The organism is Caulobacter sp. GW821-FHT09H08 (genome assembly GCF_059415885.1).
Genome location: NZ_JBWKOC010000001.1, coordinates 724,479 through 832,017, shown reverse-complemented (window position 1 = coordinate 832,017; position 107,539 = coordinate 724,479). Strand labels below are relative to the sequence as shown.

114 protein-coding genes and 4 pseudogenes (2 of these 118 only partly in view) are annotated in these 107,539 nt (G+C 68.9%); 54 read left to right on the top strand and 64 right to left on the bottom strand.

From position 1 onward, the window contains the following. A protein-coding gene (locus AC07NN_RS04070; RefSeq protein ID WP_494637846.1) for an aminotransferase class V-fold PLP-dependent enzyme crosses the window boundary here: on the bottom strand, window positions 1-737 show its 5' portion. 421 nt of this gene lie to the left of the window's left edge; 737 of the gene's 1,158 nt are visible here — the first part of the coding sequence; its start codon is at window positions 735-737; the stop codon falls past the left edge of the window. Continuing rightward, window positions 737-1,528, bottom strand: a complete 792-nt coding sequence (locus AC07NN_RS04065; RefSeq protein ID WP_494637845.1) for a tryptophan 2,3-dioxygenase — start codon at window positions 1,526-1,528, stop codon at window positions 737-739. The genes AC07NN_RS04070 and AC07NN_RS04065 overlap by 1 nt, the downstream gene beginning before the upstream one ends. A 104-nt stretch (window positions 1,529-1,632) precedes the next feature. On the opposite strand from AC07NN_RS04065, the gene AC07NN_RS04060 reads away from it, so the two are divergent. From AC07NN_RS04060 to AC07NN_RS04040, 5 genes are all read left to right on the top strand, one after another. Further along, complete coding sequence (locus tag AC07NN_RS04060) at window positions 1,633-2,091, top strand: Lrp/AsnC family transcriptional regulator (protein WP_494637844.1); 459 nt, start codon at window positions 1,633-1,635, stop codon at window positions 2,089-2,091. A gap of 77 nt (window positions 2,092-2,168) precedes the next feature. Then, on the top strand, window positions 2,169-3,245 hold the full coding sequence (gene rsgA / locus AC07NN_RS04055) for a ribosome small subunit-dependent GTPase A (RefSeq protein ID WP_494637843.1): 1,077 nt from the start codon (window positions 2,169-2,171) through the stop codon (window positions 3,243-3,245). Window positions 3,246-3,345: 100 nt separating this feature from the next. Then, complete coding sequence (locus AC07NN_RS04050) at window positions 3,346-3,672, top strand: hypothetical protein (RefSeq protein ID WP_494637842.1); 327 nt, start codon at window positions 3,346-3,348, stop codon at window positions 3,670-3,672. A gap of 81 nt (window positions 3,673-3,753) precedes the next feature. Next, window positions 3,754-4,752, top strand: coding sequence for a glycosyltransferase family 2 protein (locus AC07NN_RS04045; RefSeq protein ID WP_494637841.1), 999 nt, complete (start codon window positions 3,754-3,756; stop codon window positions 4,750-4,752). Then, window positions 4,749-5,171: a GtrA family protein gene (locus AC07NN_RS04040; protein WP_494637840.1), complete on the top strand. Its 423-nt coding sequence runs from the start codon at window positions 4,749-4,751 to the stop codon at window positions 5,169-5,171. Before AC07NN_RS04045 ends, AC07NN_RS04040 begins: the two co-directional genes overlap by 4 nt. A gap of 176 nt (window positions 5,172-5,347) precedes the next feature. Here the strand turns inward: AC07NN_RS04040 and AC07NN_RS04035 are convergent, their stop codons facing one another. Together AC07NN_RS04035 and AC07NN_RS04030 are read right to left on the bottom strand one after the other, a co-directional pair. Beyond that, entirely contained in the window at window positions 5,348-7,273 is a 1,926-nt protein-coding gene (locus tag AC07NN_RS04035; protein ID WP_494637839.1) for a hypothetical protein, read from the bottom strand. A gap of 72 nt (window positions 7,274-7,345) precedes the next feature. Continuing rightward, on the bottom strand, window positions 7,346-9,088 hold the full coding sequence (locus AC07NN_RS04030; protein ID WP_494637838.1) for a DUF6311 domain-containing protein: 1,743 nt from the start codon (window positions 9,086-9,088) through the stop codon (window positions 7,346-7,348). Between the two features lie 98 nt (window positions 9,089-9,186). Between AC07NN_RS04030 and AC07NN_RS04025 the strand changes: the two genes are divergently transcribed. The 4 genes from AC07NN_RS04025 to AC07NN_RS04010 all read left to right on the top strand — a co-directional run bounded on the left by AC07NN_RS04025 (window position 9,187) and on the right by AC07NN_RS04010 (window position 10,602). Continuing rightward, on the top strand, window positions 9,187-9,426 hold the full coding sequence (locus AC07NN_RS04025; protein WP_494637837.1) for a hypothetical protein: 240 nt from the start codon (window positions 9,187-9,189) through the stop codon (window positions 9,424-9,426). A gap of 92 nt (window positions 9,427-9,518) precedes the next feature. After that, entirely contained in the window at window positions 9,519-10,055 is a 537-nt protein-coding gene (locus AC07NN_RS04020) for a hypothetical protein (RefSeq protein ID WP_494637836.1), read from the top strand. Between the two features lie 72 nt (window positions 10,056-10,127). Next, window positions 10,128-10,421 (top strand): type II toxin-antitoxin system RelE/ParE family toxin, encoded by a 294-nt coding sequence (locus tag AC07NN_RS04015; protein WP_494637835.1) that lies wholly within the window; start codon window positions 10,128-10,130, stop codon window positions 10,419-10,421. Between the two features lies 1 nt (window position 10,422). After that, window positions 10,423-10,602 (top strand): hypothetical protein, encoded by a 180-nt coding sequence (locus AC07NN_RS04010; RefSeq protein WP_494637834.1) that lies wholly within the window; start codon window positions 10,423-10,425, stop codon window positions 10,600-10,602. Window positions 10,603-10,724: 122 nt separating this feature from the next. Here the strand turns inward: AC07NN_RS04010 and carB are convergent, their stop codons facing one another. The 3 genes and pseudogenes from carB to AC07NN_RS03995 form a co-directional block, all read right to left on the bottom strand. Continuing rightward, window positions 10,725-14,024 (bottom strand): carbamoyl-phosphate synthase large subunit, encoded by a 3,300-nt coding sequence (carB, locus tag AC07NN_RS04005; RefSeq protein WP_494637833.1) that lies wholly within the window; start codon window positions 14,022-14,024, stop codon window positions 10,725-10,727. A gap of 148 nt (window positions 14,025-14,172) precedes the next feature. Beyond that, the gene (locus AC07NN_RS04000) at window positions 14,173-14,649 is read right to left on the bottom strand and encodes a hypothetical protein (RefSeq protein WP_494637832.1); all 477 of its coding nucleotides are present in this window, start codon (window positions 14,647-14,649) and stop codon (window positions 14,173-14,175) included. A 61-nt stretch (window positions 14,650-14,710) separates the two neighbouring features. Next, window positions 14,711-14,912, bottom strand: a pseudogene (locus AC07NN_RS03995) (hypothetical protein); the annotation flags it as partial. Between the two features lie 35 nt (window positions 14,913-14,947). Between AC07NN_RS03995 and AC07NN_RS03990 the strand changes: the two are divergent. From AC07NN_RS03990 to AC07NN_RS03980, 3 genes are read left to right on the top strand one after another with little or no spacing between them, the layout of a single operon-like run. Further along, window positions 14,948-15,346 carry an ArsR/SmtB family transcription factor gene (locus AC07NN_RS03990; RefSeq protein WP_494637831.1) on the top strand — a complete coding sequence of 133 codons (399 nt, stop codon included), beginning with the start codon at window positions 14,948-14,950 and terminating at the stop codon, window positions 15,344-15,346. Further along, window positions 15,343-15,801, top strand: a complete 459-nt coding sequence (locus tag AC07NN_RS03985; protein ID WP_494637830.1) for an SRPBCC family protein — start codon at window positions 15,343-15,345, stop codon at window positions 15,799-15,801. Before AC07NN_RS03990 ends, AC07NN_RS03985 begins: the two co-directional genes overlap by 4 nt. Further along, window positions 15,798-16,499: a glutathione S-transferase family protein gene (locus AC07NN_RS03980; RefSeq protein ID WP_494637829.1), complete on the top strand. Its 702-nt coding sequence runs from the start codon at window positions 15,798-15,800 to the stop codon at window positions 16,497-16,499. Before AC07NN_RS03985 ends, AC07NN_RS03980 begins: the two co-directional genes overlap by 4 nt. 189 nt (window positions 16,500-16,688) lie before the next feature. Here the strand turns inward: AC07NN_RS03980 and AC07NN_RS03975 are convergent, their stop codons facing one another. Continuing rightward, complete coding sequence (locus AC07NN_RS03975; protein ID WP_099575950.1) at window positions 16,689-16,898, bottom strand: cold-shock protein; 210 nt, start codon at window positions 16,896-16,898, stop codon at window positions 16,689-16,691. 283 nt (window positions 16,899-17,181) lie between these two features. Here AC07NN_RS03975 and AC07NN_RS03970 point away from each other — a divergent pair, with 283 nt between their 5' ends. Both AC07NN_RS03970 and AC07NN_RS03965 read left to right on the top strand, forming a co-directional pair. Next, window positions 17,182-17,361, top strand: coding sequence for a hypothetical protein (locus tag AC07NN_RS03970; RefSeq protein ID WP_494637828.1), 180 nt, complete (start codon window positions 17,182-17,184; stop codon window positions 17,359-17,361). A gap of 81 nt (window positions 17,362-17,442) precedes the next feature. Then, complete coding sequence (locus AC07NN_RS03965; RefSeq protein WP_494637827.1) at window positions 17,443-17,607, top strand: hypothetical protein; 165 nt, start codon at window positions 17,443-17,445, stop codon at window positions 17,605-17,607. Window positions 17,608-17,664: 57 nt separating this feature from the next. Here AC07NN_RS03965 and AC07NN_RS03960 read toward each other — a convergent pair whose 3' ends face one another. Next, window positions 17,665-19,446 carry an SLC13 family permease gene (locus AC07NN_RS03960; protein ID WP_494637826.1) on the bottom strand — a complete coding sequence of 594 codons (1,782 nt, stop codon included), beginning with the start codon at window positions 19,444-19,446 and terminating at the stop codon, window positions 17,665-17,667. Between the two features lie 170 nt (window positions 19,447-19,616). Beyond that, window positions 19,617-20,234 carry a CDP-diacylglycerol--glycerol-3-phosphate 3-phosphatidyltransferase gene (gene pgsA, locus AC07NN_RS03955; protein WP_494637825.1) on the bottom strand — a complete coding sequence of 206 codons (618 nt, stop codon included), beginning with the start codon at window positions 20,232-20,234 and terminating at the stop codon, window positions 19,617-19,619. A 207-nt stretch (window positions 20,235-20,441) separates the two neighbouring features. Between pgsA and AC07NN_RS03950 the strand changes: the two genes are divergently transcribed. The 5 genes from AC07NN_RS03950 to AC07NN_RS03930 all read left to right on the top strand — a co-directional run bounded on the left by AC07NN_RS03950 (window position 20,442) and on the right by AC07NN_RS03930 (window position 24,972). After that, on the top strand, window positions 20,442-22,112 hold the full coding sequence (locus tag AC07NN_RS03950; protein WP_494637824.1) for a sensor histidine kinase: 1,671 nt from the start codon (window positions 20,442-20,444) through the stop codon (window positions 22,110-22,112). Then, complete coding sequence (locus AC07NN_RS03945) at window positions 22,112-23,008, top strand: kinase (RefSeq protein ID WP_494637823.1); 897 nt, start codon at window positions 22,112-22,114, stop codon at window positions 23,006-23,008. The genes AC07NN_RS03950 and AC07NN_RS03945 overlap by 1 nt, the downstream gene beginning before the upstream one ends. Window positions 23,009-23,234: 226 nt before the next feature. Then, window positions 23,235-23,675, top strand: a complete 441-nt coding sequence (locus AC07NN_RS03940) for a hypothetical protein (RefSeq protein ID WP_494638195.1) — start codon at window positions 23,235-23,237, stop codon at window positions 23,673-23,675. Then, the gene (locus tag AC07NN_RS03935) at window positions 23,672-23,794 is read left to right on the top strand and encodes a hypothetical protein (protein WP_494637822.1); all 123 of its coding nucleotides are present in this window, start codon (window positions 23,672-23,674) and stop codon (window positions 23,792-23,794) included. The genes AC07NN_RS03940 and AC07NN_RS03935 overlap by 4 nt, the downstream gene beginning before the upstream one ends. Before the next feature lie 77 nt (window positions 23,795-23,871). Beyond that, window positions 23,872-24,972: an HPP family protein gene (locus AC07NN_RS03930; protein ID WP_494637821.1), complete on the top strand. Its 1,101-nt coding sequence runs from the start codon at window positions 23,872-23,874 to the stop codon at window positions 24,970-24,972. A gap of 206 nt (window positions 24,973-25,178) precedes the next feature. On the opposite strand, the gene AC07NN_RS03925 is transcribed toward AC07NN_RS03930, so the two are convergent. Beyond that, a complete protein-coding gene (locus AC07NN_RS03925; protein ID WP_494637820.1) occupies window positions 25,179-27,392 on the bottom strand; it encodes a methyl-accepting chemotaxis protein in 2,214 nt (737 codons plus the stop codon). 104 nt (window positions 27,393-27,496) lie between these two features. Here AC07NN_RS03925 and AC07NN_RS03920 point away from each other — a divergent pair, with 104 nt between their 5' ends. Then, window positions 27,497-28,159, top strand: a complete 663-nt coding sequence (locus AC07NN_RS03920) for a glutathione S-transferase family protein (RefSeq protein ID WP_494637819.1) — start codon at window positions 27,497-27,499, stop codon at window positions 28,157-28,159. A 69-nt stretch (window positions 28,160-28,228) separates the two neighbouring features. Further along, window positions 28,229-28,654: a VOC family protein gene (locus tag AC07NN_RS03915; RefSeq protein WP_494637818.1), complete on the top strand. Its 426-nt coding sequence runs from the start codon at window positions 28,229-28,231 to the stop codon at window positions 28,652-28,654. 11 nt (window positions 28,655-28,665) lie between these two features. On the opposite strand, the pseudogene AC07NN_RS03910 reads toward AC07NN_RS03915, so the two are convergent. After that, window positions 28,666-28,816: pseudogene (locus AC07NN_RS03910) on the bottom strand (hypothetical protein); the annotation flags it as partial. Between the two features lie 95 nt (window positions 28,817-28,911). Here AC07NN_RS03910 and AC07NN_RS03905 point away from each other — a divergent pair. The 7 genes from AC07NN_RS03905 (at window position 28,912) to pseG (ending at window position 36,025) form a co-directional block, all read left to right on the top strand. Beyond that, window positions 28,912-30,219: a DUF418 domain-containing protein gene (locus AC07NN_RS03905; protein ID WP_494637817.1), complete on the top strand. Its 1,308-nt coding sequence runs from the start codon at window positions 28,912-28,914 to the stop codon at window positions 30,217-30,219. Window positions 30,220-30,343: 124 nt separating this feature from the next. After that, the gene (locus AC07NN_RS03900; RefSeq protein WP_494637816.1) at window positions 30,344-30,697 is read left to right on the top strand and encodes a hypothetical protein; all 354 of its coding nucleotides are present in this window, start codon (window positions 30,344-30,346) and stop codon (window positions 30,695-30,697) included. Further along, a complete protein-coding gene (locus AC07NN_RS03895; protein ID WP_494637815.1) occupies window positions 30,694-32,298 on the top strand; it encodes a methyl-accepting chemotaxis protein in 1,605 nt (534 codons plus the stop codon). The genes AC07NN_RS03900 and AC07NN_RS03895 overlap by 4 nt, the downstream gene beginning before the upstream one ends. A 133-nt stretch (window positions 32,299-32,431) precedes the next feature. Then, window positions 32,432-32,905: a transcription elongation factor GreA gene (greA, locus tag AC07NN_RS03890; protein ID WP_494637814.1), complete on the top strand. Its 474-nt coding sequence runs from the start codon at window positions 32,432-32,434 to the stop codon at window positions 32,903-32,905. Window positions 32,906-33,002: 97 nt separating this feature from the next. Beyond that, a complete protein-coding gene (locus AC07NN_RS03885) occupies window positions 33,003-34,169 on the top strand; it encodes a mitochondrial fission ELM1 family protein (RefSeq protein ID WP_494637813.1) in 1,167 nt (388 codons plus the stop codon). 53 nt (window positions 34,170-34,222) lie between these two features. Then, a complete protein-coding gene (locus tag AC07NN_RS03880; RefSeq protein WP_494637812.1) occupies window positions 34,223-34,960 on the top strand; it encodes a hypothetical protein in 738 nt (245 codons plus the stop codon). 69 nt (window positions 34,961-35,029) lie between these two features. Then, complete coding sequence (gene pseG, locus AC07NN_RS03875) at window positions 35,030-36,025, top strand: UDP-2,4-diacetamido-2,4,6-trideoxy-beta-L-altropyranose hydrolase (protein WP_494637811.1); 996 nt, start codon at window positions 35,030-35,032, stop codon at window positions 36,023-36,025. Here the strand turns inward: pseG and AC07NN_RS03870 are convergent. Beyond that, window positions 36,004-37,197, bottom strand: a complete 1,194-nt coding sequence (locus AC07NN_RS03870; protein WP_494637810.1) for a TraB/GumN family protein — start codon at window positions 37,195-37,197, stop codon at window positions 36,004-36,006. The two genes, pseG and AC07NN_RS03870, sit on opposite strands and share 22 nt — an antisense overlap. Before the next feature lie 158 nt (window positions 37,198-37,355). Between AC07NN_RS03870 and AC07NN_RS03865 the strand changes: the two genes are divergently transcribed. After that, the gene (locus AC07NN_RS03865; protein WP_494637809.1) at window positions 37,356-38,207 is read left to right on the top strand and encodes an SDR family NAD(P)-dependent oxidoreductase; all 852 of its coding nucleotides are present in this window, start codon (window positions 37,356-37,358) and stop codon (window positions 38,205-38,207) included. Here the strand turns inward: AC07NN_RS03865 and AC07NN_RS03860 are convergent. Then, entirely contained in the window at window positions 38,179-38,286 is a 108-nt protein-coding gene (locus AC07NN_RS03860; protein WP_494637808.1) for a hypothetical protein, read from the bottom strand. The two genes, AC07NN_RS03865 and AC07NN_RS03860, sit on opposite strands and share 29 nt — an antisense overlap. A 61-nt stretch (window positions 38,287-38,347) precedes the next feature. Here AC07NN_RS03860 and AC07NN_RS03855 point away from each other — a divergent pair. Further along, window positions 38,348-38,413 (top strand): annotated as a pseudogene (locus tag AC07NN_RS03855) (hypothetical protein); the annotation flags it as partial. Between the two features lie 57 nt (window positions 38,414-38,470). After that, window positions 38,471-39,673, top strand: a complete 1,203-nt coding sequence (locus AC07NN_RS03850; RefSeq protein WP_494637807.1) for a DUF418 domain-containing protein — start codon at window positions 38,471-38,473, stop codon at window positions 39,671-39,673. Between the two features lie 127 nt (window positions 39,674-39,800). Here the strand turns inward: AC07NN_RS03850 and pseI are convergent, their stop codons facing one another. The 4 genes from pseI to AC07NN_RS03830 all read right to left on the bottom strand — a co-directional run bounded on the left by pseI (window position 39,801) and on the right by AC07NN_RS03830 (window position 41,816). Further along, window positions 39,801-40,853, bottom strand: a complete 1,053-nt coding sequence (gene pseI / locus AC07NN_RS03845) for a pseudaminic acid synthase (RefSeq protein ID WP_494637806.1) — start codon at window positions 40,851-40,853, stop codon at window positions 39,801-39,803. A gap of 59 nt (window positions 40,854-40,912) precedes the next feature. Beyond that, the gene (locus tag AC07NN_RS03840; protein ID WP_494637805.1) at window positions 40,913-41,263 is read right to left on the bottom strand and encodes a hypothetical protein; all 351 of its coding nucleotides are present in this window, start codon (window positions 41,261-41,263) and stop codon (window positions 40,913-40,915) included. A gap of 146 nt (window positions 41,264-41,409) precedes the next feature. Further along, window positions 41,410-41,592, bottom strand: a complete 183-nt coding sequence (locus AC07NN_RS03835) for a DUF5615 family PIN-like protein (RefSeq protein WP_494637804.1) — start codon at window positions 41,590-41,592, stop codon at window positions 41,410-41,412. Further along, window positions 41,589-41,816 carry a DUF433 domain-containing protein gene (locus AC07NN_RS03830; protein ID WP_494637803.1) on the bottom strand — a complete coding sequence of 76 codons (228 nt, stop codon included), beginning with the start codon at window positions 41,814-41,816 and terminating at the stop codon, window positions 41,589-41,591. The genes AC07NN_RS03835 and AC07NN_RS03830 overlap by 4 nt, the downstream gene beginning before the upstream one ends. 123 nt (window positions 41,817-41,939) lie before the next feature. Here AC07NN_RS03830 and trxB point away from each other — a divergent pair, with 123 nt between their 5' ends. Together trxB and AC07NN_RS03820 are read left to right on the top strand one after the other, a co-directional pair. Next, entirely contained in the window at window positions 41,940-42,947 is a 1,008-nt protein-coding gene (gene trxB, locus AC07NN_RS03825) for a thioredoxin-disulfide reductase (protein WP_494637802.1), read from the top strand. Next, window positions 42,944-43,426 (top strand): GNAT family N-acetyltransferase, encoded by a 483-nt coding sequence (locus tag AC07NN_RS03820; RefSeq protein WP_494637801.1) that lies wholly within the window; start codon window positions 42,944-42,946, stop codon window positions 43,424-43,426. The genes trxB and AC07NN_RS03820 overlap by 4 nt, the downstream gene beginning before the upstream one ends. A gap of 109 nt (window positions 43,427-43,535) precedes the next feature. Here AC07NN_RS03820 and AC07NN_RS03815 read toward each other — a convergent pair whose 3' ends face one another. After that, window positions 43,536-44,714 (bottom strand): cell wall hydrolase, encoded by a 1,179-nt coding sequence (locus AC07NN_RS03815; RefSeq protein WP_494637800.1) that lies wholly within the window; start codon window positions 44,712-44,714, stop codon window positions 43,536-43,538. A gap of 16 nt (window positions 44,715-44,730) precedes the next feature. Beyond that, on the bottom strand, window positions 44,731-45,210 hold the full coding sequence (locus tag AC07NN_RS03810) for a Dps family protein (protein WP_494637799.1): 480 nt from the start codon (window positions 45,208-45,210) through the stop codon (window positions 44,731-44,733). A 59-nt stretch (window positions 45,211-45,269) separates the two neighbouring features. Here AC07NN_RS03810 and AC07NN_RS03805 point away from each other — a divergent pair, with 59 nt between their 5' ends. Beyond that, window positions 45,270-47,669, top strand: a complete 2,400-nt coding sequence (locus tag AC07NN_RS03805; RefSeq protein WP_494637798.1) for a hybrid sensor histidine kinase/response regulator — start codon at window positions 45,270-45,272, stop codon at window positions 47,667-47,669. 20 nt (window positions 47,670-47,689) lie between these two features. On the opposite strand, the gene AC07NN_RS03800 is transcribed toward AC07NN_RS03805, so the two are convergent. Both AC07NN_RS03800 and AC07NN_RS03795 read right to left on the bottom strand, forming a co-directional pair. After that, a complete protein-coding gene (locus AC07NN_RS03800; RefSeq protein ID WP_494637797.1) occupies window positions 47,690-49,774 on the bottom strand; it encodes a hypothetical protein in 2,085 nt (694 codons plus the stop codon). A 187-nt stretch (window positions 49,775-49,961) separates the two neighbouring features. Then, entirely contained in the window at window positions 49,962-52,925 is a 2,964-nt protein-coding gene (locus AC07NN_RS03795) for a TonB-dependent receptor plug domain-containing protein (protein ID WP_494637796.1), read from the bottom strand. 689 nt (window positions 52,926-53,614) lie between these two features. Between AC07NN_RS03795 and nadA the strand changes: the two genes are divergently transcribed. After that, entirely contained in the window at window positions 53,615-54,703 is a 1,089-nt protein-coding gene (gene nadA, locus AC07NN_RS03790; protein WP_494637795.1) for a quinolinate synthase NadA, read from the top strand. A 159-nt stretch (window positions 54,704-54,862) separates the two neighbouring features. Beyond that, window positions 54,863-56,374, top strand: a complete 1,512-nt coding sequence (locus AC07NN_RS03785) for an L-aspartate oxidase (RefSeq protein WP_494637794.1) — start codon at window positions 54,863-54,865, stop codon at window positions 56,372-56,374. 2 nt (window positions 56,375-56,376) lie between these two features. Here AC07NN_RS03785 and AC07NN_RS03780 read toward each other — a convergent pair whose 3' ends face one another. Continuing rightward, entirely contained in the window at window positions 56,377-56,970 is a 594-nt protein-coding gene (locus AC07NN_RS03780; RefSeq protein ID WP_494637793.1) for a hypothetical protein, read from the bottom strand. Window positions 56,971-57,032: 62 nt separating this feature from the next. Here AC07NN_RS03780 and AC07NN_RS03775 point away from each other — a divergent pair, with 62 nt between their 5' ends. Then, the gene (locus AC07NN_RS03775; protein ID WP_494637792.1) at window positions 57,033-57,668 is read left to right on the top strand and encodes a TetR/AcrR family transcriptional regulator; all 636 of its coding nucleotides are present in this window, start codon (window positions 57,033-57,035) and stop codon (window positions 57,666-57,668) included. Continuing rightward, window positions 57,650-58,507, top strand: a complete 858-nt coding sequence (nadC, locus tag AC07NN_RS03770) for a carboxylating nicotinate-nucleotide diphosphorylase (protein WP_494637791.1) — start codon at window positions 57,650-57,652, stop codon at window positions 58,505-58,507. Before AC07NN_RS03775 ends, nadC begins: the two co-directional genes overlap by 19 nt. A 159-nt stretch (window positions 58,508-58,666) precedes the next feature. On the opposite strand, the gene AC07NN_RS03765 is transcribed toward nadC, so the two are convergent. From AC07NN_RS03765 to AC07NN_RS03750, 4 genes and pseudogenes are all read right to left on the bottom strand, one after another. After that, window positions 58,667-59,083 (bottom strand): MAPEG family protein, encoded by a 417-nt coding sequence (locus AC07NN_RS03765; RefSeq protein ID WP_494637790.1) that lies wholly within the window; start codon window positions 59,081-59,083, stop codon window positions 58,667-58,669. 135 nt (window positions 59,084-59,218) lie between these two features. After that, a pseudogene (locus AC07NN_RS03760) lies at window positions 59,219-59,350 on the bottom strand (hypothetical protein); the annotation flags it as partial. Between the two features lie 15 nt (window positions 59,351-59,365). Further along, window positions 59,366-60,217, bottom strand: coding sequence for a prephenate dehydratase (locus tag AC07NN_RS03755; protein ID WP_494637789.1), 852 nt, complete (start codon window positions 60,215-60,217; stop codon window positions 59,366-59,368). After that, window positions 60,214-60,951, bottom strand: a complete 738-nt coding sequence (locus tag AC07NN_RS03750; protein ID WP_494637788.1) for a 3-deoxy-manno-octulosonate cytidylyltransferase — start codon at window positions 60,949-60,951, stop codon at window positions 60,214-60,216. Before AC07NN_RS03750 ends, AC07NN_RS03755 begins: the two co-directional genes overlap by 4 nt. Window positions 60,952-61,118: 167 nt before the next feature. Between AC07NN_RS03750 and AC07NN_RS03745 the strand changes: the two genes are divergently transcribed. Beyond that, window positions 61,119-61,817 (top strand): c-type cytochrome, encoded by a 699-nt coding sequence (locus AC07NN_RS03745; protein ID WP_494637787.1) that lies wholly within the window; start codon window positions 61,119-61,121, stop codon window positions 61,815-61,817. Between the two features lie 54 nt (window positions 61,818-61,871). Here AC07NN_RS03745 and AC07NN_RS03740 read toward each other — a convergent pair whose 3' ends face one another. Beyond that, complete coding sequence (locus AC07NN_RS03740; RefSeq protein WP_494637786.1) at window positions 61,872-63,320, bottom strand: LytR/AlgR family response regulator transcription factor; 1,449 nt, start codon at window positions 63,318-63,320, stop codon at window positions 61,872-61,874. 77 nt (window positions 63,321-63,397) lie between these two features. Between AC07NN_RS03740 and AC07NN_RS03735 the strand changes: the two genes are divergently transcribed. Then, window positions 63,398-64,897: an alpha/beta hydrolase gene (locus AC07NN_RS03735; protein ID WP_494637785.1), complete on the top strand. Its 1,500-nt coding sequence runs from the start codon at window positions 63,398-63,400 to the stop codon at window positions 64,895-64,897. Between the two features lie 2 nt (window positions 64,898-64,899). On the opposite strand, the gene AC07NN_RS03730 is transcribed toward AC07NN_RS03735, so the two are convergent. From AC07NN_RS03730 to AC07NN_RS03690, 9 genes are all read right to left on the bottom strand, one after another. Then, entirely contained in the window at window positions 64,900-65,778 is an 879-nt protein-coding gene (locus AC07NN_RS03730; protein ID WP_494637784.1) for an alpha/beta fold hydrolase, read from the bottom strand. A 9-nt stretch (window positions 65,779-65,787) separates the two neighbouring features. After that, window positions 65,788-66,393: a glutathione S-transferase family protein gene (locus AC07NN_RS03725; RefSeq protein ID WP_494637783.1), complete on the bottom strand. Its 606-nt coding sequence runs from the start codon at window positions 66,391-66,393 to the stop codon at window positions 65,788-65,790. Then, window positions 66,390-66,809 carry a hypothetical protein gene (locus AC07NN_RS03720; protein WP_494637782.1) on the bottom strand — a complete coding sequence of 140 codons (420 nt, stop codon included), beginning with the start codon at window positions 66,807-66,809 and terminating at the stop codon, window positions 66,390-66,392. Before AC07NN_RS03720 ends, AC07NN_RS03725 begins: the two co-directional genes overlap by 4 nt. A gap of 171 nt (window positions 66,810-66,980) precedes the next feature. After that, window positions 66,981-67,505: an SRPBCC family protein gene (locus AC07NN_RS03715; RefSeq protein ID WP_494637781.1), complete on the bottom strand. Its 525-nt coding sequence runs from the start codon at window positions 67,503-67,505 to the stop codon at window positions 66,981-66,983. Further along, a complete protein-coding gene (locus AC07NN_RS03710; protein ID WP_494637780.1) occupies window positions 67,502-67,852 on the bottom strand; it encodes an ArsR/SmtB family transcription factor in 351 nt (116 codons plus the stop codon). Before AC07NN_RS03710 ends, AC07NN_RS03715 begins: the two co-directional genes overlap by 4 nt. A 229-nt stretch (window positions 67,853-68,081) precedes the next feature. Further along, a complete protein-coding gene (locus AC07NN_RS03705; RefSeq protein WP_494637779.1) occupies window positions 68,082-68,408 on the bottom strand; it encodes a GIY-YIG nuclease family protein in 327 nt (108 codons plus the stop codon). A gap of 66 nt (window positions 68,409-68,474) precedes the next feature. Beyond that, window positions 68,475-69,257 carry an alpha/beta hydrolase gene (locus tag AC07NN_RS03700; protein WP_494637778.1) on the bottom strand — a complete coding sequence of 261 codons (783 nt, stop codon included), beginning with the start codon at window positions 69,255-69,257 and terminating at the stop codon, window positions 68,475-68,477. Then, window positions 69,254-70,090: a C40 family peptidase gene (locus AC07NN_RS03695; protein WP_494637777.1), complete on the bottom strand. Its 837-nt coding sequence runs from the start codon at window positions 70,088-70,090 to the stop codon at window positions 69,254-69,256. The genes AC07NN_RS03700 and AC07NN_RS03695 overlap by 4 nt, the downstream gene beginning before the upstream one ends. Then, window positions 70,087-71,493 carry a leucyl aminopeptidase family protein gene (locus tag AC07NN_RS03690; protein WP_494637776.1) on the bottom strand — a complete coding sequence of 469 codons (1,407 nt, stop codon included), beginning with the start codon at window positions 71,491-71,493 and terminating at the stop codon, window positions 70,087-70,089. Before AC07NN_RS03690 ends, AC07NN_RS03695 begins: the two co-directional genes overlap by 4 nt. 85 nt (window positions 71,494-71,578) lie before the next feature. Here AC07NN_RS03690 and AC07NN_RS03685 point away from each other — a divergent pair, with 85 nt between their 5' ends. Next, window positions 71,579-72,394, top strand: a complete 816-nt coding sequence (locus AC07NN_RS03685) for a tetratricopeptide repeat protein (RefSeq protein ID WP_494637775.1) — start codon at window positions 71,579-71,581, stop codon at window positions 72,392-72,394. A gap of 148 nt (window positions 72,395-72,542) precedes the next feature. Here AC07NN_RS03685 and AC07NN_RS03680 read toward each other — a convergent pair whose 3' ends face one another. From AC07NN_RS03680 to AC07NN_RS03630, 11 genes are all read right to left on the bottom strand, one after another. Continuing rightward, window positions 72,543-72,731: a hypothetical protein gene (locus AC07NN_RS03680; RefSeq protein WP_494637774.1), complete on the bottom strand. Its 189-nt coding sequence runs from the start codon at window positions 72,729-72,731 to the stop codon at window positions 72,543-72,545. Between the two features lie 70 nt (window positions 72,732-72,801). Beyond that, window positions 72,802-73,794, bottom strand: a complete 993-nt coding sequence (locus tag AC07NN_RS03675; protein WP_494637773.1) for a type II secretion system F family protein — start codon at window positions 73,792-73,794, stop codon at window positions 72,802-72,804. Window positions 73,795-73,806: 12 nt separating this feature from the next. Next, the gene (locus AC07NN_RS03670; RefSeq protein WP_494637772.1) at window positions 73,807-74,784 is read right to left on the bottom strand and encodes a type II secretion system F family protein; all 978 of its coding nucleotides are present in this window, start codon (window positions 74,782-74,784) and stop codon (window positions 73,807-73,809) included. A gap of 3 nt (window positions 74,785-74,787) precedes the next feature. Next, window positions 74,788-76,317, bottom strand: coding sequence for a TadA family conjugal transfer-associated ATPase (locus tag AC07NN_RS03665; RefSeq protein ID WP_494637771.1), 1,530 nt, complete (start codon window positions 76,315-76,317; stop codon window positions 74,788-74,790). Further along, window positions 76,318-77,913 carry a CpaE/TadZ family protein gene (locus AC07NN_RS03660; protein ID WP_494637770.1) on the bottom strand — a complete coding sequence of 532 codons (1,596 nt, stop codon included), beginning with the start codon at window positions 77,911-77,913 and terminating at the stop codon, window positions 76,318-76,320. Continuing rightward, the gene (locus AC07NN_RS03655; RefSeq protein WP_494637769.1) at window positions 77,913-78,608 is read right to left on the bottom strand and encodes a CpaD family pilus assembly lipoprotein; all 696 of its coding nucleotides are present in this window, start codon (window positions 78,606-78,608) and stop codon (window positions 77,913-77,915) included. The genes AC07NN_RS03660 and AC07NN_RS03655 overlap by 1 nt, the downstream gene beginning before the upstream one ends. Window positions 78,609-78,617: 9 nt before the next feature. After that, window positions 78,618-80,582: a type II and III secretion system protein family protein gene (locus AC07NN_RS03650; protein WP_494637768.1), complete on the bottom strand. Its 1,965-nt coding sequence runs from the start codon at window positions 80,580-80,582 to the stop codon at window positions 78,618-78,620. Next, the gene (gene cpaB / locus AC07NN_RS03645) at window positions 80,579-81,481 is read right to left on the bottom strand and encodes a Flp pilus assembly protein CpaB (RefSeq protein WP_494637767.1); all 903 of its coding nucleotides are present in this window, start codon (window positions 81,479-81,481) and stop codon (window positions 80,579-80,581) included. Before cpaB ends, AC07NN_RS03650 begins: the two co-directional genes overlap by 4 nt. A 280-nt stretch (window positions 81,482-81,761) precedes the next feature. Then, on the bottom strand, window positions 81,762-82,274 hold the full coding sequence (locus AC07NN_RS03640) for an A24 family peptidase (RefSeq protein ID WP_494637766.1): 513 nt from the start codon (window positions 82,272-82,274) through the stop codon (window positions 81,762-81,764). 153 nt (window positions 82,275-82,427) lie between these two features. Next, window positions 82,428-82,607 carry a Flp family type IVb pilin gene (locus AC07NN_RS03635; RefSeq protein WP_494637765.1) on the bottom strand — a complete coding sequence of 60 codons (180 nt, stop codon included), beginning with the start codon at window positions 82,605-82,607 and terminating at the stop codon, window positions 82,428-82,430. 231 nt (window positions 82,608-82,838) lie between these two features. Beyond that, window positions 82,839-83,018, bottom strand: a complete 180-nt coding sequence (locus tag AC07NN_RS03630) for a Flp family type IVb pilin (RefSeq protein ID WP_494637764.1) — start codon at window positions 83,016-83,018, stop codon at window positions 82,839-82,841. 318 nt (window positions 83,019-83,336) lie between these two features. Between AC07NN_RS03630 and AC07NN_RS03625 the strand changes: the two genes are divergently transcribed. From AC07NN_RS03625 to AC07NN_RS03615, 3 genes are all read left to right on the top strand, one after another. Continuing rightward, complete coding sequence (locus AC07NN_RS03625; RefSeq protein ID WP_494637763.1) at window positions 83,337-83,786, top strand: pilus assembly protein N-terminal domain-containing protein; 450 nt, start codon at window positions 83,337-83,339, stop codon at window positions 83,784-83,786. Between the two features lie 131 nt (window positions 83,787-83,917). Then, a complete protein-coding gene (locus AC07NN_RS03620; protein ID WP_494637762.1) occupies window positions 83,918-84,466 on the top strand; it encodes a TadE/TadG family type IV pilus assembly protein in 549 nt (182 codons plus the stop codon). After that, on the top strand, window positions 84,463-85,023 hold the full coding sequence (locus AC07NN_RS03615; protein ID WP_494637761.1) for a TadE/TadG family type IV pilus assembly protein: 561 nt from the start codon (window positions 84,463-84,465) through the stop codon (window positions 85,021-85,023). Before AC07NN_RS03620 ends, AC07NN_RS03615 begins: the two co-directional genes overlap by 4 nt. 1 nt (window position 85,024) lies before the next feature. On the opposite strand, the gene AC07NN_RS03610 is transcribed toward AC07NN_RS03615, so the two are convergent. The 5 genes from AC07NN_RS03610 to AC07NN_RS03590 form a co-directional block, all read right to left on the bottom strand. Further along, window positions 85,025-85,777: an aminotransferase class IV gene (locus tag AC07NN_RS03610; RefSeq protein ID WP_494637760.1), complete on the bottom strand. Its 753-nt coding sequence runs from the start codon at window positions 85,775-85,777 to the stop codon at window positions 85,025-85,027. Beyond that, the gene (gene pabB / locus AC07NN_RS03605; RefSeq protein WP_494637759.1) at window positions 85,774-87,102 is read right to left on the bottom strand and encodes an aminodeoxychorismate synthase, component I; all 1,329 of its coding nucleotides are present in this window, start codon (window positions 87,100-87,102) and stop codon (window positions 85,774-85,776) included. The genes AC07NN_RS03610 and pabB overlap by 4 nt, the downstream gene beginning before the upstream one ends. A gap of 201 nt (window positions 87,103-87,303) precedes the next feature. Continuing rightward, entirely contained in the window at window positions 87,304-88,749 is a 1,446-nt protein-coding gene (locus tag AC07NN_RS03600) for an MFS transporter (protein WP_494637758.1), read from the bottom strand. Window positions 88,750-89,027: 278 nt separating this feature from the next. Beyond that, a complete protein-coding gene (locus AC07NN_RS03595) occupies window positions 89,028-89,801 on the bottom strand; it encodes a tyrosine-protein phosphatase (RefSeq protein ID WP_494637757.1) in 774 nt (257 codons plus the stop codon). 2 nt (window positions 89,802-89,803) lie between these two features. Then, entirely contained in the window at window positions 89,804-90,877 is a 1,074-nt protein-coding gene (locus AC07NN_RS03590; RefSeq protein ID WP_494638193.1) for an acyltransferase family protein, read from the bottom strand. Between the two features lie 196 nt (window positions 90,878-91,073). On the opposite strand from AC07NN_RS03590, the gene ygiD reads away from it, so the two are divergent. After that, window positions 91,074-91,844 carry a 4,5-DOPA-extradiol-dioxygenase gene (gene ygiD, locus AC07NN_RS03585; protein ID WP_494637756.1) on the top strand — a complete coding sequence of 257 codons (771 nt, stop codon included), beginning with the start codon at window positions 91,074-91,076 and terminating at the stop codon, window positions 91,842-91,844. Window positions 91,845-91,898: 54 nt separating this feature from the next. Here the strand turns inward: ygiD and AC07NN_RS03580 are convergent, their stop codons facing one another. Then, on the bottom strand, window positions 91,899-92,579 hold the full coding sequence (locus AC07NN_RS03580) for a DJ-1/PfpI family protein (RefSeq protein WP_494637755.1): 681 nt from the start codon (window positions 92,577-92,579) through the stop codon (window positions 91,899-91,901). A gap of 96 nt (window positions 92,580-92,675) precedes the next feature. Here AC07NN_RS03580 and AC07NN_RS03575 point away from each other — a divergent pair, with 96 nt between their 5' ends. Together AC07NN_RS03575 and AC07NN_RS03570 are read left to right on the top strand one after the other, a co-directional pair. Continuing rightward, on the top strand, window positions 92,676-93,617 hold the full coding sequence (locus AC07NN_RS03575; protein WP_494637754.1) for a GlxA family transcriptional regulator: 942 nt from the start codon (window positions 92,676-92,678) through the stop codon (window positions 93,615-93,617). A 96-nt stretch (window positions 93,618-93,713) separates the two neighbouring features. Then, complete coding sequence (locus AC07NN_RS03570; RefSeq protein ID WP_494637753.1) at window positions 93,714-93,968, top strand: hypothetical protein; 255 nt, start codon at window positions 93,714-93,716, stop codon at window positions 93,966-93,968. Between the two features lie 169 nt (window positions 93,969-94,137). Here the strand turns inward: AC07NN_RS03570 and AC07NN_RS03565 are convergent, their stop codons facing one another. From AC07NN_RS03565 to AC07NN_RS03555, 3 genes are read right to left on the bottom strand one after another with little or no spacing between them, the layout of a single operon-like run. Then, a complete protein-coding gene (locus AC07NN_RS03565) occupies window positions 94,138-94,503 on the bottom strand; it encodes a VOC family protein (protein ID WP_494637752.1) in 366 nt (121 codons plus the stop codon). A gap of 2 nt (window positions 94,504-94,505) precedes the next feature. Beyond that, window positions 94,506-95,417, bottom strand: a complete 912-nt coding sequence (locus AC07NN_RS03560; protein WP_494637751.1) for a carbon-nitrogen hydrolase family protein — start codon at window positions 95,415-95,417, stop codon at window positions 94,506-94,508. Continuing rightward, window positions 95,414-95,968 (bottom strand): DUF1003 domain-containing protein, encoded by a 555-nt coding sequence (locus AC07NN_RS03555; RefSeq protein ID WP_494637750.1) that lies wholly within the window; start codon window positions 95,966-95,968, stop codon window positions 95,414-95,416. The genes AC07NN_RS03560 and AC07NN_RS03555 overlap by 4 nt, the downstream gene beginning before the upstream one ends. Window positions 95,969-96,115: 147 nt before the next feature. Here AC07NN_RS03555 and AC07NN_RS03550 point away from each other — a divergent pair, with 147 nt between their 5' ends. Together AC07NN_RS03550 and AC07NN_RS03545 are read left to right on the top strand one after the other, a co-directional pair. Then, window positions 96,116-96,295: a YegP family protein gene (locus tag AC07NN_RS03550; protein WP_494637749.1), complete on the top strand. Its 180-nt coding sequence runs from the start codon at window positions 96,116-96,118 to the stop codon at window positions 96,293-96,295. Between the two features lie 152 nt (window positions 96,296-96,447). Beyond that, window positions 96,448-97,278: an SDR family oxidoreductase gene (locus AC07NN_RS03545; protein WP_494637748.1), complete on the top strand. Its 831-nt coding sequence runs from the start codon at window positions 96,448-96,450 to the stop codon at window positions 97,276-97,278. On the opposite strand, the gene AC07NN_RS03540 is transcribed toward AC07NN_RS03545, so the two are convergent. The 3 genes from AC07NN_RS03540 to AC07NN_RS03530 all read right to left on the bottom strand — a co-directional run bounded on the left by AC07NN_RS03540 (window position 97,238) and on the right by AC07NN_RS03530 (window position 100,210). Next, window positions 97,238-98,395: a cell wall hydrolase gene (locus AC07NN_RS03540; RefSeq protein ID WP_494637747.1), complete on the bottom strand. Its 1,158-nt coding sequence runs from the start codon at window positions 98,393-98,395 to the stop codon at window positions 97,238-97,240. The two genes, AC07NN_RS03545 and AC07NN_RS03540, sit on opposite strands and share 41 nt — an antisense overlap. 481 nt (window positions 98,396-98,876) lie before the next feature. Then, a complete protein-coding gene (locus AC07NN_RS03535) occupies window positions 98,877-99,845 on the bottom strand; it encodes a hypothetical protein (protein ID WP_494637746.1) in 969 nt (322 codons plus the stop codon). Window positions 99,846-99,880: 35 nt separating this feature from the next. Further along, on the bottom strand, window positions 99,881-100,210 hold the full coding sequence (locus tag AC07NN_RS03530; RefSeq protein WP_494637745.1) for a PadR family transcriptional regulator: 330 nt from the start codon (window positions 100,208-100,210) through the stop codon (window positions 99,881-99,883). Window positions 100,211-100,343: 133 nt separating this feature from the next. Between AC07NN_RS03530 and AC07NN_RS03525 the strand changes: the two genes are divergently transcribed. Then, complete coding sequence (locus AC07NN_RS03525) at window positions 100,344-100,721, top strand: VOC family protein (RefSeq protein WP_494637744.1); 378 nt, start codon at window positions 100,344-100,346, stop codon at window positions 100,719-100,721. A gap of 138 nt (window positions 100,722-100,859) precedes the next feature. Here the strand turns inward: AC07NN_RS03525 and AC07NN_RS03520 are convergent, their stop codons facing one another. After that, window positions 100,860-101,603: an SDR family oxidoreductase gene (locus tag AC07NN_RS03520; RefSeq protein ID WP_494637743.1), complete on the bottom strand. Its 744-nt coding sequence runs from the start codon at window positions 101,601-101,603 to the stop codon at window positions 100,860-100,862. Window positions 101,604-101,711: 108 nt separating this feature from the next. Here AC07NN_RS03520 and AC07NN_RS03515 point away from each other — a divergent pair, with 108 nt between their 5' ends. Continuing rightward, complete coding sequence (locus AC07NN_RS03515; RefSeq protein ID WP_494637742.1) at window positions 101,712-102,596, top strand: LysR family transcriptional regulator; 885 nt, start codon at window positions 101,712-101,714, stop codon at window positions 102,594-102,596. Here the strand turns inward: AC07NN_RS03515 and AC07NN_RS03510 are convergent. Genes AC07NN_RS03510 through AC07NN_RS03500 form a run of 3 tightly spaced genes read right to left on the bottom strand, consistent with a single transcriptional unit; the run spans window position 102,593 to window position 105,344 of the window. Next, a complete protein-coding gene (locus tag AC07NN_RS03510; protein WP_494638191.1) occupies window positions 102,593-103,501 on the bottom strand; it encodes a DUF6999 family protein in 909 nt (302 codons plus the stop codon). The two genes, AC07NN_RS03515 and AC07NN_RS03510, sit on opposite strands and share 4 nt — an antisense overlap. Window positions 103,502-103,518: 17 nt before the next feature. After that, entirely contained in the window at window positions 103,519-104,208 is a 690-nt protein-coding gene (locus tag AC07NN_RS03505; RefSeq protein ID WP_494637741.1) for an iron-containing redox enzyme family protein, read from the bottom strand. Further along, complete coding sequence (locus tag AC07NN_RS03500) at window positions 104,205-105,344, bottom strand: beta-ketoacyl-ACP synthase III (RefSeq protein ID WP_494637740.1); 1,140 nt, start codon at window positions 105,342-105,344, stop codon at window positions 104,205-104,207. Before AC07NN_RS03500 ends, AC07NN_RS03505 begins: the two co-directional genes overlap by 4 nt. Window positions 105,345-105,476: 132 nt before the next feature. Between AC07NN_RS03500 and AC07NN_RS03495 the strand changes: the two genes are divergently transcribed. The 3 genes from AC07NN_RS03495 to AC07NN_RS03485 all read left to right on the top strand — a co-directional run. Then, the gene (locus AC07NN_RS03495) at window positions 105,477-105,896 is read left to right on the top strand and encodes a DUF1810 domain-containing protein (protein ID WP_494637739.1); all 420 of its coding nucleotides are present in this window, start codon (window positions 105,477-105,479) and stop codon (window positions 105,894-105,896) included. A gap of 62 nt (window positions 105,897-105,958) precedes the next feature. Beyond that, window positions 105,959-107,011, top strand: coding sequence for a hypothetical protein (locus AC07NN_RS03490; RefSeq protein ID WP_494637738.1), 1,053 nt, complete (start codon window positions 105,959-105,961; stop codon window positions 107,009-107,011). Window positions 107,012-107,176: 165 nt separating this feature from the next. Beyond that, window positions 107,177-107,539 carry the 5' portion of a glutathione S-transferase family protein gene (locus AC07NN_RS03485; RefSeq protein ID WP_494637737.1) on the top strand. 306 nt of this gene lie beyond the right edge of the window, so 363 of the gene's 669 nt are visible here — the first part of the coding sequence; the start codon lies at window positions 107,177-107,179; its stop codon lies off the right edge, out of view.

Genomic DNA, 107,539 nt, shown 5'->3' with positions numbered 1-107,539 from the left:
AGATCACCGAACTCGGCATACCAACCGGTCAGGCTCGGACGCGGGCCGAAGCCCGGCGGCGCGTGCAGGAACGCTGCGCCCTCCCCGGCCATGGCGTATTTGTAGCCGCCGGCCACGTAGAACACCCGGTCGGCCACGCCGGAGAGGTCGGTCGGGACGGCGCGGAAGCCGTGATAGCCGTCGACCACCAGCCACGGCCCCTCGGGCCGCGACAGGCTCGCCAGCTCCCAGACCCGGTCGAAGACGTAGCCGCTCTTGAAGAACACGTGGCTGACGAAGATCAGGTCGTAGGTCCCGCTGCGCGCGGCCGCGATGAACCGCTCGGCGAAATCGGGACGGTCGGTCTCCACCAGGGTCAGCTCGACCTCCCCGGCCTCGACCCAGCGCTGGGCCTGGCGGCGGAACGAGTGGAACTCACCGTCGGTGGAGAGGATACGGACCGGTTTGTGCCCGATCGCCGAGACCAGCACCGCCAGCAGGCTGTGGGTGTTGGGCGCGAAGACCACGCTGTCGGACGAGGGCAGGTTCAGCTCGCGCGCCACCAAAGCCTGGGCGGCCGGATAGACCTCGCCCAGCGCCTTGTCCCACTTGTGGTCGGCCAGGGTCGCGGCGTCCTCCCAGGCCTCGATCTGGCCGGCGAGCGTCGCGTCGGGCCACAGGTGGTGGCTGTGAGCGGCCATATGCAGGCGGCCGGGAGCGCTTAGCGCCTTCGAGAACAGGTCCTTGCGCGCCGTCATCAGAGCTTGCCCCGCAAGGTCCACAGCTCGGGGAACGCGCGGCGACGCAGGGTCGAGGCCAGGTAGCCGACGCCATCCGTGCCGCCCGTGCCCGGCCGGCCGCCGATGATCCGCTCGACCGTCAGCACGTGCTTGTGCCGCCAGGTGACCAAAGCGTCGTCCAGGTCGACCAGCTTCTCGGCCAGCTGATACAGCTCCCAATAGCGCTGCGGGTCGCGATAGACCTCCAGCCAGGCGGCTTCCACCTCGGGAGACGGGACGTAGGTCTGGCTGAAATCGCGGGCCAGCACCGCCTCGGGCACGGCCAGGCCGTGACGCGGCAGCTGGGCGATGGCGACGTCGTAAAGGCTGGGCGCGTCGAGCGCGGCCTGCAGCTGGCCGAGCGCTGACGAGCCCTCCTCGTGGAACTTCAGGAAGCTCTGGTCCTTCAGGCCCAGCAGATATTCCAGGGTCCGGAACTGGTGCGACTGGAAGCCCGAGCTGGCGCCCAGCGAGCCCCGGAAGCTGAGATAGTCGGCCGGCGTCATGGTCGCCAGCACGTCCCACGACAGGGTCATCACCGTCTGGATCCGCGACACCCGCGCCAGGGCCTTGTAAGCCGGCTCGACATCGCCGGCCGCGATCAGCCGCTTGGCCAGCTCGACCTCGTGGATGATCTCCTTGAGCCACAGCTCCTTGGTCTGGTGGATGACGATGAACAGGAGTTCGTCGTGCCGGTCGCTCTGGGGCTGCTGAGCCGAGAGCAGTTCGTCGAGCGCGAGATACCGCGCGTAAGTCATGTCTTGCGCCATGGCGGAACCTTAAGCGGCGATGTCCGGCACATTGTCCTCGTTTGCGCGGCGGCTGTCGCCGGGGTTAGAACAACGTCCTGCAATTTCCCAATCAGGCAGAACGAATGTCCACTCTTAGCCGTATCGACCTGTCGATCCTCCGGATTCTGGAAGCCGACGCCCGGATCTCGTTCGCGGCCCTGGCCGAGCGGGTGGGCCTCTCCAAGTCGCCCTGCTGGTCGCGCGTCCAGGCCCTGGAGAAGGCCGGCGTCATCACCGGCTACCGCGCCCAGGTCGACGCCAAGGCCGTGGGCAAGGGCCTGACCGTCTTCGCCCTGGCCACCGTCGAGTTCGCCCGCGCCGAAGCGTTCGAGGCGGCCGTTCTGCGCCATCCGTCGATCACCGACTGCCACTCCACCGCCGGGGCCGGCGACTACCTGCTGCGGATCGTCGCCGCCGATGTCGAGGACCTGGATCACCTGCTGCGCAAGGAGCTCAGCCTGCTGCCGGGCGTGCAGCGCTACACCACCACGGTGTGCATGAAGGCGATCAAGGAGGGTGGGCTGTTGATGGCGGGGGTGTGAGGATCGGCCGGACACCTCTAGACTAGGCTCACCGCGAACCACCCGCCCCGAGGAGCCTGGCGTTTGAAAGCCCCGACTTGATCACGCAGTACGGATGGTCCGAAGCCTTGGCGCAGGCCTTCGAGCCGCACGCGCGCACCGGCTACGTTCCCGGGCGCGTCGTCGTCCAGCAGCGCAACGGCTATCTGGTGATGACCGAGCAGGGCGAGCTGCGCGCCAAGCCCTCCGGGCGGCTGCGCCACGAGGCCCGCGAGATCGGCCATCCGGCTGTCGGCGACTGGGTGGCGATGTCGGTGAACGCCGCCGAGCGCACCGCCACGATCCACGCCCTGCTGCCCCGCCGCACCGCCTTCATCCGTCGGGCCGCCGACAGCCTGCAGACGCCGCAGGTGGTCGCCGCCAATGTCGACCTGGCCTTCATCGTCACCTCGATGAACGGCGACCTCAATCCCCGCCGGATCGAGCGCTACCTGGCCGCCGCCTGGCAGAGCGGCGCGCGTCCGGTCGTGGTGCTGACCAAGTCGGACCTGTGCGCGGAGGCGCCGGCCCAGGCGGCCGAGATCGAGGCCCTGGCGGCCGGCTGCCCGGTGGTCAGCATCTCGGCGCGGCAGGGGATCGGCCTGGACACCCTGCTGGCCCACCTGGCGCCGGGCGAGACCTGCGTGCTGATCGGCTCGTCCGGCGTCGGCAAGTCCACCCTGGTCAACGTGCTGCTGGGCGAGCAGCGCATGGCGACGGCGGCGGTGCGCGAGGCCGACGACAAGGGCCGCCACACCACCAGCCACCGCGAGCTTGTCCTGCTGCCCGGCGGCGGGCTGATCGTCGACACGCCCGGCGTGCGCGAGATCGGGCTGGTCGACGCCGAGGAAGGCGTCAGCGCGGTCTTCGACGACATCGAGCGCCTGACGCAGGCCTGCAAGTTCAGCGACTGCACCCACGCCAACGAACCCGGCTGCGCCGTGCGCGGGGCGATCGAGAGCGGAGTGCTCGACCCCGACCGCTGGGCGCACTTCCAGAAGCTGGCGCTCGAACTGGCCGCCATGGAGGAGAAGGCCGAGCGCGCGGCCCGGGATGCCGAACGCCGCCGGCTGGGCGGGCTGCAGAAGGCCTACCGCGCCACCAAGAAGGATGTTCGCGGCGGCGCCGATCGTTGAACGAACGTCGTCGCCGCACGATGTTCTTTCAGAATTTGCCCCGTCCTCCAGCCGAACGGGCTAGGGGTGGAGGCTCAAGACTTGAAGAGAGACCCTTCCCATGCCCGCATTCACCATCGTCACGACCAGTGCGACCCAAGGCAGCGATGCGGCGGAGGTCAGCTCGCTCGCGGACGAGTTCAACAACGACAGCGAAGCCCTGGGCTATTCGCGCCGCATGGCCGACGAGATGGTGGCCATGGCCCACCAGCTGTCGCTGGACTTCGACTACAGCCACGTCGGCATCTATGAAGGCGACCTGATCGACGAAGAGGTCGATCCCAGCCACGCGGCGTTCCTGGGCGCCTGGGTGCTGGACGACGAAGGCATCGCGTTCCTCACGGCCGACGAATTCCGCGACGGGACGACGGAAGAAGCGCCGAACTGATAGCGGTCCGCCACGGGCCAACACCCGTGGCGGACGTCTTCCCCCTCCCCCTCCGCGCGCATCCCCGCTAAACCAGCGCTCATGGTTCAGCCTTCCGCGTCCGCCGTCCCGACCGTTCCCGCCGTCGCCACGCGTTCGCGCGTCGGCAAGACGCTGTCCATCGTCGCGCCCTGCTTCAACGAGCAGGAGGTCCTGGACCTGTTCTTCGAGCGGATCGACGCGGAGCTGGCCAAGCTGGGCGTCGACTACGAGGTCGTGTGCGTCAACGATGGCAGCCGCGACCACACCCTGGCGGTGCTGCTGAAGCACCATCAGCGCGACCCGCGCATCAAGGTCATCAACCTGGCCCGCAACTTCGGCAAGGAGACCGCCCTGTCGGCCGGCCTGGACGTGGCTAGCGGCGACATGATCGTGCCGATCGACTGCGACCTGCAGGATCCGCCCGAGCTGATCGGCCAGTTCGTCGAGGCCTGGGAGGCCGGGGCGGACGTGGCCTATGGCGTGCGCGTCGACCGCAGCGCCGACAGCTTCCTCAAGCGAGCGACGGCCCAGGGCTTCTACAAGGCCTTCAACCGGATGTCGGAGGTCGACCTTCCCTATAACGCCGGCGACTACCGGCTGATGGACCGGCGGGTGGTCGAGGTGATCCGCCAGTTGCCCGAGCGCAACCGCTTCATGAAGGGCCTGTTCGCCTGGGTCGGCTTCCGCCAAGTTCCCGTGCCCTACGCCCGGCCCGAGCGGGCGGCGGGGACGACCTCGTTCCGCTATTGGAAGCTCTGGAATTTCGCCCTGGACGGCATCACGTCGTTCAGCAGCGCGCCGATCCGGGTGTGGAGCTATGTCGGGGCCGGCGTCGGGGCCCTTGCGGTGCTGTGGGCGGCGTGGATCGTGCTGCGCACCCTGCTGTTCGGCCGCGACGTGCCCGGCTACCCCTCGCTGATGGTGGCCATCCTGCTGAGCTTCGGCGTCCAGATGCTGGCCATCGGCTCGCTGGGCGAATACGTCGCGCGCATCTATCAGGAGGTGAAGGGCCGGCCGCTGTACGTGGTCATGGACCGCTACGGGTTCGACCCGAAGTGAGCCCTCTTCTGACCCCCGCCCGGCGGGAGTTCCTGGTCTCGGCCCTGCGCTACGGCGTGGCGGGCGTGTTCAACACCCTGGTCGGCTTCTCGATCATCGTGGCCCTGGACGTGGGGCTGCACATGCCCGCGCACCTGGCCAACGCCATCGGCTATGCGGTGGGGATCTGCGTCAGCTTCGTGCTGTCCAAGTTCTTCGTGTTCAAGGCGCGCAAGACCACGCGCTCGGCGCCGATCCGCTACGTGATCGCGGTGGCGGCGGCGTTCGCCCTGAACCAGGGCGTGCTGACGGTGGCCAAGCTGGTGCTGCCCGTCGGGACGCTGTGGAGCGTCGCGGCGCAGGGCGCGGCGGCGGTGAGCTACACCGGGGCGCTGTTTCTGCTGAGCCACTTCTGGGTGTTCGCGGAGCGCAAGGCGTAACCCCCCTTCTCCCCTTGCGGGAGAAGGTGTCAGCGCAGCTGACGGATGAGGGGTCACACGAACGAAAACCGCCGCGACAGGCGGTGAGGCCCATCGCGGCGGTTCTGTCTTTCAACCCCTCACCCGCCCCACTTCGTGGGCCACCCTCTCCCGCAAGGGGAGAGGAAGCGAGCCCCCTACTTCGCTCCCGCATCGACGATCCGCATCGCCTCGAGCCCCGCGCCCAGCATCCGCGTGTCGGTGCTGAGACCCAGCGACTTCGGCGTGGCCGCGTCCGGGGTCTCGATGGTCACCAGCAGGGTCGGGCTCTTCAGCGCCTCGGCCGACAGCGGCAGGACATAGCCGTGGCTGATGGCGTTCTGGCGGTCGAACTGGAAGCGTTCGGACGCGCCCCCCGGGACCGTGACGATCACCGTGCGCTTGGAGTCCGGCGACGGCAGGAAGGCGAACATGGCCACTTCCAGGACCGGCGACTTCAGGTTTCGCTGCCAGTCGGCGACCGGGATCTCGACCGTCGAGCGCTTGCCGTCGGCCCAGACGCCGCCCAGCTCGGGGGCGGACCAGCCCTCGCGCAGGAACGACGCGCCCACGGCGCCTTGCTTGAAGCGGAACGACGGCGGCTCCAGGCACGGACCCGACAGCACGACCACCAGGCCGATCGGCTTGCCCGAGCGGCACCCCGGCTTGTCGTAGGCGTCGCCGGCCAGGGTGACGATATAGGGCACGTCGCCGGCGCGGTCCGGATGGCCGTCGGCCATCAGGCTCAGCACATTGGCGCCGTGCGGCGACTGCAGCATGGCGATGGTGCCCATATAGGTGGTGATCGGCGTCGGCGTGTCGGCCGTGTACATCGCCTGTTCACCGTGCAGGCCGCGCGTGATGCGGACCTGGCGGATGTCCTCCATGATCGCGTTGATGCGCGGCACGTCCATGACGCTGGGACGCAGATAGAGGGCCAGCAGCACCACCGTCTGGGCGACGAACGCCAGGCCGACGCCCACCGGCCAGCGGCGCTGGCCCAGGGCTTCCTCGGCCGGCGCGCCGCGCACGCCCAGCACCGTCAGGCCCCACAGCGGGACCACAAAAGCCAGCAGCGAGAAGACGCCGAAGCTGTGCTTGAGCACCGCGTAGTGCGAGCCGTCGTGCAGGATCTTGAACACCGCGTACTGGGCCAGCATGGCCGCGCCGCAGGCCGCGCCGAACGACGCGAACATCAGGGCCGAAGCGTCGCTCTCCTCGTTGTCGGTGTCGTCGACGGGCTTGAGCAGATGCACCAGCAGCACCCAGGCCGACAGGATCAGCAGCAGGGCCGAGAAGCCGGCCAGGGCTTCCAGCGACATATCGGTCTTGAGGTTCACGCTGCCGTTGTTGCCGGCGATGAAGCGCATCTTGGCGAAGAACGGGTTCAGGACGATGGCGGCCGGGATGGCGATCAGGCCGGCCAGGCCCACGGGCTCGAACTTGCGCGTGCGGATCACGTCACGCAGCCAGGTCACGCCCAGCATGGCCATCAGGGCGCCGGCCAGTTGCAGGGTCGGCACCAGGTGGAAGCAACCGCAGAAGGCCACGGCGGCCACGGCGAACAGCACGAAGGCCTGGCGCGAGCGGCCCAGCAGGCTCACCGCGATGGACAGGGCGATCAGGTTGACGCCCTCGCCGACGATCTGCGGGAAGAAGAAGTTGTCGATCACCTCGCCGCCGATCACGGCGCGGGTGACGGAGATGTTGACGACGCTGAGCACCAGACCCAGGCCCAGGAAGGTCAGGGACACCCGCCGCGCCTGCTCGAACAGGCACGCCCAGGCCACCGCCGCCGACAGCACGGCGGCCATCAGCAGGGCGTTCAGGTGCTGCCAGCCCAGGGTGGCGAACAGCCCGGCGAACCGGTGGCTGAGCTTGGGGTAGTAGGCCATCTCGGCCATCCACTCGTGGCCCTGCAGCGGGATGATGAAGGCGTGGCGCACGACCTCCATGACCTGCAGGTGGTAGGAACTGTCGACCGACAGCGACAGCATGCGGTTGGCCGACAGCACGCCCGCCAGCACCAGGCACCAGAGCGCCACGACGGCGCCCCACACCCACGTCTTCTTGTTCCCGACCATCTAATCCCCGATACGATTCCACGCGCCCGCGCGGGACGATTACTAGCAAGGGTGAGGCCCAGGGCGAAATCCCTAAGGCTGCGCCGCCACTTCCCCCGGCTTCAGCGCCCGCAGGCCCTTCAGCCCGCCGAGATCCCGCCCGCAGGCGATACCCCGTCCGAACCAGTAGCAGTCCGACCGCTGGGCGATCGGCGCCAGGAAGCCGCCGCGCGGCTGCTCGTTGCGCATGACCACGGTGATGCGGCGGTCGTCCGGCGCGGCGTCGACCGACAGTTCGGGCCGGGGCCGGTCGCAAGGCGGGTCGTTGTTGCGGGCCGTGGCGAAGGTGTTGGTTGTCCCGCCGGCGCGCACGATGGCCAGGTTCATCTGCTTGATGGCCCGCAGGTCGCGCTGCGAGGGGCTGCAGAAATAGGCCGGGGCGAACACCCACGGCCGGCCGGCGGTGACGCGGCTGCCGGTCAGGACCAGCGGATAGACCGGCCAGTCCGGCTCGGCGAACACCTGGCGCACGGCCAGGCGCAGGTTGCTGGTGTCGGCCGCCTGCAGGGCCAGGGCGGCGACCAGGACGGCCAGGGCGGCCTTGCGCGGCAGCTTCGCCGTCCAGGCCACGGCCAGGGCCAGCAGCAGATAGCCGACGGCCCAGAAGAACCGCCCGTGCGCCCGGAAGCCGCCGATGGTCTCGGCCAGGTCGCCGCTCGGTTTGGGCAGGTCGTAGAGGTGGGTCTTGAAGGCGTAGGCGCTCCAGCCGACGGACCACAGGAAGAGGCCCAGCATCGCCAGGATCAGCGGGCTCCAGCGGGTCCAGAAGCCGCCGCCGATCCCGCGCCGGCGGATCGCGCCGAACAGCTCGCCGCCGACCATGGCCAGCACCAGGGCCAGCACGCCCGCGCCCAGATAGTTGTAGCCTTCGAAGGCCTGGCCGCCGGTGGCGTCGACCACGCCCTTGAACCACTCGCCGGTCCAGGCCTGGCCCGCCAGCCACGAGGCCTGGGGCCAGATCGGGCCGATCAGGTTCATCGAATAGAAGCCCAGCGCCGCCGCCCCGCCGGTCAGGCCCAGGCCGTCATCATAGTCCAGCACCTTCATGCCGACCCACACCGCCCAGCCGGCCAGGCCGGCGGCGATGGCGGCGTTCCAGAAGCCGTTCTCGCGGCGCTGGGTGACTTCGGAGAGCCCCGCCGCGCCGAGGCACGCGGCGATGGGGACGAGGTGGTAGGCGTGGATCCCGGTGGCGAACAGCGCCAGGGCCGCGAAGCCCACGGCCCGCTTCCAGGTCAGGCCGTCGCGGATCGAGCGCACGGACAGGGTCAGGGCCAGGAGGATGATCCAGTGACCCGACAAAGCGATGTGGCCGAACTGGCGCTCGATCCAGGCCGGGACCACCAGCGACAGCAGGCCGCCCAGCAGCAAGGCCCAGCGGTCCTTCACCCCCAGGGCGCGCAGCAGGGCGATCATGCTCCAGACCTGCAGCGGATAGGACAGCAGCAGGAACAGCCCCATCGGGTTGAGCCAGCGCGCCAGGCCGGTGGCCTTCAGGGCGATGGCCAGCCAGGGCAGGCTGTCGGTGAAGACGATCGACACCGGCTTGTCGTGCAGGCCCGTCACCGTGGTCAGGGGCCAGTGCCAGGGCTGGCGGACGAAGGCCTCCCAGGCAGCGGTCATGGCGGCCATGTCGCCCTTGGGCAGGCCCCAGAACGCGGCGCTGTTCAGCGCGATGTCGAAGCCGAACATGAAGCCGCACAGCAGGAGCGGAATCGCCGTCGCCGCCAAAGCGAACAGGACCGCGCCCCGGTCCAGGCCCTTCAAGACTCGCATACGCCCCCCAACATCCCGGCGCTTGCATAGCACTGAAATTTCAAGCCGCGCATCCCCACGGCGCCGCTTGCGGTTGCGCCCGGCGCCGGGAGGCCCACATGCCAAGCATGACCGAACTCCAGGCCACCCTGATCCTGATCGCCGTCGCCGTGCTGCTGATCCCGCTCGGCGCGTGGGTGATCCGCGCGACCAAGCGCTCGAAGCGCGCCTTCGCGCCCTTGGCCGGGCTGCTCATGATGCTGGGCGCCTTCTACCCGCCCGATCCCCCGCCGCCACCGCCGGCCGAGACCGTCGTCCGGGGCGAGAACGACGAGCCGAAGGATGGAGAGGACGACTGAAGCTCGGTCGAAATAATTACACTCGTAATTAGTTTATACTTGTAATCCCGATCAACCTCGCCAAACCTCCCCTTCAGACAGGGAGGAGCCCCATGGCGGTGCTGGATTTCGGGACGCGCAAGGTCCGGGTGCTGTGGACGGGCCTGGCCATCTCGGTGGTCGCCGTGATCGGCACGCTCAGCGCCATGCTGTTCACCGGGGTCGACCTGGTCCGCTTCGAGCGCGCCAACGCCCTCATGCCCTCGCCCTCCGCCGAGCAGCACGCGCGCTATCGCCCCCTGGCCCAGGCCGAATGGCGGATCGTCCACGCCAATCTCGAGGCCCGGCTCAAGCAGCAGAACCCGCTGGAACTGGGCGCGGTGTGGTCCACCCGAACCGGCCAGATCTGCGGCCTGGTCAACGGCCGCGGCAGCTTCGGCGGCCTGACCGCCATGGCGCGGTTCTACACGGTCGACCAGCGGCCGGTGTTCCACCGCGACGTCGACCACATCAAGTTCCAGCGCGACTGGTTCGAATGCGTCCGCGACCAGTACGTGATGCTGCACGACGGCACGATGGAGCCGGGCTTCTGCGGCACCGAGCTGGGCAAGCGGCGGTGCTTCAAGGTCAAGAACGGGGTGCGGATGTAGAGCGAGGAAACTTCTCGCCCTACAGGGAATGCGCTCTATAGTTGATCATATTGCATCGACTATCGGATCCACATGGCCTGGGAAGTTCGGCAGACAGCGACCTTCGAGGCTTGGCTGAGGCAGCTGAAGAGCCCTGTATCCCGCGCCATCGTCGTTCGTCGGATCGAGCGTGTGGCTACCGGAAACCTGGGAGATGTCAGAGCCGTGGGCGAAGGCGTCAGTGAACTACGCATCGACCATGGCCCCGGCTACCGTGTCTATTTCGTCCGGCGCGGCGAAACCCTGATCGTGCTATTGTGCGGCGGCGACAAGTCATCCCAGACCCGCGACATCGTCCGCGCCAAGGCTCTGGCGCAGGAGGTTTGAGTTGGAAACACGGCTCTTCGATCCGGCGGAATACCTCGATAGCGAAGAGGCGATCGCGGCCTATCTGGACGAGGCGCGCGCCGAAGGCGTGGAAGAGACGGCACGCGCTGTCGAGGTCGTCGCCCGTGCTCGCGCCCTGATCGCCGCCGGGCAAGGCGGGCGAAAAAGGGCCCACTCCTAGCCTCCGGGTCGCGCAAACGAAAACCGCCGCGACGGCGGTGAGGCTGTCGCGGCGGTTCGTATCTTCAACCCCTCACCCGGCCCTGCGGGCCACCCTCTCCCGCAAGGGGAGAGGGACAGGGCTTACTCCGCCGCGTAGCTCTGCAGCGGGCGCACTTCCAGGGCTTCGTCCGGGGCGCCGGCGATGGCCTGGGCGGCGGCCAGGGCGCCGGCGGACGTCGTGTAGTACGGCACCTTCATCATCAGGGCCGTGCGGCGGATCTCGAAGCTGTCCTCGAGCGCCTGCTTGCCTTCGGTGGTGTTGAACACCAGCTGGACGCCGCCGTTCTTCATCACGTCGACGATGTGCGGACGGCCTTCCAGGACCTTCTTGACGTAGTCGACCTGCACGCCCTGCTCGGCCAGATAGGCGCGGGTGCCCTCGGTGCACAGCACCGTGAAGCCGGCTGCTTGCAAGAGCTTCACCGGCTCGACGATCCAGGGCTTGTCGCTTTCCTTGACCGACACGAAGGCCGTGCCCGAGCGGGGCAGCTTCACGCCGCCGCCCAGCTGGCTCTTGGCGAAGGCGCGGGCGAAGGCGGGGGCCATGTCGGCCTCGCCGTCGCGCTTCCAGTCCAGGCCCATGACCTCGCCGGTCGAGCGCATTTCCGGGCCCAGCACCGTGTCGACGCCGGCGAAGCGGGCGAACGGGAAGACCGCTTCCTTGACCGCGATGTGGTCGTAGGGGACGTCCTTCAGGCCGAAGCTGGCCAGGGGCTCGCCGGCCATGACCTTGGCGGCGATGGCGGCCACCGGCTGGCCGATGGTCTTGGCGACGAACGGCACGGTGCGCGAGGCGCGCGGGTTCACTTCCAGCACATAGATGCGCGGGTTCTCGCCGTGCGGCTCCTCGATGGCGAACTGCACGTTCATCAGGCCACGGACGTTCAGGGCCAGGGCCATCTGCACCGTCTGGCGCTTCAGCTCTTCGACGGTCTCGGCCTTCAGCGAGAAGGGCGGCATCGAGCACGCCGAGTCGCCCGAGTGGACGCCGGCTTCCTCGATGTGCTCCAGCACGCCGGCCACGAACACGTCCTTGCCGTCGCACAGGGCGTCGACGTCGACTTCGGTCGCGCGGCTCAGATAGTGGTCCAGCAGGATCGGGTGCTCGAACGAGATCTCGCCGGTGTTGGCGATGTAGCGTTCCAGGTGCTCGTGATCACGGATGATCTCCATGCCGCGGCCGCCCAGCACGTAGGACGGACGCATCACGAACGGGAAGCCGATCTTCTCGCCTTCGGCGCGGGCCTCGTCCCAGGTGCGGGCGATGGCGTTTTCCGGCTGAGCGATCGAGAGGCCGTTCAGCAGCTGCTGGAAGCGCTCGCGGTCCTCGGCCAGATCGATGGCGTCCGGGCTGGTGCCCAGGATCGGGATGCCGGCCTCTTCCAGCGCATGGGCCAGCTTCAGCGGCGTCTGGCCGCCGAACTGGACGATGACGCCGGCCAGCGTGCCGTTGCTCATCTCGACATGCAGCAGCTCCAGCACGTCCTCGGCCGTCAGCGGCTCGAAGTACAGGCGGTCGGAGGTGTCGTAGTCGGTCGAGACGGTCTCGGGGTTGCAGTTGACCATGATCGACTCCACGCCGATCTGGTCCAGCGCGAAGGCCGCGTGGCAGCAGCAGTAGTCGAACTCGATGCCTTGGCCGATCCGGTTGGGACCACCGCCCAGGATGACGGCCTTCTTACGGTTCGAAGGCTCGCTCTCGCACTCGGGGATCTGGCCCAGGGCGCCCGTCTCGTAGGTCGAGTACATATAGGGCGTCGAGGCCAGGAACTCGCCGGCGCAGCTATCGATGCGCTTGAAGACCGGGCGGACGCTGAGCTCCTGACGCAGGGCGCGCACGTCGCCTTCGGTGGAGCCGGTCAGCTTGGCCAGGCGGGCGTCGGAGAAGCCTTGAGCCTTGAGGGCGCGGAAGCCTGCGGCGTCGGTGGGCAGGCCACCGGCGCGAACCCAGCCTTCCTGGCGGATCAGCTCGGCGATCTGGCGCAGGAACCAGGGCTCGTAAGAACAGGCGGCGTTGACCTCGTCCACGGTCAGGCCGTGGCGGAAGGCCTGGGCGATGACGCGCAGGCGGTCGGGGGTCGGGGTGCCCAGGGCGCGCACGACGGCGGCCTTGCCGGTGTCCGGATCGTCGGCGCCGTGGATCTCGACCTCGTCGAAGCCCGACAGGCCGGTTTCCAGACCGCGCAGGGCCTTCTGGACACTTTCCTTGAAGGTGCGGCCGATGGCCATCACTTCACCGACCGACTTCATGGCCGTGGTCAGCAGGGGCTCCGAGCCCGGATACTTCTCGAACGCGAAGCGCGGGATCTTGGTGACGACGTAGTCGATCGAGGGCTCGAACGAGGCCGGAGTCGCGCCGCCGGTGATGTCGTTCTTCAGCTCGTCGAGCGTGTAGCCGACGGCCAGGCGGGCGGCGACCTTGGCGATCGGGAAGCCGGTGGCCTTCGACGCGAGAGCCGACGAGCGCGACACGCGCGGGTTCATCTCGATGACGACCATGCGGCCGTCGGCCGGGTTCAGCGCGAACTGGACGTTCGAGCCGCCGGTCTCGACGCCGATCTCGCGCAGCACGGCGATCGAGGCCGCGCGCATCCACTGGTATTCCTTGTCCGTCAGGGTCAGGGCCGGGGCGACGGTGATCGAGTCGCCGGTGTGGACGCCCATCGGATCGATGTTCTCGATCGAGCAGACGATGATGCAGTTGTCCGCCGTGTCGCGGACCACTTCCATCTCGTATTCCTTCCAGCCGAGGACGCTTTCCTCGATGAGGACTTCCGTGGTCGGCGACAGGTCCAGGCCCCGTTCGACGATCTCTTCGAATTCTTCAACGTTGTAGGCGATGCCGCCGCCGGTGCCGGCCAGGGTGAACGACGGACGGATGATCGCCGGCAGGCCGACGAACGCCAGGCCTTCGCGGGCCTCGTCCATGTTGTGGGCGGCCTTGGACTTGGGGCTCTCCAGGCCCAGCTTGTCCATAGCGTCGCGGAACTTCTGGCGGTCCTCGGCCTTGTCGATGACCTCGGCCTTGGCGCCGATCATCTCGACATTGAACTTCTTCAGGGTGCCGTCGGCTTCCAGGGCCAGGGCGGTGTTCAGCGCGGTCTGGCCGCCCATGGTCGGGAGCAGCGCGTCGGGGCGCTCCTTCTCGATGATCTTGGCGACCATCTCCGGGGTGATCGGCTCGATATAGGTCGCGTCCGCCACGTCCGGATCGGTCATGATCGTGGCCGGGTTCGAGTTGACCAGGATGATGCGGTAACCCTCGGCGCGCAGGGCCTTGCACGCTTGAACGCCGGAGTAATCGAACTCACAGGCCTGACCGATGACGATCGGGCCGGCGCCGATGATCAGGATCGAGGAAAGGTCGGTTCTCTTGGGCATGGCTAACTCGCGCAAAGACACGGTCGCGCACATCCGCGCGCCCGCTGTCGACCATCTTGCAGGTTAAGCCGCCCGTTTAGAGACGGAGTCGGTCGGGCGCAAGTGCGGAACTTAGGCGGGGGTTAATGAGCCTTTTGACGAACGCCGTTCAAGGGCGGCCACAGCCCGCGAGATCGAAGAACTGCCGGGGGATGGCGTCGCGCTCGACATCCCCCGGCGGATGCCAGAGACGCTCGCTGAGCCCCGGCAAAAGGATATGCGCCGGCGCCGGATCGCCGCGCTTGGGGACGGCCTGCAGCACGCGGTAGGTCGCGTCGAAACCGAGATATTCCAGGTTCCCCAGTGGACGCGGTCCGCCGTCCGGATTGGGCGGCATCCAGCCCGACTTGGTGACATCAAGCGTCGACGCCAGGCTCTGCTTGCCGTCCGTTCCCCAGCCCCACGGCAGGAACCAGTGACGGTGGCCGTGGGTGTCGATCCGCAAGGCCAGGCCGGCGGGCCAGTCGGGGCCGCTGTCGACCTTGATGAAGATCGCGGTGATCGTGGGCTCCGTCCGCACGGCATAGCGGGCCTGCTCGATCGGGCAGGCGGTCACGGCGGCGGAGATCAGCAGCGCGGCGAGCATGGGGAGAGCGTCCTGGGAGGGAGGCGCAGGAGAGCACGACCGGAGGTTGGTTTGCTACATTCCCACCTCCTTTTTCTTCCGTCATTCCCGCCCTTGTGGCGGGAACCCCTGGTGCAGCTGACACGTGAGGCGCAAGCGACGTGCTCAGCACGTCGCCCCTCCCGCACCTGCGGCGGATAGAGGGGTTCCCGCCACAAGGGCGGGAATGACGGAAGGTTTTTGGAAGTCGCACAACCCCCGTTGACAACCTCCACCCCCTCAATTTAACAATCACATTAATTAACATGCAGATTAAATAATGACCGACACCCTCTCCGCCACCTTCGCCGCCCTGGCCGATCCGACCCGGCGCGCCATCCTGGCGCGGCTGGCCAGCGGCGAGGCCACGGTCAACGAGCTGGCCGAGCCGTTCGACATCAGCCTGCCCGCCGTCTCGCGCCACCTGAAGGTGCTGGAGGGCGCGGGCTTGATCAGCCGGACGCGCGAGGCCCAGGCGCGGCCGTGCAAGCTGGAACCCGAGGCCATGAAACGGGCCTATTCCTGGATCGACCACTACCGCCGCTTCTGGGACGCCAGCTTCGACCGCATGGCCGACTACCTGGCCGAGCTGCAGGCGGCCGAGGCCCAGACCTCCAAGAGCAAAACCCCCAGGGGCCAATCTCCAACTGGCAAGACGCCGAAGGACTCCCAGTCATGACCGACACCGTCTTGATCCAGGACGACGAACTGCTGATCGAACGCCTCTTCGACGCGCCGCGCGAGCTGGTGTTCCGCGTCTGGACCGACCCCAAGCACCTGACCAAGTGGTGGGGTCCGCGCGACCACGAGACCATCGACTTCCAGCAGGACTTCCGCGTCGGCGGCCGCTACCGCGCCGGCATCCGCGCGCCCAATGGCCGGGAGAGCTGGAAGTCGGGCGTCTACGAGGAGATCGTCCCAAACGAGCGGATCGTCATGACCTTCAAGTGGGACGACGACGCCTGGGGCGTGAACAACGTCATCACCGTCACCTTCCTGTCCTTGGCCAGCGGCCGCACGCTGCTGCGCTTCCACCAGGCTCCCTTCACCGACATCACGGCCCGCGACTCCCACATCGGCGGCTGGAGCGGCCTGCTGGAGAAGATGGGCGCCTATCTGGAGACCGTCCAATGAACGCCCACGTCAAAACCCCCACCGTCTCGGCCTATTCCTGGGTCCCGGACTTCGCCAAGGGCCAGGTGCGCGACCTGCGGGTGCGCTGGGCGCTGGAGGAAGCCGGCCTGCCTTATGAGACCAACCTGCTGATGCCCGGCCCGCGCGATCCGGCCGACCTGCGGCATCAGCCGTTCGGCCAGGTGCCGGCCTTCCAGGACGGCGAGGTCGACATGTTCGAGAGCGGGGCAATCGTCCTGCACATCGCCGAGGGCTCGCCGGCCCTGATGCCCGCCGATCCGGTGGGCCGGACGCGGACCATCACCTGGATGTTCGCGGCCCTCAACACGATGGAGCCGCCTATCCAGAACCTGGGCGAGATCGACTTCTTCCACGCCGACCAGGACTGGGCCAAGGCCCGCCGGCCGGCGCTGGTCGCCTGGGTCGAGAAGCGGGCCGCCGAGCTGGCCGCGCGCCTGGGCGACAATCCCTATCTGGACAGCGACCGCTTCACGGCCGGCGATCTCCTGATGGCCTCGGTGCTGCGCATCATCGACAACACCCGCCTGATCCGCGCCCAGCCGCGCCTGGACGCCTATCTGGAGCGCTGCACCAGCCGCCCGGCCTTCCAGAAGGCCCTGGCCGCCCAGATGGCCGACTTCACGGCGCCGCCTCCGCCGGGATGGGGCGGCGGCCGGGGCAATCCGGACAACGCGTGAGGATCCGAAACCTCGCCCTTCGACAAGCTCAGGGTGAGGTTTCTATTGAAGCGCCGCATCCACAGTAGTCCTCACCCTGAGCCTGTCGAAGGGCGAGGACGGACCCGCAAGGCGTAACCCCGAAACGAAAATAGGCCGGCGCAAGCGCCGGCCTATTCATGTCGAACCTGGTGGTTCGCTGCGGGTCGATTAGACCGCTTGCAGCTGGCCGGCCGAGGTCTTGCCGCTGCGGCGGTCAACTTCCGGCTCGAACGAGATCTTTTGACCTTCGTTCAGCGAGCCGAGGCCAGCGCGTTCAACGGCCGAGATGTGGACGAAGATGTCCGCGCCGCCGTTGTCCGGCTGAATGAAGCCGAAGCCCTTGGTCGAGTTGAACCACTTCACGGTGCCCGTAGCCATGATGATATTCCTTTTAGTCATGGTGTTCGACGCTCGGGAACGTCCCGCGCGACGATCAAATTTCGTTGGAAGTTCGGGAGGCGCGTCCGGCGCTCCACTGACGGGAGCAAGGAATAGCAGGCCGAGCGGCAGCGAATTCGATGGGCTTATTATCGGGATTTTATTTCAGAAATCAAGGCGAGCGAGAACGCACGACTTTTCGAGATTCTTGCACCCCAAGCTTCGCCTCGAGCGTTTCCTGTCCGGGCGGATGTCCTACCCACGCGATATTCGGAGCCACGGCATGAATCTGCTCGAGAAAATCCCCACCCTCAGCGACACTGAACTGAAGCTGATCCTGGCCAACGCCCGGCGGCTGGACGTTACCGGCACGCCGGCCCAGCGCCGCGAGGTCGCCGAGGTGATCACCCCGCTGGAACGCGAGGCCTCGCGCCGACGCGCCCTCACCGCCTCCCGTCGATAGGTCGCGGATCGGCCTTCAAGAGGGCTTGCGAGAGTCGTAATTGCAATTCACTCTCAGAAACATCATCGCGAGGAGACGACGATGGTTCTGCAAATGACGGGCGCCGGCTGGCTGGCCACACTGATGCGAGCCGAGCGCGAGGACGCCGACCGCGCCAGGCCCGACGAGGCCTGGCTGCTGGACGGCCCGCCCGACCCCGAGATGCTGGAAGCGCTGGAGCGCCTGGCGGCGAACGACGCGCGGTAGTGCTTTAGCACCCCTCTCCTCCCCCATCGGGGGAGGGGGAGGAGATTATCTCGCCCCTCACCTCGCGAACGGCCACACCCACGCGATCAGCCACGGCGCGATCAGCAGGATCAACGCGCTGAGGGGCGCGCCCAGCCGGGCGTAGTCCCCGAACCGGTACCCGCCCGGCCCCAGCACCAGCGTGTTGCACTGGTGGCCGACGGGGGTGAGGAAGTCGCAGCCCGCGCCCACCGCCACGGCCATCAGGAACGGGTCGGGCGACAGCCCCAGCCGCTGCGCCACGCCCATGCCGATCGGCGCGGCGATCAGCACCGTGGCGGCGTTGTTCAGGAACGGCGTGGCGGCCATGGCCACGGCCATCATCGCCGTCAGAGTGGCGATCGGCGGCAGGCCGTGAAAGGCGCCCGACAGCCAGCCGGCGATCAGGTCGGCGCCGCCGGTCTTCTGCACCGTGTCGCTGACCGGGATCAGGGCCGCGACCAGCACCAGCACCGGCGCCTCGAGCGCGGCATAGGCCTCGCGCATGCGCAGCGCGCCGGTCGCCACGACCAGCACCGCCGCGCCGAAGAAACCGGCCGCCACCGGGATCGTCCCGGTCGCCACCAGCGTCATCGCCACCGCCAGGATGGCCACCGGCAGCAGGGCGTGGCGCACGCCGCCCAGCCGCACCTCGCGCTCGGCCAGAGGCAGGAGGCCCAGCGCCTGCAGCGCCGCGGGCAGCGATTGCTCCGCGCCCTGCAGCACCAGGATGTCCCCGGCCCGCAGGCGGATGGTCGCCAGGCGTCCGGCCATGCGGTGGCCGCTGCGGCTGACGCCCAGCAGGTTGACGCCGTGGGTGTGGCTGAGGGTGACGCTGCGGGCCGACTGGCCGATCAGGTCGCTCTCGCCGCCGATCACCGCCTCGACCACCCGGATCTCCTCGGTCGGCTCGCTCATGGTCACCGGCCGGTCGGCGTCGCGCAGCCGCAGCTTGGCGGCGACGATCAGCTGGTTCAGTTCCTGCTGCTCGCCCTCCAGCAGCAGCACGTCGCCGGGATGAAGCTTGGTGTTGGCGTGCGGCGTGGCGATCCGCTGACGGTCGCGCAGGATGGCCACCACGCTCACCGCGCCATCGGCGGCCTTCTTCAAGGCGCCGACGCTGCCGGCCTGGAAGCTCCAGCCGTCCGGGACCTCCACCTCGGTGACATAGGCCTTGGCCGCCAGGGCCGCGTCGACGTCGATGGCCGCCTGGCGCGACTTGGGCAACAGGCGATAGGCGAAGGTCAGATACGCGATGGCGATGACCGTCAGGATCCCGCCCACGGGCAGGAAGTCGAACATCCTGAACGGCTGGCCGAGCGCTTCCTGCCGGACCTCCGAGACGATGATATTGGGCGAAGTGCCGACCAGCACCGCGAGGCCGCCGACCAGCGAGCCGAACGCCATGGGCATCAGCAGGCGCCCGGGCGGCACGCCGGTGCGGCGGGCGATCTGCAGGGCGCTGGGCATCATCAGGGCCAGGGCCCCGACGTTCTTGGTGGCCATCGACAGCACCGCCGTCGTCCCGGCCAGCACGGGGACCTGGGTGCGCTCGTCCTTCAGCTTGGGCAGCAGCGGGGCCATCAGCATGTCGACCACGCCCGAGCGGGCGACAGCGGCGCTGAGCACCAGGGCGCTGGCGATGATGATGACGATGTCGTTGGCGAAGCCGTCGAAGGCGTCCTTCACCGGGATCAGGCCCATGGCCATGCCCACGGCCAGGGCGCCCAGCGCGATCAGGTCATACCGCCACCGCCCCCAGACGAAGGCGACGATCGTCGCGGCGATCAGGCCGAAGGCGAGGCCTTGGTGAAGTGTCACGTGATGGGGTTCCCCGGGAAGCTGTACTTCAGGGGAACGTGCTCGGACGCAATCTGCTCCCCGCTGGGGGAGCTGTCGCGAAGCGACTGAGGGGGTTAACTCGGCCTAGGCCCAGCTGCCCCCTCCGGCCCTCTGGGCCACCTCCCCCGAAAGGGGAGGAGAGATGATCGTCAGGTCAGCGCCTTCCTTGCCGCTTCCCAGTACTGCGCGCCCGTGATCAGCGTCACCGCCGTCGCGATCCACAGCAGCACGTGGGCCACCACCGTGAAGCCGCCCACGACCGACGGATCGTTGGGGAGCCCGAACGCGCCCCAGCTGGCCAGGATCAGTTCGGCGCCGATGGCGACCAGCTGCAGGGTGGTCTTCCACTTGGCCAGCAGCGTCACCGGCAGCTTGAGGCCCTTGCCGGCCCCGACTTCGCGCAGGGCGCTGACGGTGAATTCGCGGAACAGGATCAGGCCGGCCGGCAGCACGACCATCGCATTGGGTCCCAGGGCCATCAGGCCCAGCAGGGCGCCGCAGACCAGGATCTTGTCGCCGATCGGATCGAGGATCGCGCCCCAGACGCTGACCGCGTCCAGCTTGCGGGCCAGCCAGCCGTCGAAGAAGTCGGTCACCGAGGCGACGACGAAGGCGTAGAACGCCCAGCGCTCCAGCCGCAGCTGGCTCTCCGCCGTCAGCTGGTCGCCGAGGAACGGCACGGCCCCGGCCGCGGCCGCCAGGGCGACGAACATGAACAGCGCCATCACGAGGCGCGAGCCGGTCAGGATGTTGGGCAGGTTCTTCATGGCGTTCTCATAACGCACAAAACGGCGACAGGGCTACGCTTGGCTTTCCTTCCTTGTCGCGCGCCCCGGCGGCGAAACCGCCTGCATTTTCGCCTGGCGCGCGCGTTAACCGAGACCGTGGATTTTTGAGACGCGGCGCGCGACTCGCTTCGCTATACATCCCTGGAGAGCGGTCGAGCGCTCTTGTCATGGCGAGCATGCGAGCGGATGGCGCGGCAGGATCGGGAAGACTTCGGCGCTCGACGCCGCGTCAGCTCGGTGCGCGGCCGGCTCGTCCTCCTGACGATCAGCCTGCTCGCGCCCGCCGTGCTGTCGATGGCCTTCCTGCTGGCCGGCGCCGATCGCGAGTCGCGCGGACAGCTCTACCAGCAGCTGGTCACCACCGCCCGAGCGCTGAACGGGGCGGTCGATCGCCAGGCGGCCGTCGGCGTCTCGGTGGCCGAGACCCTGGCCACCGACCAGGCCCTGATCAACGGCGACTGGGCCGCCTTCCACGCCCGCGCCCGCCGCGCCATGGAGCGCCGCGCCGGCTGGATCGTCGTCGCCGACGCCGAGGGCCAGCAGGTGGTCAACACGCTCCGCGACTACGGAGAGCCCCTGCCCCGCATCAAGCGGACGCCCGAGGAGACCAGCGCCTATTCGGCCGGCCGCAGCAAGGTCTCCAACCTCCTGGCCGGCCCCGTCGCCGGCAAGCCGGTGATCACCGTCGGCACGCCGATCACGGTGAAGGGCCGGTTCTACGTCCTTTCCTACGTGGTCGACTCGGCATCCTTCACCTCGGTGTTCCGCCAGCAGCGCGTGCCCGACCGCTGGGTCGCCACCCTGCTGGACAACCACCGCCGGGTCATCGCCCGCTCGCGCTTCAACGAGAAGTTCACCGGCCGCGAAGCCTCCAAGGACATGGAGGAAAACCTGCGCCACTCCACCGAGGGGGTGAACAAGAGCCGGTCCCTGGAAGGCGTGCCGACCATGGTCGCCTATACCCGCTCGCCGCAGACCGGCTGGACCCTGGTGGTGGCCATTCCGCGCGACGATCTGGCCAGCACGGTCAACCGCTCGGTCGCCCTGGCCGGCGGCATCTTCGTGGTGCTGCTGGTGCTGGGCATCAGCCTGGCGCTGGTCTATTCGCGCCGGATCAACGCCGAGATGGGCCGCCTGGTCGCCGACGCCGCCGCCATCGGCCGCGGCGAGGAGCTGGCCCCGGCCAATGCCGACAGCCTGGAAGAGATCGCCGCCGTCCACGTCGCCCTGCGCGCCGCCTCCCGCGAGCTGAAGGCCCGCGAGGACCGCCAGGGGGTGATGATCAACGAGCTGAACCACCGGGTGAAGAACACCCTGGCCACGGTTCAGGCCCTGGCCCGCCAGACCTTCGCGAAAGTGCGGGGCGCGCCGCTGGAGGTGTTCACCGACCGCCTGGTCGCCCTCTCCGGCGCCCACGACCTGCTGACCCGCACTGGCTGGCGCGAGGCCGATCTGGGCCAGCTGGTCGAGAGCAGCCTGGCCGCCTATCTCGACCGCGTCGACCGCTCGGGCCCGGTCGTCGCCCTGCCGCCGCACACGGCCGTCGGCCTGTCGATGGTCTTCCACGAACTGGCCACCAACAGCGCCAAGTACGGCGCCCTGTCGGCGCCCGGCGGCCGGGTCGAGGTCGTCTGGCGGCGCGATCCGGTGACCGACAACCTGATCTTCACCTGGCGCGACACCGGCGGCCCGCCGGTCACCCCGCCCAAGAAGCCCGGCTTCGGCACGCGCCTGATCGAGAGCTCGATCCGCCGCGAGCAGAAGGGCCAGGCCCATTTCGATTTCCGGCCCGACGGCCTGGTGTTCGAGGCCAACCTGCCGCTGCCCGAGCAGGTGCGCTGGAGCAACGCGTTCTGATGCCCGACCTGGCGCGCGTCATCGCCGCCTTCGCGCGCGACGAACGCCTGCCGCCCGCCTTCGCCGACCTCGCCGCGCGGCTGCACCGGCCGCTGGCCGAGCGAATCCTGGGCTGGGCCGAGGGGCGGTCGACGCCGCTGGTGGTCGGGATCTGCGGGCCGCAGGGCTCGGGCAAGTCGACCCTGACCGCGCTGGTCGCCTGGTTGCTGGAGGCGCGCGGCCGGCATGTGGCCACCCTGTCGATCGACGACCTCTACCTGCCCAAGGCCGAGCGGCTGCGGCTGGCGGACGAGGTGCATCCGCTGTTGGCCACGCGGGGCGTTCCGGGCACGCACGACCCGGCCCTGGGCCTTGCCATTCTCGACGCCCTGGCGCAACCGGACCCCACCGCCCTGCCCCGCTTCGACAAGGCCGCCGACGACCGCGCGCCGGAGACGGACTGGCCCGTGTTCGAGGGGCCGGCCGACATCGTGCTGCTGGAAGGCTGGTGCGTCGGCGCGCGGCCCCAGCCTGACGCCGACCTCGCCGAGCCGGTCAACGCCCTGGAGCGCGACGAGGACCCGGACGGCGCCTGGCGCGGCTTCGCCAACGCGGCGCTGGCCGGCCCCTATGCCGAACTCTTCGCCCGCCTCGACCGCCTGGTGCTGATGACCGCCCCCGACTTCGCCGTCGTCCGCCAATGGCGCGGCGAGCAGGAGACCCGCCTGCGTGAGCGGCTGGTCGGCCAGGGGCGCAACCCGGACCTGGCCATGAGCGAGGCGGCCCTGGATCGCTTCGTGCAGCACTACGAGCGGCTGACGGGGTGGATCGCGCTGGACCTGCCGGAAGTCGCCGACGTCGTGGTGAGGCTGGATACGTTGCGGCGGCCGGCCGAGCGGGTCAGCGCCACGGACTGATCTCCCTCGGCTCAATCAAATCCCCGCCCCCTAGGCCTTGTGCCTAGGGCCCATGGCGCGGCTTGGCTGAAAGGTCGCATGTGCGCGCCGCCGGTGTGGTCGTTCTCCCGATCCCCGCCACGCCAGCGGAACGATGGGCCCTAGGCACAAGGCCTAGGGAGGCAGGGTAGGATTGGCTGAATGGGGAGAACTAGCCACGGCCAAGCGCCCTCGCTATCTGCGTTCCATGACCGCCTACACCAATCCCGAGATCGCCGCCCTGGCCGAGCGCCTGCTGGACCGCACCCTGCCCAAGGACCAGTGGACCCACGCCGCCCACCTGACGGCCACCCTGCGCCTGGTCCGCACCCGCGACGACGGCCTGGAGTGCGACCTGCCGGGGATCATCCGCGCCTACAACGTCTCGGTCGGCGGGATGAACGACGACAAGAGCGGCTATCACGAGACCATCACCCAGGCCTACCTCGCCGCCATCCGCGCCTTCGCGGCCGCCCTGCCGGACGAGACCGACGACGCGCAAGCCGCCGCCCGCCTGCTGGCCACCCCGATGGGCGACAAGGAATGGCCCCTGACCCACTGGTCGCGGGAACGGCTGTTCACGCCGGAAGCGCGCCTGGGCTGGGTGGAGCCGGACCTGAAGCCGCTGGCGCATCCGCCGAGCTCATGAGCGACCGTCGGCCCCGTGTTCGCTATCTGGTGCTCGCCATAGTCGTCGCGGTGATGCTGCTGACGCTCTACGCGGCCTATGCCTTCCTGGCCGATCCGAGCCCGATGGCGCCGAGCTAGCGTCTCGGGTTTTCTTGAACCGCCTGTACAAAAATCGGAAAGACCTCCGGGCGCGGTCGAGCTATCACCGCCGTCCGATGACGAAGCTCCACGCCCTGATCCGGGGGAAGACCCCCATCCGTCCCATCGACGCCCTGCGCGGCGGGGCCGGAGCGTTGCTCGGCCTGTTGTTCGCCGGGATCCTGGGACGCTTCGCGGTCGGTGGCGGAGACATCCTGCATCCGCTGCTCGTCGCGCCGATCGGGGCGTCGGCGGTGCTGGTGTTCGCGGTGCCGGCCAGTCCGCTGGCCCAGCCGCGCTCGGTGCTGGGCGGCAATATCGTCTCGGCCTTTGTCGGCATTACCGTTGCCCTGCTGTTCCCGGGCCAGCCGCTGATCGCCGCGCCCCTCGCGGTCGGAGCCGCGATCGGGACCATGATGCTGCTGGGCTGCCTGCACCCGCCGGGCGGGGCCGTGGCGCTGATCTGCGTGATCGGCGGACCGGCGGTGACCAAGGCCGGCTATCTGTTCGCCCTGAGCCCCGTGGCGGTGGACTCCCTGCTGCTGACCGGCGCGGGGATGATCTGGGGCCGGCTGACCAAGCACTCCTATCCGCACCGCGTGCCCGCCCCCGCCGTCAGTCCGCACCACACCAAGGACCCGGTTCCGGCCTCGCGCATCGGCTACAACCCCGTCGACCTGGACGTGGCCCTGGCCCGCTACGGCGAGCTGCTGGACGTCAGCCGCGAGGACCTGGACGCCCTGTTCCGCGAGGTCGAGCTGTCGGCCGCCCAGCGGCTGCACAACCAGATCCGCTGCGGCGACGTGATGTCCCGCGACGTCATCAGCTTGCACCACGACCAGTCGGCCGAAAGCGCCCTGGCCTATCTGCGCGAGCACGAGCTGCGCGCCGCCCCGGTGGTCGACAGCGAGGGCCGCGTCATCGGCATGGCCCGCCGCGCCGAGCTGCAGGCGGGCCGTCGCCGCAAGGTCGAGGCGGCGCTGGACCCGTTCGTGCACAAGGTCATGGAGGGCACGCCCGTCGCGGCCCTGCTGCCGATCCTCTCCAGCGGCCACACGCACGAGGCCATGGTGGTGGACGGCGACCGCAAGCTGATCGGGGTGATCACCCAGACGGACCTGATCGCGGTGCTGTACCGCGCGCATGTGGTCGAGAGCGTGGTGGGAGCGGCGGCCTAAACTCCCGACGGGACTTTCAGCAGACTTTCAAAACTATCGTCATTCCCGCTCTTGTGGCGGGAACCCCTCCGTCGGCCGCAGGTGCGGCAGGGGCGGACTGCTCAGCAGTCCGCTTGCGTCTCACGTGCCAGCTGAACCAGGGGTTCCCGCCACAAGGGCGGGAATGACGGAGCTGTTTTGGAGGCGATTGAACAGGGCCAATACGTCTAAGCCGCCCTTTTCACCGCCCCGCGCCCCAGCCGGAACCGTCCCACCAGGTCCACCAGCCGCACGCCCTGGCTCACCAGCGCCTGGTCGGCCGCGCGGGCATTGTCGACCATGGCCAGGTTCTCCTGGGTGAAGCGTTCGATCTCGGCGACCTCGCCGTTGATGGCCGTCAGATCCTGGGCCTGTTCGCGGACCGAGGAGGCGATGCGGGTGGCGGCCGCGTCGATGCCGGCCATGCGGCCCGCCACGCCCAGCAGGGCCGCGCCGGTGCGCTCGACCTGGGCGACGCCCGCGCCGACGCGGACGTTCGACTGGCCGATCAGGGTCTTGATCTGCTTGGCCGAGTCCGCCGAGCGCTGGGCGAGAGCCCGCACTTCCTGCGCCACCACCGCGAAACCGCGACCGGCCTCGCCGGCGCGAGCCGCTTCGACGCCAGCGTTCAACGCCAGCAGGTTTGTCTGGAAGGCGATCTCGTCGATCAGCCCGACGATGTCGCCGATCTGGCGCGAGGAGGCGTCGATCTCGCCCATGGTCCGCGTGGCCTCGGTGACCACCGCTCCGCCCTCGTCGGCCTCGGTGCGGGCCGAGGCGACCAGGCGGCGGGTTTCGTCGGCCCCGCCGGCGACGGCGCCCATGGCCCCGGTCACGGCGTTCAGCGAGCCGGCGGCGCGCTCCAGGCCCTGGGCCTGGCGCTCGGTGCGGCGGGCCAGTTCGCCCGACGCCTGGGAGAGGGTGTCGCTGGCCGCGCCGATGGCGTCGGCGGCCTCGGCGATCTCGCCGATGGCCAGCTCCAGGCTCTCGACGGCGCGGTTGAAGTCGGCGCGCAGCGGCTCGTAGACCGGCGCGAAAGGCCCGGCGATGCGGCGGCTGAGGTCGCCTTGGGCGACGGCGGCCAGGCCTTCGCCGACCTGGCGGACCACGGCGGCCTGCTCGTCGATCGACAGGGACAAGGCGGCGGCGCGGTCGCGATCGGCGTCAGCGGCCTGGCGCAACGCCTCCTGCTGGTCGCGCAGGGCCTGGGCCCGCTCCAGCTCGGCGCGCAGGGTTTCCAGCGAGCGGGCGATCGAGCCGATCTCGTCGGCGCGCTGCAGCTCGGTGACGGGCTGGTCGTAGCGGTGCTCGGCCAGAGTGCGGACGGTGTCGCGCAGGCTCAGCAGCGGCCGGGCGATCAGCTCGCGCGAGGCGATGGCCAGCACGCCCAGGGCCGCGAGCAGCAAAGCGAGACCGCCGATGGCCAGGCCCAGGGCCAGCTGCCGGGCCGGGGCCAGCAGGGCCTCGTCGGTGACGTCGACCACCACCGCCCAGGTCGCGCCCGAGGCCAGCCGCACCGGGGTCACCAGGCGCTCGGCGCTCTTGCCGCCGATCTTGACGCCGGCGATCGTCGTGGGGCCGCCGCCGGCCAGCACGGCCTTGACCGCGTCCAGGCCGGGATCGCCATAGGCCTTCATGCGCAGCGCCGCCTCGGGGTGCGAGACCCACAGGCCGCCCGGCGAGACCAGCATGGCGCGGCCGCCCTCGAAGGGCTCCAGCGCGTCGAGGCGACCCGCGATGTCGTCCAGCGCCAGGTCCGCGCCCATGACGCCGACGGTCTTGCCATTGGCGACGACCGGATAGGTGATGGAGGTCATCAGGACGAGCTTGGTCTGGCCGCCGTCGGTGATGTTGTCCTGGTAGGGCTCCAGGATCGCGGCCTTGCCGCTGGTGAAGCTGGTCGTGAAGAAGTCCTCGCCGAACTCCGCGTCCTCGCCCTGCTCCAGGGAGAGGTGGTCGCCGCTGCGCACCCAGTAGCCGACGAAGCGGCCCTTGGGCGTCGAGCCCAGGTCGGCGCGGCCGGCGTTGGCGGCGTCGTCGCCCAGGGCGTCCGGCGCGAACATCAGCCAGCCGCCCAGCATGGTGCGCGAGGCGGTCGAGATCGGCTTCAGCTGCGCCAGGTACTGCGCGCGGTCGCGCTGGCCGGCGGCGTAGGAGGCGGCGAACAGGCCGGCCGAGGCGCGAACCACCGCGTCTGCGTCGTCGAGGTCGTTCTTGATTTCCTGGCCGGTCTGGGCCGTGACGCTGGCGGCGTAGCGCTCGGCCAGCCCCCGCATCGCCTTGCCGCTCTGCCACGTGATCAACAGCGAGCCGACGATCAGCAGAGCGCCCAAGGCCGCCCCGCCCGCCGTCATAAGCTTGCCCGCCAAAGACAACCGCTTGAACGCTCCGGTCATCCCCACTCCCCGACTCAACTGGAGCAGGAAGAGGCCATGGCAACCCTTGCCGAACCTTGAACAGGCGACCATCGTTCGTGCGACATGTTATCCATATTGGGGATCGCTTGATGATCGTCGTCCACCACCTCAACAACTCGCGCAGCCAGCGCGTCCTGTGGCTGCTGGAGGAGCTGGGCGTCCCCTATGAGATCAAGCCCTATCAGCGCGACGCCCAGACCATGCTGGCCCCGCCCGAGCTGCGGGCCATCCACCCGCTGGGCAAGTCACCGGTCATCACCGACGGCGACAAGGTCATCGCCGAGACCGGGGCCATCGTGGAGTACCTCCTGGAGACCTACGGCCAGGGCCGGCTGATCCCGGCCGCCGGTACGCCCGAGCGCTTGCGCCACACCTACTGGCTCCACTACGCCGAGGGCTCGGCCATGACGCCGCTGCTGCTGAAGCTGGTGTTCACCGCCCTGCCGAACCGCGCCCCGGGGCTGCTGAAGGGCCTGGTCAAGGCCATCGCCGGCAAGGCCCAGTCGGGCTTCGTCGATCCGCAGCTCAAGGCCCATGTCGACTACTGGGAGGCCGAGCTCTCCAAGTCCGAATGGTTCGCCGGAAGCGAGATCACCGGCGCCGACATCATGATGAGCTTCCCGCTTGAGGCCGGGGCCTCTCGGGCCGGCGCCGCATCAAAGCCGCATATCAAGGCGTTCCTGGATCGCATCCACGCTCGCCCGGCCTACCGGCGCGCCCTCGAGCGCGGCGGGCCTTATGACTACGCGTGAGGGCGCTACTGCCAAAAACGGTCACAGGCCCACGCTAGCGTCCGCGCACACCAGAGGGAGACAAACACCATGAAGATCGTCACCAGCCTCAGCTTCCAGGGCCAGTGCCGCCAGGCGTTCGAGTTCTACGCCGAGGTCCTCGGCGGCAAGGTCACCGCCGCCTTCCCGTTCGGCGACGGCCCGCCCGACATGCCGGTCGATCCCAAGTACAAGGATTGGCTGATGCACGGCTGGCTGGACGTCGGCGACCAGTCGATCATGGGCGCGGACATGCCGCCCGAATTCGCCCCCAACATCGACAAGCCCAAGAACGGCTTCGACGTCACCTACCACACCGACGACCCGGTCGAGGCCAAGCGCGTGTTCGACGCCCTGTCCGAAGGCGGCACGATCGGCATGGCCTTCGCCGAGACCTTCTGGTCGCCCGGCTACGGCAGCTTCACCGACAAGTTCGGCATCCCGTGGATGATCAACACGACGCCGAAGCAGGGCTGAGTTCCTCGCCTCCCCTCTCCCCTTGCGGGAGAGGGTGGCCCGCGAAGCGGGTCGGGTGAGGGGTTGAAGATAGAAGCCGCCGCGACAGCCTGGCCGCCGTCGCGGCGGTTTTCGTTTGCATGACCCCTCATCCGTCAGCTTCGCTGACACCTTCTCCCGCAAGGGGAGAAGGAATTATCGACTATCGATTTTCGCATAGCGCCGTTCCCCCAAACCTATGCCACTCTCGCTCCCACCAAACGACAGCGGGGGCTCTCGTGGACGGCGACAACACCAAGCTCGGGCCCGTGGCCCAGGGCGCGCGGATCGACGCGCTGGATATCCTGCGCGGGGTGGCCGTGCTGGGCATCCTGCTGATGAACATCCCGCAGATGGGCCTGCGGTTCGAGTGGGGAAAACCCGCCCTGCCGGTCGCGGCCAATCCCGACTGGATCGCCTATGCCATCCAGACCATCGGCTTTGCGGGCACCATGCGTGGGCTGTTCACCCTGCTGTTCGGGGCCGGCATGGTCATCATGCTGCGCCAGGCCGAGACCGAACGGGGAACCGCCGCGCGCGAGGCCTACTACACCCGCTGCTTCGCCCTGATGGTGCTGGGCGTGATCAACTTCGCCGTCTTCCTGTGGCCCGGCGAGATCCTGTTCAACTACGGCCTCTGCGGCCTGGCCCTGCCGCTGTTCCGCAAGGCGCCACCGCGAATGCTGGTGACGGCGTGCGTGGCCATGCTGGCGATCATGACCATCGGCATCTCGGCCCCGGCCCTGAAGAGGGTCGACGAGATGCGCGTGACCGAGGCGGCGATGGTCGCCAAGACGGCCGGCAAGCCCCTGACCAAGGAGCAGAAGGCGGCGCTGGAGAAGCGCGAGACGCGGATCAAGGAACGCCTGGGCCCCGAGGCCCGCGCCAAGGAGCGCGAGACCCGCACGCACATGCCCTCGCTGCTGGCCTGGAGCCTGCAGGCGTGGAACAGCTTCAACCTCGACCTGAACGAGGGCGCGCACATCTGGCTGCTGGAGTCGGTGGCCTTCATGCTGCTGGGCGTGGCCCTGATGCAGACCGGGGTGCTGACAGGCGAGCGATCGGCCTCGGTCTACTGGACCCTGCTGGGCGTGGGCCTGGTCGTCGGCGTGATCGTGCGCGGCGGCGTCGTCTATGCGCGCTGGAACACCGGCTTCCTGGCCAATTCGTTCGCCACGCCGCTGGAGCCCCTGACCTACGAGCTGGGGCGGCTGGCCATGACCCTGGCCTGGCTGGGCGGCCTGCTGCTGCTGATCAAGGGTCAGCTGCTGGGCGGCCTGGGCCGCGTGCTGGCGACGGTGGGGCGCATGGCCCTGACCAACTACATCCTGCAGTCGGTCGTCACCTCGATCCTGTTCTACGGCTTTGGCCTCTACGACCGGCTCGGCTTCGCCCAGCTGATGGGCGTGGCGGCGGCGATCTGGGTGGGCCAGTCGATCTTCAGCGTGCTGTGGCTGAAGGCGTTCGAGATGGGTCCGGCCGAGTGGGCGCTGCGGTCGCTGACCTATGGTTCGTGGCGGTCCATGGGGCGTTCCGCGGCGACCTAGCCTCCGATCCGGGTGCGGCCAACCGTCGCCAGGTGATCACTGTTAAGGTTTCACCAACCGGGATGGCCGCAAACGTCTCCTCGCGCGGGGCCGTTTGCCCGGCGCGCGTAGGAGACCTCGCGCCTTGACGACCCCACCCACAGCGACGCGCCGTTTCGCCGCCGTCGCGGGTCCGGTCGCCTTCTCAACCCTGGGCGTTCTGGTCAGCCTCTTCGCGGCCGTGGCCGTCGACGCCCAGCCTCGGACGCCCGGTCGCGTGGCCGCCGTCTTCCCGCCGTGGTGGAGCAGCGCCCGCATCGTCGGCGCAGCGGCCTCGGCCGGCGACATCGCCGGGGCCGGCGGCGCGTCGTTCGTCGTCATCCTGCGCGGCGATCCTACGGACCTTTCCCAGCGCGCCCGGTCCGCCGGCGCGGTGCTGCTTCTCGATCCCGCCCTCGCCGGCGCCTGCGCGCGCCCTCAAGAGCTTGTGACCCCATGAAACTCGCCTTCTCCAACCTCGACGCCCAACGCCAGGTCGGCGGCAAGCTGATCGTCGTCCTGGCCTGGGCGATGATCCCGATCGTGCTGGGCGCGCGGATGGCGGTGCACGAGGCCGTCACGGGCTTGGCCGTCGCCTCCCTGCTGGCCGCCGTCGGCGCGACCCTGGCCTGGCGCTTCGGCGGCGAAGGCTCGGGCGGCCGCTCGATGGTCGGCGTGGCCCTGATGGCCCAGGTCTCGCTGCTGGTCGCCGCCCTGGGCGGTCACGGCTGGCAGGCCGACATGCACATGGCCTATTTCGCGGCCCTGGCCCTGCTGGTCGTCTATTGCGACTGGGTCGTCATCGCCGCCGCCGCGGCCACCGTCGCCGTGCACCACCTGGGCCTGTCGTACCTGCTGCCCAGCGCCGTCTTCCCCGGCTCGGCCAGCCTGGGCCGCGTGATCGTCCACGCCGTGATCCTGATCGTCGAGGCCGGCGCCCTGATCGCCGTCACCGCCAGCATCAACTCGATGTTCGCCGTCGCCCAGCGCGCCCGCGCCAAGGCCGAGGACGCCGTGGGCGAGGCCCGCGCCGCCAACGACGCCGCCGAGGACGCCCGCCGTTCGGAAGAGGAAAGCCGCACCACCCACACCGCCGCCCGCGAGCGCGCCGAGGCCCAGCGCGACGCCGCCGTCGCCGCCCTCGGCCAAGCGTTGTCGCACCTGGCGCGCGGCGACCTCACCGCCCGCCTGGACGAGCGCTTCGCCGGCGCCTACGAGGCCCTGCGCGAGGACTACAACACCGCCGCCGCTAAGCTGGCCGACGCCCTGGCCGTGATCGAGGGCCGGGTCAGCGGCGTGCGCGCTGGTTCGGACCAGATCGCCGACGCCGCCGCCAGCCTCTCGCGCCGCACCGAGCGCCAGGCCGCCAACCTGGAAGAGACCGCCACGGCGATGGACGAGATCACCGCCACGGTCGCCCAGACCGCCTCGGGCGCCAAGAAGGCCGCCGACGTGGTGGCCCGCACCCGCGACGACGTCCGCCGCTCGGGCGACGTGGTGCAGCAGGCCGTCGCCGCCATGACCGAGATCGAGGGCTCCTCGCAGGAGATCACCAACATCATCTCGGTGATCGACCAGATCGCCTTCCAGACCAACCTGCTGGCGCTGAACGCCGGCGTCGAGGCCGCCCGCGCGGGCGAGGCCGGCAAGGGCTTCGCGGTCGTAGCCATGGAAGTCCGGGCCCTGGCCCAGCGCTCGGCCGAGGCCGCCAAGGAGATCAAGACCCTGATCTCGACCTCGAGCCAGCAGGTCGAGACCGGCGTCGGCCTGGTCGGCCGCACCGGCGAGGCCCTGGAGCGCATCGTCTCGCAGATCGCCGAAATCGACGGCCTGGTCAGCGAGATCGCCGCCTCGGCCCAGAGCCAGGCCCACGGCCTCTCCCAGGTCAACAGCGCCGTGAACCAGATGGACCAGGTGCTGCAGGAGAACGCCGGCATGGTCGAGGAAACCTCGGTCGCCACCCAGACCCTGAACGCCGACGCCGCCCTGCTCGCCGACCTGGTCGGCCAGTTCGAGCTGCCTCAGGGCCACGTGCGGCAGCCGATGCGGCGGCGGGCCTAGCGGCCCCCTCTTCCCTAAGGCCAAGCTTGGCCCCCTTGCGTTACCTGAACCGGGCGCCTATCCTCCCAGCCCCCGGTTGCGAGCGCCCGCGACTGGAAGATTTTCTCCCAAGGCGACCGAGCTAAAATCCGCAATGGAAAAAGTGCCGATGACCGTCGGTGGGTATCAAACCCTCGACGAAGAACTGAAGCGTTTGAAGACCATCGAACGACCGGCCGTGATCGCCGCGATCGCGGAGGCGCGCTCGCACGGCGACCTGTCGGAAAACGCCGAGTATCACGCCGCTAAGGAGCGTCAGGGCTGGATCGAGGGCCAGATCGCCGAGATCGAGGACAAGATCGCGCGCGCTCAGGTGATCGACGTGTCGAAACTGTCCGGCAAGCAGATCAAGTTCGGGGCGACCGTGTCGGTGATCGACGAGGACACCGAGGACGCGGCGCGCTACCAGATCGTGGGCGAACACGAGGCCGACGTGAAGTCGGGCCGCATCTCCGTCTCGTCGCCGCTGTCGCGCGCGATGATCGGCAAGGAGGTCGGCGAGGTCGTCGAGGTCAACACCCCCGGCGGCACCAAGGCCTACGAGATCACCAAGGTGGAGTGGCTGTAAGGCGGGTCTCCGCCTCAGCGACGCCATAAGTACGGTTCAATGGAGCGAGGTCGCCTGCCGGCGGCCTTGTTTCGTTTGCGTTGGTCGGGAACACGCGTTGACCGAAGCTCCCAAGCGCCCTCTCCAAGTGTGGGCCGTCTCCGACGGCCGCGCCGGCATCGAGGCCCAGGTCGTGGGCCTGTCGGATGCGATCGCGCGCCTGGTCCCCTGCGAGGTCACGGTCAAGCGCGTCGGCTGGAAAGGCCGCAAGGGTCGCCTGCCCTGGTGGCTGAACCTCTTGCCCAGGCGCTGGGTCACGCCGGAAAGCGGCCTGCCAAAATCAAAGACCGACGAATGGCCCGATCTCTGGATCGCCGCCGGCCGCGCCACCCTGCCCCTGTCGATCCGCGCCAAGCGCTGGTCGGGCGGGAAGTCCTATGTGGTCCAGATCCAGGACCCGCGCGTGCCCTCCCACATGTTCGACCTGGTGATCCCGCCCAAGCACGACCGCCTGACCGGCGACAACGTGCTGCCGATCACCGGCTCGCCGCACCGGGTGACGCCCCAGCGGCTGGAGACCGAGTACGCGGCCTTCAAGACGCTGATCGATCCCCTGCCCCACCCGCGCGTGGCGGTGCTGATCGGCGGCAAGTCCAAGGCCTTCGACCTCTCCAGCGAGCGGGCGGCCCAGATCGCCCATGCGATCCAGATCCCGCTGGAGCAGGAGGGCGGCAGCCTGCTGATGACCTTCTCGCGCCGCACGCCCGATCCGGCCCGCGCCCTGATGACGGCGCGCCTGCGTCACCTGCCGGGGATCATCTGGAACGGTGAGGGCGCGAACCCCTATTTCGCGTTCCTGGCGGCGGCGGACTACGTCCTCGTCACGGAGGACTCGACCAACATGGCCACCGAGGCCGCCTCGACCGGCAAGCCCGTCTTCGTGCTGAAGATGGACGGGTCGAGCCTGAAGTTCCGCCTCTTCCACGAGGAACTGGAACGCCAGGGCGCGGCCCGTCCCTACGGCGGCGCGTTCCACGGCTGGACCTACGACCCGGTCAATGAGACCGACCGCGCGGCGCGCGAGGTGCTGGCGCGGATCGGGGTGGCGATCCCCGAGCCGGTGGTCGAGCCGCCGGTTGCCGAGGTCGTCGAAGCCGCGAAACCCAAGCGCAAGCCCCGTGCGAAGGCGGCCGAGGCGGTCGTGGAAGCGCCCATCGACAAACCCGCGCCGAGACCCCGGAAGCCTCGCGCGACCAAGGTCAATCAGGGCGCGAAACCGGACTGACACGCACGGACCGGACGTCTAGCTTGGCCGCTCCTCATGGATTCGGAGCCTTCATGTCGCGTCGCCTGGTCTTGCTGGCCGCTCTCGTGCTGGCGGGAGCCCCGCTGTCGGTTCATGCCCAGACCCCGGCCAGCTCGCCGCCGACGGTGACCGAAGCCGACCGCCAGGCCTTCAGGACCCAGGCCCGCAAAGCCGGCGAAGGCGATCTGATGGAGCTGGTCCGCCAAGCCTATCCGGAGGACTACCTGAACTACGAGCGCGACATGATCGCGGCGGGCAAGGGCGGCGCCTCCAGCGCGGAGCTCGGGCGGTTAGCGTTCCAGTTCGGGTCCGATCTTCGCCGGCGCGTCGAACCCTATGTCAAACAGGCGCCGACCCCAGACCTGCTGGCCTTCCTGCGGGAGCAGGCCGAGATGCTCGACCAGACCCGGACGCTGAGCCTGCGCGCCTGCTACGAGATCATCGAGCAGGGTGGCGTGAGCCCCGAGGCGGCCAAGGCGCTGACCCCCGCGTTCGCGCGGCGCTTTTCCAGGGCGGGGGAAACGCGCCTGCAGGCCGCCCTCAAGGGCAAGACCAGTCCTGTCACCCGAGAGCGCCCCTCGCCCGCCGACCACGAGGCGGCGAAGGCGGCGTTCCTGGCCGCGGGGGGCGACGCGGCCTGGCTGGACGCGATGGGCCGCCATGCGCCGCGCCAACAGTCGGACGAGGTCCGCTGTCGCTCCGCCCAGGCCTATCTCAACGGATTGCTGTCCCTGCCGCCGGAGCAGGCCGGACGGCTGGCGGCGTTCTAGCCGCTCCTGGCCGAGCGCCCCCGGCCAAGCACCCTTGTCCGCGCCGCCGATCCCGGGCGATATCGGAGCATGAACCGGATCCTCTTCGTCTGCGCGGCCGGCCCCAAGGTGGGCGGTGGGCATGTGATGCGATCCCTGACCCTGGCGCGCGTGCTGGAAGCCCGCGGCGCGGCCTGCGCGTTCCGGGCCAGCCCGGAGGTCGCCGCGGTGCTGGACGCCTTCGCCCCCGACATGGCCCGGACCGACGCCGACGACGGTTTCGACGCGGTCGTGTTCGACAGCTACGCCCTTTCGGCCGACGACCACCGCGCCCTGGCCAGGGGTCGCCCCAGCCTGGCGCTCGACGACCTGGCCGACCGGCCGCTGGCCGCAGACCTGGTGCTCGATTCCGGCCCGGCGCGGACGGCGGCGGACTATGCGGGCCTGGTTCCCGACGGCGCTCGGCTGCTGCTGGGCCCCGGCTACGCGCCCGTTCGCCCGGCCTTCGCGGCGCTGCGCGCGGCGGCCCTGTCCCGGCGAGCCGAGCGCGGTCCGGTGCGGCGGATCCTGGTCTCGCTGGGCCTGACCGATATCGGCGGGATCACCGGCCGGGTGGTCGCTCTGCTGCGTCCGGTCCTGGGCGAAGTGGCGCTGGACGTCGTCCTGGGCGGCGGCGCGTCCAGCCTGCCGGCCCTGCGCGCCCTGGCGGCGAGCGATCCGCGCCTGGCGCTCCACGTCGACACGCGGGACATGCCGCGCCTGTTGCTCGACGCCGACCTGGCCATCGGGGCCGGCGGCTCGACCACCTGGGAGCGCTGCGTCCTGGCCCTGCCGACCCTGACCCTGATCCTGGCCGACAACCAGATCGCCTCGGCGCGAGCCCTGGAGACGGCGGGCGTGTCACCCTGCCTGGACGTGGCGGCGGAGGGGTTCGAGGCGGCGTTCGTCGCCGAGGTCCGGTCCCTGCTGGCCGACGCGGCCAAGCGCGCGGCCCTCGCCGCCGCCAGCGCGGACGTCTGCGACGGCCTCGGCGCCGAACGGGCGGCCGAGGCGTTCCTCGCGCTTCAGGGACCGTCGACCGTATAGCCCTGGGCTCGCAGCATGGCGGGCAGGCCGTCGGGCCCCAGCATATGCGCCGCCCCGACCACGATTAGCACGTTCTCCCGCCCGTTCAGCAGGGTCTCGAGCCGCGCCAGCCACAGGCGATTGCGCGCCCACAGCATCAGGTCCCGCTTGCCCTCGGACATCCCGGCGACCATCGCCTCCATGCCCTTCACGTCGCCCGCCAGCCAGAGCGCGAGGCTGCGGTCGTAGTTGGCGCGGACATCCTGGCCGGCTTCGGCCAGCAGTTGCTCCAACGCCGCCAGCTGCGTCGCCTCGGGCGCGCCGCGCAGCAGGTCCATGGAATCGCCCGGCTGCTCCAGGCCGACGATCCGCGTGGCCGGCCCCAGGTCGGCGACGATCTGGCCCTCGACGCCGACGCCGGCCGGGATCCGCGCATCCTTCATCAGCGCCCGGGTCAGGATGACCTCGGCCAGCCACGGCTCGGCCCGGTCCAGCCGGTCGTGGTCGAGCCCCAGGGCCTTGGCCGCGGCCTTCAAGCGCGCCTGCCCCTCTGGGCTGAGCTTGGTCGACAGCCGCGCCTTGGCGGCGACGCCCTTGGCCAGGACCCGCTCCAGGCTGGCGGCCTGCGCCTCGGGCGGGCCGGCGATCTCGAACGCCACGACCTCGGCCCGCGCCAGGGCGGCGTCCAGGGCCGGCGTGCGCCAGCGGGTTCCTTCCGGCAGGACGTGGATCGCGCCGAACAGCGTCGCCTCCACGCCATGCGGGCTACGCACCCGCCAGAGGGCCGGCCCCGGTCCCGTCGGCGCGACGCAGAGACCGGCCAGGCGGCGCGCGGCCTCGGGTCCTGGCGAGGGGAAGTCCCGCGACACGTTCCACAGCCCCAAGGTCAGGTGCTCGGCCTGGCCCAGGGCCTCGAACCAGTCGGGCGGCGGCGAGAAGGCGGCGGTGAAGTTCGGGTCGGCGACGCCCGAGGCCTTCTCGGACCTGCCGCCCGCGGCCACCAGCACGTCACGCCCGGACTCGATGGGCGGCAGGGTCGAGGTCTTGATCCCCAGCCGGCCGGCCGCGCAGGAGAGCTCGATCACCGGCCGCCCGTCGGTTTCCAGCAACGTCCCGCTGGGCGTGTCGCGCCAACCGGGAAGGTCCTGGACGCCCATCGCCGCCGTCAGGGCCAGAACAAGCGCAAACCCCACGGACGCCTCCTAAAACTCAACCTGTGCGATTGCGACCACGGATCGGGCCGGCCGGCAAGCCCGCCCTCTCACGCCCCTTCTCGCGCACCCTCTCGCGCCCCCTCTGGCGAACAGCGTTCACTTACCCCATCCTCTCCCGAACACAGGGAGGGGCCGAGATGGCGCAGAAGAAATCCGTGGTGGTCACCGGCGTCTCCACCGGCATCGGCTGGGGCGCGGTCAAGGTGCTGGTCGGCCAGGGCTTCCATGTCTTCGGCAGCGTCCGCAAGCAGGCCGACGCCGACCGCTTGAAGAGCGAGTTCGGCGACGCCTTCACGCCCTTGCTGTTCGACGTCACCGACGAGGCCGCCGTTCGCGCGGGCGCAAGACAGGTCGAGGCTGCCCTGGACGGCGTGACCCTGGCCGGGCTGGTCAACAACGCCGGCGTCGCCGTGGCGGGACCGCTGATGTACCTCTCCATCGACGACTGGCGCCACCAGCTGGAGGTCAACCTGACCGGTGTGGTCATCGCCACCCAGGCCTTCGCGCCCCTGCTCGGCGCGGGCGGGGCTCGGGTCAGCGATCCGGGCCGGATCGTCAACATCTCCTCGGTCGGCGGCCGCAATGCCAACCCCTTCATGGCCCCCTACTGCACCACCAAGTTCGGGCTGGAGGGCCTGTCGGAATCCCTGCGCCGCGAGATGCTGCCGTTCGGGGTCGACGTGGTGGTGGTGGCGCCCGGCGCGGTGGCCACGCCCATCTGGGACAAGGCCGACCAGGTCGATGTGGCCCGCTACGCCAACACCCCCTACGCCACGGCGCTGGAACGGCTGCGCCAGTACATGCTGAGCATCGGCAAGGCCGGCCTGCCGCCCGAGAAGATCGGCGAGGCCATCGCCACCGCCCTGACCGCGCCCAACCCCAAGGTCCGCTACGTCGTCTCGCCCTCGCCCATGCAGGTGCTGATGACCGAGGTGCTGCCCAAGCGGACCCTGGACCGGATCACCGGCAAGCGACTGGGGTTGCTCTAAGACCGCATCTCCTCCCCCTCTGGGGGAGGGGGACCGCCGAACGGCGGTGGAGGGGCCAGCCGAACGGTCCAGCCTTCACTTGTCGTGATCAGAACTAGCGCGACCTAGCCGGCCACAGGATGTAACCGCGCCGCAAAGGGCCCCTCCACCGGCGTTCGCCGGTCCCCCTCCCCCAAAGGGGGAGGAGAGATGGCAGTTTTAGATTTAGACTTGTAGTTTTCGCGCCACTCACCCAACATCACCCTTGGGTAGAGGGGCCATTGATGGACAAGGAACGGATCGTCCTGCTGGACGCGCTGCGGGGCCTGGCGATGCTGGGGATCATGCTCTGCAACATCCCCCTGGTCTTCGTGCCCGAGGGCGTCGCCGAGAGCATACCCTTCTGGCCGCACGGCCAGGCGCCAGCCAGCCTGGCGGTCTGGTGGGTGACCCAGGTCTTCTTCCAACAGAAGTTCTACACCCTGTTCGGCATGCTGTTCGGGGCCTCGGTGCTGCTGATCGGCGGTGAAGGCGGCGACCGCTCGCGCACCGCCATGATCATCAAGCGCCTGCTGGCCCTGTTGGTGATCGGCTTCCTGCACGGCCTCTTCCTGTGGCAGGGCGACGTGATGTCGTACTACGCCATCGTCGGCCTGGTCGTGCTGCTGGCGCGCAGCTGGTCGCCCAAGTGGCTGCTGACGGCGGGGATCGCGCTGCACCTGGCGATCAACGGCCACAATCTGTGGCGCGCGCTCAGCCACGCCGCCGACATGGACAAGCCGATACCGCCGCAGGTGCTGGCTCGCATCGCCAAGGACACCCGGGAGCAGACCGCCGCCTATTCCGGCGACTTCGCCACCTCGCTGACCCAGAACGCCCACGGCTATTGGGACTTCTTCGTCGGCTCCTGGACGTGGTTCCCAGCCTGGCCGCTGATCGTGCTGTCGCTGATGCTGACCGGCATGGGCCTGTTCAAGATCGGCTGGCTGAAGGGCCTGGCCTCGCCCGCCGTCCACAAGACGCTGGTGGCGATCGGCGCGTCGGCCATGTTGCTGGTGGCGGCGATGGAGAGCCTCTACATGGTCATCCCCTCGCACCCGATCCTGCTGGGCGGCGTGACCTACTGGATGCAGAGCATTACCGCCCCGGCCGTCAGCCTGGGCTATCTCGGTCTGCTGGCCCTGGCCATGAACGCGAGGTTCTGGAGCGCCATCCCGGCCGTGCTGGCCCCGGTCGGCCAGATGGCCTTCACCAACTACCTGATGCAGTCGGTGATCATGACGGTGCTGTCCTATGGCGGCCGAGGCCTCCAGCTCTACGGCAAGCTGGACCGCCCTGCCCTGGCCGGCATCGTCGTGCTCAGCTGGCTCGCCCAGATCCTGTGGTCCCACTGGTGGCTGAAGCGCTTCACCATGGGCCCGCTGGAGTGGGTCTGGCGGCTGGCGTACCGGGGGCGGACGACGCTGCGGCGGGCGGCGGAATCCTAGGCTAGTCCGAGGAGCCGAAACCTCGCCCTTCGACAGGCTCAGGGTGAGGTTTCTACGGATCCAACGCTGAAGTCGTCCTCACCCTGAGCTTGTCGAAGGGCGAGGACGGTCGCTCCGAGGTTTCGGTCTAGCCCACCATCGACCAGTCCAGCGGTTCGCCCCGGGCGATGTCCCGCGTCGCGGGCTTGCCCAGGACGTTGTCTAGCTCGCCGGGCGGCAGGCCGTTGCCGGGGCGGACCGAGCGGATGTTGGCGCGAGACAGCGTCTCGCCAGCCTTGATGTCTGACGTGACGTAGAGCGAGCGGCGGAACTGCAGGTTGGCGCGCTCGGCGCCCAGCACGTCGTAATGCGCCGCGCCGAGGGCGGCCCAGGCGTTCTTGGTGTCGTCCACCAGGGCCTTGAACTCGGCCGGTTCCAGGCTGAAGGCGGCGTCCGGACCGCCGTCGGCGCGGGCCAGGGTGAAGTGCTTCTCGATGCAGCAGGCGCCGACCGACACCGCCGCCACCGAGGCGGCCGTGCCCGGCGTGTGATCCGACAGGCCGACCGGGCAGCCGAAGCGGGCGGCCATGTCCGGCACGTTGCGCACATTGGCGTCGGCGAAGGTCGACGGATAGCTCGACACGCAGTGCAGCAGCAGCACCCCCGCCGCGCCGGCGGCCAGGGCCGTGTCGCGGGCGGTCTGCATTTCTTGCAGGTTGGCCATGCCGGTCGAGATGATCAGCGGCTTGCCCTTGGAGGCGGCGTACTTGATCAGCGGCAGGTCGACGGCCTCGAACGAGGCGATCTTGAAGGCCGGCGCGCCCAGGCTGTCGAGCAGGTCGACGGCGGTCTCGTCGAACGGGCTGGAGAAGATGGTGACGCCGCGCTGCTTGGCGCGCTCGAAGATGGCCGCGTGCCACTCGAAGGGCGTCTGGGCTTCCTGGTAGAGCTCGTACAGCGTGCGCCCGTCCCACAGCCCGCCGTGAATCTTGAACTCGGGCCGGTCGACGTCGAGCGTGATGGTGTCGGCGGTGTAGGTCTGGATCTTGATCGCGTCACAGCCGGTGGCGGCGGCGGCGTCGACCATCTCAAGGCAGCGGTCGAGGCTGCCATTGTGGTTGCCCGACAGCTCGCAGATCACATAGGGCGAGTGGTCCGAGCCGATCTTGCGGCCGGCGATCTCGATGAAGGGGGCGGACATGGGCGGACATCCGAAAACGTGGTTGCCGACAGTTTAACCCCGGAAAGGTGGACGAGGCGTCAATCGCCGCCACCGCCCCCGCCGTCCCCACCACCGCAATCACCGCCAGCGTCGCTACCGCCGCTGTCGCTGACGTCGCAGCTGTCGCTGCTCGACGATCCGCTGTCGCCGGACGAGGCGGCCAGGGTCGTGGTGTCGAACAGGCTCGAACTGTCGCTGGTGGACGTTCCGGGCTTCTTCGCCTCGCCCAGCGTTTCCTTGGCCGCGCCGAGCCCTTGCATGGCGATGCCCGAGCCCGCCCCGATGGCCACGCCCAGGCTCAGGCCCAGCGCCAGATTGTCCATGGCCAGCCCGAAGGCCACGCCGATGGCGATCCCCGCGCCCATACCGATCGGAAGTCCTGCTTTCATCGTCCCACCTCGATGATTGTCACGTCGCTCATCAGAGCGACGGATAGTTCAGGCCAAGCCGCCTCGAACCGTGCGATCAAGGCGTCTCGTCGTATGTTGCCAAACCGAGCCCAGAAGATACGCGCCCTGGGCGTTCGAGCCAGCGCCTAATCCACGAAATCACGATCCTTGGTCACGATCATGGATTCCTCCGCGATCGCCCGCGCCCAGATGGCCGCGTCAGGCGCGTCCGCCATTCCCGTGTCGATGACGTGATCGGCCTCATGACCCTTCGATCGCAACCAGGCCGCCAAGCTCGGCGGCAACTGGGCGTCGACCAGGAATCTCAAGCGGCGACGATGGCCGTGTCGCCGACCGCTGCGGCCGCATAGGCCAGCGCGGCGCGGACATCGTCGGCTTCGAGATAGGGATAGTCCTCGATGATCTCGGCCGTGGTCATGCCATTGGCCAGCATTTCGAGCACGTCCTGAACGCGGATCCGCAGGCCGCGGATGCAGGGGCGCCCTCCGACCTTACCGGGTTCGATGGTGATGCGTTCCAGCAGCGGGTTCATGCTCACCGCATAGCGCCAATGCCGAATGGCCGCCACCAAGGTGAAAAGACCTCGATACGGCATGAGTTTTTCACCGCCATCCAGCCATCGCCTCGCAGCGGAATCGCAACTATATCTGCGGCCATGTCCACGACCGCTCCCCGCCAAACTCGCTGCCTGATCATCGGTTCGGGCCCCGCCGGCTACACCGCCGCCATCTATGCCGCCCGCGCGCTGCTGAAGCCCGTGCTGATCGCCGGCATCCAGCCCGGCGGCCAGCTGACCATCACGACGGATGTCGAGAACTATCCGGGCTTCGCCGACGTCATCCAGGGCCCCTGGCTGATGGACCAGATGCGCGCCCAGGCCGAGCATGTCGGCACCGAGTTCGTCGGCGACATCGTCACCAGCGTCGATCTGTCCAAGCGCCCGTTCGCGGTGAAGACCGACAGCGGCCAGGACTGGATCGCCGAGACGATCATCATCGCCACCGGCGCCCAGGCCAAGTGGCTGGGCATCGAGAGCGAAGCCAAGTTCCAGGGCTTCGGCGTCAGCGCCTGCGCCACCTGCGACGGCTTCTTCTATCGCAATAAGGACGTCATCGTGGTCGGCGGCGGCAACACCGCCGTCGAAGAGGCCCTGTTCCTGACCAGCTTCGCCAGCAAGGTGACCCTGGTCCACCGCAAGGACGAACTGCGCGCCGAGAAGATCCTGCAGGAGCGCCTGCTGGCCCATCCGAAGATCGAGGTCATCTGGGACAGCGTCATCGACGAGGTCACCGGCCAGACCGATCCGATGGGCGTCACCGGCGCGCGGCTGAAGAACATCAAGACCGGCGAGACCACCGACATCGCCGCCGACGGCGTGTTCATCGCCATCGGCCACGCGCCGTCGTCGGAACTGTTCGCCGGCCAGCTGGAAGTCGGTCAGGGCGGCTATCTGAAGGTCAAGCCGGGCACGGCCTCGACCGCGATCGAGGGCGTCTACGCCGCCGGCGACGTGACCGACGACGTCTATCGCCAGGCGGTGACGGCGGCCGGCATGGGCTGCATGGCGGCTCTGGAAGCCGTGCGCTTCCTGGCCGAGGAAGACCACAAGGCCGCCCACCACCCGATCAGCCACGCCGAAGCCAACAAGATCGGCGCCTGGTGATCCGACCCGCGCGCGCCGACGACCACACGGCGATCTTCGCCCTGGTCGCGGCCGCGTTCGAGCAAGCCGACGAGGCGCATCTGGTCGAGGCCCTGCGGGCCGACGGCGACGCGCTTGTCGAGCTGGTCTTCGAGGATGATGGCGCGCTGGCCGGCCATGTCCTGTTCAGTCCCATGGGGTCCGACACCGGCGAGCGCCTGGCGTCGCTGGCGCCGCTGGCCGTGTGTCCGGATCGGCAGCGGCAGGGCGTCGGCGGTCAGTTGATCGCGGCGGGGTTGGAAGCCTGCCGGATGGCTGGCGTCGAGACGGTGATCGTGCTGGGCGATCCGGCCTATTATCAGCGGCAGGGATTCTCGGCGGCCTTGGCCGAGCAGGTGGTGACGCCGTTCTCGGGTCCGCACCTGATGGCGGCGCGGCTGACGGACGCCGAGGCGCGGCGGCCGGTGACGGCGACATACGCGAAGGCGTTTGGGGCCTGATATCTCCTCCCCTTCGGGGGAGGTGGCCCGGAGGGGGCCAATGCGGCCTAGGCCGCATTGGCCCCCTCAGTCGCTCCGCGACGGCTCCCCCAGAGGGGGAGCAGAACCCCTAAGGTTTCGGCGGCGCCGCAGGCGCATCCACCACCGCCGGCGGTTTCGGCATGCCCGCCATGCCTTCCAGCGCCTTGTTGATCCGCATGATCTCGTCCTGCGTCGGGATGCGGCGACCGGCCACCGTGCCCTCGGCGCGATAGCGCTGGCCGCCCGGAGCGGTGGCGTCCGGCACCGCCACCAGGCGGGCGTTGGGCAGGATCGGGACCTTGCCGCTTTCCAGGATCTCGGTCGGCACGGTGTCGACCGGCTTGGCGGCGACGGTGGCGATGTCCTCGGGCTTGGCGCCTTCCAGAATGCGCGGGTCGGCGGCCATCAGGATCTCGGCCGAGACCGTTTCGTCGCCCGAATAGCGGCCGGTGAAGGCGCGCAGCATCCCCGACGGGCCGGTCCAGCGATAGAAGATGTGCTGACCGAACTGGCGCAGCTTGACCAGGGTCGGGGCCCAGTACGGGGCGACATAGTCGGCGTGATAGTGGGTGGCCGTGCCCACCGGCTTGAACACGAAGCCCGCGAGCGCCCGCCGGGCCACGCCCTCGGCATTGGCCCAGATCAGCGGCAGCGGCCGCCGGGCCAGCGAGCCGTCGCAGGCGAAGCTGAACTGGCAGCCCGTCGTCCGGGCCGCGCCCTCGTAGATCACGCCGCAGATCGACTTGGGATAGCCGGGGTGGCGCATCCGGTTGATCACCGTCTGGGCCACGGCCATCTGGCCTTCGCCCGGTTCGAACCCCGCCTCGTAATAGACCGCCTGCGTCAGGCAGTTCAGCGCCCTGGCCCGCGCGTCGGCGGTCCCGGTCAGGACGAACGGCTTGGCCGGCTCGATGTCCTCGGTGGTCGGGCGCATGGCGTTGATGGTCCGCGCCTCGTCGAAGTCGGCCGGCCGGTCGCCCAGGCGCGGGATGTCCTTCAGGCGGATGACTTCCCAGCCTGGCACGCGGCCCCAGTAGTCCTTGTGCGGGCGCGGGTCGTGGCGGCGCGCCAGGGCCAGCATGGCGGGGTCCATGTCGGCGACATAGCGTCGCAGGCCCGCGTCGGTGAAGCTGGCGGTGATCCGCACCAGGCCCGCCTCGCGCCCCGAGCCGGTCGGCACGTAGGCGGTGGCGCAGGCGTAGAGGCCGGTGACCAGCAGCGCCGCCGCGATCCCCTGCCAGATCCGTGTCGATGTCAGGATCCCCACCCCGTGTCCCTGGCCTCTACCTGCTACCAAGGGTCGAGCGCAGCATCCAGGCATGCTTCTCGTGCGCCTGCAGGCGCTGGGTCAACAGGTCGGCCGTAGCCTCGTCGCCGGCGTCGTCCGCCGCCGGGAAGGCCTCGCGCAGCGTGCGGATAACCGTTTCGTTGTCGGCCTTCAGCTCGCCGAGCATGGCTTCCCAGTCCTGCTCCGGATCGCCGTCCTTGATGCTGGAGAGGTTGCCGAAGGTGGCGTAGCCCTGAGAGGCCAGCTCACCCAGAGCGCGAATGCGTTCGGCGATGGTGTCGAGCGCCGCCCACTCTTCCTGGTACTGGCCCTCGAGCAGGACATGCAGCGACTGGAAGTTCGGGCCGCGAACATTCCAGTGATAACCGTGGGTTTTCAGATAGAGCGCATAGCTGTCGGCCAGAACCTTGTTGAGCGCGCCGGCGATGTCGCCGCGTTGTTTCGTGCTCAATCCGGTGTTCAGGGCGTCCGCCATGATGATCTCCCGTGTTGCGTGCTCTAGGTAAGCGTGTCCATGCTCTTGGCAAGACATCTTTGCTTGGAGCGGGGATGGAGCACAAAGACGCCCCGATCTTGGCCTCGGACGAACAAGGACGCATTCACGGGCTGATTAGCGCCTGGTTGATCCCTCCGGTTCCCCCGCCGGCGTGGCGATGCGCCGTCGCGTCCCTGATCGGCGTGGCCATGGCGGTCCTGATGCGCATCGCGCTGCTGGGCCTGCATGGCGGCGTGGGCGCGACCCAGCCGTTCTTCCCCGCCATCATGATGGTGACCCTCTACGCCGGCTGGCGCTGGGGTCTGGTCCCCCTCGTCGCGGGCGCCGGCTTCGGCTGGTGGCTGTGGAGCGACCAGGGCGCGGTGCGCATCTCCGAGGACGAGCTGGCCACCATGGTCATCTTCCTGCTGTGCGGTCTGATGGTCGTGGCGGCGGCGGAAGGCCTGCGCGGCGCCATGCGCAGCCTGGCCCGGGCCCGCGAGGAGCGCGCCGACGCCGAGGCCCGGCTGCGCGTCACCCAGACCGCCGCCGGGGTGGGGCCGTGGGACTACGATCTGGTCACCGGTGAGCTCTACCTGTCGCCCGGCGCGCGGCGAAACATGGGCATTCCCGAGGACATCGTCATCGGCCTGAGCGACGTGCCCCGCTACGTCCATCCCGATGACCGGACGATGACCAACGAGCGGATCCGCCGGGCCCTGAAGGACCTCGAGGACTACGAGGTCGAGTACCGGCTGGCCGACGTCAGCCACGGCGAGCGTTGGGTCCACGGGCGCGGCGAGGTGATCCGCGACGAAACCGGCAAGGCCGTGCGGATGATCGGCCTGAACTTCGACGTCACCAACCGCCGCCGCGCCGAGGCCCATGTGCGCGAAAGCGAGGCCCGCTTCCGGACCCTGGCCGACAGCGCCCCGGCCCTGATGTGGGTGTCGCGCCTGGGCGGCGTGCGCGAGTTCATCAACAAGGCCTATGTCGAGTTCGCCGGCCTCGACTACGACGGCGCCCTGACCATGGACTGGCGCACGCGCCTCTTCCCGGAGGACCTGCCCAACATCCTCAAGGCCCAGGTCCAGGGCGAAGCCTCGCGCCAGCCGTTCAGCCTGGAGGGCCGCTATCGCCGCGCCGACGGCGAATGGCGCTGGCTGAAGTCGTTCTCGCAACCGCGCTTCGACCCGGCCGGTGAGTTTGTCGGTTTCATCGGCATGGCCTTCGACACCACCGACGCCAAGCAGGCCGAAGCCAAGCTGACCGGCGTCAACGAACTCTTGGCCGACCGCGTCTCGGCCGCCGTGGCCGAGCGCGACGCCGCCCAGGCGGCCCTGCTGCAGTCCCAGAAGCTGGAGGCCATCGGCCAGCTGACCGGCGGCGTGGCTCACGACTTCAACAACCTGCTGACCGTGATCATCGGCGCCCTGGACGTAGTCGAGCGCCACCCTGAGGACGAGCGCCGACGCGAGCGGATGGTGGGCGCGGCCCTGGCGGCGGCCAAGCGCGGCGAGAAGCTGACCCAGCACCTGCTGGCCTTCGCTCGTCGCCAGCCGCTGAAGCCCGAGGTCTGCCGCGTCGACCGCCTGATCGCCGAGTGCGAAGGGCTGCTGAAGCGCGCCCTGGGCGACGCCTACACCTTCAATCTGCGCCTGGGCGCGGGAGTGCGCGCGACCAAGATCGATGCGGGCCAGTTCGAGGCGGCCCTGCTGAACCTGGTGGTCAACGCCCGCGACGCCACCCCGCCGGGCGGCGAGGTCACCATCGAGTCACGCCCCGTCACCATCAGCAAGAAGCAGGGCGAGCTGGAGCCCGGCAAGTATCTGCGCGTGGCCGTGCGCGACACCGGCATGGGCATGGACGCGGGCACCATCGTCCGGGCGGTCGAACCGTTCTTCACCACCAAGGCGCCCGGCGAGGGCACGGGCCTGGGCCTGTCGCAGGTCTACGGCTTCGCGCGGCAGTCGGGCGGATCGGTCGATATCGAGAGCAAGCCCGGCCAGGGCGCGACGGTGGCCCTGCTGCTGCCCGTGGTCGAGGGCGACACGGCGGCCGACATCGCCCCGCAGGTCGACCACGTCCAGACCCAGGTCCCCTCGCACGTACTGCTGGTGGAAGACGACCCGCAGGTGGCCGAGCTGGTCGACGCCATGCTGCACGACCTGGGACACTCGGTGGTGCGGGCCGGCGGGGTCGATGAGGCCCTGTCACGGCTGGAGCAGGACGCCGGCATCCAGCTGGTGCTCAGCGACGTGATCATGCCGGGCGGACGCAGCGGCGTGGACCTGGCCGAGAAGCTGGCCGCCGACCGTCCTGGCCTGCCGGTGGTGCTGTGCTCGGGCTATACCGGCGGCGACCAGGGCCGTGCGCGGGCGGGCGACTGGCCGTTCATCAGCAAGCCCTTCTCGCTGGAGACCCTGGCCCAGGCGCTTGCGCAGGCGCGCCCGCACTAGCGGACGCGCCCGGCCGAGGCCTAGGTGTAGTGGATATCGACGCTGGCGCCGATACCGACCGTCGGGCTGGTGACGCCGACCAGCTTGATCAGGCCATCGCCGCTGTTCAGGCCCACGGTGGCGTCCTGGTGATAGATGTAGCTGTCGCCATTGTAGGTGAAGACGGCGGTGCCGTTGGCGGCGAGTTGCACGGACACATTGGCCAGCGCCTGCTCGAACGTCGTCGCCGAGCCCGCGCTGAGGTTGGTCACCACGGACGTGATGGCCGCGCCCAGATTGACCTGGTCCACGCTCTTCACGAAGTCGGTAATCACCGCCATCGTGGTGATCTTGCCGCCGTCCAGCGTCAGGTTCGAGAACCGCGGCGAGGCGAAGCCGTCCTGGTACAGACTGAAGACGTCGGAACCCGCGCCCAGGGTGTAGACCCCGCTCGCCTGGCCCCGCAGATCCACCGCGATCGTGTCGTTGAAGCCCGACAGCACGGCGGTGGTGCCGTTGTTGACCGTCGCCGAGCCGATCTTGGTGATGTCCACGCCGGCCGAGGCCGAGGCGTCCAGGTTGAAGGTGGTGAAGCCGGCCGTCAGGCGACCGATGCCGGTGATGACCACCGACCCGCCGCCGGTGATCGACTGCAGGGCGCTGTTGCTCTGGACATTGAGGATCAGGGGACCGTCGTCGCTGCCCACGGCCAGGGTCGTCGGCGTCGCACCGCCGTTGGAGACCCCGTCGAGCCGGACCGTCACCGACTTGGCGCCGACCAGGGTGGAACTGGAGCCGCTGAAGATCAGGTCCGTGTGGTAGTTAGCGACCACAGCGCCGCTGCTGACGCCGTTCAGCTCGAACGCGACGCCGTCGGCGATGTCGGTCACCGTCGCCGCCGTCTTGACCGTGATGTCCTTCAGCCCCGCCCAGCCGCTGGTCGGGATGCCGCCGAACGTGATGGTCGCGCCGCTGATGATCACGTGCTCGACATTGCTGATCCGGGGGTTCAGCACCGAGTCCGTGTTGAAGGCGATCGTGGCCGTGTCCTCGCCCGCGCCGCCGTCGATCACCGCGCCGTCGGCCATCCGGCCCACGGTGATGGTGTCGTTGCCCGCGCCGGCCGAGATCGTGCCGTTCGGCTGCCCGCCCTGGACCACCGTCGAGGCGGCAAGGACGCCGACGCTGATGATGTCGTTGCCGATCCCGGAGTCGATATAGCCCGCGAAGCCGCCGGTGAAGGTGATCCGGTCATGGCCGTCGCCGGTGGAGATCAGCTGGGCCGCGTTGCTGTCGACGCCGGCGATCGTGTCGCTGCCCGTCGTCGCCCGCAGCTCGGGCGCCGAGGCGCTGAGCGAGACGCTCTGGTCGATCGCCGCCGTGATCGAGGCGCCGTTCGGATAGGTCGCCTGCGCGCCGTAGACCCCTAGCAGGTCGACATTGTAGTTGGCCTCGCCATCGATGCTGAGGTCGGCCAGGAAGGCCTGGTTGGCGGCGGCGTAGACACCGATCCCGCTCTTGGCGCCTTCGGCCAGCAGCCAGCCGACCATGGCCGCCTTGGTGCCCTGGCCGTTGAGGCCGTCACCGCCATAGGAGGCGAAGTATTCGGCGCGGGTGAAGGTCCCGCCCTTGCCGTTCGGGACCAGCTCGTTCAGCAAGGTGCTGACCTTGCTGGCCTCGGGGGCGAAGCCGAAGATCTCGGTATAGGCCTTGGTCATCGCCGTGTTGAGATCCAGCGCCCCATAGGCCGCCGTGAAGCGCGCCGAACCGGCGCCGCCCTTGCCCAGGGCCACCGCGAAGTTGATGTAGCGGTTCTCGGCCGAGAACGTCGCGTAATAGGCCGAGTTCAGGTTGGTGACGTTGCCGCCGACCGGCGACACCAGATAGTCGAAGCCGCCGGCGGTCGGGGTGACGCCGACGAAGAAGTAGTAAGCCAGGGACGCCACCGAAGTGGTGTTGTAGGCCATCTTGGCCACCATGGCGCGCGCCTCGGTCAAGGTCAGGGCCGACGTGTCGACACTGTTTGCGAGGGCTTGGAGGGCGAGATTGTCGGTGGCGGAAATGTCCGCGTACCGGATGCGGGCGACGTCGCTGTAGGTCGTCCGCAGGACTTGAAGCGTGGCCATTTTGCTACCCTAAAGAGCGTTGAACAGCCCTCTAACGCCGGACTCGCGAAATGGTGCGGCTAGGCGGTGCAATAGAACCAACACGCCATCGTGAACGTGGCAGAGCTTCGCCCCGGGATTTCGGCCAAAGAAAAGGGCCGGCCCCTTGCGGAGCCGGCCCTCTCAACTCACCCGAAGGTGGGTCGAACTAGTACTCGAAGCGCACGCCCACCTTGAACGTACGGCCGACCAGGCCGGCGTAGTGGTAGGTGGTCAGGAAGTTCGGAGCCGAGGCGTAAGCGCCCGGCGCGATCGGGGCCCTCTTGTCGAAGACGTTGCCGACGTTGGCGTACAGTTGCACGCCTTCCTTCACTTCCGCCGTGGCGTTCATGTCCACGTTGATGAAGCGCTTGATGTTGCAGAACTTGCCGGCCACGGCGGCGTTGCCGGTGCCGTACGGGTTGCCCGCCGTGCACTCGCTGCTGCCGTTGGTGTCCGGAGCCACCGACTTGATGCTGCCGACATAGTAGGCGGTCGCCGACAGGGTGTACTTCTCACCGAAGGCGAGCGTGTTCTGCCAGTTGCCCTTCCAGTCCGGCGTACCGTTGCCCGACGACAGGTCGTACGGACCCAGCGTGCCGGCGTACTTCTGCACTTCCGTACCGGTGTGCAGGTCGTACTTCAGCAGGTGGGTGACCTCGACGCGGCTGGTCCACTTGATGTTGTCCGTCAGGTTGAACTTGCCGGTGGCCGCGAAGTCCACGCCGGCCGTGATCGCGTAGTTGGCGTTCACGTACGGGACGTTGATGATCAGAACGCGCGGTTGCGCGGTCGGGAACAGCGGATCGGGCGCGTCGACGACGTTGCACGAGTAACCAGCGCCGACGGCGGCGACAGCGGCGCAGCCAGCCGTTTGGTTGCCGGCGGCGTAGTAGGCGGCCACGGCCTTGGAGATGTCCGGGCCCGAGGTGATCAGGTCAGACTTCTTGACGTTGTAATAGTCGACGGTCATCGACAGCCAACGGGTCGGCTCGACGATCGTACCCAGCGTGAAGCTGCGCGAGGTTTCCGGCTTCAGGTTCGGGTTGCCGGCCACGCCGCGGCCGAGGCTGTAGGCCTGGGCGTACGGGTTGGTCGAACCACCGTGAGCGGTCTGGAAGGGGACCGGCGGGGTCGTGGTGACGAAGCCGGCATATTGCGAGCGCGGGCCCGATTCAGCGAAGGTCGGCGCGCGGAAGCCCTTGGAGAAGGTGCCGCGGAAAGCCAGTTGCTTCATCGGGGTGAACTTCGCGCCGAACTTCGGCGAGAAGTGGCTGAAGCCTTCCGAGTAGTCGTCGTAACGGCCCGACACGTTCAGTTCGAGCGTGTCCATGACCGGGGCGGCGACTTCGAAGAAGACGGCCTTGACGGTGTGCTTGCCGAACGCCGAGGCGGTCGACAGGGTCCAGGTGTCCAGGCGGGCGTTCTGGTTGTTGTTTTCCAGGACTTCCTTGCGGATCTGACCGCCAACGGCCAGCTGCATGTCACCACCCGGCAGGGTCCACAGCGACTTGGTGATCGAGCCGTCCAGCGACATGACCGACGAGTGCGACGGCGTGACGAGGTCGGGCGAGATCGAGTTGCGGACCGCTTGGGTGTTCTTCGACGGATCGACGAAGTTGTAAGCGCCGGTGTTGATGGCCTTCAGGGTGTTGGCGATGTTCAGGTAGCCGAACTGGGTCAGGCGCAGGTTGTCGCGAGCGCCGACGCCCTCGATCCGCCAGTTCCAGTCGTCGCCGAACGAACCGTTGAACCCGAAGGTGCCGCGGATGACTTCGTTCTTGCGGTTGCTGCCCGAGTGCAGGTCGCCGAACAGGTAGTAGATACGCGCGGCGCCGTTGGCCGGGTCAGCGGCGAAGGCGGCGGCGAACGGGTTGTTCGGGTTCAGGGTGCGGGTCGGATCCGTGGCGCAGTTCACACCGGCGGCGCAGATGTAGACCGGCAGCACGATGCCCGGGTTCGACGAGGCCAGCGACGGCGCGCCGCCGAAGGGCTGCGTGGCGCGCAGGGCGCGCGGCGCGCTGATGATGTCGACTTCCGACATCGAGTAGCTGCCCGTGGCGTAGGCTTCGACGTTTTCGCTCAGACGGGCGCTCAGGCGACCGTTGAAGGCGTAGCGCTTCTGCTTCGGCGCGATCTGGCTGTAGGAGTCGACCAGGTTCCACTTACAACCCGTGCCGTTGGCGGCGGCCGATACCTGGGTATAGGTGCCGTTGGCGCAGTTCAGGTTCAGCGACTGGTAGTTGACGGTCAGCGGGGAGCCGACCTTGCCCGCGAGCGGGTTGTTCAGGTCCGACTGGCTGACGCGGGTCACGACGGCGTTCGGCGTGGCGGTGGTCAGGGCTTGGTCGGCGGTGTTGTTGTCCAGGCCGCCAATCGAGAGCAGGTCCTGGGTGTTGTACGGGAAGCCGCGGCTGTGGTTCGTGACCCGGCCGTTGGTTTGATACTCGGCGTTCACGTAGACGTTCCAGCCGGTCTCGGCGTAGTCGCCGTAGCCCAGCGTGATGTCGGCGCGACGGCTCTCGGCGTCGCCGCGATCGCTTTCACCGGCTTCCGCGCTGCCCTTAACGCCGACGAATTGCTTCTTCAGCTTCAGGTTCACGACGCCGCCGATGGCGTCAGCGCCGTACGACGACGACGCGCCGTCCTTCAGCACTTCGATGCGGTCGATCAGGCTGAACGGGATCGAGTTCAGGTCGACATAGGCGTTGTGGCCGTCGTCGTTGATCGGGAAGTTGGTCGAACGCAGGCCGTCGACCAGGACCAGCGTCGACGAGACGCCCAGGCCGCGCAGCGACACGGCCGAACCACCGGCCGAGAAGCCGCTCTGGAAGCCGGTGCCGATCGAGCCGGCGCCGTCGGCCGAGATCGAGCGGATGGCGTCCGAGGCGGTCGTAATGCCGGCGTGGGCCAGCGTTTCCGACGTCATCACCGTGACCGGCGACGGGGTTTCGGTGTCGGTGCGGCGGAACAGCGAACCGGTGACGACAATTTCCTCAACTTGCGTCTGGTCGGCGTTCTGGGCAGCGGGGGCCGTCTGCGCGGCGGCTTGGCCGGCGCCAAGCATGGCCACGGCGGCGCCGCAGATCATGGAGGAAGCGAGCAGGCGCTCCCGGATGGACTTCGTATTCAAGGTATACTCCCCAGCGTCTCTGCGCCGCGCATGCGTACATGCACGGGTTCCGGACTCTCGGAATGGAGCCCGGCTGCGGGGGAGCTACGGACTTAAACGATCTCAGGTCAACGAACATTGCGAGGTTGAAATACGACGCCAAAAGCCTGTCGCAATAAAGTCACAGCCTTACAAACTCGTAATGAGGACACCCGCCGAACCTTCTGATAAAAGAACGAAGATCAGTTCACTACTTCCAATAATATAATTTCATATAAGATATTGAAATTCGATGCATCGAAGCGCCTGATTTTTACTTGTACACCAAATACTGTACATTTAGGGCGTCGTAAAACGCTCATAGCATTCCGCGCATCCGCCACGGTGGCGGAATTTTTCTTCCACATTACGGATATGTAAGCCCAAAACCTCGCGACTTCCCCGCTGGTCTTGGCAAGCGCCGACCGCTGCGACGGGTCGCCGCACCCTGACGCCCCCACCCCGCCCGTCACGGGCCGCCTCAGAAAATGGCGCCATGCTTTCAGATTAAGCCGGTTTGCATTCCGGCGCGGACGGGCTATATGTGTCACAACGGTTTTGCTCACTTTCAGCATAACCCCTGCGTCGGACCGCCCGAAGGGAACACCTGCAAGGCTCCGGCGTTTTTTGAGGCCCTGGAAATGCTCACTTTGAGCATAACGGAGAATCAGATGGCCGACGGTTTTGCGGCGCCGCTCGAGTTCACCGCCCAAGTCGAGGCGGAGACCGACGGAATCTGGGACAAGGTCAAGCACCACGTCACCCCGATGGAGTGGCGCGTACAGGCGCCGCTGATCGCCGAGATCAATCGGATCAAGCGCGAGAAGAACGCCGCGATCCTGGCCCACAACTACATGACGCCGGACATCTTCCACGGCGTGGGCGATTTCGTGGGCGACAGCCTGGCCCTGGCCAAGGAAGCCGCCAAGTCGGACGCCAAGATCATCGTCCAGGCCGGCGTGCACTTCATGGCCGAGACCAGCAAGGTCCTCTCGCCCGAAAAGAAGATCCTGATCCCGGACCTCAAGGCCGGCTGCAGCCTGGCGTCTTCGATCACCGGCGCCGACGTGCGGCTAATCAAGCAGCGCTATCCGGGCATCCCGGTGGTCACCTACGTCAACACCACCGCCGACGTGAAGGCCGAGACCGACATCTGCTGCACCAGCGCCAATGCGGTGCAGGTGGTGGAGTGGGCCGCCAAGGAATGGGGCGTCGACAAAGTCATCCTGATCCCCGACGAGTTCCTGGCCCGCAACGTCGCGCGCCAGACCGACGTCAAGATCATCGCCTGGGCGGGCCATTGCGAAGTCCACAAGCGCTTCAGCGTCAGCGACATCGCCGACATGCGCGCGGCCTGGCCGGGCGCGGAAGTCCTGGCCCACCCCGAGTGCCCGGCCGAGATCCTGGAAGCCGCCGACTTCGCGGGCTCCACGGCGGCGATGAACGACTATGTCGCCGAGCGGAAGCCGGCCCAGGTGGTGCTGATCACCGAGTGCTCGATGGCCAGCAACGTCCAGGCCGAAAGCCCGGCGACCCAGTTCATCGGCCCCTGCAACATGTGCCCGCACATGAAGCGCATCACGCTGAAGAACATCTACGACGCCCTGGTCCACGAGCAGTACGAGGTCACGGTCGACGCCGACGTCCTCGACCGCGCGCGCCTGGCGGTGCAGCGCATGATCGACCTGCCGCCGCCGGCCAGCCCGGCCCGGTACGACCTCGTGAAGGCGCGGCATCACGTGGATGTGGAGCTGATCTAAAGAGCTCCCTTCCCCCTCGATGGGGGAAGGGTTGGGGATGGGGGTGACGCGGCCGATCCGCTTCCACCGTCCTTCCCGGACTTTCTCGATGAGGCTGGACAGCCGTGTTCACCCCATCCCCGGCCCCTCCCCATCAAGGGGAAGGGAGTGGAGCGTAGAATGATCGAGCGTATCGCCTTCGACGGCCCCGTCATCCTCGGCGCTGGCCTTGCCGGCCTCACCGCCGCCCTGGCGGCTGAGAAGGCTCTCGTCCTGTCGCCGACGCCGCTGGCGACCGGCTGCTCCAGCGCCTGGGCGCAGGGCGGCATGGCCGCCGCGCTGGCCGGCGATGACTCGCCCGAGCTGCACGCGGCCGACACCATCGCCGCCGGCGCGGGCCTCTGCGATCCCGAAGCCGTTGAACTGCTGACACGCGAAGGTCCGCAGGCCGTCCGTGACCTCGCCGCCCTCGGCGCCCCGTTCGACCGCAAGACCGGCGGCGAATTCGTCCTCAGCCTCGAGGCCGCCCACGCCAAGGCGCGGGTCGCCCGGGTCGGCGGCGACGGGGCCGGCGCGGCGATCATGGCGGCCGTCATCGCGACCGTCCGCGCGACGCCGAGCATCGAGATCCGCGAGAACGCCCGCGCTCGTCGCCTGCTGCAGGACAAGACCGGCCGCGTCGTCGGGGTCCTGGCCGAGATCGACGGCGAACTCGTGGAGATCCGCAGCCACAGCGTGATCCTGGCCACCGGCGGCGTCGGCGGTCTCTATGCCGTCACCACCACCCCCGCCCAGGTGCGCGGCGAGGGCCTGGGCCTGGCCGCTCTCGCCGGCGCCACCATCGCCGATCCGGAGTTCGTGCAGTTCCACCCCACGGCCATCGACATCGGCCGCGATCCTGCCCCGCTGGCCACCGAGGCCCTGCGCGGCGAAGGCTCGATCCTGCGTAATACCGATGGCCGCGCCTTCATGGCCGACTACCACCCGGCCAAGGAGCTGGCGCCGCGTGACGTCGTCGCCCGCGCCATCCACGCCGAGCGCGCCGCCGGCCGAGGCGCCTTCCTCGACGCCACGACGGCGGTCGGCGCCCACTTCCCGCACGAGTTCCCCGCCGTGTTCGAGGCCTGCCGCAGTGGCGGGATCGATCCGCGCCGCGAGATGATCCCGGTCGTCCCGGCCGTGCACTATCACATGGGCGGGGTCGCCACCGACCTCGACGGCCGCGCCAGCCTGCCGGGCCTCTATGCCGCCGGCGAGTGCGCCTCGACGGGCGTGCAGGGCGCCAACCGCCTGGCCTCCAACAGCCTCTTGGAAGCGGCCGTGTTCGGCGCCCGCGCCGGCCATGCGGCGGCGGCTGAAGGCCAGGTCGGCGGCGAGCCGGTCAGCCTGACGCCCCTACCCGACCTGCCGGACGCCACGCTGCAGGTCCTGCGCCGAGCGATGAGCCGTGACGCCGGGGTGATCCGCGACAAGGCGGGCCTGACCCGCCTCTCGGAACAGATCGCCGCCCTGGAGCCAGCTTTCGGTCCCTGCCCGACCCTGGTCGCCGCGCGGCTGATCGTCGACAGCGCCCTGGCCCGCCAGGAAAGCCGGGGTGGTCACTTCCGCAGCGACTTCCCCGCCACGGCCGAGCCGGTCCGCACCTTCGTCACGCTGGAGGCGGCCGGCGCGCTGCGCCGCCAAGCCGCGTGAGATCAGGCGGCTTGAAGACGCCGGCTACGCTTCATCCAGGCGGCGACCTTCAGGGTCACGGCCAGGGCGATCAGCGCCAGGGCCGGGATCGCCAGCATCGGCTTGGTCATCAGCCGGCCGACATAGCTGTTGGTGAAGACCAGCAGGATGCCGATGCCACCGACCATGTGCAGCAGCTTCCAGCGCGCCGGGCCCAGCGCCTTGATCGCGGCGTTGTTGGACGTCGCCGCCATGGCCGCGATCAGCACATAGACGAAGCCGCCGCCATAGATGCTGACCGGGTTCAGCTGATGCCGGAACACGAACGCCACGATCACGATGAAGCCCAGGTGGACGAAATGCGCCGCCGCGAACGACAGGCCCACCGCGCGTCGGCGGCGCAACAGCGTCGTGCGCCAGCCGCCCGGGAACAGGGTCGCGATCGCCGAGGCGCTCCAGGCCAGCAGGAAGATCGGGAACGCGAACCGCGCCGTCAGCCGCGTGGCCATCAGCGCGCCCTCGTGGTTCCAGCCACCGGCGCTCATGAAGCCCAGGCCGCCGACGGCCAGGGCCGCCACGGTCGCGCCCAGGACGATCATTGGGGTCGAAAGCTTCATCGCGTCACCTCCCCTGCAGCGCGTGTTCGCGCTTGTCATACCGACAGTATGATCGTCATACCATGAGTATGCCGTCAAGCCCCCCGCCTCTCACGAACCGCCAGCGCCTGGTCGCCGAGGCGCGCCGCCTGTTCGCCGACAGGGGGTTCGAGGGGGTTTCGGTCGACGACATCGCCGCCGCGGCGGGCCTGACCAAGGGCGCGGTCTACTACCAGTTCAAGGACAAGACCGACCTGTTCCGCGCCGCCTGCGAGGCGGTGCTGGCCGATGTCCGCGACCGCGTCGAGACCGCCAGCATGGGCCAGTCGGCCCATCACCTGGACGAGATCGTCATCGGCGCCGACCGCCTGTACGACGCCTATGACGCGCCGGACGCGCGTCGTCTGCTGCTGGTCGACGGCCTGACCGTGCTGGGCGTCGACGGCTGGACGGCGATGCAGGAGCCGGTGGGCGTCGGCCTGATCGCCCACGCCCTGGAGCACCTGGCCGACGAGAAGCTGATCGAGCCCGACGTCGTGCCGGCCCTGGCCCACCTGATGTTCGGGGCCTTCGTGCAAGGCGTGCTGCGCATCGCCGCCGCCGCCGATCCGCAGGCCGCCGGCGTCGAGGTGCGGCGGGCGACCAAGACCCTCACCCAAGCTCTGCTGTCGGGCGCCGGCGCGCCCCTGAAGGAAACCCAATGGCTGCCGCTTCCGTGACCCCGCTGGCTGACTTGCTGGTCCGCCCGATCGTCGACCTCGCCTTGGCCGAAGACCTGGGCCGCGCGGGCGACATCACCGGCGAGGCCTGCATCGACCCGGACGCGCGCCTGTCGGTGGTCTGGGCCAGCCGCCAGGACGGCCGGGTCTCGGGCCTGTCGTGCGCGCGGCTGTCGCTGGCGGCGCTGGACCCGAGCGCGTCCTTCGAGGTGGTGACCCCTGACGGCTCGGACGTGCTGCCGGGCACCGTCCTGGCCCGCGCCGAGGGCAACGCCCGCGCCGTGCTGATCGCCGAGCGCACGGGCCTGAACCTGCTGGGCCGCCTGTCGGGCATCGCCACCCTGACCCGGGCCTATGTCCGCCTGGTCGAGGGCACCGGCGCGACCATCGTCGACACCCGCAAGACCACGCCGGGCCTGCGCGCCCTGGAGAAATACGCCGTCCGCTGCGGCGGCGGGGTCAATCATCGCTTCGGCCTGGATGACGCCATCCTGATCAAGGACAACCACGTCGTCGCCTGCGGCGGCGTCGGCGAAGCCGTCCGCCGGGCGCGGGCCCATGCCGGCCACCTGGTGAAGGTCGAGGTCGAGGTCGACGGCCTGGACCAGCTGGAAGAGGCGCTGAAACACGGGCCAGAAGTCGTGATGCTGGACAATTTCAGCCTCGACGACCTGCGGACGGCGGTGAGCCTGGCCAAGGGGCGGGCGGTGATCGAGGCCTCGGGCGGGGTGAACCTGGCCACCGTGCGGGCCATCGCGGAGACGGGCGTCGACGTAATCAGCGTCGGGGCGCTGACGCATTCGGCGCCGGTGCTCGATATTGGCCTCGACGCCATCTAGCGGCAAGGCGAGCTCCCTCTCTCTTTTGAGAGAGGGTTGGGGTGAGTGGTTACGAGGCTCGACGGCGTGCCGGCACTCCGGTTGGCGCTGTAACCTCTCACCCTCCCACCGCTACGCGGCGGGCCCCTTCCTCTCTCTCAGAGAGAGGGGTTTTCCGCGCTAGAAAACCTGCATCAGCTCCCGCACCACCATCGCGCCGAGCACGCCGGTGGAGATGACGAACAGCAGGAACCGCACCGCCACCAGGTTCACGCTCACCTGCAGCAGGCTGTGCAGCACGCGCACGGCGACATAGACCCAGGCCAAGTGCACGGCCATGCCGTCGGTGTGTCCGGCGACCTGGATGGCCAGGGCCGCCGCGTAGAAGATCGTCGGCTGCTCCATCAGGTGGTTGTAGTTGTCGGCCGCCTGGCGCGCGCCGTCGGGCAGCTTGTCCAGCGAGCCCGGGAACCGCGCATCCTGCGGCTTGATCCCGGCCTTCTGCATCGCCGGGATCCGCTGGATGTACATCCAGACCCAGATCACCAGCGACCACGCCACCAGCGCCATCACCGGCGCGATCATCGAACTTGGCATCGAACTTTGCAAACGTCCCTCCCCAGGAATCTTGGTTTTTGCCTGGGAAGAAAAGCAGAGAACGTGGGTATCGGAAATGGTGACGCTTGGGGAAGGTGGATGAGCAGGGCTGCCAAGCCACCTAACAAATACATCCGTCATTCCCGCCCTTGTGGCGGGAACCCCTGGTTCAGCTGACACGTGAAGCGCAAGCGAACCGCCAGCGGTTCGCCTCTGCCGCACCCGCGGCGGACAGAGGGGTTCCCGCCACGAGGGCGGGAATGACGGTGGTTTATGTGGGAGCTAGTTCCCCCGATCCCGGAACGGATCGGCCGGATACACCCCCAGGATCTCGAACTTCTCCGAGAAGAACTTCAGCTCGTCGAACGCCAAGGCCAGGCTGCGGTCCTCGGGCCGCCCGTCGACCTCGGCGTAGAAGAAGGTGGCGGTGAAGGCGCCGTCCTCCATGTAGCTTTCCAGCTTGGTCATGTTGACGCCGTTGGTCGCGAAGCCGCCCATCGCCTTGTAGAGGGCGGCCGGCAGGTTGCGAACCTTGAACACGAAGCTGGTCACGCAGCGGTGGGTGAACGGCGGCGGCGCGGGGGCGGTGTCGGCCGTCATCACCAGGAAGCGCGTGGTGTTGTGGCGCTCGTCCTCGATGTCGCTGGCCAGGATGTCGAGGCCGTAGATCTCGGCGGCCAGGGCCGGGGCCACCGCGCCGCGCGTCGGCTCGGGCTTCAGGGCCAGGGCCTTGGCCGCGCCGGCGGTGTCGCCCGCGCCCTCGGTCGCCACGCCCAGCTTGCGCAGGCTGTTGCGGCACTGGGCCAGGGCGATCGGCATCGAGGCCACCAGCTTGATGTCGGCCAGCTTGACGCCCTTGTTGGCCATCAGCTGGAAGCGGATCGGCTTGAAGCGCTCGCCGATGATCTTCAGGCCCGAGGCCGGCAGCAGGTGGTGGACGTCGGCGACCCGGCCGGCGATCGAGTTCTCGATCGGGATCATGCCCAACTGGCAGACACCGGACTTGATGGCCTCGAACGCCTCCTGGAACGTGGCGCAGGGATAGGCCTCGTACTCCGGGAAATAGGTGCGGCAGGCCTCATGGCTGTTGGCGCCGGGCTCGCCCTGGAAGGCGATCTTCTTGAGGATGCTCATGCGGTTTCCTGGGCCTGCTTGCGGGCCGCTTCGAGGTCGGAAGGGTTGTCGACGGAGATGGGGGCTTCGGCGGCCACGGCGGCGCGGATGGTCAGGCCCAGCTCCATGGCGCGCAGCTGCTCCAGCTTCTCACGCTTTTCGAGGGCCGAGGGGGCGGCGTCGTTGAACACCACCAGCGCCTCGCGGCGATAGCCGTAGATGCCGATGTGGCGCCAGACCGGCGCGTCGCCATAGAGCGTCGAGCGGGTGAAATAGAGCGCGCGACCGCTTTGGCCGTCGTCCTCCATGGCCAGCACGGCTTTCACGACATCCGGATTCGTCCGGTCGGCCGGCGAGGCCTCAGGCGCGACGACGGTGGCGATGTCGGCGTCGTCGAACTCCTTAAGTATCCGAGCGCAGTCGCTCAGCACCGCCGGGTCGACGAAGGGCATGTCGCCCTGCAGATTGATGACCACGTCGTGCTCGAAGCCCGGATCGAGCTCTGCCAGCGCGGCCAGGATGCGGTCCGAGCCGGAGGGCAGTTCGGGGTCGGTCAGCACCGCCACGCCGCCAGCGGCCCGCACGGCCTCGACGATTTCGGGATCGCCGGCGGCGACGGCCACCGGGCCGATGTTCGCCGCCAGGGCCTGGTTCAGAACCCGGACGATCATCGGGACACCGCCGATATCGGCCAGCGGCTTGCCCGGCAGGCGGGTCGCGGCCATCCGCGCGGGGATCAGGACGATCGGGTTCATCAACGGTTCTGGGCCTCAAATCTTTGCGGACCGGTTGCGCGAGGGGCGGTAGCGTGTAAGAGACGCGAGCGCAACATGACGCGCGTTGCGGACTCGTCCTGACGATTCCGCCGTGCTGGTTTCAAGCCCGCCCTGGGGTGGGCCGACAAGAGGCTGACTAGGCTGAAATGAGCGACCTGACGTTCAACAAGATCGCTGGCGGCGTGCTGCTGACCGGCCTCGTTATTTTCGGTCTGCGGGAAGCGTCGGACATCGTCTTCAAGAAGCATGAAGTCGAGAAGGCCGGCTACGAGATCGCGGTCCAGGAAGAATCCGCCGGTGGCGCCGCCGCCGTCGACACGCCGCCCGACTGGGCCGCCGTCCTGACCCCGGCCAACGTGGCCGCCGGCGAGGCCGTCGCGGCCAAGTGCGCGGCCTGCCACAAGCTGGACGCCTCGAACGCCAACGCGACCGGCCCTGGCCTGTGGGACGTGCTGGGCCGCAAGCCCGCCGCTCACCCGGGCTTCAACTATTCGGGCGCGATGAAGGACTTCTCCGGCAAGACGCCGGTGTGGGACTACGACGCCCTGTACCTGTTCCTGAAGGCGCCCGGTAAGGACGTCCCCGGCACCAACATGACCTTCGTCGGTCTGAAGAAGCCGGAAGACCGGATCGCCATGATCGCCTACCTGCACAGCCTCGGCTCGAAGCTGCCGGTCCCGCCGCCGCGTCCGGCCGCCGCCGCGGCTCCGGCCGCTGAAGGCGCTGCCGCCGCTGACGCCGCCGCCCCGGGCGCCGCGGGTGGCACGACGGCTCCGGCCGCCGGCGCCGCCGCTGCTCCGGCCGCCCCGGCCGCTGGTGGCGCTGCTGCTCCGCCGAAGGCCTAAGGCTCTCGGAACACCAGGATCGAAGAAGCCCCGGAGGAAACTCCGGGGCTTTTTTCATGCTTGCTCGGGAATGGCCCGCCCGGAAACGACGGGCGGCGCGTCCAGGGCCTCGCGCAGGGCGGGCTGGCGCGAGCGGCTGACCGGCAAGGGCGCGCCTTCGCTCAGATGCAGCCGCCAGCGGTCGCCGTCGCGCTCCAGCCGCTGGACCTGGGCCAGGTTGGCGATCACGGACCGGTGGACGCGCAGGAAGCTGACGGGAAGCTGGCTCGCCATGCCGTCGAGGCGCGCGGCGTGCAGCAGGCTGCGGCCGCCGACCAGCCGCAGTTCGACATAGTCGTCGGCCCCCACCACGGCCAGGATCTCGGCGATCGGCACCAGTTCGACCCCGCGCGCCGAGGCCACGGTCAGGCGATCGGGGCGGCTGGCGGCGGCGGTCAGGGCGGCTTCACGGCCCCGGTCGTCGCGGCCCAGCCGCACCACCTCGACCATCAGCAGCGGCAGCACCAGGCCGGCGGCGAGCAGGAAGTAGGAGAAGTCGGCCAGCCACTCGGGGAACCCGAGGGCCAGCGCCAGGAACAGCGCCAGATAGGCCAGGGTGAGCCGCGCGCCGGGCCGCTTGCCGCGCACGCCCGCCGCGGCCGGCAGGGTGGCGATGGCCACGCCCAGGATCAGCGCCCAGACTGTCTTGATGTCGAACCCCGGAAGCAGGACCGTGGCGCCGACCACGGCCACGGCCAGACCGATCAGCAGGTTGCGCGCCTTGGGCAGGAAACGGGTGGCGGCATAGCTCACCAGCAGGATCGCGAAGGCGGCCGCCAGCGCCCAGATGGCGCTCATCCGCCACGCGTGCAGCGGATAGGGATAGTCGAACAGCGGCCGCAGGCTCTCGACGATGGCCTGCAGGGCCGCGACCCCGGCCATGCAGGCCAGCACCAGGCTGGACCCGGTGCGGCGCATGGCGTGGATGACCCCGAAACCGAAGGCCGCCGCCAGCAGGGCCCCGGCCGCCACGAAGGTGACGGCCAGCAGCGCGATCCGCTGCGGATAGGGATAGGGCAGGACGACGATGGCGCTCATTGGCCGGTCCAGGCGCAAGGTCCCGTGGAACGACGACAGGTGCAGCACCAGGGTGTTCGCGCCGGACCGCCAAGTGGCCTCGCGGATCGGAAAGGTCGCCTGGTAGCGTCCCGGGGCCTCTTCCCGCGCATCCGCGCCGGGGTGGCCGTTGGCGCCCAGGCGCTGGCCATTGAGCCAGGCCTCCGACGAGGCCGCGCCCGCCACATAGAGGGCGTGCTGGCGGGTGTCCTTCGGCGTGTCGATGGTCGAGCGGATCCAGAGCTCGCGGCCCTGAGGATCGACGAAATCCTGGATCGGCCGGCAGTCGCTCAGCACCGGGCCGTCCGGCCCCATCGCGCCGTGACAGGCCTGCCACGGCGTCTCGCGCGCCTGGGCCAGAGTCGTGAAGCCGGCCAGCAGCAGGCCGGTAAGCAAGGTTCGCCACATGGCCTCACCCTATAGGGCGCCATTCGCCGAGATGCGCCGCCATTCACCGACGATCGGGCGCCGTTGGCCGAAGCGGCGTGGCGGCCGGCGCGGCGGACGGCTCAGCTGTCGGCATGACCCACACCGCACTCAATCGCCGCGCCCTGCTCACCGCCGCCGGCCTGGCCTTCCCGACCCTGGCGCTCGCCCAGGCCCTTTCGCCTTCGGCCGCCGCGCCGGCGACGCAGCCCGGCGCCTTCCGCTTCAAGGGCTGGCAGGGCCAGGACACCGAGGCCGAGCGGGGCTTCTTCGAGGTCCCGGAAGATCGCCGCGATCCCAAGTCGCGGAAGATCCGGCTGAGCTATGTCCGGTTCGCCTCGACGGCGGCCAAGCCGGGGCCGCCGATCGTCTACCTGGCCGGCGGGCCGGGCGGCCTGGCGACACGAGCGGCGGGCGGACCGCGCTTCCCGATCTTCATGGCCCTGCGCGAAGTGGCCGACGTCATTGCCTTCGACCAGCGAGGTACGGGCCTGTCCAACGCCATCCCCGAGCGGCCGACCTCGACGCGCCCGCCGCCGGTGTTCACCGAGGCCGGACTGACCGCCTATTTCCGCCAGGACTTCCAGGAGGCCTGGGCCGACTGGACCAAGGCCGGCGTAGCCATGACCGGCTACAACACCGAACAGAACGCCGACGACATCGACGACCTGCGCCGCCACCTGGGCGCGGAGAAGGTCGATCTCTGGGGCATCAGCTATGGCACGCACCTGGCGCTGAGCATGCTCAAGCGGCACGGCGACCGGGTCGGCCGCGTGGCCCTGGCCAGCCTCGAGGGCCAGGACCAGACCGTGAAGCGGCCCTCGGCGGTCGACGCCCTCCTGCGCCAGGTGGACGGCCTGCTGGCCGCCGACCCGGCCGTCCGCGCGGCGATCCCCGACCTGCCGGCCCTGATGCGGCGGGTGCACGCCAAGCTGGAGGCCAACCCCATCACGATGACCGCCAAGCTGAACGGCGCGCCGGTCGACCTGCGGATCGGCGGCTTCGCCATCCAGCTGATGGCGGGCGGGCTGATCGCCAATCCGCAGACCCTGGTCATGCTGCCGGGCCTCTACCTGGCGCTCGACGCCGGCAAGACGGAGGTTCTGGCGCCGTTCATGGGCGAGTTCGCGGGCTTGCTCGGCATCGCCGGCATGCCCGAGGCCACGGACCTGGCGTCCGGGATCTCGCCGGGCCGGCTGGCCCTGGTACGCCGCGAGGCCAAGACCGCCGTGCTGGGCTCGGCGCTGAACTTCCCGATGCCGCAGCTGCTGGGCGTGGTCCCAGGCGCCGATCTGGGCGAGACCTTCCGGACGCCGCTGCGCATCGAGCATCCCGCCCTGCTGCTCGCCGGCACGCTGGACGGCCGCACGCCGATGGCCGAGCAGGACGAGGTGGCGGCCCAGTTCCGGCGCAAGTCGCGGGTGATCGTCGAGAACGCCGGCCACAACGTCTTCGAGGCCCATCCCGACGTCCAGGGCCTGCTGGTGAAGTTCTTCCGCGGCGAAACCGTGGCCGACATCCGGCTGAGCCTGCCGCCGCCGAAGTTCAAGCTGGCCTAGTCTCAGAGCTCGGCCAGGAAGCCGGCGAGCAGGGCGTCGAACCGTTCGGGCGCGTCGATGAACAGCGCGTGGCTGGCGTCCGGGACGATCTCGAACCGGCCCTTGGGCAACCGTCGCGCCATGTCGCGCTGGGCTTCCAGCTCGGGCGAGCGGGCGGCGGCGATCACCAGGGCGGGACGATCCAGCTTGGCGATGGCGTCGGTGCGGTCGGGGCCCAGCAGGTCGGACACCAGCATGGCCGCGCCGATGGCGGACGGGGTCTTCATGGCCTCGTCGACGATGGCGGTCATCTCGGCCGGCGGCGGCGGGCGCGAGATGATCGCTTCCAGCATGCCCTCGGTATAGGGGCGCGGGACGCGCTGGTAGAGGGCGACCATGTCCAGCGTCCGGGCGGCGGCCTCCGGCGCGGCCTTGACGCCCGCGCTGCCGGCGCTGATCGGCGCGTCGACCAGGACGGCGCCGGCCAGCCGGCCCGTTCCCTCCTGCCGGACGAAGGCCGCCAGGTCCTGCACGCCCTGCGACCACGCCACCAGCACCACCGATTTCAGCCCATAGGCGTCCAGCAGGGCCGCGAGGTCGCGCGCCCGCTGCTCGGGCGTCACGCCCTCGGCCGTGATGGTCGAGCCGCCCTGCGAGCGCGGGTCGAAGGCCACGACCAGCCGGTCCTTGGCCAGGGTGGCCATGTGCGGACGCCAGACGGCCTTGGTCACCCGCCAGCCGGTGACGAACACCACCGCCGGGCGACTGCTGGGCGCGCCCTGGGACACGGCCGCCAGGCGCACGCCGCCGCCGACCTCGACGAACCGGCTGGTCGGCGCCGCGACGGCCGTCCCGGCCACGCCGAGACTGATCAGCAGCACGGCCAGGAAAGGCGATCGCATGGCGGCCTCCTACTGGTGCCCGGCCTTGGCCCGCTGATAGGCCGGGCGCGCCTTGAGTCGGTCGAGATAGGCCTGCAGGCGCGGCGGGATCTCCTGGCCGACCGCGCCGATCCAGATGGCCAGGCCCGTCGCGACCGAGATGTCGGCCAGGGTCAGGCTGTCGCCGACCAGGAAGTCGCGGTCGCCGACCGTCTCGGCCAGCAGCTCCAGCAAGCCCTTGAGCCGGTATTCGCAAGCGACCACCGACCAGTTGCGCTTCTGGTCCTCGGGCGCGGCGAAGCGGGCGGCGATCAGCGGCGTCATCGAGGCCGACAGAGAGGCCTCGCCCAGCAGGGTGAACTGCAGGACCTTGGCGTAGCGCGGATCATCCGTCGCCGGCAGCAGGTCGGTCGGCCCGTACTTGCCGGCGACGTACAGCAGCATGGCGATCGACTCGCCGATCTCGACCTCGCCGTCCTGCAGGAAGGGCACGGTCCCGAACGGGTTCAGGGCGCGATACTCCGGGCTGGGCGGAAAGCCGACCGGGCTGAAGGCGTGGGCCAGGCCCATCTCCTCGCACAGCCAGGAGGTCCGCAGGCCGCGCGCGCCGCCGGGGAAGTCGTGGATCGTGATCATGCTCGAACCTCCTGGGCCGAGGCCCGATGACGGACGGCCAGCTTGCCGCCCAGCCAGACGCAAGGAATGGCCATGGCCGGCATAGAGAGGGCGTACCACAGGGGCCCGATCGCTTCGCCGCCCATGGAGCGCCAGGCGCCGATCCCCGCCAGGCCGGCGACGACGCCGATCCCCGCCAGGACCCAGGCGTGGCGCATGGGCAGGTCGGGCGCGAGACGGGCGGCGACATAACCGCCGGCCACGGTGAAGACGGCGCGATAGGCGAAGGCCAGGACGAACAGGCCTTCCGACATCCGCTGCGGGACGGGCGGATAGACGCCGGTCGCGTGCAGGATGGAGTCCACGACGGTCGAGGTCACGGCGGTCACCAGGAACCCGGCGACCACGGCCCCGACGCTGATCAGTCTGCGATGCATGAATTTCCCCCTCTCTGGTCACGCCCATCGGCGCGTCCAGCTCAATGGCCGGGCGATGGCCCGCACCGGCGACGCGACGGCGCACCACGGCGGCCCCGCCGTCTACCGCCCATGGTCAGCTATGCGACGATCCCGGCCAGACCCGCGACCAACCTCTCCGCTTGGCGTGGGTCAGCCGGCGATGCACGGCTTGTCCCCCTCGCTGGCGGCGCCCATGAGCGCGTCCAGCTTGCGCAGCTGGCTCTCGTTGCCGGCGCGAGCGCGCTCGGTCCAGGCGTCGTCGTGCATGGCGTCGAAGGTGATGGTCAGCTTGACCCCGGCCGCCGTGGCCGCCAGCTCCACGACCGTGTTGACGTCGTAGGGCGCGACGCCCGGCACGAAGTCGGTCAGGGTCTTGTAGGCCAGGCGATGGGTCGGCGAGACCTCGGTGTAGGTGATCTTGCACGGCGTCGGCAGCGGCATGTTCGACTGCCGCATGAAGGCCACCATCTCGGGCGTGACGGCGATCATCAGATAGTTCAGCTCGCCGCCGGGGCGCAGGTCCAGCGAGACGACGCTGACCTCGAACCCCTCCGGACCCCACCAGGACTCGATGCCGTCCTTGGTGGTCCACAGCGCCCAGGCCTCGTCCAGCGTGGCGGCGTAGGTGCGTTCGACGGAAAACTGGGCGCGAGCGCCCACGGTCGCGGTGCTCATTCGGAATCCTCTTTGGCGGCGGCCTCGGCGGCCGCTCGATTTCGCGCGAGAGCGGCGCCGAACCGATCCAGCCGCGCCTCCCAGTGTCGTCGGTAGCTTTCCACCCAGGCCTCCAGTTCATCGAAAGCCTCGCGGCGCAGCGAGTAGAGCCGCTTCTGGCCGTCGGGCCGCATCTGGACGATCCCGGCCTCGGTCAGGATGCGCAGGTGCCGCGAGACGCCCGACTGATGGATGTCCATCCGCTCGACGATGTCGCCGACGGCGCACTCCCCGGCCTTCATGGCCTCGACGATGCGAAAGCGGGTGGTGTCGCCCAGGGCCTGGAAGAGATTTATCTGCGTATCCATACATATACATTTTCATGCATATTTATGGCCGTCAAGGGGCGGAGTTCGACTTCACTGACAAGGTCAAGAACGCTTCAAAAACACTCCGTCATTCCCGCCCTTGTGGCGGGAACCCCTGGTTCAACTGACAAGTGAGGCGCATTGGCGGGCTGGCCCGCCACATCTCCGCACCAGCGGCGGACAGAGGGGTTCCCGCCACAAGGGCGGGAATGACGGGAGCTTTTGTGGGTTAGAACTGGCGCGGAACAGGCGTCCATTCAAACACGGCGGCGTAGAGGTCATCCCAGCGGGGATTGTCGCGCTCGATCAGATTGACCTTCCATTGGCGCGGCCAACGCTTGATCGATGTCTCTCGCTGGATCGCTTCGGTCATCAAGTCGAACTCCTCGTACCAGACGAGACGCTTAAGGCCGTATTTCCGAGTGAAACCTGAACCTCTCAGCTCGCGATGGTCCGTGACCCGCGTGATGAAGCGGCCCGTGACGCCGGTATAGATCGTGCCGCGGTAGTGGTCGGCCATCATGTAGACGGCGATCCAGGCTTCACGCGGCGCCATGGGCGGCTCTCCCGAAAGGGGAGAACAATATAAGAACAGCCTGGAACCGCTAGCTACACCTTTTCCCTACGACCGCCGCGCCATCCACAGCGCCGCGAGATCCGGCCAGGCCCCCTGCGACCCGTCCAGCTCGCGCAGGGCAAACCCGTGCGGAGCCTTGCCGAACACGTGGGCGTCCAGGTCCAGCCCCAGATCCCGCGCGGTCTTGATGTAGTTCAGGGCATGCTCGACCGGCACGGCCTGGTCGTGCAGGGCATAGGCCAGGAACGCCGGGCAGCGCGGCACGCTGTGGGGCTCGCTGGCCAGGCCGATCGGCCAGTCGTCGTAGAAGGCCTGCTTCTCCGGTGGCGGATAGTCGGGCTTGCCGGCCGGGGCCTTGTAGCGGCTGTGGTTGGCGTTGATCGGGCCGTAGGCGATCAGCAGGCCGGCCGGATCGACGCCCGACTGGCAGGCCAGCGCCCCGGCCAGGTGCCCGCCGGAGGACAGGCCCAGCAGGAACAGCGGCTTGTCGCGCGGGATGGACTTCACCGCCGCGACGCCGTCGGTCAGGGCGATATCCTTGGGCCAGACCCCGCCCGCGCCATCCCCCTGCCCCGGCAACCGGTGGACCAGCACATAGGCGTCGTAGTCGAGGCTGTTGAGCCACGCGGCGATCTGCGCGCCCTCGCGGTCGTACATCAGCCGCACATAGCCGCCGCCGGCGCAGACCAGCACCCGGCCGAGCGGCTTGGCGACGCGATAGGAATGGAGCTCGCCGCGCGAGATGGTGTCGACCGTGCGGTCGGGCCATTCGCCGTGCAGGACGTTGGCCGCGCCCGCGCCCAGCGGGATGATCTCGGGCTGGATCATCGCACCCGCCGGTAGCCGAGCGGCGCGCCGACGCCCGCCGCCTCGATGCGGGCGACCGCCTCAGCCAGGGGCTCGATGGCGGTGGCCATGTGGTGGGCGTTGGCGTGCAGGATGGTGTCGGCGTCCAGCAGGATGGCGACATGACCCTTCCAGAACACGAGGTCGCCGCGCTGGCGCTCGGCCTCGGCGATCTCGCCGAAGAAGCCGCGCTGCATGTCGGTGTCGCGCGGGCAGGCGCGGACGCAGGCATAGAGCGCCTGCTGCACCAGGCCCGAGCAATCCAGGCCCAGGCTCTCGCGGCCGCCCCACTGGTAGGGCGCGCCCAGGAAGCGCTCGGCGACGGCGACATAGTCCTTCTCGCCCCGGCCGATGGACGACAGGTGTTCCTCGATGAACCAGCCGGTCCCGGCGCCCTTGGCGAAGCGGCCCTCGCGGGCCTCGACGGTGATCAGGCTGTTGAGGCTGTAGAGGCCTTCGGGCCGCGACTTGATGTCGGGCTTGCTGAAAGCGTAGGTGCGGATCGCCTTGACCGCGTGGGTCGGCGGATGGCCCTGCGGGACCAGGGCCGACAGCTCGACAAAACCGACATAGCCGTCGCGCGGAGCCTGGCCCCAGGCGAAGCCGTCCTTCTCCTCCAGCACCCGGAAGACCTCGCCGAACAGCAGCTGGTCCCACTGCTCGGCATCGGACGCCGCCGAGGCGCGGATGGCCGCGGCGGGCACGGCGCAGACCATCACCTGGCTGGGCGCGTAGCGGGTAGACGGGGCCAGCCCCTCCAGGCGTTGGTCGGCCAGGTCGGGCCGGGCCAGGGTCACGCGGGTATCAAGCGTCATGCGAAACGGCCCTTGATCATGGCGAACGCGGCGCGGATCGCCTGCACCTCGCCCCCCACCGGGAATCCGGGACGACCCTTGGGGTTCCAGGCGAAGACGTCGAAGTGGGCCCAGGGTCCCACATCTTCACCGCTGGGCGCAAACCGCTGCAGGAACAAGGCCGCCGTGGTGGCGCCGGCCTGGGCCCAGCCGTCGGGATCGTTCTTCAGGTCGGCGATGTCGCTTTCCAGGGCGTCGCGATAGGCGTCCGTCAGGGGCAGGCGCCACAGCGGATCGGCGACGACCTTGGCGGCCACCTCGATCTGAGCGGCCAGCTTCTCGTCCGAGGTCCAGAACGGGATCACGAACGGCCCCAGGGCCACGCGCGCCGCGCCGGTCAGGGTGGCGAAGTCCAGGGTCAGGGCCGGCTTCAGTTCGGCGGCGCGGGTCAGGGCGTCGGCCAGGATCAGGCGGCCCTCGGCGTCGGTATTGCCCACCTCGACGGTCAGGCCCGCGCGGGTCTGCAGCACGTCGCCCGGCCGCATGGCGTCGCCGGCGATGGCGTTCTCGACCACCGGGGTCAGGATGACGAGGCGCACCGGCAGGGCGGCCTCCATGATCATCCGCCCCAGGGCCAGGGCGTGGGCGGCGCCGCCCATGTCCTTCTTCATCAGCCGCATGCCGGACGAGGGCTTGATGTCCAGGCCGCCGGTGTCGAACACCACGCCCTTGCCCACGAGGGCGACCAGCGGGTGCGAAGGATCGCCCCAGCTGACCTCGATCATCCGGGGTGCGCGGGCCTCGACGGCGGCGCGGCCCACGGCGTGGACGGCGGGGTAGTTCTGCAGCAGCAGGTCATCGCCGCGCACGACCGAGATCGTCGCGCCGTACTTGGCCGCGATCTCGCCGGCGATGGTCTCGATCTGCAACGGCCCCATGTCGTTGGCCGGGGTGTTGACCATGTCGCGGCACAGGGCGCAGGCGTGGGCCATGGCGGTGACGGCGGCGACGTCGACGCCCTTGGGCGCGACCAGGCGCGCGATCGGCTCGCCCTTCTTCTTGTAGCGGTCGAAACGGTAGGTCCCGAGCGCGAAGGCCAGCGCGACCTCAGCAGGATCAAGGCCTCGCGGCGGCTTGGTCAAGGCGTACTCGCCGGCCGGAAGCTTGCCGGCCAGGGTGCGAAACAGCGACAGATCAACGCGGCCGGCGCCCTGCCCCAGCAACACGCGCTCGATCGCACCGTTGGTTCCGGGAACCGCCAGCACCTGGCCGGTCTTGCCCGCGAACTTGTTGGCCTCGGCGTAAACCCTTATGGCCGCTCGCTTTTGCGCCAGGAAGGCCTCGACCTCGCCTTCCGCCAGCGGATGGACCGGGATCGCCTGCCCCTCGGCCTCGGCCAGGATCGGATGCGTCGCGTCGGTCATCGGCGGAACCCTTTAAAATTATGCTTAACGATTCCTTGAGAGCCGCGGCCGGACAATGGGCGCAACCTTTCGGAGACTCGTCTTCATGTGTCCCAAGCGCGCGCTCGTCGCAACCGTTCTCGCCCCGGCCGCCCTGCTGTTCGCGTCGTCGGCCTTCGCCGCCGACACGCCCAAGGCCGCGCCCGAAGCCGCTGCGCCGGCGCTGGTGAAGGCCTCGCCGCAGCAACGCGCCGAGGCTCGGCGCCTGGACCCGCTGGCCCGCGCGGCCTTCTGGGGCGGTGAGTTCGAGGTCGACGCCGCCGACGCCGAAGCCGGCGCGGGCCTGTCCCAGGCGCTGCGCCAGCTGGGCCGCAACGACGAGGCCGCCATGGCCGCCACCAAGGGCCTGGTCGCCCATCCCGACGACGCCTCGCTGCTGATGGAGCTGGCCCGGGCCCACGTGGCGCGCGGCCAGGGCTTCTACGCCATCGACCCGGCCCGCCGCGCCGCCGCGCTCAACGCCAAGGACTGGCGTCCGCTGACCCTGCTGGGCGTCGCCTACGAGCAGGCCGAGCGCGACGAGGAATCCGAGGCCGCCCATCGCCAGGCCATCGCCCTGGCGCCGAGCGAAGCCACCCCGCTGACCAACTACGCCATGCACCTGGCCGCCAAGGGCGACCTGCCCGGCGCCGAGGCCCAGCTGCGCCGCGCCATCGCCCTGCCCTCGGCCAATATCCAGGTGCGCCAGAACCTCGCCTTGGTGGTCGGCCTGCAAGGCCGCCTGCCGGAAGCCGAAAAGCTGGCCCGCGCCGACCTCCCGCCCGAGCTGGTGGCCAACAACCTGGCCTATCTCCGCGCGGCCGTCGGCCAGGCGGGCTCGGCGAGGAGCTGGGACGCGCTGAAGTCGGGCGGCGGGCAGTAGAGAACCCTCCCTTCTCCCCTTGCGGGAGAAGGTGGCCCGAAGGGCCGGATGAGGGGTCGAAAGCCCTGTCCGGTCGCGCCTGTACAACCCCTCACCCGACCCGCTTCGCGGGCCACCCTCTCCCGCAAGGGGAGAGGGAAGACCGTCCCTAACCCGCCAGCGCCTGGCTGATCACCTTCGAGGCGCGGGTGAACACGCCCAGCAGCGGACTGGCCACCACGTGTCTGAGGGTGAAGGCGAAGGCCGCCGCCAGCGCCAGAAGCAGCCCGGTCTCCATGGCCGCGCCGCCTTGCTCGGTCTCCGCGAAGGCGGCCGAGGTCTCCTTGAACTTGTCCACGCGCACTGTCCCAAAACGAAAACGCTGGGATCGTCGCGCGCAAGTCCGGCGCCAGGTCTCTACCGGGGCGTTAGTGCTTCCCGAACACGTCCTGGATCTTCATGATCGCCGGACCCATGATCACCAGGAACAGCACCGGCAGGAAGAACATGATCATCGGCACGGTCAGCTGAGCTGGCAGGGCCGCAGCCTTCTTCTCGGCGGCCGAGAGGCGCAGTTCGCGGTTTTCCTTGGCCATGACGCGCAGGGCCGTGCCCAGGGGCGTGCCGTAGCGTTCGGCCTGGATCATGGCGGTGGCCACCGACTTGATGCCGGGGTGATTGGTCCGGCGGGCCAGGTTCTCATAGGCCTGGCGGCGGTCGGGCAGGTACGACAGCTCGGCGGTGAGCAGCGACAGCTCCTCGGCCAGCTCCATCGACGAGGCGCCGACTTCCGAGCCGACCTTCTGGATGGCCGCCTCGATCGACATGCCGCTTTCCACGCAGATCAGCAGCAGGTCCAGGGCGTCCGGGAAGGCGGCCACGATCGACTCGCGGCGCTTCTGGGCGACGTTGGTGATGTAGACGTTCGGCGCGTAGTAGCCGATCGCCAGGGCCGCCACGCACGCGCACATCTTCTGGATGGGCAGCAGGCCAAAGCCGTTGATCACATAGAGATAGAACGCCACCACCGCGGCGAACACGAACGGCATGACGAAGCGGAAGAAGTAGAAGGTGGTCACCGGACGCGGGCCGCGGAAGCCGGCCTGGGCCAGCTTGTCGACGACCTTGGGATCCTCCAGCAGCTTCGACAGCTGCAGCCGGTCCACGACGTTCTTGTAGAGGCCTTCGTCCTGGTGGCGCAGCGAGCTGGCCGAGCCCATGCCCCCGCCGCGCGAGGCGATGTTCTGGCGCGAACGGCGGCGCAGCTCCTCGCGGCGGTTGGCGACCGACTTCAGCCGGCCTTCCAGGTTGCCGTTGCGCAGGGCCGGCGAGGCCAGGGTGATGATGGTCAGGAACACCACGAGGGCGATGAACGCCGTCAGGATGTTCGAGGGGTTGGTCAGGGTCTCGACGATACTCATGCGGCCCTCCCCCTAGAACTTGAAGTTGATCATCTTGCGCATCACCAGGATGCCCATGGTCATCCAGAACGCGCCGGCCATCAGCATCAGGTGGCCGCGCGGGTCGGTGAACATCGGCTTCATGTAGTCGGGTGAGGTCACGCTGATCAGGATGACGACGCCGGGCGGCAGGCAGCCGATGATGAAGGCCGAGGCGACGGCTTCAGCCGACAGCGCCTTGATCTTCTCCTTCATCAGCTTGCGCGCGCGCAGCACGGTGGAGAGGTTGCCCAGGGCTTCGGCCAGGTTACCGCCGGTCTTGGCCTGGATGGCCAGCACGATCGAGAAGAAGCGCAGCTCGTTGGTCGGCATGCGCTCGTACATCTTCTCCAGGGCCGCATCCATCGGCACGCCCATGGCGATATTCTCGGTCAGGACGCGGAATTCGCCGGCCAGCGGCTCGGGACATTCCTTGCCGATGATCTTCAGACAGTCGTGGACCGGCAGGCCCGACTTGATGCCGCGCACGATGATGTCGACGGCGTCGGAGAAGGCCTCGGTGAACTTGTGGGTCCGCCCCTTGGACAGGAAGCCCAGCACCCAACGCGGCAGACCGGCGCCGGCGGCGAAACCCGCCCCCAGGGCGACCAGCGGCATCTGCTGCAGCAGCAGCATGATCACGGCCACGAACAGGCCCAGCACGCCGCTGATGATCCAGAACATCCTGACGTTCGGCCCAAGGCCGGCGGCCTGCATGCGCGCGGCGATGCTCAGCGAGGCCTTCTTCTGCTTGCGTTCCTGGTCCTTCAGGGCCTTGAGGATCGACTGGCGTCGGGCCTCGGGCGTGTTGGCGGCCGCCTTGGCGCGGACGCTGGCCAGGCGTTCGCCGCCGCCCGCGATCAGCTGGGCGCGCTTGGCCGCCTTGGCCGAGGCGCCGTCGCCGCCCGCGAAGGCGAAACCGAGGCCCGCGATGGTGATGAAGCCCAGGATCCCGGCCAGGATGAACAGCATGGCCTACTCCGCCGCGTCGAGGGCTTCGGCCAGCTCGCGCTCCAGGCCGTAGTAGCGGGCGCGATCCCAGAAGCGCGGGCGGGCGATGCCGGTCGAGCGGTGCTTGCCCACGACCTTGCCGTGCTCGTCCTCGCCGGTGATCTCGTAGACGAAGAGGTCCTGGGTGACGATGACGTCGCCTTCCAGGCCCACGACTTCGGTGATGTGGGTGATGCGGCGCGAACCGTCGCGAAGACGGGCGGCCTGGACGATGACGTCGACCGAGCCGACGATCATTTCCTTGATGGTCTTCGAGGGCAGGCCGTAGCCGCCCATGGTGATCATCGACTCGATACGGCTGATGGCTTCGCGCGGGCTGTTGGCGTGCAGCGTGCCCATCGAGCCGTCGTGGCCGGTGTTCATGGCCTGGAGGAGGTCGAACGCCTCCGGGCCACGGACTTCGCCGACGATGATGCGTTCGGGACGCATCCGCAGACAGTTCTTGACCAGGTCGCGCATGGTCACCGCGCCGGAGCCTTCCAGGTTCGGCGGACGGGTTTCCAGGCGCACCACGTGCGGCTGCTGCAGCTGCAGTTCGGCGGCGTCTTCGCAGGTCACGACCCGTTCGGTGGGGTCGATGAAGGCGGTCATGGTGTTGAGCAAGGTGGTCTTGCCCGAGCCCGTACCGCCGGAGATGACGATGTTGCAGCGGCAGGCGCCGATGACGCCCAGGACCCGCGCCCCTTCCGGGCTGATGGAGGCGAACTCCACCAGGTTCTTCATGGTCAGCTTGTCCTTCTTGAACTTCCGGATGGTCAGGGTCGGACCATCCAGAGCCAAGGGCGGAGCGATGACGTTGACACGCGAGCCGTCGGGAAGACGGGCGTCGCAGATCGGGCTGCTTTCGTCGACGCGGCGGCCGACCTGGCTGACGATCCGCTGGCAGATGTTCATCAGCTGAAGATTGTCGCGGAAGCGCACGTTGGTGAGCTGAACCTTGCCGCCCACTTCGATGAACACCCGGTGGGCGCCGTTGACCATGATGTCGGCGATGTCGTCGCGGGCCAGCAGGGGCTCCAGCGGACCGTAGCCGAGGACGTCGTTGATAATGTCCTGGACCAGGTGCTCCTGCTCGGACACCGACATCGAGACGTTCTTGATCGCCACCAGTTCGGCGACGATGTCGCGGATTTCCTCGGCCGCCTGCTTCTGGTCGAGCTGGGCCAGCTGGCTCAGGTCGATGGTGTTCAGCAGGGCGTTGAAGATCGTGGTCTTGGTGGCGTGGTAGTAGTCGCTCTGCTCACGGACGATGTTGGTCGTCTGGGCCGCGGCCACCCCTTGCGCGGCGCGCAGCTGGTCCAGGCCCGGCGTGGCCTTCGGCCCTGGGCCGCCCTTGGAGGGGCTGTTGACCTTGGGCGGCGGCGCCTTGGGCTCAGGCGCGGCTGCGGCCGGCTCGACCCGTTGCGGACGCGTGGCGATGGCGGCGCCGCCCGTCGGTGCGGGGGGCGGCGCCTTCTGTTCGGCGGGGGCTGACTGATCGCGCTTGCCGAACATCTACTTCTTCTTGAACAGGCCCGAGAGGACGGAGGTCTTCGTGACCGGCGGCGGCTCGCGCCGGCTGATCAGGCGCGCCAGGTGCTCGAGCCCTTCGGCGGCCTTCGACTTGGGCGCCACGTCGGCCAGCATCTGGCCGTTGTTGGCCGCCTGGCCGTAGGGCTTGGGATCGAACGGCAGCACCAGCGAGGGCTGGACGCCCAGGGCTTCGCCGAAATCCTTCACGGGGATCTCGGGACGACCGGGCACGCCGACCTGGTTCAACACGAGGCGCGGCGGCACGTCGTTGGGACGCGAGCCCCGGACCAGGTCGATGATGTTCTTGGCGTTGCGCAGGCTGGCGAGGTCCGGCGTGGCCACCACGACCAGGTCGTCGGAGCCGACCAGAACGCTGCGGGTGGCGGCGTTCCAGACGTGCGGGACGTCCAGCACCACGAAGGGCGCGGCGCCGCGGATCTTCTGGGTGACTTCCTCGTACGCCTCGGCGCCGATCTCGTAGTCGTCATCCAGCGAGGCCGGAGCGGCCAGCAGGGACAGGCGATCGCCGCAGCGGACCATCATGCGGTCCATCAGCACCGGGTCCAGGCGGTCGGGCTGGGTCAGGGCGTCCATGACGCCTTGCAGCGGGTCTTGGTTGAAGTCGAGGCCGGCGGTGCCGAAGGCGAGGTCCATGTCGACCAGCACGGTGGCGGTCTGCATCTTCTCGGCCATCGCCCAGGCGAAGTTGTGAGCCAGGGTCGAGGCCCCCACCCCGCCCTTGGCGCCGACGAAGGCGATCTGGCGGCCGACGAACGGCGCGGACGGATCGGCGTACAGGCCGCCGATGGCGCGGATCACCTGCAACGGACCCAGCGGCTGGGTCAGGTACTCGCTGACCCCGCGACGGATCAGCTCGCGATAGAGGGCGATGTCGTTGGTCTGGCCGAGGACGACGACCTTGGTGCCCGGGTCGCAGACCTGGGCCAGGCTGTCGAGCAGGTGCAGCAGGCGCTGGGCCGTGTCGGTCGTCTCGACCATGACCAGCGAGGGCGTCGGCTGGTTCTGGTAGTAGTCGACGGCCGCCTCCAGGCCACCGTCGCGGACGATGGTCGAGGCGCGGGCCATGCGACGATCGGCGGCGGCGTGCTGGATCAGCTTGGCCGTGTCGGGACGGGCGCAGAAGGCGTGGATGCTGATGCGCGGGATCGCCGCGTCGCCCATGCCGCCGTCCGACAGAGGCTCGTTATAGGCCGGGGCGGCCGGAGCCGAGGCCTGACCCTGGACCTGGGCCGAAGGCGCGATGTCGAGGTCGCGGTCGTCGTAGTCCGACGCGGCGGCCACGGCCGGTTCATAGGCGCGTTGCGGCTGCTGTTGCGGCTGCGGCGCGCGCGGCTGTTGGGCCGGACGCGTGACCGGCGGCGCGGCGTTCTGGGCGCGCGGCGGCGGGGCGTCGTCGCGCGGGCGGGCCGGCGGGAACTCGGCGAACGGGTCCTCAAAGCCGCCCGCGGCGGGGTTCAGCGAGGGGGCGGACGAGCGCCAGGGATCGGACGCGCCGGTCGTGAACTCGTCGGCGGCGTCGAAGCCCAGGTCGAAGGGATCGTTGTCGGTCGGCCGCATTACGGGATCGCCTTCGAGATCGTGCCGCTGGACCCGGAGTCCTTGGCCGAGCTGGTCAGTTCGCCCTTGCGGTACTTGCCAAGGACGTTGTCGCGACGGCCGGTGTCAGCCGGATCCATGTCGCGTGGCCGGACCAGGTCCTCGGGATTGGCGACCTGGGCGGCGATGTTGGCGGCCATGGCGCAACCGAAGTTGTCATAGGCGGTGTTGTTGCGGGTCGCGGCCAGGTTCTCCCAGCGCTGGCCGCACTTCAGCGGCTCGGCCTGGTAGCGGAGGAAGCCGACGCGGATCGTGTCGTCCTCGGGACCGACCGGGGTGAAGCCGACCACGCGCACCTTGGAGCCGGGCGCGCCCAGCATGATCAGGCGATCGCGGATCTGCGAGGCCATGGCCCCGGCGCTGTTGGGCGTGGTGACGACCAGCTCGCGGGCCTCGGCTTCCATCCAGCGGCGGGCCAGCCCTTCCAGGGCGGCCGACTGGTTGGACGACAGGCCCGTGGCGTGCGGGGCCAGCACGATCTCGTCCGGCGCGGAGGTGACCTTGATGCGGTCTGTCCACTGCTGGGTCTCGGTGGCGGCGGTGCGCGAAGGACCCTCGTCGGGCTTCGGCGCCGAGGCGCAGGCGGCGAGTCCCGCCAGGGCGGCGGCGAAGGCGCCAGCCTTGAGGACGGTCTTGACGGAGGGGTTAAGCGTCATGGCTGCGTCCTACTCGATCACATAGCCAACGGGGCCCTGGTACGCGCGCCCCGCGTTCGCGCCGGCCGGCGCCTTGACCACCTTGTTGAGCCTGCCCATCAGCACCGTGCTCATGTCGCTGGCGATCTGCAGGCCGTCGGCCGGCGTCTGCAGGTTCTGCGGGCGGGTGGGGTCGATGATGTACGGGGTGACGATGATCACCAGTTCGGTCTGGCCGTTCTGGAAGTCGCGCGAGCGGAACAGCGCGCCCAGGATCGGCATCGAGGTCATGCCCGGGATGGCGTCGATCGTCTGCTTGGTCGTCTGCTGCAGCAGGCCCGCGATCATGAACGAGCCGCCCGACGGCAGCTCGACCGTCGTCTCGGCGCGGCGGACCGACAGGCCCGGCACCACCAGGCTCGACGACGTGCCGCTGTTCATCGAGAACGCGCCCAGGCTGGAAAGCTCGGAGATTTCGGTCGAGATCTTCAGCGAGATCCGGCCGCTCGACATCACCACGGGCGTGTAGCCCAGGCCCACGCCGTAGGGCTTGTACTCGACCGAGACCTTGCCGCTGGCGTCCTGACCGGTCGGGACCGGGAATTCCCCGCCGACGAGGAAGTTGCCCTTCTCACCGGAAACGGCCGCCAGGTTCGGCTCGGCCAGGGTGCGCATCAGGCCGACGCGCTCGAAGGCCTGCAGCATGCCCTTGGCGGAATTGACGTTGTCACTGCCCGCCAGGCCATTGGTGACCGAGGCCAGCGGATTGCCCTTGTCCTGATAGATGCCCGTCCCCGGCGTGACCGTGTTCAGGTTGTTCAGGAAGTTCTGCATCCACAGGTTCTGGGGCGAGTTGCCGCTCGAGGAGCCGCCGCCGTTCAGATAGGCCTGCACCGCCTGCGGCAGGGTCGCCGACGAGATGCCGACATCGGCCATCGTGTAGGTGATGCTGGTGGCGCCCGTCGGGATGACCGCCGTGGTCTTGCCGGCGATCGAGTTGGCGTACGAGCCCAGATAGCTGTTCTGCGCCGCGGTCAGGCTGCCGTCGCTGGCCAGGAATCGCTGCAGGTAGTTGAGCAGCGAGACGCTGGAGTTCGCGCCCGGGATCGCCCCGAAGATGCTGGGGATGACGCCGGTCGGCTGCGAGGTGGTGTTGAGATTGTAGCCGCCGGTGATGCCGCCCAGCAGGCTGCCGTTCACGCCATAGGTCGGCGTGAAGCCCAGCTGGAACTGGTCGCTGCCCAGCTGGCCCAGCACGGCGTTCATGTTGACGCCCAGCTGCTTGATGACGTTGCGCTGCACCTCGACGATGCGGACCTGCAGCATCACCTGGTCCTTGCCGGCGATGCTCATCATGTTGAGCACCTTGTCCGGGCTGCCGACGAACTGCGCGGCGATGCGCGCGGCCGACTCGGATTCGGCGGCGGTGCGGACCATGCCGGTCAGCACGACGCTGTCGCGGATCGGCTGCACCTGGATGCGGGCGTCGGGCAGGACGCGGTTGAGGGTCACGGCCAGCTGGTCGACCGGCTGGGTGACGCGGATGGTCAGCGAGATGATCCGGCGGCCCGTGGCGTCAAAGAAGGCCGCGTCGGTCACGCCCTCGGCCAGGCCGACGACATAGATGCGGCGCTTGTCGCGCAAGACGGCGTCGGCGACGACCGGGTTGGTGACCAGCAGGTCGCGGACGTCGGCGGGCAGCTCGATGATCGCCGACTTGCCGCGCGCCAGCTCGATGCTGGAGGCGGCCTGGTCGGCGGTCAGGGTGATGCGGGTCACCTGGTCGCCGATCGGCGGCGCGACCGGCATCGGCGCCAGCGGGGCCGGTCGCGAGACGCGGGCCGGCTGGCGATAGACGTGCGAACCGCCCATGGGACCGTCGGCGAAGGCCGGCGCGGCCGAGGACAGGCCCAGCAGGGCGGCCACGTGGGCCGTCAGGAGGCGGCGTTGAGGAGACATGCGGGTTTTCACAGGGGCTTTCACCGGACGGCTCATTGGCGCACCGCCACGCTGGTGGTCGTGCCGCCGCGGTTGATGCGAACGGAGGTGTCTTCGGGGACGGCCGGCCGGGTCATGCCCGACGGACCGCCCAGGTCGGTATAGGCGCGCAGGGCCAGGGTCACGGAGCCGCCGGCCTTGGCGCGGGCCAGGGCCTCGGCCTCGACCGGACCGACCTCGAGGGTGGCGGTCGCGGCGACGATGGACTTGGCGTCCTTCTCGGCGGCGGTCGCCTGGTCGAGGGCCAGGACGCGGATGTTCTGCAGGACGGTCTCGGCGGCGATCAGCTTGCCGCTCATCGAGCCGCCTTCGCTGGAGCCATTGATCTGGGCTTCGCGGGTCACCAGCACATCGACGCGGTCGCCCGGCAGGATGAAGCCGCCCACGGCGGTGTCGGAGGTGACGGGCACGGACATGGCGCGCTTGCCCGGCGTCAGGACGACGGACAGGTAGCCGCCCTCGCCGCCACGGACGATCTTGCGGGGGGTGATGGGTTCGCCGGTCAGGATCGGGTCGCGAACGATCGCGCCCTCGATGGCCTTGGCGGGATCGACCCCGCCGATCATCTGGTCGGCGGCGCCGGAGACGGCGGCCTTGGCGGCCTCGACCTTGCCCTCGGGCTTGGCCGGCGCGGCGCCGTTGGTGATGAAGGCGCCATTCACGGCGTCCGAGGGCCAGGCCACCCAGGTGACGTCGGTCGCGATCAGGCGCGTGCCGATCGGCAGGTCGCGCTTGGCGACCAGGACCTGGGTCATGGGTTTTTCGGGCGCGGTCTTGGTCGCGGCTTGGGCGGCCGGCGCGGCCGACTTGCCGCCGAGCGCCTTCTGCAGGACCACGGCGAGGCCGATGGCCGAGATGGCGGCGACCAGGACGATCAGGAGACGAACGGGACTCATGGCGCGGGCTGAAACTCTTGGGTGAGCCGCATGGCCGCCGTCCGGCGAGAGCACGCGATTCGTCAGTCAGCCTTTCTGGCCACGTCCCATGCTCGCCTGTGCATGGTTAACGCGCGCTAAAAGTTTTTAACTTCGGAGGGGAGATGCGCGCGACAGGCTGTCGCGCTCTGCTCCCCTTTCGGGGGAGCTGTCGCGGAGCGACTGAGGGGGCTAATGCGGCATAGGCCGAGCTGCCCCCTCCGGCCCTCTGGGCGACCTCCCCCAAAAGGGGAGGAGAGGTTCAACCCAGGATTCCGTGGGCCAGCGCGCCCTCCGGGAACGCGGCCAGGGCGCCGATGGCGATGGCGACGCCGTAGGGCAGGTCGCCGCCGGCCTTGCCCAGATTGCGCAGCCAGCTCGGGCCGCCGGCCACGGCCGGGGCCAGCCAGCCGGAGCGTAAGCCCAGGATCGCGAAGGTCAGGGCTCCGCCGGCCAGGCCCGTATAGAGCATGAACGGCAGGCACGCGGGCCAGCCCAGCCACAGGACGCAGACCGCGAACAGCTTGCCGTCGCCGCCGCCGATCCAGCCGGCGGCGAACATGCCCATGCCCAGCACCAGGGCGCCGAGGCCCACGGCCAGGCACAGGCCGATCTGCGCGAGGGGCGCGCCGCTGACCAGGGCGGCCGGGACGAAGGCGGCGATCAGGGCCAGCGAGATCCAGTTGGGGATCGTGTAGCTGGTCAGGTCCTTCAGCGCCCCGACAATGGCCAGGGCCGGAAACACCAGCAGCAGCGGGATCTGAAGGGCCTGCATGGGGCGGTCGCGCCTCGAATTGAGATCGCGCCATTCTGGGGCGCACCCATGAAGCAATGGTTTCCCGACGAGAAACCAGGTCCCGAAAAAGCGAAAAGGCCGCGACGCCCTTACGCGTCGCGGCCTCCCCGTTTTCGAGGTGTCTCGAACTTGTTAGGTGCCGGCGGCGGTCGACACCGACGTGCCGGCCTTCGTGAAGGCGGTCGTCAGGTTGGTGCCGAGGGTCGTGACCGCACCGACGATGATGACGGCGATCAGGGCGACGATCAGGCCGTATTCGATGGCGGTGGCGCCGGATTCGTCTTGGGCGAAGGCTTTGAGCAGGCGCGTCATGAACGCAGTCTCCGAGAAGTTGAACTCACATTGCGACAATACGTCTCGGAGAGTGAAATCCGCGTAAGGCTTGTTGGTTAATCCGGGGGCAACCTAAAGATTTGGTCGGCAATCCGACAAACGACAAAGACCCCGACGCGAACGCACGGGGTCTTTTGAGTATCGAAGTAAAGAAAAAGGGCCGAGGCGGAAGCCTCGACCCTCTTCTTTTCGAGCGTGTCGGAGGTTGGCTTAGGTGCCAGCCGCCGTCGACACCGCCGTACCGGCCTTCGTGAAGGCGGTGCGCAGGTTGGTGCCGAGGGTCGTGACGGCCGTCACGATGATCACGGCGATCAGGGCGACGATCAGGCCGTATTCGATGGCCGTGGCGCCCGATTCATCCTTCAGGAAGCGAGTGACGAACTTGGTCATGACTTGGTCTCCAAAAACCAGAGCTAGTTGATTTGAGGCTCTCAAGCCGTTCGACTTGCTCACCCCCGAAAACACGATCAATTTCGCCCGGCGCACTTAATGGCCAGTAAACAGCGAATAGTTTTCGCGGATTTTCTTTTGGTTTATTTGTATTTACCGTTATTTGTTCTTAACCATGCACTTCCGAAACGCGCTCAACCCCTTTTGATTCAAGGACTTTCTCAAGCGGCGCCTTGCCGCACACAGCCGCGCTTTAGTCTTTTATTGACCAAAGAAAGTGATGCTGGAGGACGTTCGTATCCGGGATCGGAAACACTCATGCGCCGCCTTTCGCTCGTCATCGCCGCCGCCCTGACCCTCTCGGGGGTTGCCGCGAGCGCTCAGACCCTCCCCGTGCGGGTCACGTCGACGACCGCGACCGCCTCGCCCGACCTGCCGGTCGCCGCGGGCCAGGCCTCCTATGTGAGCCTCTCGGCCCCCGTTCGCGACATCGTGGTGGGCGACCCCAGCATCGCCGACGTCAGCGTCGTCAACGACCGCACCCTCGTCGTCCTGGGCAAGCGTCCGGGCGTGACCAGCCTCCTGGCCTTCAGCGCCGGTGGCCGCGCCCTGGCCGACCGCCAGGTGGTGGTGTCCGAGAACGGCGGCGGCGGCGTCACGGTCTATCGCGGCGTCAACGCCAACAACTATGCCTGCGCCGCCCAGTGCACGCGCCTCGGCGCGGCGGCCGGCGCCGCTTCGGCCGCGCCCGCCCAGACCGTCCCCTAGAGACGGTCTTCGAAGCAGCCAACTTCGCGCCCTCACGTACGCGTGGGGGCGTTCGCGCGCTCTAAACCACTGATTAGGATCATTGGCCTAGCCTGAGGGACGAACCTCCCACGCCAGGGATCGCCCACCGCATGGCCATCAGCCGCCTCCTCGATCGCGCCCGACGCCGGCTGGCCCGCACGGCCGGCGGCTTCGCGCGCGCCGAAGACGGCGCCACGGCGGTCGAATTCGCCTTCGTGGCCATCCCCTTCCTGATGCTGGTCTTCGCCATCATCGAACTGGGCCTGGTGTTCCTGGTCTCGCTGACCCTGGAGAACGCCGTCCTGGACGTGGGCCGCCAGATCCGCACCGGCCAGGTTCAGACCGCCGGCGGCACGGCCAGCACCTTCAAGACCTCGGTCTGCAACAAGATGAGCTGGCTGGGCAGCAAGTGCTCGACCAACCTGCAGATCGACGTGCGCACCTTCAGCGACTACACCGCCGGCAATACTTCGGCCTCGGCCGGCACCGTGCCGACGACCATGAACTGGAACCCCGGCGCGGCCGGCTCCATCGTGCTGATCCGCGCCTACTACACCTGGCCGCTGATCACGCCGCTGCTGAACACCGGCCTGCAGAATTCCGGCAACAAGCGGATCATCTACGCCGCCACCGCCTTCACCAACGAGCCTTACGAATGAGCGGTCGCAAGCTGAACAGCCTGAAGGGCTTCTGGCGCGACCGGCGCGGCGTCTCCGCCGTCGAGTTCGCCCTGATCGCGCCGGTGCTGATCGTCATGTACTGCGGCATGGCCGAGCTGACCCAGGCGATGATGGCCCAGCGTCGCCTGTCGAACATCGCCTCGCAGATGGGCGACCTGGTGGCCCAGGGCACCCAGACCGGTCCGCTGAAGACGCAGGACATCTTCAAGATCGGCGAGATCACCATGTCGCCCTTCCCGATCTCGGGCCTGAAGATGTGCATCGCCAGCATCACCTCGGACTCGACCGGCAAGGACAAGGTCGCCTGGTCCAAGCCCTCGGTCACCGGCATGACCAACTGCCCGGCGGCCGGCTCGACCGTCACCGACATCCCGGTCGGCCTGCTACCCGCCGACAAGAGCGTGGTCATGGCCCGGGCCAGCTACACCTACACCTCGCCGATCAAGCTGGTCATGCCCACCAGCATGACCTTCGCCCGCACTTACTACCTGCGCCCCCGCAAGGGCGACGCGGTGCTGTGGTCTTCGGCGAGCTGAGCTAGGTCAGCACGCCGCGCAGCCGCTCCACGAGCGGATGCGGTTCGAATGCCCGATCCCCCAGCCGCGACACCGCCCGCACGCCGATCAGGCTGTTGGTCAGGAAGATCGCGTCCGCGCGCGATAGCGCCTCGGCGTCCACGGCGACCTCGTCGGCCGGCTCCAGCGCCATCACCCGCGCGCGGGTGATCCCCGCCAGGACGCCGCAGTCGAGCTTCGGCGTGAACAGGCGCCCGTCCGCGATCCAGAACAGGTTAGCCGCGCCGGCGCAGGCGACCTCGCCGCGATTGTTCACCATCACCGCCTCGTCGGCGCCGGCCGCGTGGGCTTCGGCGCGGGCCAGGACGTTGTCGAGATAGGACAGGGTCTTCAGCCGCGAGGCCGGCGAGCCTTCGTTGCGGCGGGTGGTCGCCACGGTCAGGGTCGCGGGCGTCGTCACCGGCGCCGAGGGCGCGGCGGTGGCCAGCAGGCGGACCGACGCGGCGGACGGCCGGTCCAGCCCTCGTCCGCCCGAACCGGCGGTCAGGGTCAGGCGGACAGCGAACCGGCCCTCGGCGGGCGCGGCGTCGCGAACGACCCGCGCGGCCTCGTCGCGGTCGAACGGCAGGTTCAGGACTTCGCAGCCAGCCGTCATGCGGTCCAGGTGTGCAGACAGGTGCGGGACGGCGCCGTCGAGCGCGAGCATGGTCTCGAACAGGCCATCGCCCAGCAGCAGGCCCCTGTCATCGAGGGGAATGGCATCTAGCGGGATCATTCGGTCAGGGCCCTCTTCAGCGCCGCGATCTTGGCCTCGGTCTCCAGTCGCTCGCCGTGCGGGTCGCTGTCGGCGACGATGCCCGCACCCGCCCGCGCTTCCAAGCGCCAGCCCAAAGCGTCCTCGACAAGCCCGACGGTGCGGATCAGCACGCTGGAGTCGAGCGCGCCATCGAAGCCGGCCCAGAACAACGAACCGCAATAGGGCCCGCGCGGCGGTTCCAGCCCAGCAATGACCTTCATCGCCTGGACCTTGGGCGCGCCGGTGATCGAGCCCGGCGGGAAGCTGGCCCGCAGCAGGTCGGCGACCGTGCGGTCCTCGGCCAGCCGCGCCGTCACGGTCGAGACCAGATGATGGACATTGGCGAAGCTCTCGACCTTGAAGAGCTCCGGCGCCTTGACGCTGCCCGGCGGCGACACCCGCGCCAGGTCGTTGCGCATCAGGTCGACGATCATCAGGTTCTCGGCCCGATCCTTGTCGCTGGCCAGCAGCTCGGCGGCCAAGGCCCGGTCCTCGACGGCGTCGCGACCGCGGGGCCGCGTGCCCTTGATCGGCTTGGTCTCGATGGCGCCCGCCGCGTCCAACTTCAGGAACCGCTCGGGCGAGTTGGAGACCAGCGCCCTGCCGGGCAGCCGCCAATAGGCCGAGAACGGCGCGGGGCTCTGGCCGCGCAGGCGGACGAACAGGTCGAACGGGTCGGCGCCGGCGGCCAGGCGACCGGTCCAGGCGCGGGCGATATTGGCCTGGAAGATCTCGCCGCCGACGATGCGCTCGACCACCTCCGCCACGGCGGCCTCATAGGCTGCGCCGTCGGTGGCGGTCAGGTCGGCGCACAGGGGGCCGGCAGGTTCGGGCCGGTCTGCAGCCGGGGCGTCGAGCCAGGCCAGGGCGTTGCGGGCGCGGGCCGTTGCTTCAGCTTCGGTCTCACCACGCCCGACGGCGACGACTTGGCGCGCGTGATGGTCGAAGGCCAGCAGTGCCGGGTAGCGGGCGCAGATCAGGTCCGGCCAGTCGGTGCGACCAAGGTCCAGCGCCTCGACCCGGTCACCCAGTTCGTAGGCGCCGAGGCCGACAACACCGCCCTGGAACGGCGGGCCTTCGGGATCGGTCGAGAGGCGCGGGCCGACCAGGGCTTCGAGCGCGTCGAACGGATCGGCGCGGTTGGCGGCGGACAGGCTGAGCGTCTGGTCCGGCGCCAGCAGCAGGTACGACCACCGCCCAGCCCCGCCCGTGACCAGCGCACAGGCATAGGCCTCGTCCCGGAAGGGAGCCAGCGCCCAGACCGGCTCGCGCCAGGGGGCGGTGAGGAGGGCGACGCGGCGCATGGGGAGGGCAGTATCAAAATCGGGGGCGGTACGGAACCGAACCAAGCAAACCCGCCTTACTAGGCCTTGTGCCTAGGACCCATGGCCGAGCTTGGTCCTGAGTCTCCGGGTGTGCGCCGTCAATGTGCTCGCCCACACTCAAACACCCAGACAGCCGAACGATGGGTCGCACAAGGCCTAGGAAGGCATGCTTCATTGAAGCTATGCCTCCTCCCGCTCCCCGCCCTTCACCGTGAACAGCCCGACCAGGCCGAGCGCCAGCAGCCCGGCGATCGGAATGAAGCCCGCGACCTGGCTGGCGAACATCTTGGTCGCCACGGCCACCAGCAGCGAACCCAGCCACATGGTCGCCGTGCCCGACAGCGAGAACAGGCCGAAGAAGGCCGCCATGCGGTCCGGCGGGGCCAGGCGCACCAGCAGGGTGCGGCTCGAGGCGTACTGGGCCGTGACGAAGACGGCGATCAGCAGGCCCATGCCGAGATAGACGAGCTCCGGCAAGGTGCGAAACAGCGGCGCGTTCCAGACGGCCGGATGGGTCGCCGCGTCCCAGGTCCAGAAGAACAGGATCTTCTCGCGGCCCATGCCCAGGGTGCCCAGCAGCACCAGGATGCAGATGCCGATCTCCAGCTGGATGGCGCGCTTGGGACCCAGGGTCTTGTCGAACCACGGCGCGATCAGCCCGCCGATGACCCCGAAGATCGACAGCGAGATGCCGTAGGCCAGCATCTCCAGCTCGCCCCACTTCATCAGGCCCGCCGCGAACAGGCCGCCGAAGATCAGCAGCGCGGTCATGCCGTCGCAATACAGCATCCGTGCGCCCAGGAACTTGGCGACGTCGGCATGGCCCTTGAGGTTGCCGAAGGTGTCGATGATCAGCTTCACGCCTTCCTTCAGCGAGGCCAGCAGCGAGACGCCGGTACGCGGCGCGTCGCGGGTCCACAGGAAGAACGGGATCGCGCCCAGCAGCATGACCGTGGCGGCCAGCGGCCCGACGATCCGGCTGGGCTCGTGGGCGCTCTGGCTGAGGCCGAACAGCGGAGCCGAGGGCACGAACGACCACGGCACCACGCCCGGCAGCACGAAGGCCCACATCACGAAGATCAGCAGGGTCACCGACAGGCCGTTGGCCACGGCGTAACCCAGGCCCGACAGCACCGGCTCCTGGCCCTTCTCGGACGCCCGCGACAGCAGCGAATTGTTGAGCACGTCGCCGCAGTTATAGGCCACGCCCAGCACGATCAGGACGACGCCGACCAGATCGACCGGCAAGCCGCCCGGCTGGGCCAGCCACAGCAGGTAGAGCAGCGGGACCATGATCGCCAGGATCACGCCCATCAGCGGCTTGCGCGGCCCGAAGCGCTCGATCGACGCGCCCAGGATCGGCGCCAGCACCGCGGTCAGCAGGCCATAGACCGTGGAGATATCGGCGACGGCCGCCTGGCCCTTGACTGGATCGCCGACCAGCACCCGCGAGAAGTACGGCGCGAAAACATAGATGGTGACGAGAATGACATAGGGGTCGCGCGTGCCCTGATGCAGGATCCAGCTGAGCGCGCTTCGGGAGAGTTTCTTTGAGGGGGGCGGGACGAGCACGTCGTCGGCCACGGTCTCACTCAGGCCCGGAGGCGACCCCGCCAGCTCGCTCATGCAACACCCTGATGACGCTCGGCCGTCTGACGCGACCATGGGGTGACGTTGGCGGTTAAACGGGCGTTTGTCACCTTACGGTTTTGGAGAGGTGATGAACCTGCGGTTCATTCCCAAAACCTTCGTCATTCCCGCCCTTGTGGCGGGGACCCCTCTATCCGCCGCAAGTGAGAGTGAGGCGGATCGCTGGCGATCCGCTTTCGCCCCACGTGCCAGCTGAACCAGGGGTTCCCGCCACAAGGGCGGGAATGACGGGGGTTTATGTGGGGGCCGCGGACCTACGCCAAAATATGCGCCCGCACCTTCTCGCACGTGTCCGCGTCCAGCCCGACCACCTGCTCCAGATACCCATCCAGCGAGCCGTGGGCGTCCTTGATCACCGCGAACGTCGCCGCCAGGTAGCGCGCCTCGACGCCCATGGCCGCGCGCATGGCGGCTTCGCTCGGACGGCGACCGGTCTGGGTCGCGATGTGGTCCATGAACGCCACCCCGCGACGGTCGAAACGGCCGGGGTCGTTGGTCAGCAGATAGTCGTCGATGACGTCGTCGTCGCCGACGCCCGCGATGTGATGAGTCAGGGCGGCCAGCACGCCGGTGCGGTCCTTGCCCGCAGCGCAATGGATCAGGGCCGGGCCCTTCGCCTGCGCCAACGCCAGGAAGAAGCGGCGGAAGAGATCGATGTGCCGCTCCTTGAACGGCAGGCGGCGATAGTACTCGTCCATGTAGGTGTGGACCGAGGTCTCGGTCAGTTCGGCGCTGGAGATGAACTCAAGCCACGGATCGACACCGGTCACGCCCAGGTCGTTGTCGATCACCTGGGCGGCGAACCCCGTCCAGCGGCGCGAGGGCGAGCGCTCGCGCTCATTGGGCCGGCGCAGGTCGACCAGGGTAACGATGCCCAGTGCGGCCAGGGTCTCGAGATCTGCGTCCGTCGCCTCGGCCTGATGCGCGGCCCGGAACAACACCCCCTTCTTCAGGCGTCCCTCCCCCGCGGCGTAGTCGCCGAAATCGCGGAAGTTCTCGACGCCTTGGAGGGGGATGTGCCGGGTCATGCTTACTTCCTCAAAAGCGGCTGCAGCCGATCCTGGATCGGCTGGTCGATATAGGTGTGGAACAGCCAGGCCGCCCCGTAGGCGATCGGGAAGCCGGCCAGCCACATCAGCCACTGCCAGCCGATGCCGATCGGCACGGTCTCGATCAGCTTGTGGACGGCGCTCCAATAGATCACCCCGACGAAGATGTGGGTGATGAAGAGCGCGAACGAGAGCTTGGCGCCCTCCTCGATCCAGGCCCTCGGCTTCTTGACCGGCAGGCGGCCGGCGCCCAGCACGATCATGGCGATGGCCAGCAGCGACGGCGCGTCGAACAGCCACTCGTCCGGCAGGGCGTAGCGGTCCAGCGGCTGGGTCACGACCAGCAAGGCCAGGCCGCCCCACAGCAGCCGCTTGGCCGCCGCCTCCGAGGGCCAGCGCATGTCGACCGCGCGCGCCAGGCAGACCCCCAGCACGAACAGCGGCAGGGCCCGCACGACGCCGTACTGGAACTGCAGGTCCGGCAGCGGATGGGCGAAGACCTTGCGGGCGATCACTTCGAAGACGCCCAGGATCACGGCGGCGCCCAGCGGCAGCACCCAGGCGCGGCGCACCTTGCTGACCGTGCGCCAGAACAGCGGGAACAGGGCGTAGCAGACGATCAGCGCCGATAGCGACCAACTGGGCAGGTTCCAGCCATCGCTGGGGAAGCCCCAGGCGTGGATCAACAGGGCCTGGGTCACCAGTTGGTCCCAGGCGAAGCGGCTGGGCTTGTGGGCGTCGGTGCCGACCGTGTTGAGCAACAGCACCAGCACTGCCAGCATGGCCAGCACCACCAGGTGCCCAGGCCAGACCCGCGCGGCGCGACGGGCCCAGAACCGCGGCGTCGAGAGGCGGCCGCTCAGGGTCGAGGCGCCATAGGCGCGGCCGAGTACATAGCCGGACAGCATCAGAAAGAAGTCGGTGGCCAGGAACCCGCGCGAGAACACCTGGCCGAAGCGCTCGATCCGCATCGGGCTCTCGGCGCCATAGTGGTAGACGACGATCAGCAGCGAGGCGAGGAAGCGCAGGAAGTCCAGGGCCCCGCCGCGCACGATCTCCTTGGCCGGCCGGAGAGCGTCCGGAGCAGGCGTGTCGGCCGAGACGGCCGAGGGAGTCGGAGGAAGCGGAACGGTCACAAAGGCCGCCATACCAAAGGCGTCGCCCCCGGAAAAGCCGTCCAAGGAACGTCGTCTTGCGGTATGGCGTCGCGGCCACTATCTGTAACTTCTACTGTTTCCAATAGGGTCTACCATGTCTCGCATGCCCGTCCTGTTCGTCGGCCACGGCTCGCCGATGAACGCCATCGAGGACAATGCCTGGAGCCGCGACTGGCGCCGGCTGGGCGACACCCTGCCGCGTCCCAAGGCGGTGCTGATGATCAGCGCCCACTGGGAGACGCGCGGCGCCTCGGCGGTCAGCGCCTCGAGCGCACCCGAGACGATCCACGACTTCGGCGGTTTCCCGCAGGCGTTGTTCGACGTCCAGTACCGCGCGGCGGGCGATCCGGCCCTGGCGGCGCGGGTGGGCGAACTCCTGTCGCCGGACGTGGTGGTGCAGCATCCGACACGCGGCCTCGACCACGGCGCCTGGGGCGTGCTGAAGCCGATGTATCCCGACGCCGACGTGCCGGTGGTCCAGCTCAGCATCGATCGCGGGCGGCCGGACCGCTGGCACTACGAGGCGGGTCGTCGGCTCGGCGCCCTGCGGGACGAAGGCGTGCTGATCATGGGCAGCGGCGACATCGTCCATAACCTGCGCGCGGCGGACTTCCGGCGGCCCGAAGCGCCTGAGTGGGCCGATCGGTTCAACGAGAAGGCCAAGGCGCTGATCGCGGCGGGAGATCATGATCCGCTGATCGACTGGCGGAGCCTGGGTCCGGACGCGGAGATCTCGATCAATAGCGCCGAGCACTATCTGCCGCTGCTTTATGTGCTGGGAGCGCAGGAGGTTGGGGAGGCGGTCAGCTTCTTCACCGACGATGTGTTCGCGGCGATTTCCATGACCGGGGTTAAGGTCGGCTGAGCGCCCCCTCCGTCTCGCTGCGGATACGCAGCGAGACGGAGGGGGCGCTCCAGATCACATCACCTCCGCCGCCTTCTTCGCCGCCGCCACGCGCTCGTCCATCGCCTTGCCATAGATCCCCGACACCCGCCGCAGCACCGCCTCCGGCGCCGTCTCCGGCCGCCCCGCGTTGAACGGCGGGTCCGGCGCGTACTCCACCGCCAGCTGGATCGCCTGCGCCATGTCCTCGCCGGCCAGTTCGGCCACCACGGTCAGGGCGAAGTCGATGCCCGCCGTCACCCCGCCGCCGGTGATGTAGCGCCCATCCCGCGCCACCCGCGACGGATCGGGGATGGCGCCGAAATATTCCAACTGATCGCGCCACGCCCAGTGGCAGGCCGCGCGCTTGCCCTTCAGCAACCCCGCCGCCCCCAGCACCAGCGAGCCCGTGCAGACCGAGGTCACGTACCTGGCGCCGTCGGCCAGTCGGCGGATCTCGGCGATAAAGTCGCGGTCGGCCATCGCCTCGGTCGTGCCGAAGCCGCCCGGCACCAGCAGCACGTCGCACGTTTCGACGTCGGACAGCTTGGGCAGGTGCGCGAAGACCAGGCCGTCGGCCTCGATCTCGCCGCCAGCAAGGCTGGCCACCGTGACTTTCGCGCCCGGCAGGCGGCACAGGATCTGGTGCGGACCGGTGAAGTCCAGGTGGGTGACGCCGGGAAAGAGGGCGATCACGATCTGTAGTGTCTGGCTCATGGCGTCTCTCCGTATCGGTTGACGAAGAGAACATGGTTCGATTAGCGTCTGGCGGAAATGACATAGTTCCCACGGTTTCAGCCACAGGCTTTTGGCATGGCGCGAGCGATCGGCTTCCTCGTCTATCCCGGCTTCCAGCTGCTGGACGCCACCGGGCCCATCGCGGCCTTCGAGATCGCCGGGCGGCTGTCGCCCGGGGCCTATTCGCTGCACTTCCTCTCTCTACGGGGAGGCCTGACGCCCAGCTCCTCGGGCGTGGCGATCCAGACCACGGCCCTGGCCGACTGCCCGCGCCTCGACACGCTGCTGGTCTCGGGCGGCGACGGGGTGAAGGTCCCAGCCACCTGCGCCGAGACCCTGGCCTTCGTGCGTGACGCCGGCCAGTTCTCGCGGCGCGTGGCCAGCGTGTGCTCGGGAACCTACGTCCTGGCCGAGGCGGGCCTGCTGGACGGCAAGCGCGCCACCACCCACTGGAGCCGGACCAAGGACTTCCAGCGCCGCTACCCCAACATCCGCCTGGAGCCGGATCGCATCTGGATCCAGGACGGGAGCGTGTGGAGTTCGGCCGGCATCACCGCCGGCATCGACCTGTCCCTGGCCCTGATCGGCGCAGACGAGGGCGAGGCCGTGGCCCGCCGCACGGCCCAGCAGCTGGTGGTCTACCACCATCGCCCGGGCGGCCAGTCGCAGCATTCGGCCCTGATCGACCTGCGCCCCGGCCGCTTCGACGCCCTGCTGTCGTGGGCCCGGCTGAACCTGTCCGAGGCGCTCTCCGTCGAGCAGCTGGCCGACCGCGCCGCCATGAGCCCACGCAACTTCGCCCGCCTGTTCACCCAGGAGACCGGCGTCACTCCGGCCAAGGCCGTCGAGCGCCTGCGCGTCGAGGCCGCCCGCGCCCTGCTCGACAGCGGCCCGCTGCAGGTCGAGGACGTGGCGCTGGAGACCGGCTTCGGCGACTCTGAGCGCATGCGCCGCGCCTTCATCCGCGCCTTCGGGCAGCCACCGCAGGCGCTGCGGCGAGCGGCGAAGGTGGGGTAGCAAGGCCAGCTAGGCCGTACGAGCCGGACACAGCGGCGCAACAGAGCCGGCGGATCGTGCGTTCCGGGATCGAGGGATTTCGATCTGGAGCTATCCATGTTCGCTTCGAAACTATTGAGCGCTGGCGCCCTGGCCGCCGCCATGCTGGCAGCCAGCGTCCCGACGGCCGGCCTCGCCGCCGACCGCGACCACCGGGGCGACCGCTACGACCGTCATGATCGCCACGACCGTTACGACCGCGTTCGCGGGGATCGCGGCCACCACTACGGGCGCGGCCACAAGGTCAAGGTCTGCCACCGCGAGTGGCGGCATCATCACCGGGTGAAGGTCTGCCGGTGGGTCTGGCGGTGAACGCCCCCTAAATCTTCCCGTCATTCCCGCCCTTGTGGCGGGTCCCCCTGGTTCAGCTGACACGTGAGATGCAAGCGGATCGCCAGCGATCCGCCCCTACTGCACCTGCGGCCGACAGAGGGGTTCCCGCCACAAGGGCGGGAATGACGGGAGCTTGGAGGTAGTTCTGCTAACCCTTCGCCGTCATCAGCTCGATCCGGTTGCCGAACGGGTCGTCGGCATAGACGCGGTCCCAGCCCTCCAGCGGCTCGTCGTCGACCACCCGGACGCCGGCGGCCTTGAGCCGCTGCGCCAGCGCCAGCACGTCGTCGACCACCAGCGCCGGATGCGCCTTCCGCGCCGGCCGGAAATCGGCCTCGACGCCGAGGTGGATCTTCACCGGCCCATCCTCGAACCAGCACCCACCCCGCTTGGCCAGATGCGGCGGCTTGGCCTTTTCGGCGATGCCCAGCAGGTCGCGATAGAAGGCTCGCGCTGCGTCCTCCCCGCCCGCCGGCATGGCCAGCTGCACGTGCTCGATCGCCAGGATGGTCATGGTCAGAGCTCCGTCCGCGTCTTCGACCTCGGGTCATCGGCCAACTCCCCCGAGTGCAGCACCCCGTCGATAGCGCGGTCACGCCAGGCGACGGTGCTGTCGTAGATCGGCGCTTCCGGATCGATCTCCTCGACGATCCAGCCCTCGACCTCCGGCCGGCAAGCCCAGGGAATGACCCCGTCCGGCCGAACCATGAACGACGGCCAGCAGCTCCTCTCCGCCGCAGTGTTCGGACAGCTGATCCACATGTTGTTGTTCGAGGCCGCCGCGATCATGCCGGCCGGCATGGTGATCGCGGGCAAGGTGGTCCCGCCGGTCAGGACATGGCGGCCGACGTCCGCCTCCATGGCCGCGAACCGCTCGGACGAGAGACCGCCCGCGTGGAAGCCGTGGAACATCATCCGCACGCCCAGCCGGTGATAGGCGCGATAGAGCTCCGGATAGCGATAGTCGTGACAGATCAGCACGCCGCAGCGCACACCCTTGATCTCGAACACCGCGAAATGGTCGCCGGGCGTGTAGTGGGCGAGGTCCCCGGTCAGCCCGGCCGCGTCGCCGGCGCAGAACCGCTTGTCGTAGCGATCGACCAGCGCGCCCGACGCGTCGATGACATAGGCGCAGTTGTGCGGCTTGCGCTCGCCGTCCAGCCGATGGGCCGAGCCCAGGATCGTCCAGAGCTCCAGCTCGCCGGCCAGCGCCATGACCCGGCGCGTGGCGGCCTCCAGGCGCGGCCAGTCGAAACCACCGAAGCTTTCGAAATCGACGCCCGCATAGCCGGACAGGGCGGCCTCCGGGAAGTGGACGACCTCCGCCCCCGCTGTCCAGGCCTGGCGCATCAGGCGCTCGATCGCCGCCAGATTGGCGTCGATGTCGGCCGCTACGGCGAACTGGGCGGTGACGACGGTGAGGCTCATCCCCGCTCCGCCCTCAGCTGCACCACTTCCTCCTGCAGTTCAGAGAGCCGGGCCGCGTGCTCCCGGCACAGCACCATCAGCTCGTCGCTGCGCAGGGCGTCCAGCTTGTCGATCACCCGCATGATCTCCAGCTCGGCCCGCAGGTTGACGGCGTAGTCGTGCTCGGCGGTCAGGCGGTCCTTCGCCGCCTGGCGGTTCTGGCTCATCATGATCACCGGCGCCTGGATGGCGGCCAGGGTCGAGAGCAGCAGGTTCAGGAAGATGAAGGGATAGGGGTCGAAGGCGTGCTTGAACGGGGTCAGCGCCAGGTTCAGCCCCATCCACAGGAACAGCGCCAGGGCGAAGCCGCCGATGAAGCCCCACGAGCCGCCGATCGCCGCCACCCGGTCGGCCAGGCGCGTCCAGAAGGTGTTGTCCGCGTCATCGACGGGTCCCGACGAAGGCTGCTCGGCCAGGACGAGATCGATCACCCGCTTCTGGACGTCGTTGAGCTCGTCATAGGGCCGCCGCAGCAGCTCGCGGGACAGGCGTTCGAGGTGGTCTTGGGTCATCGGAAGACTCGCGCGGCGAAGACCCGATCTTCCTCACGCGAACCCGAACGTGACAAGGGCGCGGTTGACAGGAGCGTGTCGGCAAGGCGACGGTCGCGCATCGGGTGGGGCCGATGATCTTCAAAGCCTTCCAAGGAGCGCTATTCGATGGCCCATAAGTTCGTGATCAAGAAGAACAAGGCGGGCGAGTTCGTCGCCTATTTCGTCTACAACAGCGAGACCATCTTCTGGACCGAAGGCTACTCGTCGAAGGCTTCGGCCAAGAACGCCATCGAGTCGATCAAGAAGAACGGCCCCGAGGCCGAGACCGACGACCAGACGGACTAACCTGCGAGGCCGTCCTCGCCCTTCGACAGGCTCAGGGTGAGGACGACTGCAAACGCCGGATCAGTAGAAACCTCACCCTGAGCCTGTCGAAGGGCGAGGTTTCGGTCCCTCCGGTTTCTTATTGACCCCTCCGCCGTCTCGGCATCTGATCATTGATAACAATGATACGGGAGGGGACCGCGATGCCGGCGAACGGGCGCAAGAGCATCTTCATCACCGGCGCCGCCAGCGGCATCGGCCTGGCCTGCGCCAAGCGCTTCGCCTCGGCGGGCTGGTTCGTCGGCCTCTCCGACATCGACAAGGCCGGCCTGAAGGCCGCGCACGAGGCCATCGGCCCGGCCAACGGCGCGGTCCATCCGCTGGACGTCCGCGACCGCGAGGCCTGGGCCAATGCGCTGGGCGAGTTCGGCAAGGAGACAGACGGCAAGGCCGACGTGCTGCTCAACAACGCCGGCGTGGCGCGGTTCGGGGTGCTGGAGGACCTGTCGGACGCCGACTGCGACATCCAGATCGACATCAACATCAAGGGCGTGATCAACGGCGCCCGCGCGAGCCTGCCGCTGCTGAAAAGCGCCGGTGGGCGGCTGATCAACATCGCCTCGTGCGCGGGGCTCTACGGCTCGCCGAAGCTGGCGGTCTATTCGGCCACCAAGTTCGCGGTGCGGGGCCTCTCCGAAGCGCTGGACGTCGAATACGCCGCCCACGGGGTCAGCGTCGCCTGCGTCATGCCGTGGTTCGTCGAGACGCCGATTCTCAACGCCGGGGCGTCAGGCACCAACGAGAGCATGTCCGACGCCCTGCGCAAGGGCGGGCTGGAGGTCTATCCGGTGGAGGACGCCGCCCAGGTGGTCTGGGACGCCGCGCACGGCAAGCAGTTGCACTACTTCGTGGGCAAGCGGGCGAAGCAGATGCGCTTCGCCACCAGCCACATGCCCAATACGGTCAGGAAGCAGCTCCGCTCCCGGCCCCTACTGTCGTCTTGAGGCCTTCCAGGGCCGGCTTGTCGCCCGAGGTCTTGACCGAGGTCAGGGCCGGGGCGGCCGGAGCCTTGGCCGCCGTGGCGATCGGGGCCGAGGCGGGCTCGGAGACCGGACCCAGCGGACCACCCATGCCCGGCGTGCTGGACGCGGGCTCGAGGCGGCCGACAGCGGCGGCGGCGTAGACGACCGGCGGCTTGCCGTCGGCGGTCAGGCTGGCGATTTCCGACGGCGCGATGTCGTCCACGCTGGGCGCCTGCGACGGCGAGAAGCTAGACGTCCCGCCGTGACGACCGAAGCGGTAGAAGATGTGCATGCCCACCTGGGCGACGCGCAGCAGGCGCGGGCCCCAGCCGGGCGAGACATTGACCGTGTGGAAGTGCGTGGCCGAACCGACCTCGCTGCCGATCGTGCCGGCCAGGGTGCGAGCGGCGACCGTGCGGGCGCGGCTCCAGGCGCCGGTCTCGCGAGCGCGGCGCATCGAGCCGTCGCAGGCGAAGCTGAACTGGCAGCCGGTGCGGTTATAGGCGCCTTGGAAGACCACGCCGCAGATCGACTTCGGGAAAGCCGGGTGGCGCACGCGGTTCATGACCACCTGGGCCACGGCCGCTTGGCCGCTAGGGGTCTCGCCGCGGGCTTCGTAATAGACGGCGTCGGCCAGGCACTCGAGCTCGCGCGAGCTCGCCAAAGCATTGCCAAGTTGGAACGGAGTCGCGCCGCCGATGTTGAATCCGGAGCCGAAGCTGGCCCGGAGCATCAGGGGGCCGCTACGGCCCGTCTGTCCGGGGCGGAGATTGGCCGCGTTCGCGCCTTCGAGGCGGGCGGCAAGCTGTTGCGACTGGCGGTCACGCTGGTCAACGGCCGCGAACAGGTAGGGATCGTGACGTTTGGCCACGGCGAGGGCGCCGGGGTCCATACGCGTAGCCGCGCTGACCATCGCGGCGTCGGAGAAGCTCCCCGAGGCGCCGTCGGCCAGGCGGGCGACGCGGGCGTGGGTGGAGGCCGATTGAGCCAGGCCACCCATGAGGTAAACGCCGCCCAGAGCCAGACCCGTGATGGATCCGACCAATACGGCGCCGACCAGCCCGCGCGCGTCCGCGCGCGTCTGCGACTTGATATACAAAACTAGCGTCCTGCGCGGCGAGGGCGTACCGCCCCCCGACAAAATCGCTCCGAAACCCCCGCGAAATGCACTGGCGGAGAACCCTTCGAAGCGGTGGATAGGCCGTATCACGCTGTGGCCAAGATCCTGCTTGTAGCGGCTTATGACGTATCCATGACCGACTCGCAAGCACTTGCTGCGATGCAACATGGCTTCTGTGCGTAAGCGTCGCACAGTTAATTCGTTAACGCCTTGAATCCTCGCGAAAAGCTCGACAAGCCAGAGCAGCGTTTTTTTGCCGCTGCGAAAGCCTTGCCAGGGCTGTGCTCAACCGATCCTGGCGGAAGCTGAAACAGTCCGCATCGTTACTCGACGAGGTCATAAAGATTAACGGCGGCGATTAACCAAGACGGGAATTTCGGGAGAGTCGGGAGGGGTATCCGGGCCCCGGAAGACCCCTCTCCTCCCCCATCGGGGGGAGGAGAGATGGAAGGCAGCGCCCTTACCGCCCCAGCACCAGCCGCCGCCCCTCGACGAACAGCTTGGTCAGGCTGATGCCGGCGGCCACGGCCATGCAGATCTTGAAGGACAGGTCGACCGTCTCCTGCAGGCGCGCCACGTCAGCGCCGCCGGGCAGCACGAAGGTCAGCAGCGGCTGGGCCGGCCACAGGACCGCCACCAGGGCCAGGCCGCCCACGGCGCCAAGCAACTCCGTGCTCGCCCGAGGCCGCACCCAGCCCGGCTTGACCACCACGAACAGCGAGGAGATCGCCTGCACGATCGCCAGGCCCAGGATCGGCCAGAAGAGCGAGGCCAGGACCGGGTTCAGCACGACGCCCACGTCGCCGTCGCCATGGACGATCGCGCCCATCGGGAACGGCAGCAGCTTGGTCCACCACGAAATGAACAGCAGCATGACGATCAGCTCGAACAGGCCCTCGAAGCGGCTCTTGGAGAACCAGCCCTTGCCTTGCCCCGGGGGGATGACCGGCAGGTCGCTGACCTTCCACTGCTTGAAATCGCCGACCTTGATCCAGCCGCGCTCGATCGCCGCCCCGATCAGCGTGGCGCAGCCCACCAGGCTGAGCGCCGTCGGGATGAAGTCGTTGATGACGCCCGTGACGGTGTGGGGGTTGCCCTCGCCGGTGATCAGCACGATGGCCGCCGGGATGATCGCGGCGATGGCGGCGATGGCCAGCGCGACCTTCACGCCGAACTCCCAGAACGGATAGAGCTCCGGCCCGATCAGCGCCTTGTGCGGGCCGTAGCGGCCGGCCACGGCGATCGGGTGGCCGATGTCGTGCAACAGGGCCTCCATCTCGCGCTTGTCGAGCGGACGCCCCAGAACGGCTTCCTTCTCCTCGACGCGGTTCATGATCAGGTCGCGCAGCTCGGCGATGATGTCCTGGCGCGAGGCCTTCGGCAGCAGGGCGGCCACGGCCGCCAGATAACGATCGATGAGATCGCTCATGGTCTTGTCCCCTTGGAAATTGAAAGGCCGCGCGCTCACAGCAGCGGCTCGAGGGCGGCGTTGATCGCGCGCCATTCGTCGGCCAGGCGGGCCAGCACGGTCCGGCCCTCTTCCGACAGCTGGTAGAAACGCTTCTTGCGCTTGTCTTCCTCGCGCCACTCGCTGGCCAGGAGGCCTTGGGCCTCCAGCCGGCGCAGCATCGGATAGAGCGCGCCTTCGTCGATCTCCACGCCCACGGTCGAGAGGGCCTGGCGCAGGCTGTAGCCGTAGCGCTCCTCCCGCAGCTGGGCGAGGACGGCGAGGATCAGGGTCCCGCGCCGCAGCTCCTGGCGGAGCGATTCAAAGATGTCTGTCTCGGTCGGCATGGGTGTGCGCCACATAGTGTGCATCACATGGTGTGTGACACACACTGTATGTCACACAGTATGATTGGGAGTCAACAGGCGGAACGGCGTTCGGCGCTCAGGCCTTCTTCTCGGGAACGAGACGGAGGTTTCTATGCTCGGCGACAAGGCGGCCCAGGCGACCGTGGCGGTGAGGGACCTGGCCACGGCGCGGCCGTTCTACGAGGAGATTCTGGGCCTGACGCCCCTGCCCGGCGACGAGCCCTCGGTGCAGGGCTTCCGGGCCGGCGGCTCGACGGTGCTGCTCTACGAGTCGGACCACGCCGGGACCAACGAGGCCACCGTCCTGACCTGGTCCCTTGGCGAGGCCTTCGACGAGACGGTGGCGGCGCTGCAGGCCAAGGGCGTGCGGTTCGAGCACTACGACATGCCGGGGATGACCCGCGAAGGGGACGTGCACCGGGCGGACGGCATGAAGGTGGTGTGGTTCAAGGACCCGGACGGGAACGTGCTGAGTTTGGGGAATTACTAGCCCCTCTCCCCTTGCGGGCGAGGGTGGCCCACGAAGTGGGTCGGGTGAGGGGTCGCGCTCCGTTATCCGGACAAGCCTTTCAACCCCTCATCCGTCAGCTACGCTGACACCTTCTCCCGCAAGGGGAGAAGGGAAGGATCACACGATCCCCCCATTCACCCGAACCACCTGCCCGTTCACCCACGCCCCATCCGGTCCCGCCAGGAAGCTGACCGCTCCGGCGATGTCCTCCGGCTGACCCAGGCGCTCCAGCGGCGCGGCCTTGGCCAGCTTCTCGACGAGCTCCGCCGACTTGCCGTCCAGGAACAGCGGCGTGGCCGTCGGGCCGGGCGCGATCGCGTTGACCGTGATGCTCCGACCGCGCAACTCCTTGGCCAGGATCGCGCCCATCGTCTCGACCGCCGCCTTGGTCGCGGCATAGACGCCGTAGCGCTCCGGCAGCAGGCCCACCACGCTGGACGACAGGTTGATGATCCGGCCGCCGTCGCGCAGGCGGCGGGCGGCCTCGCGCAGGACGTTGAAGACGCCCTTCAGGTTCACGGCGACGGTCTGGTCGAACAGGGCGTCGTCGCTGTCGGCCAGGCTGGCCAGCTTCATGATCCCGGCGTTGTTGACCACCACGTCGACCCCGCCGAACGCGGTCTGCGCGTTGTCGAACAGGCGGGCGACGGCCGCCGGGTCGCTGACATCGGCCTGGGCGGTGACGGCGCGGCCGCCGGCGGCCTCGATCTGGCGGACCACCGCCTCGGCGGGCTCGGCGCGACCGGCGTAGTTGACGATGACGGTGAAGCCGTCGCGGGCCAGGCGCAGGGCGGTCTCGCCGCCGATGCCGCCCGAGGCGCCGGTCACCAGCGCCACCCTGTTTTCAGTCGATGAGGTCATGGAAGGCTCTCCTTTTGGCTGGAGAGATCCTGCGCCTTCGCCTGGCTTGAATAATTCAGCCATCCGCGACATCACTGTTCGCATTGTCGAATAATGGGGGCGAGCGGCGTGGATCGGTTCGAGGCGATGCGGCTGTTCGCGCGGATCGTGGAGCGGCGCAGCTTCACCCAGGCCGCCGCCGATCTGGATGTGCCCCGATCGACCGCCACCGAGGCCGTGCAGCAGCTCGAGGCGCGGCTGGGCGTGCGGCTGCTCCAGCGCACCACCCGCCAGGTCAGCCCCACCCTGGACGGCGAGGCCTATTACCGGCGCTGCCTCCGCCTGCTGGACGACCTGGAAGAGGCCGAAGGCGCGTTCCGGCAGCGCACCCCGCGCGGCCTGCTGCGGGTGGACGTGCAGGGCGCCCTGGCGCGGCGGTTCGTGCTGCCGGGCCTCCCGGAGTTCCTGGCGGCCTATCCCGAGCTGAAAATCCAGATGACCGAGGGCGACCGCCTGGTCGATCTGGTGCGCGAGGGCGTCGACTGCGTCCTGCGGATCGGCGACCTGACCGACAGCGCCATGGTCGCGCGGCGGGTGGCGCTGCTGCCGGAAGTGACCTGCGCCTCGCCGGCCTATCTGGCGCGGCGGGGGACGCCGAAGGCGCCCTACCATCTTGGCCAGCACCGCATGGTCGGCTTCCTCCAGGCCGGGACGGGCCACGCCCATCCGCTGGAGATCACCGTCGACGGCAAGGTCCGCGAGGTTCCGGTCGAGGCCGACGTGGTGGTGAACTCGGCCGAGAACACCGTGGCCATAGGGCTGCTGGGCCTGGGCCTGATCCAGGTTCCGCGCTACCGGGTCGAGGCGCATCTGGCCGACGGCAGCCTGGTCGAGGTGCTGGCGGGTTATCCCCCGACGCCGACGCCGGTGTCGCTGCTGTACCCGAAGAGCCGCCAGCTCTCGCCGAGGGTGCGGGTGTTCATCGACTGGGTGGCGAAGCGGTTCGGGGACTAGCCCCGCCCCGTCGGATCCCGTGGATCCAACGGCAACCCCGCCGCCTGCCGCGCCTTCAACAACCGCAGCCACCCGTGCAGCGCCTCGCAGTCCAGGCCGTGCATCATCAGCCGATACCCCGCCTGCAGGGTCGACAGCGGCACCAGCGGGTGGCCGTTCTTGACGAAGGACAGGTGGTAGTCCGAGCCCAGGATCTTGGCGATGTAGATCGCCACGGTCTCGTCCAGCTGCAGCGAACCGGCGGCCCGCACGAAGTCGGCGCGCGGCAGGAACAGGGCGTAGAGCGGGGTATAGGCCTCGACCGCCGTCTGGACGTCGATCTTGTTCAGCGGTCCGGCCTGGGTCGCCGGGATCGGGAACGGATCATCCGAGATCATCGAGAAGTCCGGCCGCTCGACCGGCGCCAGGTCTCGCCCTTGCGCCCGCAGGCTGGCGTTCAGCTGGATCACGAAGTTGAAGACGTTGAGGTCGTGCTGCAGGAAGACGTTGTCCTCCAGCGCCTTCAAGGTCGTCGGCCGCAGCGGCACGGTCTCGATGGTCACCGGCCCGGCGTTTGCCTTGATGAACCCCAAGAGCTCCGTGCCGATGTGGAAGTGGCGCATGATCAGCTGGTTGCAGTCCGGCGAGCCGAAGGTCCGCAAGCCCCAGTGGATCAGCCGGTGCAGCGGCCCGTTCCAGTTGGGAAAGCGCGGCGAGATGGCCCGGGCGATCTTCACCAGCAGGAAGAAGCCCAGCAGCGGCGCGCGCATGACCGGGAACAGCCAGCGCCGCGACCAGGTGCGGTTGCCGCGCGCCAGGGCGGCCTTGGCCTCCTCGGCGATCGGCAGGCTCTGGTCGAGATAGAGCGCCAGCCAGGGGTCCGGATCGCGCGGATCGTGCGACGCGACGTCAAAGCCTTCAGCCAATTTGGGGGCGAGTGGGCTCACGCCAGCACCTCCTCGATCTGCAGGGCATAGAGCCGCGCGGTGACCTCGGCGACCTTGACGATCCGCGCCGCGATGGTGGGATCGGGCAGGACCAGGCCCAGCATCCGCTCGAACTCGGCGATGTGCTCGACGTCGTTCTCGCCGTGATAGACGAGGAAGCGCACCGCCTCGTCGGGCAGGGACAGCTGGCTCTGGATCCGCTTGCCCCACTCCAGCGCCTTCATCTGGCCCAGGCCCTCGATGATCCACATCGCGCCCAAGAGGCCGAACGGATCGGGCTTGGACGCCTCATGGAACATCCAGGCCGACAGGGCCTCGGAGCCGATGTTCTTCTCGCCTGCCTGGATCACGGCGAGATCGCCGCCGGTCGCCGCATAGTCGGCCTCCAACAGGCGGAAGTCGCGATGCTCGGTGACGGCATGACGCAGAACCAGCGAGCGCAGTTCCAGGTGCGGCTCGCCGATGTTCGAGGCCGCGCGGGCCATCCACAGCGCGCCGTCCTTCACCTGCTGGCGCAGCGAGACGAGGAAAGCGCGGTAGTCCTCCACTGTCAGCCGCCCGCGCGACATCCGGCCGATGATCGGCGTCGCCTCCAGCCGCTGCTCGAAGCGGGTGAAGACCACCGCCAGGCGGCGCAGCACGTCGGCGACGTCGCAGCCCTCGCTGTTGAGCGTCATCGCGTTCATCCCACCACCTCCAGCATCATGAAACCCACGAAGGCGCGGCCGCTTTCGGGCACTACGCACAGGATCTTCTGGCCAGGCTTGGCGCGGCCGGAGCGCATGAACTCGTCCAGCATCACCCAGATCGATGCCGAGCCGACATTGCCCACGGTCGGCAGGTTCGAGAACCACTTCTCGCGCGGGATCATGCCGGCGGTGCTTTCCAGCAGGCCGACGATCTCCTCCCGCAGCGACTCCGCCGAGTAGTGGCACAGCAGCCAGTCGATCTCGTTTGGCACGATGCGGCCCTGGTCGACCTTCTCCAGATAGACGCCGACCCAGGCGCGGATCACCTGCTTGAGCAGGTCGAAGTCCTGCAGCAGGGCGATGCCGCCGTCCGCATGGGCCTTGAGCGGAGCCGAGAAGCCCCAGGTCGCCAGCGCCTCGGACCGATCCTTCGGCGGCGCCCCGGCCCACATGCAGGGGGTGAAGGCGCCGGCCAGGGAGGTCAGGTCGATGAAGTCGATCTTCAGCGACAACCCTCGCGGCGCGGGCTTCGGCTCCACCACTACCGCCCCCGCCCCGTCCGACAGGGTGAAGCGCAGGATGTCGGCCTCGGGCGCCAGGCGCCCCTTGTCGTCGACCAGGGCCGAGCCCTCGTAGAATTCCGGCTGGAACCAGCGCGAGGAGACCTCGCCAGCGCAGGCCGTGGCGACCTTGTGCTCGCCGCAGGCCACCGCCAGGAACGCCGACTTGGCGGCCATCAGGGCGCTGCCGCACACCGACTGGAAGCTGGCGATCTCCAGCGGCTCACCGCCCAGCTCGCCATGCACCGTCGCCGCGTGGCCGGGGACGATGTAGTCGCCTTGCGTCGTGGCGGCGGCCAGGAACGACAGGTCCCGGCGCTCCAGGCCCGCATCGGCGAGCGCCGCCGTCACCGCCTTGGCGCACAGGCCGGCGTTGCTGTCGGTCGGCTGGCCTTGCGCGTCGCGGGCGTAGTGGCGGGTCTTGACCCCGTTCCAGCGCAGGGCGCGGCGGCCCATGGCGCTGGGGCGTCCGCCCACTCGTCCCAGATAGTCCTCCATCCGGTCGTTGGGCACCGGCGCGCCGGGCAACACAGCCCCGCAGCCAGTGATGAAAACGTCGTCGAGCCTCGCCATAAACGAGTCCTCGGTGGATACAGTCGCAACCTATCGGCGCGCCCCGAAGATTGCAAGTGAGTACTCACTTACATTCTCGTGATCGACCTCTTTCGGGAGCCGCACCCCGGTTCACGCGCTTTCAGGAGCGTCATGACTTCATTGAGTCGCTTCATCGACGCCCAGATCAGCACGTACGAGACGGCGCTGGCGGAACTGCGTCGCGGCCAGAAGACCGGTCACTGGATGTGGTTCGTGTTCCCGCAGATCGCGGGCCTGGGCCGCAGCCCGACGGCCCGGTTCTATGCGATCGCCGACCTCGCCGAAGCCCGCGCCTATCTCGCCCATCCGGTGCTGGGCCCGCGCCTGGTCGAGGCGGTAGACGCCATCAACGCCCTCCCCGGCCACGACGCCCACGCCGTGTTCGGCTCGCCGGACGACATGAAGCTGCGGTCGAGCCTGACGTTGTTCCGGACGGCCGATCCGGAAGAGCCGGCCTTTCAGCAGGCGCTGGACAAGTACTTCGGCGGAGAGGCGGATGGGCAGACGGTGGGGCGGTTAGCCTCTACTTAAGGCTGCGCCACTACTCAGGACTCTCCCGCCGGATCGACGATCCGCACCTGCCCGGTAGCGTCATGAGATTTCCGTCCGTCCTCGCCCTCGCCGCCTCGGCCCTGCTGCTGGCGGGTTGCGGACCAAAGACCATCAAGTCGATGTTCTTCCCCGAGCGCTACTCGGCGGTCAGCCAGGTCGCCTTCGCCGGGCAGGAGGAGCCGCAGGCGCTGCCCGTGCGCTGCACGCATGTCGATCAGAGCGACAGCATCGCCTTCAACCACATCACTTCCTACGATTCAGAGCATCACTGGGCGAAGCGGGCCGACGGCTCGATCCTGATCGTCGGTGATCTGCTTCCCTGCCGCTTCAGCCGGGCCGGCGGCGGGGAAGAGCAGCAGGTCTCGCTCACCTCGGGCCCGGACGGCCGGAACGGCTATGGCCAGGACAGCATGCTGTTCGACAGCGCCGAGGCGCCAAACCGCCTGCTGTCGCTATCGACCACGGCTGTGATGGACCCTCGTAACGGCTATGTCCGCTGGGCCAATACGCGGCGGTTGGAAGGCGGACGCCGCGGCGGTCACGACACGCTGCGCGACGCCTTTCCGGGGCTTTCCCTGGTCGTCATGAAGGACTCCGGGTCGAACGGAATTGGACCCAGCCGGATCGGTTCGATCGGCTTCTCGGGCCTCTCGGCCCGGGTCTATCGCCTGAGCGGCGAGTCCGGGTGCGGACCAGGGTCCAAGTCGGGCTGGGTCAAGCTGCCTGAGGACACGCGCTGCTGGAGTCTACCGTCCTGCACGCACCAGGCCGGTGCGCCCTTGGGGCCGTGCAGAGAGGATCTCGGCATGCTGGAGCCTTTGCCGTCCGAAGACTATTCACGCCTTAGCCTCGATCCCGGCAAGTTCCAGAATCCGGCGGTCAACGAGGTCCTGTGGCGCAACGGGATGATCGCCGCCAGGACGGGCGCGACAGAGGAAAACCAGGAATGGCGTCCCGAAATCTGCCTCGAGGACTACTGCGCTCCGGCCCCGGCGTCGCATCTCTATCTATACGCGCCGAACCGGCGTCTCGTGGTGGATATCGCATTGGTGAGCCACCAGTTCACCCGGCACTATTTCTATAGCAGCCACTGACATCGTCTCTCCGAAGGAAGAGGCGCGGCAGAAATTCCAGTGAACACAATCATTTACCACCCCCTATCCAGAAACGGATAACCCCTCCGCAGGAACGGTGTTTGAAGCGCGACAGGCGTCGCCGCTATCTCCTGGCGCAACGACAAGCCAAGGACTTCCGCCGTCATGCGCCTCTTCTACGACCCGGCCTCGACCACCAGCCGCGCGGTGACCCTGTTCGCCGCCGACGCGGGGATCGCGCTCGATCTCGTCTATGTCGACCTGGCGCACGGCGAGCATCACGCCACCGACTTCGCCGCCCTCAATCCGAACCTGCAGGTGCCGGTGCTGGACGATGACGGCTTCATCCTGACCGAGTGCGCGGCGATCCTGCGCTACCTGGCCGCCCAGGCCGGCTCGCCCGCCTACCCGACCGACCGCAAGGCGCGGGCCGTGGTCGATGCGCGGCTGGACTGGTTCAATACCGGCTTCGCCCGCGATGCGGGCTACGGCCTGGTCTATCCGGTCCTGATGCCGGACATGCGCCCG

Excerpts from the sequence above, each read along its gene's own strand:
- AC07NN_RS03840 (WP_494637805.1), bottom strand. The coding sequence starts at position 41,263 with ATGAAAGCAGGACTTCCGATCGGTATGGGCGCGGGGATCGCCATCGGC.
- ygiD (WP_494637756.1), top strand. The coding sequence starts at position 91,074 with ATGTCTCGCATGCCCGTCCTGTTCGTCGGCCACGGCTCGCCGATGAAC.
- AC07NN_RS03725 (WP_494637783.1), bottom strand. The coding sequence starts at position 66,393 with ATGATCACGATCCACGACTTCCCCGGCGGCGCGCGCGGCCTGCGGACC.
- AC07NN_RS03730 (WP_494637784.1), bottom strand. The coding sequence starts at position 65,778 with ATGCGATCGCCTTTCCTGGCCGTGCTGCTGATCAGTCTCGGCGTGGCC.
- AC07NN_RS03715 (WP_494637781.1), bottom strand. The coding sequence starts at position 67,505 with ATGAGCACCGCGACCGTGGGCGCTCGCGCCCAGTTTTCCGTCGAACGC.
- AC07NN_RS03500 (WP_494637740.1), bottom strand. The coding sequence starts at position 105,344 with ATGGCGAGGCTCGACGACGTTTTCATCACTGGCTGCGGGGCTGTGTTG.
- AC07NN_RS03830 (WP_494637803.1), bottom strand. The coding sequence starts at position 41,816 with ATGAACCCGCTGCTGGAACGCATCACCATCGAACCCGGTAAGGTCGGA.
- AC07NN_RS03785 (WP_494637794.1), top strand. The coding sequence starts at position 54,863 with ATGATCGAGCGTATCGCCTTCGACGGCCCCGTCATCCTCGGCGCTGGC.
- AC07NN_RS04000 (WP_494637832.1), bottom strand. The coding sequence starts at position 14,649 with ATGCTCGCCGCGCTGCTGATCTCCGCCGCCGTGACCGCCTGCCCGATC.
- AC07NN_RS03655 (WP_494637769.1), bottom strand. The coding sequence starts at position 78,608 with ATGACGCTTAACCCCTCCGTCAAGACCGTCCTCAAGGCTGGCGCCTTC.
- AC07NN_RS03665 (WP_494637771.1), bottom strand. The coding sequence starts at position 76,317 with ATGTTCGGCAAGCGCGATCAGTCAGCCCCCGCCGAACAGAAGGCGCCG.
- AC07NN_RS03550 (WP_494637749.1), top strand. The coding sequence starts at position 96,116 with ATGGCCCATAAGTTCGTGATCAAGAAGAACAAGGCGGGCGAGTTCGTC.
- carB (WP_494637833.1), bottom strand. The coding sequence starts at position 14,024 with ATGCCCAAGAGAACCGACCTTTCCTCGATCCTGATCATCGGCGCCGGC.
- AC07NN_RS03935 (WP_494637822.1), top strand. The coding sequence starts at position 23,672 with ATGAGCGACCGTCGGCCCCGTGTTCGCTATCTGGTGCTCGCCATAGTC.
- AC07NN_RS03710 (WP_494637780.1), bottom strand. The coding sequence starts at position 67,852 with ATGGATACGCAGATAAATCTCTTCCAGGCCCTGGGCGACACCACCCGC.
- AC07NN_RS03610 (WP_494637760.1), bottom strand. The coding sequence starts at position 85,777 with ATGATCCCGCTAGATGCCATTCCCCTCGATGACAGGGGCCTGCTGCTG.
- AC07NN_RS03780 (WP_494637793.1), bottom strand. The coding sequence starts at position 56,970 with ATGAAGCTTTCGACCCCAATGATCGTCCTGGGCGCGACCGTGGCGGCC.
- AC07NN_RS03865 (WP_494637809.1), top strand. The coding sequence starts at position 37,356 with ATGGCGCAGAAGAAATCCGTGGTGGTCACCGGCGTCTCCACCGGCATC.
- AC07NN_RS03535 (WP_494637746.1), bottom strand. The coding sequence starts at position 99,845 with ATGAGCGATCTCATCGATCGTTATCTGGCGGCCGTGGCCGCCCTGCTG.
- AC07NN_RS04065 (WP_494637845.1), bottom strand. The coding sequence starts at position 1,528 with ATGGCGCAAGACATGACTTACGCGCGGTATCTCGCGCTCGACGAACTG.
- AC07NN_RS03630 (WP_494637764.1), bottom strand. The coding sequence starts at position 83,018 with ATGACCAAGTTCGTCACTCGCTTCCTGAAGGATGAATCGGGCGCCACG.
- AC07NN_RS03685 (WP_494637775.1), top strand. The coding sequence starts at position 71,579 with ATGTGTCCCAAGCGCGCGCTCGTCGCAACCGTTCTCGCCCCGGCCGCC.
- AC07NN_RS03980 (WP_494637829.1), top strand. The coding sequence starts at position 15,798 with ATGAACGCCCACGTCAAAACCCCCACCGTCTCGGCCTATTCCTGGGTC.
- AC07NN_RS03580 (WP_494637755.1), bottom strand. The coding sequence starts at position 92,579 with ATGAGCCAGACACTACAGATCGTGATCGCCCTCTTTCCCGGCGTCACC.
- AC07NN_RS04045 (WP_494637841.1), top strand. The coding sequence starts at position 3,754 with ATGGTTCAGCCTTCCGCGTCCGCCGTCCCGACCGTTCCCGCCGTCGCC.
- pseG (WP_494637811.1), top strand. The coding sequence starts at position 35,030 with ATGAACCGGATCCTCTTCGTCTGCGCGGCCGGCCCCAAGGTGGGCGGT.
- AC07NN_RS03675 (WP_494637773.1), bottom strand. The coding sequence starts at position 73,794 with ATGAGTATCGTCGAGACCCTGACCAACCCCTCGAACATCCTGACGGCG.
- greA (WP_494637814.1), top strand. The coding sequence starts at position 32,432 with ATGGAAAAAGTGCCGATGACCGTCGGTGGGTATCAAACCCTCGACGAA.
- pseI (WP_494637806.1), bottom strand. The coding sequence starts at position 40,853 with ATGTCCGCCCCCTTCATCGAGATCGCCGGCCGCAAGATCGGCTCGGAC.
- AC07NN_RS04020 (WP_494637836.1), top strand. The coding sequence starts at position 9,519 with ATGGCGGTGCTGGATTTCGGGACGCGCAAGGTCCGGGTGCTGTGGACG.
- pgsA (WP_494637825.1), bottom strand. The coding sequence starts at position 20,234 with ATGAAGAACCTGCCCAACATCCTGACCGGCTCGCGCCTCGTGATGGCG.
- AC07NN_RS03970 (WP_494637828.1), top strand. The coding sequence starts at position 17,182 with ATGAATCTGCTCGAGAAAATCCCCACCCTCAGCGACACTGAACTGAAG.
- AC07NN_RS03600 (WP_494637758.1), bottom strand. The coding sequence starts at position 88,749 with ATGAGCGAGCTGGCGGGGTCGCCTCCGGGCCTGAGTGAGACCGTGGCC.
- AC07NN_RS03505 (WP_494637741.1), bottom strand. The coding sequence starts at position 104,208 with ATGAACGCGATGACGCTCAACAGCGAGGGCTGCGACGTCGCCGACGTG.
- AC07NN_RS04015 (WP_494637835.1), top strand. The coding sequence starts at position 10,128 with ATGGCCTGGGAAGTTCGGCAGACAGCGACCTTCGAGGCTTGGCTGAGG.
- AC07NN_RS03700 (WP_494637778.1), bottom strand. The coding sequence starts at position 69,257 with ATGATCCAGCCCGAGATCATCCCGCTGGGCGCGGGCGCGGCCAACGTC.
- AC07NN_RS03705 (WP_494637779.1), bottom strand. The coding sequence starts at position 68,408 with ATGGCGCCGCGTGAAGCCTGGATCGCCGTCTACATGATGGCCGACCAC.
- pabB (WP_494637759.1), bottom strand. The coding sequence starts at position 87,102 with ATGCGCCGCGTCGCCCTCCTCACCGCCCCCTGGCGCGAGCCGGTCTGG.
- AC07NN_RS03595 (WP_494637757.1), bottom strand. The coding sequence starts at position 89,801 with ATGACCCGGCACATCCCCCTCCAAGGCGTCGAGAACTTCCGCGATTTC.
- AC07NN_RS03975 (WP_099575950.1), bottom strand. The coding sequence starts at position 16,898 with ATGGCTACGGGCACCGTGAAGTGGTTCAACTCGACCAAGGGCTTCGGC.
- AC07NN_RS03920 (WP_494637819.1), top strand. The coding sequence starts at position 27,497 with ATGATCGTCGTCCACCACCTCAACAACTCGCGCAGCCAGCGCGTCCTG.
- AC07NN_RS03565 (WP_494637752.1), bottom strand. The coding sequence starts at position 94,503 with ATGACCATCCTGGCGATCGAGCACGTGCAGCTGGCCATGCCGGCGGGC.
- AC07NN_RS03625 (WP_494637763.1), top strand. The coding sequence starts at position 83,337 with ATGCGCCGCCTTTCGCTCGTCATCGCCGCCGCCCTGACCCTCTCGGGG.
- AC07NN_RS03530 (WP_494637745.1), bottom strand. The coding sequence starts at position 100,210 with ATGCCGACCGAGACAGACATCTTTGAATCGCTCCGCCAGGAGCTGCGG.
- AC07NN_RS03720 (WP_494637782.1), bottom strand. The coding sequence starts at position 66,809 with ATGCATCGCAGACTGATCAGCGTCGGGGCCGTGGTCGCCGGGTTCCTG.
- AC07NN_RS03525 (WP_494637744.1), top strand. The coding sequence starts at position 100,344 with ATGCTCGGCGACAAGGCGGCCCAGGCGACCGTGGCGGTGAGGGACCTG.
- AC07NN_RS03930 (WP_494637821.1), top strand. The coding sequence starts at position 23,872 with ATGACGAAGCTCCACGCCCTGATCCGGGGGAAGACCCCCATCCGTCCC.
- AC07NN_RS03520 (WP_494637743.1), bottom strand. The coding sequence starts at position 101,603 with ATGACCTCATCGACTGAAAACAGGGTGGCGCTGGTGACCGGCGCCTCG.
- nadA (WP_494637795.1), top strand. The coding sequence starts at position 53,615 with ATGGCCGACGGTTTTGCGGCGCCGCTCGAGTTCACCGCCCAAGTCGAG.
- AC07NN_RS03575 (WP_494637754.1), top strand. The coding sequence starts at position 92,676 with ATGGCGCGAGCGATCGGCTTCCTCGTCTATCCCGGCTTCCAGCTGCTG.
- AC07NN_RS03940 (WP_494638195.1), top strand. The coding sequence starts at position 23,235 with ATGACCGCCTACACCAATCCCGAGATCGCCGCCCTGGCCGAGCGCCTG.
- AC07NN_RS03650 (WP_494637768.1), bottom strand. The coding sequence starts at position 80,582 with ATGAGCCGTCCGGTGAAAGCCCCTGTGAAAACCCGCATGTCTCCTCAA.
- AC07NN_RS03660 (WP_494637770.1), bottom strand. The coding sequence starts at position 77,913 with ATGCGGCCGACCGACAACGATCCCTTCGACCTGGGCTTCGACGCCGCC.
- AC07NN_RS03490 (WP_494637738.1), top strand. The coding sequence starts at position 105,959 with ATGAGATTTCCGTCCGTCCTCGCCCTCGCCGCCTCGGCCCTGCTGCTG.
- AC07NN_RS03775 (WP_494637792.1), top strand. The coding sequence starts at position 57,033 with ATGAGTATGCCGTCAAGCCCCCCGCCTCTCACGAACCGCCAGCGCCTG.
- AC07NN_RS03620 (WP_494637762.1), top strand. The coding sequence starts at position 83,918 with ATGGCCATCAGCCGCCTCCTCGATCGCGCCCGACGCCGGCTGGCCCGC.
- AC07NN_RS03745 (WP_494637787.1), top strand. The coding sequence starts at position 61,119 with ATGAGCGACCTGACGTTCAACAAGATCGCTGGCGGCGTGCTGCTGACC.
- AC07NN_RS04060 (WP_494637844.1), top strand. The coding sequence starts at position 1,633 with ATGTCCACTCTTAGCCGTATCGACCTGTCGATCCTCCGGATTCTGGAA.
- AC07NN_RS03690 (WP_494637776.1), bottom strand. The coding sequence starts at position 71,493 with ATGACCGACGCGACGCATCCGATCCTGGCCGAGGCCGAGGGGCAGGCG.
- AC07NN_RS04030 (WP_494637838.1), bottom strand. The coding sequence starts at position 9,088 with ATGCGAGTCTTGAAGGGCCTGGACCGGGGCGCGGTCCTGTTCGCTTTG.
- AC07NN_RS03640 (WP_494637766.1), bottom strand. The coding sequence starts at position 82,274 with ATGCAGGCCCTTCAGATCCCGCTGCTGCTGGTGTTTCCGGCCCTGGCC.
- AC07NN_RS04050 (WP_494637842.1), top strand. The coding sequence starts at position 3,346 with ATGCCCGCATTCACCATCGTCACGACCAGTGCGACCCAAGGCAGCGAT.
- AC07NN_RS03495 (WP_494637739.1), top strand. The coding sequence starts at position 105,477 with ATGACTTCATTGAGTCGCTTCATCGACGCCCAGATCAGCACGTACGAG.
- AC07NN_RS03560 (WP_494637751.1), bottom strand. The coding sequence starts at position 95,417 with ATGAGCCTCACCGTCGTCACCGCCCAGTTCGCCGTAGCGGCCGACATC.
- AC07NN_RS03945 (WP_494637823.1), top strand. The coding sequence starts at position 22,112 with ATGCCCGACCTGGCGCGCGTCATCGCCGCCTTCGCGCGCGACGAACGC.
- AC07NN_RS03915 (WP_494637818.1), top strand. The coding sequence starts at position 28,229 with ATGAAGATCGTCACCAGCCTCAGCTTCCAGGGCCAGTGCCGCCAGGCG.
- AC07NN_RS03950 (WP_494637824.1), top strand. The coding sequence starts at position 20,442 with ATGGCGCGGCAGGATCGGGAAGACTTCGGCGCTCGACGCCGCGTCAGC.
- AC07NN_RS03670 (WP_494637772.1), bottom strand. The coding sequence starts at position 74,784 with ATGCTGTTCATCCTGGCCGGGATCCTGGGCTTCATCACCATCGCGGGC.
- AC07NN_RS03615 (WP_494637761.1), top strand. The coding sequence starts at position 84,463 with ATGAGCGGTCGCAAGCTGAACAGCCTGAAGGGCTTCTGGCGCGACCGG.
- AC07NN_RS03765 (WP_494637790.1), bottom strand. The coding sequence starts at position 59,083 with ATGCCAAGTTCGATGATCGCGCCGGTGATGGCGCTGGTGGCGTGGTCG.
- AC07NN_RS03880 (WP_494637812.1), top strand. The coding sequence starts at position 34,223 with ATGTCGCGTCGCCTGGTCTTGCTGGCCGCTCTCGTGCTGGCGGGAGCC.
- trxB (WP_494637802.1), top strand. The coding sequence starts at position 41,940 with ATGTCCACGACCGCTCCCCGCCAAACTCGCTGCCTGATCATCGGTTCG.
- AC07NN_RS03695 (WP_494637777.1), bottom strand. The coding sequence starts at position 70,090 with ATGACGCTTGATACCCGCGTGACCCTGGCCCGGCCCGACCTGGCCGAC.
- AC07NN_RS03800 (WP_494637797.1), bottom strand. The coding sequence starts at position 49,774 with ATGGCCACGCTTCAAGTCCTGCGGACGACCTACAGCGACGTCGCCCGC.
- AC07NN_RS03750 (WP_494637788.1), bottom strand. The coding sequence starts at position 60,951 with ATGAACCCGATCGTCCTGATCCCCGCGCGGATGGCCGCGACCCGCCTG.
- AC07NN_RS04025 (WP_494637837.1), top strand. The coding sequence starts at position 9,187 with ATGCCAAGCATGACCGAACTCCAGGCCACCCTGATCCTGATCGCCGTC.
- AC07NN_RS03555 (WP_494637750.1), bottom strand. The coding sequence starts at position 95,968 with ATGACCCAAGACCACCTCGAACGCCTGTCCCGCGAGCTGCTGCGGCGG.
- AC07NN_RS03965 (WP_494637827.1), top strand. The coding sequence starts at position 17,443 with ATGGTTCTGCAAATGACGGGCGCCGGCTGGCTGGCCACACTGATGCGA.
- nadC (WP_494637791.1), top strand. The coding sequence starts at position 57,650 with ATGGCTGCCGCTTCCGTGACCCCGCTGGCTGACTTGCTGGTCCGCCCG.
- AC07NN_RS03740 (WP_494637786.1), bottom strand. The coding sequence starts at position 63,320 with ATGTGGCGAACCTTGCTTACCGGCCTGCTGCTGGCCGGCTTCACGACT.
- AC07NN_RS03850 (WP_494637807.1), top strand. The coding sequence starts at position 38,471 with ATGGACAAGGAACGGATCGTCCTGCTGGACGCGCTGCGGGGCCTGGCG.
- AC07NN_RS03895 (WP_494637815.1), top strand. The coding sequence starts at position 30,694 with ATGAAACTCGCCTTCTCCAACCTCGACGCCCAACGCCAGGTCGGCGGC.
- AC07NN_RS03635 (WP_494637765.1), bottom strand. The coding sequence starts at position 82,607 with ATGACGCGCCTGCTCAAAGCCTTCGCCCAAGACGAATCCGGCGCCACC.
- AC07NN_RS04035 (WP_494637839.1), bottom strand. The coding sequence starts at position 7,273 with ATGGTCGGGAACAAGAAGACGTGGGTGTGGGGCGCCGTCGTGGCGCTC.
- AC07NN_RS03755 (WP_494637789.1), bottom strand. The coding sequence starts at position 60,217 with ATGAGCATCCTCAAGAAGATCGCCTTCCAGGGCGAGCCCGGCGCCAAC.
- AC07NN_RS03570 (WP_494637753.1), top strand. The coding sequence starts at position 93,714 with ATGTTCGCTTCGAAACTATTGAGCGCTGGCGCCCTGGCCGCCGCCATG.
- AC07NN_RS03985 (WP_494637830.1), top strand. The coding sequence starts at position 15,343 with ATGACCGACACCGTCTTGATCCAGGACGACGAACTGCTGATCGAACGC.
- cpaB (WP_494637767.1), bottom strand. The coding sequence starts at position 81,481 with ATGAGTCCCGTTCGTCTCCTGATCGTCCTGGTCGCCGCCATCTCGGCC.
- AC07NN_RS03810 (WP_494637799.1), bottom strand. The coding sequence starts at position 45,210 with ATGGCGGACGCCCTGAACACCGGATTGAGCACGAAACAACGCGGCGAC.
- AC07NN_RS03990 (WP_494637831.1), top strand. The coding sequence starts at position 14,948 with ATGACCGACACCCTCTCCGCCACCTTCGCCGCCCTGGCCGATCCGACC.